The following is a 115,343-nucleotide window of genomic DNA, read 5'->3' on the forward strand; positions in this document are numbered from 1 at the left end:
GTACGCGTCTTGGCGTACGCTTCGAATTCCGGGTCGACGCCCTGTGGCTGCAGGGCCTGCACAGCCATTGTTACTTGATGTTGCCGATGATCTGGTACAGCGGCAGGAAGACTGAGATGACGATGAAGCCGACGATGAAGCCCATCACCACGATCAACATGGGCTCCAGCAGCGACGTCAGCGACGCCAACATGTACTCGACCTCGGTATCGTAGAAATCGGCGATCTTGGTCAACATGCCGTCGAGGTTACCGGTCTCCTCGCCGACCGACACCATCTGGGTGACGAGCGGCGGGAACATGCCCGACAATTGCAGCGGCACGGCGATCGATTCGCCTTCGCGCACGGACTCGCGCACTTTATTGACCGTCTCAGCCACCACTTCGTTGCCCGAAGCCTTGCCGACGATCTCGAGCGCCTGCATGATCGGCACGCCTGACTGCAGCAGCGCGCCCAACGTGCGGCAGAAGCGCGAGATCGCGACCTTGCGGATCAGTTGACCGAACACGGGCAGCTTGAGCTTGAAAGCGTCGTATTGGCGCTTGCCCTTCTGCGTGGACACGTAGCGGTTGAACACGAAGTACAAGACGATCATGATCACGATCGCCGGGATGAAGACATACGGATTGCGCGCGCCGTTGGTGAAAACGATGAGGATCTTGGTCGGCACAGGCAGCTTCATCTGCATGCCTTCGAAGAGCTGCACGAAGGTCGGCAAGATGAAGATGACGAGGAACAGCACGATGAGGCTCGCCATCACCAAGATGACGGCCGGGTAGGTCATCGCCGACTTGACCTTCTTCTTCAGGTTGAAGTCTTTTTCGAGGAAGGTGGCCAGCCGGTTGAGCACGTCGTCGAGAATACCGCCGAGTTCACCAGCTCGCACCATGTTCGTGAACAGCTGGCTGAAGACTTTCGGGAATTTCGCCAGCGCGTTCGCCAAGGTCGAGCCGCCCTCGACCTCTCGGCGCACTGAGGTGATGACCGGTTTGAGTTGACTGTCCTCGGTCTGCACGCTCAAGACGTCAAGACACCGGACCATCGCGAGGCCCGCGTTGATCATCGTCGCGAACTGACGCGCGAAGACGACCAAGGCTTGCTCGTTGACGCCGCGCAGTTTTCCGAAGATGGCACCGACGTCGCTTTGCAGGACGCCGCCGGATTTCTGCGCGATGCCGGTGACGTAATAGTTCATCTCGCGGAGCTTCGCGCGCAGCATGCGCTCGTTCTCCGCTTCGATGACCCCGTTGACCGACTTGCCGCTGGCGTCTTTGGCCTGATAGGCGAAACTTGGCATTACTTATGCTACCTCAAAGTTTTGCGTTTTGTCCAACCAAGATGATGATGAGCAGTACGAGCAGCCATGCGAGTGATTGCATTGCGTTCCGACCCCCTCTTTTCCGGGGCTAAAGCCCCGGCACTACAACTAGACGCCCTCGATGAGCTTGCGCAGCTCTTCGGGGTGCATCGACGCGGCAAAAGCTTCTTCTGCCGTGACCATGTGTTTGCGTACGAGATCGCGCAGCGACATGTCGAACGTCTGCATGTGCATGCCGCGGCTGGTGACGATCGCGTTGTTGATCTGGTGAACCTTGTTCTCGCGGATCAGGTTGCGGATGGCGGGCGTGGCCACCATCACCTCGGCCGCAGGCACGCGGCCGACGCCCGACGCATGCGGCAACAGCCGCAGGCACACGACCGCCTCGATCACCGAGGCGACTTGTACGCGGATCTGCTGCTGCTGGTGCGCCGGGAAGACGTCGATGATGCGGTCGATGGTCTGCGCCGCGTCAGATGTGTGCAAGGTGGCGAACACCAAGTGACCGGTTTCCGCGATGGTCAGCGTGGTGGAGATCGTCTCCATGTCGCGCATTTCGCCGACCAGCACGACGTCCGGGTCTTCGCGCAGCGCGGCGCGCAGCGCGGTGGGAAACGTGGCCGTGTCCTGTCCGACTTCGCGCTGGTTGACGATCGACATCTTGTGGAAGTGGAGGTACTCGATCGGGTCCTCCATCGTCATGATGTGGCGCGCCATGCTCGAGTTGATGACGTCGATCATGGAGGCGAGCGCGGTCGACTTGCCCGAGCCCGTGGGCCCGGTGACCAGTACGAGACCGTGCGGGCGGGAGACCAGGTCTGCCATCACCGCCGGCAAGTTGAGGGTGGTCAGCGCGGGCACTTGTGACGGGATCGCGCGGAACACCGCGCCGATGACGCCGCGCTGCTTGAACGTGTTGATACGGAAACGGCCAAAGCCTTTGAGGCCGTGCGAGAAGTCGAGCTCGTTGGCCTTCTCGAAGCGTTCCTTTTGCGGATCGGTCAAGATGCTGTAGACGAGCCGCTTGGTGTCGTCCGGCGTGAGTTTCGGGAATTCGGTCGGGGTCAAGCGGCCGTCAATGCGCAAGATCGGCGGTAGCCCGACGCTCATGTGAAGGTCCGATGCGCCGCGCTCGATGGTCACGCGCATCAACTCGTCCATGCGCAGTCCGAGGAGGTCGCTTACATTTGCTGCCACGCTAGATATCTCGCTCTTTCCCGCTCAACTGTCAAGGGTACGTCGCCACGGCATAAGTTGCCAAGGCAAGCCCTGCCTCTTCTTCTTCTATCGGCTATTGCGCCCGTTCTTGTAGGCCTGAGGCTTTAGCCCCGGTCCTCATCGCTATGAACACCGGGACGGCGAATATGACCCCCGTCAAAGAAACGAGCGCCCACGTCGACTGGATTGCCAGCCCCTCGAGGATGTACCGCAGCGGGATGAGCGCTGCGAACCACCAGGCATACACCGCCCAGCGACCGGTCGCCGACACTGCCGGCGCCAGCCACAACAGATACCAAGGATGGACGATCGGCGAAGCCCATATGAAGCCGGTCACAGTTCGCCATAGGTGCGCGAACGACTGATCCTTGACGAAGCGGATCGCGGACCAAGCCGCGACGCAGAGAAAGCCGAACACGAGCAGGAGCTGGATCAAGCGCGGCCACGTGAGCACGCCGACCAGCGGCAAGGCCGGCACGCCGCCGAATACCGGCAAGCCCGCGGTGCCGGCCGCGAAGAACGGCCAAGACAGCAGCCAGCTCGGCGACATCGCGAGCACGTTGATGTTGCCGGACGCGGCATGCAGCGTGCTGTCGCCCAGCCAGAACGGTCTGAAGCACAAGGACGGGATGGCGATCGCGAAGAGCCCGCACAACACACCCGCGACCGCAGACTTGCGCCAGGCGATGGCGATCAGAAACGGCAGGGCGAGAACGGAGACGTACTTGATCGCCACCGACGCGCCCAGGAGCACGCCGGCGAGCAGCGGCAGCTCGTCGACGAGCGCGAATGCCCAGGCCGCCGGCGCCAGCATGAGGATCTCGTTGTGGCCGCCGACCGCCGTTTCGTACAAGACCAGCGGATGGAACGCGAAGAGCGCAGCTCTGCGGCAGCGTTCCTGAGGCGGCTCGCGACGCAAGACGTACAGCAAGGCCGCCAACACGAGTGCAGCCGCGGCGACCGCGAGCGCCCGGTACGACCAGGCTTGCCACCACAGGCTCGCGCCTGCTTCAAGTCGTGCGATCCCGCCCGCCATCAGCGTCCACAGCGGCCCATACGGGTCACCGTACGGCGGATTTTTCGTGTAGCCCGCGATTTGCGCGATGACCTGGTCGCCGGCGGCGACCGGCGCCGCCCCAAGCGCGTACGGATTCAGTCCGTGCAGGCCATACAGCCGCCCGTACATGACGTAGTAGTAGAGATCGCCGGAATGCACCGTTGAAAAGGAAGTGAGGACCGCCGCCACCGCTATAAAGGAAGCGACCACGAGAGCCGGACGGCCTGCCACGCCGAGCGCACGCGCCAATTGCCAACCGGCAAGCGCCAGACAGGCGAGCATGCCCCAAAGCGCTGCGAGCACCGGCCAGCCGGGGTAGGCCGATTGCACGAGGTGGATCGGCAGCGTGAAGGCATACGCCACGTCGTAGCTATGCGAAGGGTCGCGGAAGAACTCACTCGCCACTGCGAGCCGCTGCTCGGCCCAGCCGCCCGCGAGCGCGATGGCGATCATCGCCGCGATCCAGATCCACAGGCGCATCAACGTTTCTCTTCCAAAGCATACACGGTGACGGAATCAGCGCTGAACATCCGCCGGAGCACACCCGCGCGTTCGTCGGCCGCCAGCACACCCCAGTCGATTCCGGTGGGCGTGCGTCGCACGTACGCCGGGTGAGCGTTGACCACCATGTACGTGAAGCCTGCGTCCATAAAGTCTTGATAGCGGCGCTTGGCGGGCGCTTGCCAATCCACGTCCCAGCGCGCTTGATAAAACGGATTCGCCCAAACAGTATTCGACCCGAAGTAGTAATCGCGCACATCGTCGAGCGCGACGATCTTCGCTCCCGGCGCCTTCGCGCCAAGCCATTCGGCCGCGCCGTACGTCTCCAAGCGTGCCCGCAGGTACTGTGCACCGGTCTCGGCGTGTGCGAGGTACGCGAACGCCGGCGCCAGGCTGTTCGAAGCCTCGTTCTCGAGCGCAGCGAACCAATTCGAGGCCACGCCGAAGACGCACAAGCCGAGCAGCACGGCGCAAGCGACGTTGCGCAGCCGGGGCGCCGCGTCCACTGCGCCGGCTGCGGCGATGATCGACATCAGGCTCAAGGCCGGAAGCAGAAAGCGCCACTGTTGCGTCGTGACGAACCACACGGCGGTCAGCGCCATGCCTACGAGCGCGAGCGAGCGCGTGCGCCGCAGCAGCGCGACCGCGGCGATCGCCAAGATGCCGCCCAGACGAAGCGCGTAGCCTGGATCGCCGCAAAACGAGCGCGGATCCGCGACAAGACGCCAGGGCAGCAGGAAGGCATCGCGCAACGACGTGCCGCCGCCGCACCAGTGACGCGTCATCTCCAGATAGCGCTGCCCGAAGGCTTGCAGCTCAGGCGAAGCGCCGAAATTGGCGACGAAGAGGGGGTACAGCGGATCTCCGGCAAGCGCCCACGTGCGCGCGTACCAGCCGGCCGCCATCAGCGCGAATCCGATCCCGAAACCGCCGAGGCGCGCGCGCCACTGCGCGGGCGCTAATGCGACGGCGAAACCCGCTGCGATCGCGCCAGCCGGCAAACCCGGATACTTCGACGCCGCCGCTGCTCCCGCGAGCGCGCCGCAAAGCACGCCGAGAGAAAATCCGGACTTCGCTCGGAACGCTACATTTCTGTCGTCGTTTTTGTCGTCGCTCTTGTCGCCGGCGAACAGCGGCACGGCCAGGGCGGCGACCAGAAACAGCGCGAACGGCACGTCGATGTAAAACGTCGGCGCAAGCCACAGCCACAGCGGACTGGCGGCGAGCAGCGCTGCGGCGATCGGGCCGGAGCCCGGCGCGAGGCGTTGCGCGATAACGCCGCACAGCATCACCAGCGTGATTCCGGCGCCCAACGTCGCGAAAGCTGCTCCGGCGCTTCCCGCGATGGCGTATGCAGGCAGCGCCGCCGCTTCCGAAAGTTGCGGGAAGGCGCTTTGCACCATCTGCTGGTCGAAGCCGAAGGTTCCCCGCTCGAGCGCGCGCGCCACCAGCGGCAAGTGATAGGCGATCGGATCCCACCACACCGCGGGCAGCGCGGCGGCGACAGCCGCAGTCGTAATGGCCGCGCCGACGATCGCGTACGCGCACTTGTCGAGCGCCGTTCCGTCGCGCCAGCTCGCGCCGAGCGCCGCGAACAGGCCGGGCGTCTGAGCCATCATCCTTATATGCGCGGGAGCGCGCGCGAGCGTGAGTATCACCAGCAGCGCGATCGCAGCCAGGCTGCTCGCGAGGTGGGCCAGTCCGAGCAACGCGACCGCCGAACCGATGAGGGCGTAACCCAAAGCCGCCCCGACGAAGCGCGCGTGGCCGCCCTCGACATCGGGAAGCAGCTTGGCGATCGTCCACGAACCAAGGTCGGCGGCGAGCGCCCACAACCACGCTGCGGCGACGACGCCGCACGCGAACCTGATCCCAAAATCTCCCGCGTCCAGCCAATGCATCTAGGCGGGCTCCGAGGCAGCCCGGCGCAGCCGCGCGATCAGCACCGGCCCGAGCAAGAACGCGCAGGTGAACGCCACCTGCAGGGGCAGCGGGAAACGGTTCTGTGCCACCGTCTCGAGCGGGTAGCGCAAGAATACAAGCGCGGCGAACCACCAGGCGTAAGTCGCCCACGCGCCGCCGCCTGCCATCGCCGGTGAAAGCCACAGCACGTACCACGGGTGGATCGCGGGCTGCGTCCAGATGAGCGCCGCGATCGTGCGCCACAGAGCGCCGGCGCGGCCGCGTTGCACATACTCCCAGATCGAGACCAGCGCGATGATCGCGAACACGATCAAGAAACCGTTGCGGATCGGGTTGACGAACTCGACCAGGCCCGCCGCGTAGTAGCGATATTCGACCGTCCACATGGGCGACATCGCAAGCGCAGGCGGACCACCACCCGGCGCCGCGCTCTGCACATGAGCGGCGCTCCAAAACGGCACGAAGCATACGAGGGGCACGGCGAGCGCGAGCAGCGACGCGAGACCTGCGCGCAGCCAACCCGAATGGCGCGCCTTGAGGAAGAAAAACGGCAGCGCCACCAGGGAGGCATACTTTATGGAAATCGATGCACCGAGCAGCAGCCCGGCGTACAGCGGCATCTCCTCGACCAGCGCAAACGCCCAGATGCCGAGGGCGACCATGATGACGTCGTTATGCGCGCCGACTGCCGCTTCATAAACCACGAGTGGATTGAACGCGAACGCGCCGACGCGCGAACACCGTTCGCGCCAGCTCAGACGCCGCAGGATATGCCACAGGCCGCCGGTAGCGGCCAATGCGGCGCCCACGGCGAGGATGCGCTGCGTCCACAACTGCAACCACAGCGTCGCTCCCGATTCGAGCCGTCCGATCAGACCTGCGAGCAGCGTCCAAAGCGGGCCGTATGGATCCGCATACGGCGGGTTGCTGAGCGCGGCGAGGGAAAGCTTGAGCGCGGGGTCCGACGCCAACGACAGCGGCGTGCTCAAGACGTACGGGTTGATGCCATGCACGCCGAAGATGCGCGCGTATGCCGCGTAATAGTATATGTCGGCCGATAGCGTGAGCGGAAGGAACGTCAAAGCCACGAGCAGCGCTGTTTGGATCCCGAAGAACCTGCGCCGCGACTCAGGCGAATCGGCGAGAGCGCGCGTCAGGCGCCAGCCACACAAGCCGAGCAGCAGCGCCATCGTCCACAGCGCGGCGACCATCCACCAACCCTGCGCGGCACAGTTGATCACGGGGATCGGCAGCGCGAGACCCGCCGTGCAATCCTGCGCGCCGCTATAGCCGCGGACGACGGCTTCGGCGGACAGCATCGCTGCAGCGCCCGCTGCGGCCGCGGCAAAGATCGCGACGGTCCACAACGTGGGCACAGGCTTGGCGGCGCGTGTCGGCGCGGTCGTCAATTCGCCGGCGTCTCGAGATAGCGGGAGTAAGCTTCGAGATCCGCGGCGCCATTGCGCTGCTGCGCCTGCAGCCGCTCGCGCGAGGCGCGCGCGCGCCTGCGCAGGCGCACTCCCTCCGCCCATATGAGCGCTCGATGCAACGGCGGCAGAGCGACGCACGCGGCGCGCAGCGCGAGCAATGCGCTTCCCGACACCCGCGCGTGGTAGCGGTCGCGCAGCATGAGAGCCGCGGCGCGAGAGCCTTCAGCGTCGCCGCGCACCAGCGACTTGACGCTGATCTCCAAGAGCTTGCCGCGCACCTGCGCCAAAAGGCGCCGGCGCAGTTCGGCGCGCGCGGCCGCATCGATCCGCTCGTCGCCGGCCAGAGTCCGGATCATCTTCTCATAGCCGGGCACGACCGCGACCGTTTCGTTGACGGAGTTCGAACCGGGATGACTGACGTAGGCGGCGCACGGAGCGAATGAGACCAGCATGGGGAAGCGCGCCGCGACGCGCATAGCGTAGTCGAGGTCCGAAGCCGGACCCACTTCCCGATCCAGCACCCCGACCCGATCGATGGCCTCGCGCCGGAATACGATACCGGTCCACGTCGGGTGGCGGTTGCCGAGCATGCGCAGCGCGCCTTCGGGAGGTTCAAAGGTGCCCTCCCGAGGCCAGTATGCCAACGGCACGTACAGCAGCGCGCCGTCTTCGGCGAACTCGAGCGTAGAGCCCGCGAAGAGCAGCGCGTCGGGTTGCGACTCCAGCGCGGCGACCGCGGTCTCATAGAAGTTCGGGAAGAGCACGTCGTCGTCCGACAAGAACGAGAACAGCGGCGTGTCGACGGCCCGCATGCCGAAAAGGAAATTCTCGAACGCGCCGATATTCGCCGGATGGCGATGGTAGATCACCCGCGGGTCGGCGGCGGCGATGCGCGCGACGACCGCCTCGGTTTCGTCGCCCGACGCGTTATCGAAGACGCGGACGATGATGTGACGGTAGGTCTGCTCCAAAACGCTGCATATCGCGCGACGCAGCAGCGCCGGCCGGCGATACGTCGGGATGACGGTGGTGATGGTCGCCATCATGCGAAGAAGCTGACGACGCCGTCGATGACCCGGTCCGCGAACTCCGGCTTCATGTTCGAATGCAGCGGAAGCGTGAGGACCTCCGTCACGACCTTTTCGGTCACGGGGAGCTCAGCGCGCTTGGCGTCCGCGAAATACGCGTGCCGGTGCACGGGCACGAAGTGGATGCCCACGTCGATGGCGCGCTCCCTCAGATGGGCGATCAGCGCCTCGCGCTTGCCGCCGAGCACGCGCAGGCTATAAATGAAGGGCGAGACGTCGGTGAAATCGCTTGGCGGCACCCGCACGCCCGCGAGGGCTCCAAAGGCCTGGTTGTAAGCACGGCAAACGGCTTGCCGGCTATGGATGAATTCATCGACGCGCTTGATCTGCGAGACGCCGACGCTCGCCATGATGTTGGTGAGGTGATAGCGGTACCCGTCGCTGACTACGTCGTAATCCCAGGCCCGGCGATTCTTGTAACGTTCGGTCGTGTCGCGGTCCACGCCCAGCAGGCGGCGCCGCTGCAGACGGTCCCGTTCGTCCTCATCCCCCAGCACGACGCAGCCGCCGTCGATGGACGTGATGACCTTGACCGGATCGAAACTGAACGCGGCCAGGTCCCCGTAGCTGCCGATCTTCTTGCCTTCGATCGCCGTGCCGAAGGCGTGGCATGCATCTTCGATGACGCGCAGACCATGCTGCTCGGCCAGCCGGAACACTCCGGTCTGGTCGCACGGGATCCCCGCGAAATGCAAAGGTATGATGGCTTTCGTGCGCTTGCCGACGAGTTCGCCCGCAGATTCGCAGTCGATCCCCAGATCGTCGTCCCGAATGTCGCACATGACCACGTCGGCGCCCGTCAAGCGCACCGCTTGATGATCTGAGACGTAGTTGAACGACGGCGTTATGACTTCGTCCCCGGGGCCCACCCCGGCTGCGAGCAGCGCCAAGTGCAGCGCAGACGTGCCGGTGTTGGTGACCACGGCGTAACGTCCGTTCAGGCCCAGATACGCGGCGATCCGGTCCTCGAACTCCTTGGTCGTCGCCCCCATGCCGAGCCAACCGACATCGAGCGCGGCGTTGATGTGCTCTTTGGTGTCGGCTCCGATGTGCGGCGCGAAGACGGGAATCGTTTCGATGGCGCTTTAGTCCTTCACTCGACGCAAGTAGCCGCCGGGAGCGACCGTGATCAGCAGTCTCTCATCTATTCGAGCATCGGCTTCGAAGCGGTCGTCGGCCGCGAGAAACGCCTGCGTGGCCGTCATCGGGCTGTTCCCCCGGCCCCACGGCCGGTCGCCAAGCGCGCTCTCATCCATCCATTCCACCACGGTGTCCATCACGACGAGGTAGCTGCCTTTGGTGACGAGCGGAGCGTAGAGCCGCAGCTCCTCGGACACGTGAGCATGCGTGTGGTTCGAATCCAGCACGACCATCACCGGCGCTTTGCCCCGGGCGCGCTCTGCGACCTGCGCCGCGACGGCGGGATCGGTGGACGATCCTTCGATGAGCGCGATGCGTTTGGCAAGCGGATGCGCTTCGATAGCGGCCCGATTATGAGGCCGGATCTCGATGTCGACGCCGGCGACCATGCCGTCGCCGCCCAGCAGTTCGAGCATAGAGGCGAAGAACACCGTCAGCCCGCCGTGCGCGACGCCCGTCTCGACGATCAAGCGCGGCTTCACCTGCCAGACGATCTCCTGCAACGCGACGATGTCCTGCGGATACTGGATGACCGGCCGGCCCAACCAGGAGAAGTTATACGAGTAGCGATGCGCATTGAGCAGATCGAAGAAGCGTCGCGTCAAGCGCCGCAGCTCTTCATCCGAGGCCATGCGCGCGATGACCTCTGGATCGCGCGGCTCAGCGCTGCTCACGAGGCCGCTCCTTGATCTCGACTCGGATTTCGAATTCCCGGCCGCCGTCCTCAAAACGCACGGCCGGGTACGGTGGAAACGTCCGCGCGCGCATCAGGTTCAGCAAGTCGCGCGCATGGTACGATCGCCCCAGCTCGATGCGCGAGATCGCGTCCATCTCAGACGCGCGATGCGCGGTCGCGCGGTCGTCGTCTTGAGCGGCTCGCGGCACCGTGCCGGCGCGGATCTGCGGCCAGTGCTTGACGAAGAGGTCGACGATCGCTTTTTGCGCTTTGTCGTAAAGGCTGCGGCCGGTGTCTTCCCACGTGGTTTCGAGTCCGGACTGGAACGCGATCGCGCCTGAATCCACTCCGTCATCGAGCCAATGGATGGTCACGCCCGCCGGCGTCTCCTCGACGATGGACCAGAAATTCGGATTCTTCCCGCGATTGTACGGCAGCAGGCTCGGGTGGAGATTCAAGAATCCCAGGCGCGCGGCTGCGATCGTTTTCTTGGACAGCAGATGGGGCCACCACGCGCATATCCCGAGCTCGAGCTGGTAGCCCGAAAGTATCGCAGCCAAGCGATCGTTGTCGCCTTTGCCGATGACATGCGTGTCCTTCGCAGGCATTCCCAGCGCCTCGCTGATCTTGCCGTTCAAGCCATCCTCATCGGCGGCGTCCAGGAGCAGGCATGCCGGCCGTTCGCCGGATCGCCCAAGAAACGCCGCGACCTCGAGGCCGACCTTTCTAGCCGCCAGCAAAGCGAAGTTCACGTCAGCGCGCTTTCTGCGAGAAGCTGCGGTTCCGGGATGAGCGTGGCAAAGCGCCCGTTCCATCTCGCTATGCCGCGCATTTGCGCGGTGATCTCCGCGAGGATGTTCCACGGAAACACGACCACGACGTCGGGCTTTCGTTCAAAGATCTCTTCCGGGGCGAACACGGGCACGCGCACGCCTGGGATGAAGCGCCCCTGTTTATGGGGACTTCGATCGACGGTGTATTCGATGATATCCGTGCCGATTCCGCAATAGTTGAGGATCGTCGTCGCTTTCGCCGGCGCTCCGTAGCCTGCGAGCCGCATGCCCGTTCCCACGAGTCCTTCGACGAACGCTAGAATCCTGCCGCGCACGTCTCTCGTCCGCGCGCCAAACGCTTTGTAGACCGCTAGGGATCCCAAGCCTGCTGCGCGCTCGTGCGCCAGCAGTGACGCGACGCGCGCGGACGGCTTCGCGGCCGCGGCATGCTGCACGTGCACGCGCAGCGATCCGCCGTGCGTCGGCAATTCGTCGACGTCGCTCACCGTCAATCCGTGAGCGGCGAAGATGCGCGACGCGGTCATGAGCGAGAAATAGGAATAGTGCTCGTGGTAGATGGTGTCGAATTCCCCGCCTTCCAGCATGCGCAGCAGGTGCGGGAATTCGAGCGTGATCGTGCCGGCGGGCTTGAGGAGCGTGGCGAGTCCGGCGACGAAGTCGTTGACGTCGGGGACGTGAGCCAAGACGTTGTTGCAGACGATCAGGTCGGCGTTCGTGCCGGCCGTTCTCATCGCACCCGCTAGCGCAGTGCCGAAGAATTCCGGAAGCGTCGGGATGCCGCTCGCTACCGCTTCTGCCGCGACGTTCTTCGCCGGCTCGACGCCGAGCACGCGCACGCCGCGCTTTTGGAAACAGCGCAGCAAGTGCCCGTCGTTGCTGGCCACCTCCACCACCAGATCTGCAGGCCCGAGAGCCAGCTGCGCGGTCATCTGATCCGCATAGCGCCGCACATGCTCGAGCCAGCTGGTCGAATACGACGAGAAGTACGCATACTCGGAGAATATCTGCTCGCGGCTCACCACCTCCGGCACTTGCATGAGCCAGCACTTCGAGCAGACGTAGGCGCGCAAGGGGTAAAGCTCGTCGGCACGGTCGAGCCGGCTCCCGTCCACGAGCGCATTGGAAAGCGGCGACAGTCCGAGATCGAGCACGGCTTCGTCAAGCGCCGCGCCGCAAAACCTGCACCGGAGAGCCGTCGCGGACGCCTCCGGCCCCGTCATGGCACCGCGGCGACGCGCAGTCGCTCGATGTCGGCTTCGACCAGATCCCGCGGGTTCGCGCCGGCGCGTTGAGATTTGTGCCACTCGACGACCGAGCCCAACGCCGGCTCCAAAGGGATGTGCGCGCGCCAACCCAGCCGCTGCGCCGCCTTTGAAGAGTCCAGGCGCAACTCCGGCTCTTCCCGCAGGCCCGTTCCGCCATCATCGCTATGCTGCCAACTCGCGCCGTCACCCCAACGTTCGGCCAGAAAGTCGGCGAGCGCGCCCACCGGCCGTTCGTGATCTTCTGCCGGACCGAAGTTCCACGCCTCGGCGAATGGCGCTCCCTCTTCGCACAAGCGCTCGGCGAGCGTCAAGTAGCCCTCCAGCGGGTCGAGGACGTGCTGCCACGGGCGCACGGCTTTCGGATTTCGCACGCGCGCGGGCTTGCGGGCGATGAATGCGCTGATGACATCCGGCACCAAGCGATCGCGCGCCCAGTCGCCCCCGCCGATGACGTTGCCGGCGCGCGCCGTGGCCACCACCGCAACGGATGCGGCGGCTGCCAGCACACCGCGATATCCCGACGTCACGAGTTCCGCTGCCGCCTTGCTCGCCGCGTATGGGCTGTTGCCTCCCAACGCATCGTCTTCACGATGCCGTCGAGCATCGGGCGCAGGCGCGTAACACTTGTCGCTCGTCACCATGACAGCCGCGCGCACGCCGGCATCGCCCGCAATGGCCTGCAGCACATTGCCCGTGCCGATCACGTTCGTCTCGTACGTCGCGAGCGGCTCGAGGTAAGAGGTCCTCACGAGCGACTGCGCCGCCAGATGAAAGACCACGCTCGAGCGGGCATCGCTCAGCGCCGCGGCGACTCGGCTCGCGTCGCGGACATCGCCGCTGATCGAGCGCATGCCCCGCGCTACGTCTGCAGTCTCGAACAGGTTAGGCTGCGATGGAGGCGCGAGCGAATAGCCGGTGACGTCTGCGCCGAGGCGCTGCAGCCACAGCGACAACCACGCTCCTTTGAAACCAGTGTGGCCGGTGACGAATACCCGCCGTCCGCGCCACCAACCAGGATTCACTTCCAGACCTTCCACGGCGCCGCCCCGCGCGCCCACAAATCGTTGAGCAAGTTCTTGTCGCGCAGCGTGTCCAAAGGCTGCCAGAAGCCTCGGTGCACGAACGCGGAGAGCTGACCTTCGCGTGCCAGCCGCTCGAGCGGTTCGCGCTCCCAAACCGTGTCATCGCCTTGGATGTAGTCCATGACGCCGGGTTTGAGCACGAAGTAGCCGCCGTTGATCCAGCCGCCGTCACCCTGCGGCTTTTCATCAAAAGCTGTGATCTTGTTGCCGCTCACCGCGAGCACGCCGAATCGTCCGGGGGGCTGCGCCGCCGTCACCGTCGCCAGCGTCTTCTGTGCGCGATGAAACGCGATGAGCGCGCCGATGTCGACGTCGCTGACCCCGTCGCCGTAGGTCAAACAGAAATCTTCGTCTCCCAAGTAGCGCCGCACGCGTTTAAGGCGGCCGCCCGTTCCGGTCTGCTCGCCGGTGTCCACCACCGTCACCGACCACGGCTCCGCGGAGCTTGCGTGGACCGCGACGGAGCTTGCACGCATGTCGAACGTGACGTCCGACATGTGCAGGCCATAGTTGGCGAAATATTCCTTGATGACGTAGCCCTTGTAGCCGCAGCAGATCACGAAATCGTTGATGCCGTGGGCGGAATAGGTCTTCATGACGTGCCATAACACCGGCATGCCGCCGATCTCCACCATGGGCTTGGGACGCAGGTGCGTCTCCTCGCTGATACGGGTCCCTAAACCACCCGCCAGGATGACCGCTTTCATTCTCCTTCATGTATCGGCCAAAAGGGCGCTTTCCTCCCTGACCCGGTCGCTTGCGGCGCTGTTCCAAATGCCGATGCTTAAGATAGAATGATGGAACGCGGCGCGTTGCCCTCCCCATTGGATGCCGGCTCCGTCGCCATTGGGGTCATGGCATACAACGAGGAGGCCAACATCGGTCACCTCCTCGACAGTCTGCTGCGCCAAACCGCGGACGAGCGCATTTCCCGCATCGTCGTGGTGGCGAGCGGCTGCACTGACCGGACGTGCGAGATCGTGCGCGCGTATGCCGCGCGCGATTCCCGCGTGGAGCTCGCCGCCGAGGCCGAGCGCGGCGGCAAAGTGCTGGCGGTCAACGAGTTCTTCCGCCACGCAAGCGAACCGATTCTGCTGATCTCCGCAGCCGATCTCGTGTACTCCCCCCAGGCGGTCCAGAAGATCACCGACCCCTTGGTCGACGAGCGCGTCGGCATCGTGGGCTCGCACCCCGTTCCGCTCAATCGCGCCGATCACTTCATCGGCTTCGTGGTCAATCTGATGTGGAAGCTGCACCATCAAGTGTCGTTGGCGAGTCCCAAAATGGGCGAGGTGATCGCGTTTCGCAACGTCTTCCGCGGGCTCGATCCCAACCGTCTGGCGGACGAGGTGCAGATCGAGTACGGCATCCGCGCGATCGGCTATGAAGCGGCCTATGCGCCCGAGGCGATCGTGTACAATCGCGGCCCGGGCACGGTGCGCGAGTTCGTCGCGCAACGGACCCGCTGGTATGCGTACAACTTGCAGATGCAGCGCGATTGCCGCTTCCCGGTTTCCACCAACACGATCTCCAACGTCGCGCGAGCGGCGTGGCGCGTGCTGCGCGACGACCACCCGCGGCTCGATTGGTTCGTCGGCGCCGCGCTGCTGGAAGCGTACTGTCGCGTGGCTGGTGCGTTCGCGTCTCGCGGCTTGAATAGACCGGAGCGCCGTCTATGGACGCCGCATGCCTCGACCAAAGTCCTCGTCGAAGAACCGTCTTCCACCGAACGCAGCGTTCCAAGCCAAGTTCGCATGTAGTGCCGGGGCTTTAGCCCCGGTCGCAGCCGAGCGCTGCGCGCATCGCCTCGAGCGGCGCGGGCCTGCCCGTCCAGCATTCGAACGACAACACGCCTTGATGCAGCAGCAGCGGTAGACCGTCGCTGCGCTCGCCGCCCAAGTTCGGCGCTATCGAGGAATACGGCGTGCCGTAGTTGAGGTCAAAGATCTTGGTCTTGGGTCCCACAAGCGCGAGGATGGCGGGGGGGATGAAGGCGAGCGGCGGCGTGGCCTGCACCATCAGATCCATCGCTCCCTCACGCCGCGAACCCACGAGCAGACCCGAGTGACGCGACCAGGACCAGACGCCCGTTGCGCCTGCTTTATTGAGTGCCTGCGAGATGGCTCGCGCCGCGGGCCCAACCCCCAAGATCAATATCGCCGCATCGCGCGGTTCGAACGACCACAACTCCCGCAGCGCGCGCACGAAGCCGGCTCCGTCAGTGTTGTGCCCGATGAGGCGGCTGGATTCGACTTTGACGGTGTTGACCGCGCGCGCCTCGCGCACGCTGTCGTCAGATTCGTCGAGATGCTCGAGCATCGCTTCTTTGAGCGGCGTCGTGACGTTGAAGCCGGCGAACTCGCCGGCGCGCGCGCGGGAGACAAATGCGGCCACGTCCTCGCGGGTCACGCGCACCGCTTCGTAGGTGGCGCTGATGCCCGCGGCGGCGAAGGCCGCGGATTGCATGGCGGGCGAAAGCGAATGCGAGACGGGGTCGCCGATGACCGCGTAGCACGCGCCGCCGGCGCTCAATGCGAAGCTGCGCCCGCCTTGCGCAGACGCGAGATGAGCGGCCGCTCGAGCCAGCGCAAGATCTTGGTGGTCGGGAACTCGCGCGCTCCGATCGGCTGCACCAGCACCGCTCGCATCCCGACGAGCTTGCCGCCGAGCACGTCAGTGAAGAGCTGATCGCCGACGACGACGCTCCTAGCCGCCTCGGTGCCCATTGCCTCGAGCGCTCTGCGAAAGGCGAAGGGTGCGGGCTTCAGCGCGCCTGCCACGATGGGCACGTTGAGCGCTGCGGCCACGTCGCGCGCGTGCTGAGCGTAGTTGTTGGTGAGCAGGCAGACGCGCAGCCCGCTTCGCACCAGCGTCGCGACCCACGCCGCGATCGCGGGCCGCACATCAGCCGTGTGCCAGGGCACGATCGTGTTGTCGAGGTCGAGCGCGATGCCGCGCGCGCCCCAGCCGGTGAGCAGGTCGCGGGAGATATCCTCCACGCGTTCCACCATCGCATCCGGCGTGAGAAGTTTGATCACGGCGTCATTAGCGGGCGCGCATCCGGAACGGCTCCGCGCGCAGACGATGCACCGTTTCGATGAAACGAACCGTCCGCGCCTCGCCGTTCATGACGATCGAATGCGTGCGCGCGCCGTTGCCGAAAAAGCGCACGCCCTTGACCAAGTCGCCGTCGGTGATACCGCTCGCCACGAACGTCACATCGTCCGTCTTCACGAGATCGTCCATGTTGAGCACTTTGTCGACGTTGTCGAAGCCCATCGCCTTGGCTCGTTTGACCTCGTCCTCGTTGCGCGGCTTTAAACGGCCCATGAATCCGCCGCCGAGGCAGCGCAACGCCGCAGCCGCGAGGACGCCTTCCGGCGCGCCCCCGGTGCCGAGCGCCACGTGGATGCCGGTTCCATCGATCGCGGTGGCGATGGCCGCGTCAACGTCCCCGTCGGAGATCAACTTGATCTTCGCGCCGGCCCGGCGTACTTCTTCGATCAGCTCTTTATGGCGCGGACGGTCGAGGATGACGACTGTGACGTCGTCGATCGGACGCTCAAGCGCATGAGCGACGACCTGCAAGTTCTCGGTGACACTCGCATCGATGTGCACGTACGGCGCAGCTTTGGGTCCGACCGCAAGTTTCGCCATGTAGGTGTCGGGGGCGTTGAGCAGGCCGCCCTTGGCCGTCACCGCCAGCACGGCGATCGAATTCGGCAGGCCGTTCGCGACGAGATTCGTGCCCTCGACGGGATCCACCGCGATGTCCACCTCGACGCCGCCGCGGCCGACCATCTCACCGATGAAGAGCATGGGAGCTTCATCGCGCTCACCTTCGCCGATGACGATCGTGCCTTTGATGTCCATCTCGTTGAGGACCTCGCGCATCTTCTCGACCGCCGCCTCATCGGCGGCGTCGCGCTCGCCGCGCCCCATCCAGCGCGACGCTGCCAACGCAGCGGCTTCCGTCACCTTGACGAAATCAAGCGTATCCATCAGCATTTCCCCCGTGTCAACTTGGCAGATCGGCCCAGCGCACGATGCTATCGTCGATCGTCTGCACATCCTGGTCGTTGCCCACCACGAGCGTGCGATTCGTGATCTCTGAACCGGCGGCGTCACGCTCGTCGCTCGGCCACGAGCCGCGCGTGTACTTGTACTCGAGTTGCGTGCCTCCGAGCAACGTCATGGTCAAGGTCCACTTGTTCCCGGGGAGCGGCGACATGCGCAGCGCGTTCGGAGTCCAGCTCTGCGCGTTGGTCGCGATGTACACGATGTCGTTCGGCGGCGTGTTGACCGGCACGCGCGCGACGAGCGTGACGGCGACGCTGCGCGCGCGCTCGCCCGTTTCCGTGAGCGGCACGCTGGACGCGACCAGATCAAATGCCGCCTTGGTCTGCGGGTCGGTTCTCAAATAGACGTATGTCCCGCTTGTGAGTTTGGCGCCGGCGCGGGCTGCTGCTCCGATAAGTTTGTACACCGAGCCGTTCGTGCCGACGCCGTAGTCGTTCTTGACCAGGACGAAGCGTGTTGCCACCGGCGTAAACTCCGCATCGATCGCGTTCACCGCGCCGCCGGGCCCGACGGTCGCCGCGATCGGTTCGCCTTCCTTGAGATCCAATAAGCCGATCGCGCGCCACTGACCGCCGATCGCGCGCTCGCGCACGCTGACGTCGGCTGCCACGCGCAAGGATCGAGACGATCCGTCGGACTGCAGCAGCGACACGCTCGCGCCCGCGACGTCGGTTTCGATGCCTGCGAATGCCCCAAGCAGCACAGTCGGCGCGGCGCTCGCCCCGAGCAGACTGATGGTGGTGAGGACCAAAACGACGAACCGCAGCATGTCCCGCCAAATTTGGCATGTCGTCGCGAATCCCTGGGATGGCATGGCGCGCCGCTCGTGACGGCGAATTTGACGCACCTCGTGGATTACGCCGCCGCAGAAAAAGTTTTCGACGCCCCGGCCGTCACGACGACGGGTCCCATGCCGCTGCCCGCAGGCGCGCGCTTCGGCGCGGCTCTCGCCGCTGTAGGCGGTGCGATCACCGGGCTCTTCGTATGGTACGTGCTCGCGACGCACGGCGCGCACAGCCTGCTCATCTCCAATGCGCTGCTGCTCGTGTTGCTGGTCGCCGGAGTGGCCGGCGCGCTGGGCTTATGGATCGCGTATTCGTATTACGTCTCGCGCTGGGCGGGGATCCCGTACGAGTCGCTGCTGCGCGCCGACGCGTACGCCTACGTGCCGGTGCTGGCGCTGTTGCTCTACGTCATCCAATTGCCGATGTCGGTTGGCTCAGCGTCGCTGCTCCTCACGCTCGTGGCGCTGGCCTGGGCAGCGGTGAAAGTCGGCGTGCTGGCGTACTTCGTGCGCTCCGTGCGCATGGTGGTCGGTGTTTTCCTGGCCACGCGCATACCGCTGATCTTGATCTCGTCGCTTGCCGCGATCGTCATCGGTCAGCGCGCGGGCCAGCACTGGACGCCCGGCCGCGGCTTGCTGTTGGACGTTTGGGGCCGATGGGACGCGCAACACTACCTCGCGATCGCGACGCAAGGCTATCACGGCAGCGACTTCGCCTTCTTCCCGCTCTACCCGCTGCTGATCCATGGGCTAGGCGCTCTCATCGGCGATCACCTCATCGCCGCGCTCATCATCTCCAACTTGGCTTTTTTGGTCGCGCTCGCGTATCTGTACGCGCTGATGAAGCTCGAGTTCGGGGAAGAGTCGACCGCATTCCATGCCGTCTTCTACATCGCGGTCTTTCCGACGGCGATCTTTTTCTCAGCCGCGTACACCGAGTCGCTCTTCCTCGCGCTGACCGTCGCGAGCGTCTACTACGCCCGGCACGGGAACTTCATCACCGCGGGGGTGTGCGGCGCGCTTGCTTCGATGACGCGCCCGTACGGCGTGCTGCTCTTGCTGCCGCTGGCCTACGAGATCTGGCGCGCATTCCGCGAACGCCGCGGCACGGTGCTGGCGCGCGGCGTCATCGGCCTCGCGCTCGTGCCTTCGGGATTGCTCGCGTACATGCTGTATCTCTACGCCCTGGTCGGCGACCCGCTTTACTTCCTCAAGGTGCAGGCGAATTGGAACCGGCACCTCGCCGCGCCATGGGTGAGCATCGGCAACACGTTCAAGGAGATCGCCCACTCGCTCTCGTCTGCGGCGATCGCCAACCACGTGATTGAGCTTAGTTTCACCGTCGCCTTCTTAGCGCTGCTCGTCGTCGCGATCAGGATCTTGCGGCCATCCTACTGGCTGTACTTCGCAGCGGCGATGCTTATCCCGATGTCGACCGCCAGCCTGATGAGCTTCCCCCGCTTCGACCTGGTCGTGTTTCCCGCGTTCATGGTCCTCGCGTTGTGGGGCCGGCGGCCGCTCGTCAACTCGGCCATCCTCGCCCTGTTCTTGCCGCTGCTCGGACTGTTCACGGTCTTCTTCGCCGATTGGTACTGGCTCGCGTGAGCGTCGCGCAGCGCCTCGTAGCCCGGCGCGGTGTCAGGCAGTTCGTGAAGTTCGGCATCGTCGGGCTCTCCGGAACGCTGGTCAACTTCGTCACCTACCACGCCTTGCTGCATTTCGCGTTTGACACGCGCATCGCGTACGCGGTCGGTTTCATCCTTGGCGGCGTGAACAACTATTGGTGGAACCGCAACTGGACGTTCCGTTCCAAGGGGCATGCGGGCCGGGAATTGGCCCAGTTCATCACCGTGTCGGCGGTGGCGCTGGTCATCTCGGAAGTGGTGCTGTGGCTCGCGCTCGGGCGGCTGCCTCAGGCCACCCCGTTCCGGAACTCGGTGGCGTGGCTGTTCGCGACGATCGTCGGCATGGGCTGGAATTTCTTCATCAACAAGTATTGGACGTTTCGGCACACGCACGAGCCGCCGGCGCCCGAAGAACCGTGAGCGAGGCAGCACCCGCGAGCGCCGGGAACCGCGTTTGGCTCTTTGGGCTCCTTGCGATCGTGCTGCTGGGCCTTTGCCTGCGTCTGTATAGCATCCACGCTCCGATCCTGGACCATCCCGGATGGCGCCAGGGCGACGGAGCGGCGATCGCTCGGAACTTCGCGCTGCTCCAAAACAACATCTTCTACCCGCAGACCGACTACAACGGCCCGCCGCCCCATTACGTCGAGCTCGAGCTGCAGCTGGCGCCGTTCGCAGCGGCCCAATTGTATCGGGTGTTCGGCATCCACGAGACCTTCATCCGCCTCATCGTGGTCGCGTTCAGCGTCGCGACCATTGTGCTGCTCTTCTTCTTCGCGGGCGAACTGCGCTCGCCGCGGGCCGGTCTGATCGCCGCGCTGCTCTACGCGATCGCTCCAGGAGCCGTCTATTACGGACGCACGCTGACGCCGGACAGCCTCATGATCTTCTTCTCGACCGGCACGCTGTTCTTTTGGTGGCGCTGGTGCAAAACGCGCCGCCTGCCCGACTTCTTCTGGGCCACGGGTTTCGGCGCGCTCGCATGGCTGGCCAAGCCGCCGGCGCTGCTGGTCCTCGTACCGCTGTTGGCGATGTCGCTGGCGCGCTTGCGGTGGCGGGCGTTTGCCGACTGGTCGCTGTACGCGTTCGCGGCCCTGACGCTGACGCCGTTCTTCCTTTACTTCGCGCACGTGCACGCCATCGCGGAATGGCACTGGTTCACGGGCATCACACAAAAGCATGTCTTACCGACGTTGTGGGCCGAGTTGTCTTCGCTCGGCGCCTTCATCTCGGGTCTGCAAGGTACGTTCGCGCTCTTGCGCATGCTCGCGGAGACGGTGCTCGGCCCGCTGCTTTTGACGTTGGCCCTCATCGGCGCGCTGCTGCAGCCGCGCGATGACGGTGCGCGAGCGCGCGCATGGCTCTTCGGGTCGTGGGGCGCGGTGCTGTGCTTGTATGCGTTCGTGGTCGTCAACGTCGAGCGGGTGGACTACTACCTGCTGCCGTGGCTGCCGCTGGCGGCGCTGGTCGCGGCGCTGGGCGTCGACGCGGTGTGGGAGCGCTTAGAGCCGCAACGCTTGCGGGCCGTCGCGTGCGCTGCTTTGGCGGTCGCGACGTTTGTGGCCGTCTACGTGAACATGCTGGAGATCCATCCTTATTATACGTGGAGCCGGCCGGTCTATCGCGCGGCCGCGGAACTCAAGGCGACGCTTCTTCCTGACACGCTGATCGTCATGGGTCACAAGGACCCTTCGGTGCTGTATCTCATCGGGCGCAAGGGCTGGGAGGAGGACCCGCTCGACTGGACGGTCTTCGACATGCAGAGCGCGATCGCCAAAGGCGCGCGCTACTTTGTGGCCATTGAGGTCAACCGCTTTCACGCGAACAAGCAGCTTTATCGCTACATGCAGCGCTTCGCGCGCGTACGCGTGCAGTCGAACTGGGAGGTCTTCGACCTCGCAACCGCCAGCCCGCTCTGACGCGCCACTATGCAGCGTTCCGAGCGCTAGCTCGGAAGAGCGGACCTCGGGTCTGTGGCGTCGGTGAAAAAGCGGTAGGCGCCCCGGCCAGCCGCCTTCGCTCGATACAGCGCCTCATCCGCATGCGCCAGCAGCGTCTCGGCGTCGGGTGATTCCGGCCCATAGATATCGATGCCGATGCTCGCGCCCGAATGGACGGCATGGCCGTTGATGTCGAATGGTTCGCCGATGACCTTTAGAAGCTTGGCCGCGAGAACGGCGGCGTCCGCCGGCCCTCGAATGTCGGTTGCGATGACGGCGAACTCATCGCCGCCGAACCGTGCGGCCGTGTCGACCTCGCGAATGTTGCGCCGGACCCGCTCGGCCAACCCCTGAAGCAGCAAGTCGCCGGCGGGATGGCCGAGCGTGTCGTTCACGTCCTTGAATCGATCGAGATCGAAATACAGGATCGCAAAGCCCTTGGCGCCCCGGCGCACCCGAGCTATCGCATTCCGCACTTCCTTCAGGAACGACGTCCGGTTCGGCAGGTCGGTGAGTTCGTCGTAAGCCGCCATGTGTTCGACCTGCTGCTGCGCGCGCTTCCGCAGCGAGATGTCGCGGACCGCCGCCAGCACGACGTCCCCGGTCCCGAACGCGACGATGCTAAGGGATATCTCCGTCCAGAACAGACGGTTTCCGCTGGCTCTTGAGTACCACTCGAATGTCTGCGGTCCGCTCGTCATCACCTTCTTCAGCATTTCAAAGACTTCCGTCATCGTATAGGGCGGCACGCCGGCTGATACGAACTCGATATCGCGGCCGATGATCTCGTCGCGCGAATAACCGTACATTTCGCAGCCGCTCCGATTGACGTCGATGAATTTCCCCGTTGCCTGGTCGCTCACGAAGATCCCGTCGTTGACGGAACTGAAGATGGTCTGGAATCGCTCCTCGCTTGCTCGAAGCCGCTTCTCGGCCTCTTGGGCCTCGACCATGTCGCGCTGCAAGCGTTCTTGCAGGGACTTCAATTCGGAGATATCCGACTGCGAGCCGACCATCCGGATCGCTCTTCCTGACTCGTCGCGCACAGCTTGCCCGCGGCTCAGCATCCATCGGTAGGCGCCGTCGCGGTGCTTCATCCGCACTTCTGTCGAAAAGCTGGGAATCGCGCCTTTGTAGTGACCCATCAGCAATGCCATCGCGCCTTCCCGGTCGTCGGGATGCACCAGCTCTGCGAATGCGCGCGGCGAATCAATCGTTTCGCTCTCAGGCAGTCCAAGCATCGCCTTCCAGCGGGGTGAGCAATACATTTTTCCGCTCGCCAGATCGAGGTCGAGGATGCCGCTTTCCGACCCTTCTGCGGCGAGGGCAAAGCGCTGCTCGCTGTCCGCCAAACGTTCTGTCGCCTCGTGGAGGTCCGAAGTACGTTCGGCGACTTGGCGTTCGACGTCCGCCAAGTGCGAGCGAAGCTGTTCCTGCAACCGATCGCGTGTCGCCTCGGTGCGGAACAGAAAGCGCGAGTTGATGACGATCAGCAGCGCAAGTGCGACGACATTTGATGTGGCAAGAAGGCCCACTCCCATCGTCGCGTCAAAGAGGCCGCGCGATTGTCCGAGCAAGCAGAGCCATCCAAGAACGACCGGCAAGACGACGACCCATGGCAGCAGCCGTCGGATCAGGAAGCCGGCTGCGTTGCGCCCCATGACGATGCGCATGAATCCAAGCCCACGCGAAACACCGAACACGGCTGCCGCGAGCGCGAAGACGACGATCGCCGTCTCCGTCGCCATTTCCTCGGACTGCATCTCGTAGAAGCCGGAAATGCCGTAGACATAACCTATGATGCCTAAGAGCGCGATGATCGCTGACGCCACGGCAAGAAGCTGCGCGATGACGGCCTTGGTATCGCTACGGCGCGCTACCAGAGCGATTGCCAGCCCAAGCATGATAAGTGCGGCGGCCGAATTGGGAGCCATTCTGCCAGGATGTGTCTCACCGCTCGCATCGGGCAAGAGCGCTTGATCGATGCCGAAATTTATTCCAAAGATATATTCCGCCAGGGTGGCAGCGCTGATCAACACTGCCAGAATGACGAGAGCGTCGATGACCCAACGGGTCGCCGGCGTCCGTCGTTCGTAGGAAAGCATGAAGACCGCCGCGCTGAGAAGGGCAAGACAAACAGAAGCGTTCGCCTTCGTCGCTTCATATCCGGGGAACGGACCGGTTACCCAGCCTACATGCCAGGCCCACCCGCCGAACGAGATGATAGCCGCGACGCCTGTAAGGGCCGCGATGAATCGCGAGTATCGTGCCCATGCGTCCGCATGCGAGACGATAGGGGTGTCCATATTCAGTGGCAGCGGGCGGTGTCGTGCGGCTCGCCGGAACGGTCGTTGAACTGTTTGATCCAGCAGCGTCCGAGCAGCGAGCAGTAGCACACCGAAAGATTGACGTGCGGTGCTTCCTCGAGCAGGGCTTGCGTCGCTTGCGCTCCCTGTATCCGAACGAGCGTCACGCGTTCGTGCGCTGCCAGAACCGATCCGGCGTCGATAGAGGCGATCGTAGAACGGGTAGCGCCCTTGTGCGCCTGCGTCGCCTTCGCGACGATAGGATCGATCACCGCATCCAGCGATTGGGCCCGCTTGCCCTCATACGTGACGTCGACCGTGCGGATCAACGCCGGCCCGATTCCGTCGTTTCGCAGGACGACTGTGAGGTGCGACGGATCCCGAGTCACCTCAAACGATAGATACGGCCAGACGGTGGCGGAGAATTGCTCGGAGATGACGTGCGTCTGATACACGACTGCAACCGAAGCGATCGCGCTGATGAGCAGCGCGCTGACCGCGATGATGATGTCGTAGCGGATGGCCTTTTCGTTCATGGCTACGGTATCGGGAGCAGGCTCGGCGTTTCGCTCTGCGCGGGCGGCGCCTTGGGGCCCGGAGCGCCTGACTCGACAAGGCCGCGATACGCGATCAAGCGCTGCGTGATGCGATGCGTTTGCGCCTCCAAATCGTAGCTGAGCTCGATCGCCTTGCGCAGGTGCGCGATGTCGAAGTCGTAGCGAAATGCCTTGAGCTGCTTTTGGACGTCTTTGTTCGCCAGATCGGCCGCCTTGAGCGCGTCCACAAGACTCGCGGCCATGGCTTGGTAGGACGGGTAGTTGGCGATGACGATGTCGCGGCGTATCTTCGCCTGTTCGATCTCCCCCGCGAGGTCGAGCGTTGCCGAGTCCTTCGGTGCATAGGTGAGCGCCTTTTGCACCTCGGCGCCGGCCGCATCGAGTTTGCTGGCGAGAAAGTTCGCCTGAGCATGCAGGTAGAGCACGTGCGCAAGGCCGTCGCGCGCGTGCGTGTCGTTGGGCGCCATCGCGAGCGCCAATGCATACTCTTTTTCCGCCTCGAGGACGTTGCCGTTTTCGAGCGCTGCGTCGCCCTGAGCGTTGCGCAGATTCACGATCGACTGCGACAGCTGGCCGGCGCACGCCGTGCCCGCGAGGGCGGCGACGACGGCGCACAGCGCGAGCGCTTGCCTCAACCTAGTGCAACTGCAGATGAACATTGTGGATCACCCCCGCGGCGTAGGAGATCAGATGCGCGGCCGGATCGAGCAGCGCTTGCGCAAGGAGCGTGCCGACGGCCGTCGTCACGACCATGTAGAGGATCGCGGCTTTCAGGTCGGATTCCGGGCGCGCCCCGGTAGCCACCTGGTCCGTGATGAGCGCGGCTGTCGGGTCGACGATGTAGGTCAGCGTGAGCGTGGAAACGCCCGTGATCAGGCCGGACAGCGACACGGCGGTGAGCTGCAAGCTCGGCGTCAGCACACCCGCATAGTATGACGAGAGCGGTCCCGCGACCCAAAAGGCCATCACCACGATGTTCCACCAGAGAAACGCTTTCGGCAACCGGGCTGGGCTATAGCGCAGCATCGCCGGTCTCGGCGCCCGGAAATCGCGGAACAGCGAGACGAAGGTGCGCGGCTTGAACACCTGCAGCACTGCCGCAAGCAGCGAACCGCGCCGTTCGAACGATACGATACCGCGCTCGAGGAGCCGCGTCGCCCATGGTATGGCCAGCCCGCCGAGCAAAGTGCCGGCGGTGGCCGCCAGCATGGTCGCGCGCAGGTCCCCGGCGAACCGGCTGAGATCCGAAGCGTTGCGCGCCTGGTCTGCCAGCGCGCCGATCAGCGGCATATAGATGAAGGCGAGAAAGCGGCCTGTCGTCCCGAACAAGTTGAAAAGCGTCAGGCCGGTGGCCACGCGCTTGGTGCGGACGCCGGCGAGTCGAGCCGCGTGCGTTCCCATCTGGAGCGCCGTGGCGAACGCGTACGCCACGACGATGACGGCGAGCAGCACCCTCCTAGGAATCAGTCATGCGGATTGCGCCAACGCGTGGTTCGCCGCGAAATCCTCACTGACCGGACCCACGACCGTCAGCGCGGTGCGGCCGGGAGCGAAAAGCATTCGCGCGAGGTTGTTGACGTCGTCGAGCGTCACCGCGTCGACGCGCTCGATCACTTCCGAGATGGCCAAATAGCGGCCCAGACTCAACTCGCTGCGCCCAAGGCGCAGCATGCGCGTGCTCGTGCTTTCCAGCGACAGCAGCAAGCCGCCCTTGAGGTGTTCCTTCGCGCGCGCGACTTCGGCTTCGAGGGCGCCGTCTTGCACGATGCGCGCGAGCTCGTTCCGCACGAGCGTCACCACCTCGGCGGCGTTATCCGGACCCGTCGTGGCTGAAATCGTGAACAAGCCCGCCGTGCGATACGGCGTGTGGGACGAATACACGCTGTAGGCGAGGCCGCGCTTCTCGCGGATCTCGTGGAAGAGCCGCGATGCCATGCCGCTTCCAAGAATCGTGTCGAGCACCGACACCGCATAACGCCGGTCATCGCGCGCGCTGAACCCCTCCGCGCCGAACAACAGATACACTTGCTCGCAGTCTTTGGGCTGAACGACCGTGACCGCTTGGAACTCCGGCTTGGCTGGATCCTCCGGCGGACCGCCGCCGCGCATGCCGCCGAAGAGCGTTTCGATCTGCTTCGCGAACGCGGTATGGTCGACGTTGCCCGCGGCGCAGATCACGACCGCATTGGGCGAGTAGCGCGATGCCTTATAGCGCACGATGGACTCTTTGGTGATCGCCCTGACCGTCTGCTCGTATCCGATGGTCGGTTCACCCAGCGGGCTGCCCGCCCACACCGAACGGATGAACAGATCGTGGCTCACCTCGTCCGGCGAATCGTCGTACATCCGTATCTCTTCGAGAATGACCTGCTGCTCTTTGCGCAGCTCGGCGGGGTCGAAATTGCTGTGGAGGAACATGTCCGCGAGCACGTCCATCGTCAGGGGCGCGTGCACGTCCACGACCCGCGCGTGATAGCAGGTCGATTCCTTGTCGGTGAACGCGTTGAGATGGCCGCCGACCGAGTCCATCAATTCGGCGATCTGCTGCGCGTCGCGCGTCGGCGTTCCTTTGAAGAGCATGTGCTCGATGCAGTGGCTGATGCCGCGCGCCGCCGGCTCCTCGTGCGCCGAACCTACCCCGACCCATAGCCCGACGCTCGCGCTGCGCACGTGGGGGATGCGCTCGCTGAGCACGCGGATGCCATTCGGGAGGACCGTCTTGGCGTGGTCGAAGTCGTCGCCCATCTACCTTATGCTTCTCTCAACCAACTCGGGTCGAAGTAGGTCGCTTGCAGCATGGCTGCCCGCGATGCGGCGGTTTCGCGCTGCCCTCGCGTGACTGCCGCTGAGAACACCGTGCGCACGCTCGGCTCGGCGAGATCGCCGCTCGCCATCTTCTGCTGCACCGGGAGCGGCTTGCTGGCCCACACATCGACCTCGGCGATAGCGGGGCTCGCCGCAAAGGCCCGGTCGATCATGCCGGCGACGTCGGAAAGCACCGAAGCCCGGGTCAGCGCGCCGTGCGGTTTTTCGGCGGAGAGCACGATGCCCACGACGATTGCGCTCGAAGTGCGCAGCACCCGGACCTTGAGCAATTGCTCAGGATAGGATGCATCCAGCAGCGCGGCGCCGATGCGTTCGGCGAGCGGCGCATCATTCCCCTCGACGCGCTTGCGCGCGATGCTTCGCGACTCTGCCGCGCCCCGCAGAGGCTTGTATTTCGCACCTCCCACGATTCGCTGCAGAACGCTCATGCCCGTATCGCGTTCGATGCGATAGCGCGGCAGCGCGTAGAGATCCTGAAGCGCTCCCGGCGCGGTCAGCGTTCCCGGCTGGGTCGACGTCGCGTTGCGCAAGCCGGCAGCCTTCACGAGGCGCTCGACTCGGGCGTCGAGCTGCCCGGATGGGTAGGCGAAGGTCGACACGCTTGCGCCGGTCAGCTCTTTCAGGACCTGGCCGGAGGCGCCGATCTGATGCGCGGCCTCGGCATCGCCGAGCGCCGTGAGATCGAGGTGATCGATCGTGTGCGCGCCGATCTCCATGCCTGCATCCGCCAAGCGTTTCACCTGCGAGCCGCTGAGGTGTCCGGGGTCGTTCAAAAACCCGCTCGTCACGTAGAACGTCGCGACGGCGCCGAATTGCCTCAGCAGCGGGAGCGCGTGCGCAGCGGCGTCATCGTACCCGTCATCAATCGTGATGGCCACCTCGCAGCCGCGCACGCTGTGCGAAACCGCGTCGTTCACGATCGTGTTCACGGTGACGGCCTCGCAGCCGTGCGCGCGCAGCCATGCCAGGTGTCGAGCGAATTCTTGCGGCGTGACGGTCAAGGCGCGCGCGTACGGACCTGGCTGGACCGTGTCGGCGACGTGGTGATACATCAAGATGAAGGCCAGCGGCTGCGCCTCCGGCTGCGCAAGCGCTGGTTGTGGTATGCCGGACTTCAGTCCGGCGATGAGAAGCCAGACTAAAGTCTGGCATACCACATTTCTAATACGATCTGGCAAAATACGCCTTGACGCGCGCCGGCTGCCCGCAATACACGCAGGTGGTTCCCTCCGGCGCGGGTCCTTGCATGACGCGGGTGACCGCGCCTGATTCGGCCTTGATGTCGAGTTCGCACTCGGCGCGCCCGCACCAAAGCGCCAGCGCGAATCCTTCCTGCCGCTTCAATGCCTCGATGAACGCCGCGCGCTCGGTCTGCTCGGCGGTGTGCTCCTGCAAGTATGCTTGGGCGCGCGCGTAGAGCGCGTTTTGGACCTCCGCGAGCATGCCCGCGATGCGCGCAGCGGCCTCGCCCATCGGGACCGCTGATTTCTCGAACGTGTCGCGCCGCGCAATCATCACCTTGCCTTCGGCGACGTCGCGCGGCCCGATCTCCACCCGCAGCGGCACGCCGCGCATCTCCCATTCGTTGAACTTCCAGGGCGCCGTCTGCTCGGCGCGATCGTCGAGTTTCACGCGCACGCCGGTGCGCAGCTCGTCCAAGAGGCGTTGCGCTGCCGGCAGCACGCTCTCGTCGCCCTTCTTGATGATGGGCACGATGACGACTTGGATCGGCGCGATCGCAGGCGGCAGCACCAAACCGCGGTCGTCGCCGTGCGCCATGATCAAGCCGCCCAGAATCCGCCACGACACGCCCCACGACGTGGTCCAGGCGTGCTTCACCTTTTCGTCGACGTCGGTGAACTTGATGTCGTACGCTTTGGCGAAATGCTGGCCCAATTCGTGCGACGTGCCCGCCTGCAGCGCTTTGCCATCCGGCATCAGGGCTTCGATCGCGTACGTCGCGACCGCGCCCGCAAATTTTTCGTTGTCGCTCTTGCGGCCCTTGATGACGGGCAGCGCCAACACGTCCTCGGCGACCTCGCGATAGACCTCGAGCATGCGTTGCACTTCTTGCGCCGCCTCAGCCTCGGTCGCGTGCGCGGTGTGGCCCTCCTGCCATAGGAATTCGAGCGTACGCAAGAACGGCCGCGTGGCTTTCTCCCAGCGCACGACGTTGCACCACTGGTTGATGAGCACCGGCAGGTCGCGATGCGACTGCACCCATTTCGCATACATGGTGCCGATGATGACTTCGGAAGTGGGGCGGATCGCAAGGCGCTCCGTCAGCTTTTCCCCGCCGCCTTCGGTGACCCAGGCGACTTCGGGCGCGAAGCCTTCGACATGATCCGCTTCTCTCATCAGCAGACTCTCGGGGATGAAGAGCGGGAAGTAGGCGTTCTGATGACCCGTGGCCTTGAAGCGCTTGTCGAACTCGGACTGGATCATCTCCCAGATCGCCATGCCGTAGGGGCGAAGCGCGATGCACCCGCGCACGGGCGTGTAGTCCACGAGCTGTGCGCGCAGGCAGACTTGCGTGTACCATTCGGAAAGATCCGCGCCCTTGGGCGGGATCGTCTTGACCTCTTTTTTCGGCTCGACTTTTTGCATGACTAAGCTGGTTTTCCGCGCGCCTGCTGTGAGTTCATTTCTCGAACAATGTGATGTCGACGTTTTCCGCGGGCAGCTCGCGGCGCAATGCCCATACGCCTGCCACATGGCGGCCTGCCGCGAGGCTTGTGTAGACGGCGTTCGTGGGGTCGACCGGATCGGATTGGTAGCTCACGTAGAGGACGCGTCGATGCTTGGGGATTTCTCGCAGCGCGATCGGGATGTCGCGCGCCGCGAAAACCGTGAGCGCGGAGCGGTTCGCAAATGCGCCCATCCTTTGCAGCGGATGGATCGAGCTGCCTTGCTCGAGCACGACCAGATCCTGCGGCTGCGTCGCCGTCGCGATGATCCGGGCGACGCTGGGCCACGAAGCCGTGTAAAACGCCGGTACGAGCGCAAATGCTGCGGAGAACGAGACGAGCACGATCAGCGCCGCTGCGGCGCAAGCCATCGCCCATTCCCGCTTGGCATTCCACAGCGCCGCAACGCCGACCCCGGTGAGCGCGGCGAGCCCGTCGGCGGCGAGCAGGTGGTAGCGCTCGAAATAGAGCGCTTTGTGGAAGGCGAGACTATAGACGACGAGCAGGATGGACGGCGCGAGCAGCCATGGTAAGAGCGTGGATCGGCTCGATCGCCATGCCACGAACGCGGCGAGCGCGAGCCAGCTCCAGGCCACGACCGCGGCGTACACCCGCAGCCGCTCGCCGGCATACTGCGGATCCAGCGTCGCCCCACCCGGTATTTCCAGCAGCGCCGTCAGCGGGTGAGCCAGCCCCCATGGCCAGGCGACGCCGCCGTTGGGCAGTTGCGTCACGAAGGTTGCGAGCTGGGGCAGCCAGAGCAGCGCGGCGATCCCGGCAGCGCCTATCGCGTAGACGAGCGAACTGCGCCGCAACGCGATGACGAACAGCAACTGGCCCGCCGTGACCACCAATCCGAGGTACAGCGTGTACCACATGAGCGCGGTGCAAATGGCCCATGCGAACCACAGCGCAAACCGCCCGCCTGGATTTTTTACCGCAAGCGACAACAGAACGAAGCTGCCGAGCGCCAAAAACTCAAAGGGCGCGTACATCCGGATCCAGCTGTCGTAGAACAGCAGGCTGGGCATGAACGCCGCGCAGACGGCCGCAATCGATGCGGCTGTCACGTCCGCCCACAAGCGCACGAGGTAATACAACAGCGCGACGGAAGCGAGGCCGATGAGAGCCATCGCCATGCGCACCGCGATATCCGGCACATGCCAGGCCTCAACCATATGCAGCGCATAGGTGAGCAGCGGCGGGTGCACGTCCTCGGTGCGCAGATAGACCAGCGCATCGCGCAAAGGGGCGTCGGCGAGATTCAGCGTCAACGCTTCGTCGACTTGCAGCGGCCGCCGATACGCTTCGACCAGGCGCAGCACGGCGCCGAGGCCGAGCAGGGCGATGAGAACGAAACGGGATCTAAAGGTAGTCAACTGGGTCTAGAAGATCCAGTTCCACTACCGATACTCAGGGTAGCGCTCCGCGATGACCTTTTCGATCTCTTCGCGCAGACCGGCCAGCAATTGCGCCTCCGGAAGCGAGCGCACTTTCACGCCGTCGCGATAGATGAGCCCCATGCCCTTGCCCCCGGCGATGCCGACGTCGGCCATCGATGCCTCGCCCGGTCCGTTCACGGCACAGCCCATCACGGCGACCTTCACCGGCGCGCGATACTCAGCCGTGATCTTCTCCACCGCTTCAGCCAGATTCAAGATGTCGACCTGCACGCGCCCGCACGACGGGCAGGCGGTGATCTCCACGCCGCGCTCCCGTATGCCGAGCGACTTGAGGATCTCCCAGCACACCGGCACTTCTTCTACCGGATCGGCGGCGAGCGAGACGCGGATCGTGTCGCCCAAGCCTTCGGCCAGCAGCATGCCGAGGCCGACGCTGCTCTTCACCGTGCCGGTGCGCAGCGTGCCCGCCTCAGTGATGCCGAGGTGGAACGGATAGTCGACTGCGGTCGCCATGAGGCGGTATGCCGCCACCGTGGTGCGCACGTCGTGCGCTTTGAGCGACACGACGATGTCGCGGAAATCGAGTTCCTCGAGAATGCGGATGTGACGCATGCCTGACTCCACCATGCCCGCAGGCGTGCGTCCGTATTTTTCGACGATGTCGGGAGCCAATGATCCGAGGTTGACGCCGATGCGGATCGGCATGCTGCGCTCCTGCGCGGCGCGCACGACCTCGCGCACCTTTTGCGGATCGCGGATGTTGCCCGGATTGAGGCGCAGCTTGTCCCAGCCTGCCTCGATGGCCGCCAGCGCGTAGCGATGATCGAAATGGATGTCCGCCACCAGCGGCACGCGCGCGCCTTCCTTTATCTTCTTGCACGCGGCGGCGGCTTTCGCATCGGGCACCGAGATGCGCACGATCTCACAGCCCGCTTCCGCGAGCTGGTGGACCTGATCGAGCGTCGCCGCCCAGTCGTCGGTCTTCGTCGTGGTCATCGACTGCACCGACACGGGCGCGCCGCCGCCGATGACGATGGCGCCGACCTTCACCGGCCGGGTCTTGCGGCGCGGCGGCAGCGGCGGGGGCGCGGGGCTCCGCCCCTGGACGCCTGACCATTCGGGAACCGGCGGCAGTCCGGGCTGCGCGGTGCTCATGGATCTACAGACCCCGCCCGCTGACCCACTGCGCGATGTCGTGATAGGTGATGAAGATGAACAACACCATGAGCAGCGCAAAGCCGGTGAGGTGCACGAGCCCTTCTTTTTCTGGGTCGACCGGCCGTCCGCGGATGCCTTCGACGACCAGGAAAGCCAAGCGCCCGCCATCCAGCGCCGGGATCGGCAGCAGATTGAACAACCCGAGCACGACCGAAAGCAGCCCGGCGAGTTCGAGCACCGATTCGGCGCCGCGTTGTTCGGCTGCGATCACGTTGCGCGCGATGCCCACGGGTCCTGACACCGCCGACGCATCGCGTTGCCACAGCGCTTGGGTGAGGCCGGCGAACTGCGTGTAGATCGTCAGACCGACGGTTTGAAAACCCCACGTCACGCCGCGCAATATCCCGACGCGCTCGAAGCGCTGCCGTGGGATGAAGCCGATGGCGCCGAACGTCCTGCCGAACAAAGTTTGCGACACGGTCTTGATATTGAGGTGGCGGATGGTGCCGTCGTGCTGGACGTCGACCGCGATCGTCTGATCGGCGTGGCCGTGGATGTACGTCACCATCTCCTCGGCGCTGCGAAAGGCTTGGCCGTCGATCGCGAGGATCTGGTCACCCGGCACGATCCCGGCGCGATCGGCCGGCTTGCCGGGCTGCACGATGTCGACCACATTGGTGGCGGCGATCGGGATGCCGTACGACGTCGCGATCGTCGCGAAGATGATGGCGCCGAGCAAGAAGTTGAACACGGGGCCGGCGGCGATGATCAGGAAGCGCGACCACAGCGGTTTATGCTGGAAGTTTCCGGGATCGGCGCTGCCGTCGTCTTTCTCGTCCTCGCCGACCATCTTGCAGTAGCCGCCGAGCGGCAGCAGATTGAGGCGGTACGTCGTGTCGCCGCGCTTGAACGCGACGATGGACGGCCCGAAGCCGATCGCGAAGTCGGTCACCCTCACGCCGGCCCGTTTGGCGAGCACGAAGTGGCCGAACTCGTGGAAGATGATCAGCGCGCCCAAGATGAGCAAGAAGATCGCTAGCTGACCGATCGTCAGGAGGTTGGGCAGCCCGATGAGGAGGAGCGTCGGCATTCGTATCCTAGGCGATTGCGGCGATGAGGTCGTTCGTCGCGGCGCGCGACCAACGGTCGGCTTCTTCTACTGCCTCAAGCGTCATGTTCGAGGCCTGGTGCCGTTCGAGCGCGCGCTCGACCAGCGCGCATATGTCCGTGAATTTGACTTTCCCTTGCAGAAAGGCGCGTCCTGCCTCTTCGTTGGCTGCGGACAGCACGGCGGGATACGTCTGCCCTCGCTCGAGTGTCCGATAGCACAGTTTGAGCGAAGGAAAGCGACTTTCGTCGACCGGTTCGAACGAGAGCGTCGCCTTTTTGCCGTCCAAGCCGAGACTGCGGCGCGTCTCTTCCTGCCCCCGGCCCGAAGCGGGCAATCGCTCCGGATAGGAGAGCGCGTACCCGATCGGCACGCGCATGTCGGGCCACGCGAGCTGCGCCTTGACGCTGCCGTCGCCGAAGAACACGAATGCGTGCGCGATGCTTTGGCGATGGACGACCACCTCGATCTTCGCTCCGGGCAATCCGAAGAAATGGCTCGCCTCGATGACCTCCAGGCCCTTGTTCATGAGCGTCGCCGAATCGATCGTGTTTTTCGGCCCCATGCGCCACGTCGGGTGGCGCAGCGCCTGCTCGGGCGTCACGCGCTCCAGTTCCTCAAGCGACAGGTCCCAAAACGGCCCGCCGCTCGCGGTCAGGACGATCGACGTGACGTCGGCGAGCCGTTCACCCGCCAGACATTGGAAAACCGCGCTGTGCTCGGAGTCCACCGGCACGAGGCGCGCGCCGCTGCGCTGCGCGGCGGCGAAGAGCAGCTCGCCCGCCGCGACCGCGAGCTCTTTGTTGGACAAGGCGACATCGATGCCGCGCTCCAGCGCGCCGAGCACCGGGCCGAGCCCGGCCATGCCGTCGGTCGACGCGAGCACTTGCTGCGCGCCGGAATCCAGCGCCGCGGCGCGCAAGCCATCGGCGCCGTACGCCACGCGCTCGGGCTTGTAGTCCAGACGCGCGCGCAGCGATTCCGCCAATTCCTTCGAACCGGCCGACACAACCCGCGGTCGGAAGATATTCGCCTGCTTCGCAAGCAAGACGATCGATGTGCTCGCCGCAAGCGCGGTCACAGAGAAGCGCTCGGGATGCGCGGCGATCACCTCAAGCGCCTGAGAGCCGATCGAACCGGTCGATCCTAAAATGGCGACGCGCCGCATGCCGATTCGGGCGCTTACGCGCGCCCGGCGAAGAAGAGCACGGCGTAGGCGACGACGCCGGCCACGAAATACGAGTCGAAGCGATCGAGCACGCCGCCGTGACCGGCGATCAATTGGCCTGAGTCCTTCACTTGGGCGTTGCGTTTGAGAGCGGATTCCGCGAGGTCGCCCATTTGCGCGGCTATCGAAACGCTGGCGGAGAATATCAGGCCGAGCCACCACGGCACCCCGAGGCGCGGCACGAACCCAAGCGCCGTGCCGGCGATGGTCGCCACGATGAACGCCCCGACGGCGCCCTCCCACGTCTTGCCGGGAGAGAACTTGGGCGCAAGCGGCGTGCGCCCGAAGCGCAAGCCGACGAGCATCCCGACCACGTCGGTCAACGCGACGATGATGATGAACCACAGCGTGAACGCGCCGCCGTTGTGCGCCTGGCGCAGCGCCACCAGATACGCCGGCAGCTTGCCCAAGTACAGCGCGGCCATCATCGTCATGCCCCAGCGCACGGTGAAGCGGTCCACGCCCGCCGCGAACGCCGCCATCATGGCGCCCAGCACGATGATGGCGATCAGACCCGATTCGAAGCGATCGATGAGATGGAAGTACGAAAGCACGATGTAGAGGAAGATCGCGGGAATGACCACCGACAGCGATGCCGCCGCGCCCGCGCGCTGCGTGAGGCGCGCGAATTCGAACGCGCTCAGGAGCGCGATTGACAAGACCAGCAGTCCGTAGAGCGGCGCCGCGAAGACCGTGCCGATGGAGAAGGCCGCCAGCAGCAGGCCTATGACGATGCGTTTGATGGATAGCTCCTGGCGCACGCGCTGTTCGACCCCGGCTTGCATGGCCTGCGTCGCGCTCATCGTCCCTTCGATCCTGTCCGGCGCAGCTGGAAGCGTTCGTAGGTCACCTCAAGCGCTATCGCGTCGGCCTGCTCCGCTACGCGCACCACGCGCAGTGCACCGGCGCCCGCGGATGCGTACGGCGGCGTGAGCACCCGCACGCGCACGGTGCGCTCGCGGAGGCGCGGCAGCGCGTCCGTCATGGGGACGAGGAGCAGATCGACATGAGGCGGTGCTGCGAGCGTGGCGCTCACACTTCCATGATCTCTTTTTCTTTATTGCCGACGAGGTTGTCGATGTCGGCGACGAACTTGTCGGTGAGTTTTTGGATCTGATCGTTGCCGCGCCGCGCCTCGTCTTCGGTGGTCTTGCCTCCGCGCTGCGCGTGTTGCACTTGGTTGTGGCCGTCCTTGCGGATGTTGCGCACCGCGATGCGGCCGTCCTCAGCGCGCTTGTGCACGAGTTTGACCAGTTCTTTGCGGCGCTCTTCGTTCAGCGGCGGCAGGCTCAGACGGATGACGTTGCCGTCGACCTGCGGCGTCACGCCGAGATCCGACTTCTCTATGGCCTTGCGCACGTCGCCGATGATCGACTTGTCGTGCGGGGTCACGACGATGCTGCGGGCATCGGGCACCGAGATGTTCGCGACGCCCTTGAGCGGCATCTCCGTGCTGTACGCCTCGACGACCACGTGATCGAGCAAGGCGGTGTTCGCGCGGCCGGTGCGGATGGCTGCGAACTCCGCGCGCGTCGCTTCGACGGCCTTCTTCATCCGCTCTTCGAGGTCTTTAAACAACTGGGGCAACATGCCGCTGGCTCCTCCCCACGAACGTGCCGATCTGCTCGCCCCAGATCACGCGTTTGATGTTGCCCTCGCGCATGAGCTCGAACACGACGATCGGCAAACCGTTGTCCATGCACAACGTGAGCGCGGTGTTGTCGAGCACTTCCAGACCGAGCTTGAGCACCTCGAGGTAGTCGAGGGTTTCGAAACGCACCGCAGTCGGCTGTTTCTTCGGATCCGCGCTATACACGCCGTCGACCTGGGTCGCCTTGAGGATCATCTCTGCGCCGACCTCGATCGCGCGCAGCGCCGCGGTGGTATCGGTGGTGAAATACGGATTGCCGGTGCCGGCCGCGAAGATGACGACGCGCCCCTTCTCCAGATGGCGGATCGCGCGGCGGCGGATGTACGGCTCGGCGACTTGATGCATCGAGATGGCTGTTTGGACCCGCGTCGGCACGCCGATTTTCTCCAGCGCGTCTTGCAGCGCCAGCGCGTTGATCACGGTCGCGAGCATGCCCATGTAGTCGGCGATCGCGCGATCCATGTCTTTGTGCGCCGCCGTTTTGCCGCGCCAGATATTGCCGCCCCCGACCACGCAAGCGACTTGTACGCCCGCCTGCGCGACCTCTTTGATCTGATTAGCGATGGAGTAGACGGTGCCGGTATCGATGGATTCGCGCGGGCCGGCAAACGCTTCGCCGCTGAGTTTCAGCAGGACGCGTTTGTAGACCGGCTGCGCGCCGGCCCCGTCGGTCGTCATCTACGACTCGCCGATATCGAAACGCGCGAAGCGCCGCACTTTGATGTTCTCGCCCACGACGCCGATGACCGAGTTGACGAGCTCGGCGATCGTCTTGCTCTCATCGCGCACGTAGGCTTGGTCGAGCAGCACGGATTCCTCATAGAATTTTTCCAGTTTGCCGTTCAATTCCGACGCTTTGCTGACGCGCACGGCCTCCGGAACTTCTTCGCGGCTGACGTAGGCCGGCCGAGACGCGCAGATATGCAACGCTAGATCGTGCGCGAGTTTTTGGAACTGCTCGTTCTTCGCGACGAAATCCGTCTCGCACGCCAGCTCGACGAGGACCCCCATCTTGCCGCCCTGGTGGATGTAGTGGCCGATGTAGCCTTCTCGAACTTCCCGGTCGCCCTTTTTCGCAGCGATCTGTTGGCCGCGCTCGGCGACGAGCTGTCTCGCCCGCTCGAGGTCACCGTTGCTCTCGGCAAGCGCCCGCCGGCAGTCCATGACCGGCGCGTTCGTCGCTTCGCGCAAAGCCTTCACTTCGGCCGCGCTCGGGTGGTAAGAAGTATTCGCCATGTTCGCTTGTCCCGTTTTCCTCATATGTAGCCACGGACCCTGTGGAACAGGACCCTTTAGTGTAGCCACGGACTTTTAAGTCCGTGTGTTAAGTCGCGCTCGCCGGCGCTTCAGGTGCGGCCGCCGTCGCCGCTTCCGCCACCACGGGCTCGCTCGCTTCGGGCGCGGGCGACGCCGCCGCCGCCGGCGGTGCGCTGCCTTCCATATACTGTGCGGACTCCGCCTCGGTCTTGCCCTCGACGATCGCGTCCGCGATCTTGCCCGTCATCAGTTTGACCGCGCGGATCGCGTCGTCGTTGCCCGGTATGGCGTAGTCGATCTCATCCGGATCGCAGTTGGTGTCGATCACGGCGATGATCGGGATCTTCAGCTTGCGCGCTTCCAAGACCGCGATGCGTTCCTTGCGCGGATCCACGATGAAGAGCGCGTCAGGAAGTTTGGGCATGTCCTTGATGCCCGCCAAAAAGCGGTCGAGTTTGCGCAGCTCGTCTTCGAGCCGGCCGACTTCTTTTTTGGTCAGCACTTCGAAGACGCCGGAGTCGCGCTGCCGCTCGAGTTCGCGCAGGCGCGCGACGCGCTTTTGGATCGTTTGGAAATTCGTGAGCGTGCCGCCGAGCCAGCGCTGGTTCACGTAGAACATGCCGCAGCGGTCGGCCTCTTCTTTCACCGCCTCTTGGGCCTGCTTTTTCGTGCCGACGAACAAGAACGTCTTGCCCTGACGCGCCATCTCTTTGACGGCGCCGTACACTTCGCGCAGCTTGAGAACGGTCTTTTGAAGATCGATGATATAGATGCCGTTGCGCTCCTGGAAGATGAACCTCGCCATCTTCGGGTTCCAACGGCGCGTCTGATGCCCGAAGTGGACGCCCGCTTCGAGCAGTTGCTTCATGGAGATGATGGAAGACACGGTGAAGAAGCCTCTTTCTAGACGGTGACCGCGGGTCATCCGTCACAACAGCCGCATGGGAGCGGCCGTTCACTAGGGCCAAGCTAATGTAGCGTTCCGAGCGAAGCTCGGAGGGTGCTTTTAGGCCCTAAATTTGCACCGCGTAAGTATACCACACGCCCGCGCGCTGCCGCAACCCTCGTTCCCTAAGGGCTTGCGAAGTACTGGACCTCCAACTTGAAGTCGGAGAGGTAGGAACGGCAGCTACCGTTGTGGTTCTTGGGACTTTCGTCCTCGCTGCGTATCACGAAGCCGAAGTTGTTGCCGTACGACTGCCAGTCTCTGAGCGCCTTCGTGACGTCGACGGCGAAGTGGTCGCCGGTCATCGTCATGGGCAAATACTCGAATAGGTCGCCCGGCGGTGTGTACGAATTGTGATCCTTGCCCGTCCAGTCCTCACTGGCGGTGAGAAGCTGCGACGCGCACGTTGGCGGATCGCCGGCGGCGCTGTACGTCAAGGTAGCTTTGTCCACATACTTTCCTTTGAAGGCATCGAGATTGAACAGCAGCGCCGCGCGCGACACACCGAAGCTATACTCCCAACATGGAAATGGTTCGGTGCCCGCATCCCAGCGGTGCGAGTTGCCGACCTGTACCGGCAAATCCACCGCGGGTGGTACCACAGCGACCCCACTGCCGCTGCCCGATTTGTCCAGCGTGGCAAACGGGGCACCGGTGCAATACCAGTCGTTTGCTTCGTGGTAGATGCTGCGCGAATAGCTCTGCGCTCGCACGAGCGGTGACGTCGTCGTGACCACGGCTGGGCCGCCGGCGGGAGGCAGGCAGAACTCGTTGCTGTTGGCGGATTCTAGCGAGCGGTAGTATGCCCGCACGACATAGCAGTCCCCGGCTGCGAACGTAAACGCGCGCGCTTTTTGATCTTGGTCGTCAATCGTCGCCACTTTGACCAAACCTGATGAACCGCTTGACTTGAACGCGTGATAACCGTCAATGCGCTTGTAACAGCTCTTGCCCTCGGGGCAGAATATCTCCGCCGGCCATTCCCACACCAGCACGACTTTGCTAGGATCCTTGATCGCTCCGGGGCAGAACAGACTGCCGAACACCGAGGAGTGTTTGCCGCATTCGGTCGGATCAACCGTTTTGCGCAGACTGCCCGGCGTGCCGATGTAATCGACCAAGCCTGATGGTCCGGGGGTCGCGGTCGGTGGCGCCCCGCCACAGCTGACGGTGAAGTCGACCTTGTTGCCGTAGACGTCGGGCTGGGTGGGCGTGATATTGTGCACCCAGATCTGATCGAAGGTCAACACGCTCGCCGACGCGCCCACGGAGATGCTGTCGCTCACCGCGAGACTGCCGGTTGCGGGCATCGTGAACGAACCTTTGTCCACGATCGTTTGCACGCCGTTGACAAAGCGATTGAAACTCAGCGTGAATTTCGTACCGGCTGTGCCCAACACCGTGCCATTGAACGACATGGTCGCCGGACACGGCCCGGCATACGAGGTGGACGAGCTGGAAAGCGTCGCGCCAAGAATGCCCGTGCCGGGACCCATCACGTGCAGGACCGGCGGCGGCGTCGAGAGCACGTGTGCGCGCGCGTACTTCTTGATGTCTCGGATGGTCGGATAGAGCATGGCGTTGCTGCGCACGATCACGCGCTTGGGATGACAGAAGTCCGCCGGAATGGTGAGGCTTGCCGGCTCAAAAGCGTTGTTGGCGAAATTCGATTCATCGACCGTGCGGTTCTTGTTCACGACGATCCGGAACTGGCGCGTGCCCGCGACGGCATCCAAGTTCTTGCCGGTGTAGAAAATCGGAAAACTCACTGGGACGGAGCGTCCGCCGTCCAGCGACGGCAAGCCCATGGATCCGATGTAGTTGGCGTCAACCGAGTCCCGCGCGATGATGAAGTCGTTGCGGCGATCGGTGGCGCGATAGGACCCGCCGCCGTTCGCGATGATCGCATACGCCCTCGCGATGGGCAGACCGCGGCGACAATACGGCTCGAGACGCACGCCGGCTCGGAGGATGGAAAAGTCCGGCTTGGTCGTCGTGACGGGGCGCACGGTGGCAGGCGGCGGTGTGTTCACCGGCTGGCTGCCGCGGCACAGATTGGCGGGGATCAAAACGCTGATCGGCCCGAAACCGTTGTTGGCATAGTCCGATTCGGCGATCGCATGTTGTTCGTTCACGGCCACGAAGAGTTGACGACCGCCCGCGAATTGGCTCGGATTCCCCTGAGCATAAATCGCAACCGTGACGTTCGCAGAACCCCCTGGGCCGATTTGAGGCAGCGTGGCGCTGCCGGAGAGGGGCCCGTTGGGCTCGCGGACGATCACGCCGCCGTCGAGCACGTTGCTGCCGGCCGAACCCGCGTTGCCGATCGTCACGCTCACGACGATCAACGCTCCGCCCTGTTGGCACGGTTGGCCGACCTGAGCATGCGCTTCTCGCACCATGAGGTCAGGCAGGTTCTGCCCTTGCTGCAAGTTGTCTTGAGGGTTGGCCGAGGCCGGGCCGTTCACACCCGACGAAAGCATGGCACAAATGCAGAAGGCGACGGCGCTGCCCAGCGCAAAGCGAAAAGCGGCCACACGCATAATGTTGCTCCTCAAGCACGGTCCCTACCGTGCTGATGCTCTAACGCAACGAGGTTCTGTTTTGTTGCCGGGTACGCACCTGATAACGGGAATTCACGCTCTGCTCTATACGAAAGATGCGAAGCGCGTCCGCACATTCTTTCGCGACGTGCTCGGATTCCCCCATGTCGACGCCGGGCGTGGATACCCTACCTCCGGAAAGGGCGGCCCGCTCACCTCGATCCGCTTGCCTGGCGGCGGCACTCTCGCCAGGGTCCATCGGAAACGCAATTGAACACCCGATGATGCTGCGCGAGGCCTTCGGGCTGCGACGCGATCCCTTCATGGACACGGCCGATCCGGCGTTCTACTTCGAGACGATGGCGACGGCGAACGGCCGGCGCCGCCTTTATGAGTGCCTTGCCGGCGGCCGCGGTCTTGCGGCAGTGGTGGGACCGGTCGGCGCCGGCAAGACGTCGTTGTGCAACGCCGTCACCGCGCAACTGCTGGCTGATCCGGGCTTCCTCGTCGCGCTGATACTCGATCCGACGTTTGCCGACGAATCAGAGCTGCTGCAAGCGATCGCCTCGAGCTTCGGCTTCGACGCGCACGCCGGCGCTTCGCCGCGCCTTGCGCGCGAGCATCTGAAGCGCGATCTTTTCGAGGCGACCACCAGCATGCGCACGCGTCAGGGCGTCCTCATCATCGACGAGGCGCAATTGCTGCCCGAGCATCTGCTCGAAACGCTGCGCGCGCTGCTCAATTTCCAACTCGACGAGCGTAAGCTGCTCTCGATCGGACTCTCCGGACAGATGGAGCTTGCGGGCGCGATCGCCCGGCGACCGAATTTGAGCGATCGGGTCGCGCTGTGGCTCGAGTTGCGTCCGCTCAGCGAGGCTGAAGCCGCGGGTCTCATCGATCATCGCTTGCGCTGCGCGGGTTACTCCGCGCCGCAATCGCCATTTGAATCAGCCGCCATCCATGCGGTGTGGCGAGCTTCGGGTGGACTGCCCCGACGGATCGGGTCGCGCGCGCGCGCCGCGATGGAAGTGGCGGCGGAGCGAGGCAGCCGTACGGTGACCGCGCGCGACGTCGAAGATGCCGAGCCGCGCATCGCGCCCGATCGCGCGCTTGACCCGAGTCCGGATACGCCGGCGATCGCGGCGCAGCAGGCGGGAGCCAAAGCCAAGAATTGGTGGACGTGGTGGCGCCGAGCATCGTAGATGGCTGACGAATCCAAGAGCCTGCCTGCGGACATGCTGCTGCTGCAGGAACGGCGCCGCCGCCAAGCCGGTCAGGCGCAGGCTGTGCCGACCGTGCCAACCGTGCCGGCCGCCCCTGCCGCGCCGTCGCCACAACCGCCGCAGCACGAAGCGCCGCAGCACGAAGCGCCGCCGCGCGAAACATTCGAAGACAACGAAGAGGACCAACTGCTCGACGTCTCCGACGTGGCGGACGAAGATTCCGTCGCGGAGTCAGAGACCGCTACGCCCGGCGCCGCGGCCGTCGCGCTGTTCCGTCCGCTCGATCAGGTCAGCGTGGCCTCTTTGCCGTGGGCCGGCGCCGTCGACCACGATTCGTTGCAGGCCGCGATCGTGTGCTGCCCCATCGGCCCGGTTCGGCGGGGAGCAGGCTTCTTTGAACGAACGTTGCCGGCGGTGGTGCCCCTCACGCTGGACGGCGTGCCGCACGGTGAGCCCGCCTTGTCGGTGAGCGTCGGGGCGGACGAAATCGCGGCGCTCGAGCTTGCTTCACGCCGCGCCTCGCGCCAAGCCGGCTTGCGCTTGGTGCGCGCTGCGGCGCTGCCGAACTCGATCGTGGGAGCGGAACGAGCCGCCGCGGGCGCGGCAGCACCTGCGCTTGCCGCCTATCGAGCCGCCGCGCTCGTGCAGGCGTGGCACGCGGCGTTGAGCGCATCGCCGTCCCCGGAACTCGATCGCGAACGCGATGCTGCCGCGGTTCGCTTGCTTTCGACCCTGCGAGCCCTGCTGGGCGAAGCGTAGCTGCTAGGAGTCAAGCATGAAGACGCCGATGGTCGTCGCCGATTTTCTCAACCGGGCGCGCCTGCTGTACGGAGATTCCGTCGGCGCGGTGTGCGGGGGGCAGCGCTACACGTACGGCCAGATCGGCGAGCGTGTGGACCGTTTTTCGGCGGCGCTGGCGGCCGGCGGGGTCCGCAAGGGAGACGTCGTCGCGTACGTCTCCTTCAACTGCCACCGCCTGCTCGAGGGCTATTACGCGGTGCCGCAAATCGGCGGGATCCTGCTGCCGATCAATATCCGGCTGACGCCGGCCGACATCGCGTACATCCTCAATGATTCGGGAGCCAGCACGGTGGTCGTCGATCGCGCGCTCGCAGGCTTGATCGCACCGATCGCTTCGCAACTGCCGAACGTGAAGCGCTGCGTGCTGATGGGCGGCGATCCGAAAGCCGAAGCGCCGCTGCCGGGCGACGACTACGAGGGGCTGATCGGGTCCGCCAAAGAGGCGCCGACGCCGGTCGACATCGATGAGGACGACGTCGCCGAGCTCTTCTACACGAGCGGCACGACCGCCCGGCCGAAAGGCGTCATGCTGACGCACCGCAACCTCTATCTCCACAGCTTGGTGACGGCGCTGATCAACCAGTCAAACGACGCAGACGTGGTATTGCACTCGATTCCCCTTTTCCACGTCAACGGCTGGGGCACACCGCATTCCCTGACGATGCTCGGCGGGCGCCACGTCATGGTGCCGCGATTTGATCCGGAACTCGTGCTCGAGACGATCGAGCGCGAACGCTGCACGGCGGCGTTCTTCGTGCCGACGATGGCCATAGGGCTCATGGCCGCTCCTTCATGGCCCACTCGCGACTTGACCTCATTGCGCGTCTTGATGCTCGGCGGCGCTGCGACGCCTCCGAGCCTTATGCGCGCGCTCGACCAGCGTCTGCCCGGCTGCACGCTCCGTTGCGGCTACGGTCTTTCGGAGACCACGCCCGTCATGTCGATCGCGTGCCTCAAATCAGGGCGGCAGCTCGACGTCGAGCAGTCGCTCGCGGTGCGTACCACCGCCGGCATGCCGCTCCCCAGCGTAGAGGTGGCGATCCTCGACGACGAAGGCAAGCCGCTACCGCACGACGGCACGTCGGTCGGCGAGATCTGCACGCGCGGCAACACCGTATTCAAAGGATACTGGAGGCAGCCCGAAGAGACCGCCAAGTTCATCGTGGACGGCTGGTTCCACACCGGCGACATGGGATACATGGACTCTGAGGGGTATATCTCCATCGTCGACCGCAAGAAAGACATCATCATCACCGGCGGCGAGAACGTCGCGTCGATCGAGATCGAAAAGGCGATCTACGAGCACCCGGCCGTGCTCGAGTGCGCGGTGATCGGCGTGCCCGACGAACGTTGGGGCGAAATACCGGCCGCGATCATCGTGCTCAAACCCGGCCAAGCGCTCGACGAGGCGGGCGTCATCGAACATTGCCGGACGCGCCTTGCGGGATTCAAGATGCCCAAGGCCGTGCGTTTCGTCGACGCGCTGCCGAAGGGCGGTACGGGCAAGATCCTCAAGCGCGAGTTGCGGGCCGGGTTCGTGAAAGAACCTTCCGCCGCTCCGGCCAGCTGACGAAGCCGTTGGAAATCCTCAGCGCCGTCGCATCGGTCGGCACGTTTGTGGTCATCCTCGTCACGGCGTTCGCCGCATTGATCCAATTGCGGCACATGCGGAGCGGCAACCAGATCGCGGCATTGACCGAATGCCGCGAGATCATCGAATCCCGGGACTTCTTCGCGGCGCGCCGTTTCGTGCAAGACGACCTGCCTCTTCTCTTGCAAGATCCGGCCGTCGTGGCGCGGTTGGAACGCAGGGTGCTCGATGATCAACTGCAGCCGATCAACTACATCGGAAATTTCTTTGAGAACTTGGGCGCCTTCGTCAAATACGGCATCATCGATCGAGGGATCGCGCTCGACCTCTGGAGCGGCGTCGTCTTGACCGCGTGGACGGCGCTGCTCCCGGTCACGCGCATCAGGCGCAAGGTCATGAAGACGCAAGCCCTGCTCGAGAATTTCGAATACCTGGCAGTGTTATGCGATGATTACATCGCGCGCCACCCGGATGGCACCTACCCGAGCGGCATGCGACGGATGCCCGACAGCTAGTCCTTTAGCGCGCGAGTTTGTTCTGCAAAAACCGGACCGGCAGGTACGAGAACAGACCGATCGCGACCAGCAGCCAAGCGAGATCGCCGGCCAGGTTCCACGAGAATTGCCCCAGCACCAATCCGCGGAAGATGTTCACCGAATGATAGAGCGGCGTGCACCACGCCACCGCCTTCAGCCAGTACGGCACCTTGTCGAGCGGGAAGAACACGCCGCTGATCATGACCATCGGCGTGGCCACGAGCGAGAAATAATAGAACAGGTGCTCCTGGAACTTCACGGCCATCGCCACCGCGAAGCCCGGCATCGCGAAGACGATGCCGGTCAGACCGAGCAGCGGCAAGCTCAACAGCGACCACCACGAGTGCACGAGTCCAAAACTCGCGATGACCACGAGAAAGATCCCGCCGTACAGCATCGCGCGAAACGCCTGCCATAAGTATTCGCCCGCCGCGATCTCCAGCGGGTCGACGGGCGCGGTGACCATGGACTCGTACACGCCGCTGAAGTTGAGCCGCTCGAAGGCGCCCCAGCAGGCGTCGAAGGTCGCGGCGTTCATCGCCGCCAGACCCAGCATGCCGGGCGCGATGAACTGGACGAGCGAACTCGATCCCAGCGTCAGGTATGCCCCGAGGCCGAACCCGATGGCGAGAAAATATGCCAACGGTTCGAAGATGTTGATGGCGACGCTCGAGAACGCGTATTTGCGCCAGGCGTCGAAGTTGCGGCGGAACACGTTCCACGCATTGCGGTGGAAGAGCGCTGCGAGCGGCTTCATTCCGCCAGCTCCCGCCCGGTGAGGTTCAAGAAGACGTCTTCGAGCGTCGCGGCGCGCGCGACATGGCGCGGCGTTTCGACGCCGCTTTCGGCCAGCCGGCGCAGCAAGACGCGGTTGTCGTCGTTGTAGAGATACGTCGTTTCGCCATGCTGCTCGCGCCGGCGCACGATGCCATCCAGCGGCACGCGGATGCGCTCGAAATCGACGCCGATCAACTCGAGCACGTCGGCCGCGGCGAAGCGCTCGACCAATGCGCGCGGCGAACCCTCCGCGAGGATCCGGCCCTCGTCCATGATGACCAGCCGGTCGCACAAGCGCGCCGCTTCTTCCATATAGTGCGTGGTCAGGACGAGCGTGATGCCGCGCGCGCGCAGATCCAGCAGCAGCTGCCACACCAGCAGGCGCGCTTGCGGGTCGAGCCCGGTGGTGGGCTCGTCGAGGATGAGCATTTCCGGATCGTTGACGAGCGCACGCGCGATCGAAAGGCGCCGCTTCATGCCGCCCGAGAGTTCGGGCACGCGCGAATGCGCTTTGGCGTCGAGGCTCATCAGGCGCAGCAGCGTGTCGCATTTCGCCTGCGCTCGCGTGCCGCCGATCCCGAAGAACGATGCATAGCGAAGGACGTTCTCGGTGACCGTGAGTTCCGGATCGAGCGCGCTCTCCTGCGCGGCGACTCCGATGCGCTGCTTGATCTGCAGCGGGGCGCGTTCGGCGTCGAGGCCGAGCACGCGCAGCTCGCCCGCGCTCCTGGCGATGCGGCAGTAGATCATCTTCATGGTCGTCGTCTTCCCGGCGCCGTTGACGCCGAGAAAACCGAAGCACTCCTGCGGCGCGATCGCGAAGTCGATCGCGCGCACGGCTTCGAGCGCACCGTAGCGCTTCGACAAACCCGAAGCGAAGACAGCGGGGTCGGGCATAGCCCGAGCCATTGGAACCTTTGCAGCAACGGACCTTGTGGAGCGGGACCTTTCAGGTCCCGCTGACTCCACTCCGTTCCTCGCAGCCACGAAGGTCCGTCGCTGTACGAAAGATAAACTTCTCGGACTTTGATCAGCCATTGTCGGTGCTGTAGCGAGCTACAGCCACGAGGCCGCACGGCTCGTGCCCTGTAGCGCAAGAGTGCTCGAATCTCGCACGCCGGTGCAGCGAGCGCATTACATCGCAGACCACCTCACACCGCACTTGTTTCGCGGTGTCGCAGGCCAGCCCGCCGCCGAAGCGCCGCAAGTCGCGTGGCGCGTCACCCCAGAACCGTTCCCGCTCTCCCCATCGACGGTCGCGTCGCTGCAGTCCCTTGGCGCCGACCTGTTCAAATTTTACCGCGGGCTCAACAAACTGTATTTCCAAAGCGTGCGCGGCACCGCCCCGGACTTCGTCCGCGAATATCTCGAACTGGGCAAACCCGAGCAGATCGTGCGCTTGCAGCGCCAGAACCGCTTCAACCGCGACGTAGCGGCCGTCATCCGTCCGGACATCATCCTGACCGACGCCGGCATGATCATCTCTGAACTCGACTCGGTCCCGGGCGGCATGGGTCTGGTCGGAGCGATGGGCGAGACGTATTGCGAGTTGGGATACGACCAGGTCGGCGAGTTCGATGGCATGATCCGCGGCTTCGCGCGCATGGCCCAAGCGCGCACGGGCAAACAGCATCCGGTCGTCGCGGTCGTCGTCTCCAAGGAATCTGAAGACTACCGCGGCGAGATGACATGGCTCAGCGAGGCGCTTTCGCGCTCCGGCCTCGTCGAAGCGGTCACCATCAAGCCAGAAGAGATCGGTTTCACCGAGGAAGCGCTGGTCGTGGACACGCCGGAGGGGCGGCGCACCGTCGACCTGCTCTACCGCTTTTTCGAACTCTTCGACATGCTCAACATCCCCAAACACGAATTGATGATGTACTCGGCGCGGCACAAGCGCGTGGCCGTGCTGCCGGCGCCGAAATCGTTCCTCGAAGAGAAACTCACCTTCGCGCTCTTGCAGCATCCATCGCTTGAAGAGCGATGGCGCCGTGAGCTCGGCGATGAGACCTTCGCCCGCCTTTTCCGGCTCTTCCCGCAGACGTGGATCCTCGATCCTCGGCCGCTGCCGCCGCAAGCAGTGATCCAGGGCTTGGTCGTGGACGGGCGGCCGCTGCACGCATGGAGCCAACTGTACGGTTTGTCCAAATCCGAGCGCCAGTTCGTGGTGAAGCCGTCCGGTTTTTCGGAGCTTGCGTGGGGCAGTCGAGGCGTGTACGTCGCCGATGATCTGTCGCGCAACGAGTGGATGGCCGTGCTCGACGGCGGTCTTGCGGTGTTCGACCGCACCCCGCACATCCTGCAGCGCTTCCACAAAGGCCGGCACGTGCGAGCCGATTACCTCGATCGTGAAAGCGATGCGATCGCGAACATGGACGGCCGCATCCGGCTCTGTCCGTACTACTTCGTCGCCGGCGACGATGCGCTGCTCTCCGGCGTGCTCGCCACCATCGTGCCGGCGGATAAGCGCATCATCCACGGCATGTCCACCGCGATCATGGCGCCGTGCATGGTTTCGGAGAGCGGCTACTGACGAAGCCCAACGAGCGCGACGAGACAATCGGCCGGCAAACGGAATCGCGCTTACCGCCGGCTGCCGCGGTGATAGCGGCGCTCGCGCTGTACGTCTTGTTGCCGCCGCATCTGACGCTAGGACCGCCGTGGCTCATGCCGGTGCTCGTCTTGGCTTTGCTCGTACCCCTCGTGGTGGTTGGACCCATGCGACTCGGCCAGCCGCCGCGGGTATGGCGTACCGTTGGGATAATGGTGATCGCGCTCGTCAACGCGGCCAACGTCGCATCGCTCGCGCTGCTCGTCCGTACGCTCTTGGCTCCGGGCAACAAGGAGACCGGCTGGGGCCTGCTCGTGTCGGCCACCGCCATTTGGTTGACCAATATGCTCGTGTTCGGGCTGTGGTTCTGGGAGCTGGATGGCGGTGGTCCGTACTCCCGTTTAAGCGCGTCGCGACGCCATGCCGATTTCCAGTTCCCGCAGATGGTCACGCCGAGCTGCGCCCCGGTCGGTTGGAGGCCGTCATTCATCGACTACCTGTATCTGGCGTTCACCAATTCGACGGCGTTCAGCCCGGCCGATACGATGCCGCTCACCGGTTGGGCGAAGGCCTTGATGGCAGTCGAGGCCTTGATCTCGCTCCTCACCGTGCTCTTGGTCGCCGCGCGAGCCGTGGGCATCCTCACGTAAGCACGGCCATCACTCTCGCGATATCCGATTCATCGTTGTAGCCGTGCGGCGAAATGCGGACGCCGACAGGACGCGCGGTCAATCCGACCTTGGCCAGTTGCGCCGCGTTGTTGAGCTTATCGGGATCGCGCCCGCCGAGCCCGAACAGCACAATGCCCGAGCGCGTGCCCGGCGCGCGCGAACTTTTCACGTCGATGCCGCGGGCTTGGGCCTGCTCGATCAGCGAGTCGATGAGCGCCAACACGTGCCGCTCGATGTTCTCGAGCCCCGTCGCGGTGAGCAATCCGAGACTGACGCTGAAGCCCAACATCCCCGGATAGTTGAGCGTGCCGCCGTCAAAGCGCTCGGCGGAATCTTTGAGCGGCTGATCGTAGTCGAGGAAGTTCATCGGATCCCGCACCGAGCGCCATGACGCCAGCGCAGGGCGCAATTTCTCGATAAGGGAGCGGCGCACGAACACGACACTGAAGCCTTGCGGCGAAAGCAGCCACTTGCCGGCCGCGAAGTACGCGAAGTCGGCGCCGCAAGCGCGCACGTCCAGCGGCAGGTGCCCAAAGCCCTGCATCGCGTCGAGCGCGAAGTACACGCCGCGCTCGTTGCACCATCGGCCGATCGCCGCGATGTCGTTGCGATAGCCGTCGCTGAAGCCGACTTGTGACACGGCCACAAGCCGCGTGCGCGAGGACGCCAAGCGCTCGAGCGTTTCAACGGTCAGGCGTTCGCGAGGCGAGCGAGCCAGGCGGATCGACACGCCGCGCTCCCGCAGGTTGAGCCACGGATACGCGTTGGCGCCGAATTCATCGTCCGGCATGATGATCTCATCACCCGGACGCCAGTCGATGCCGTTGGCCGCGACGAGCGCGCCGTCCGACGTGTTGCGCATGAACGCGATCTCGGAGGGGTCCGCGTTGATCGCCTTAGCGACTTGGCGGCGCACCTCGTCGCGCCTTTGCTCTATTTTCTGCACGCCGGTCTTGCCTTGGCGCATCTGCGCATCGAGCATCGCGGCGACCGCCTCAAAGGTCGGCCGCGGCAGCGGGCCCACCGATGCATGATCGCAATACGCCCACTGCTCCGCGATCGGAAAGAGCGAACGGTCAAGCGGGGGCGCAAGCGCCGGCGGGCGGTCGACCTTCAATGACTCCTCCATGTGCGCACCGAACTTCCTCTCGAGGTCTTCCACTCCATGCTGCTTAGCGCGCTCGCGCTCGCCCTCGCCCTGAACCTCGGACCCGCCCTTCCTGCTGAAGGCGCGCCGCCGCCCACCACGCTTGCGCTCATGCGGCAGAAATTGCTCGACGAACTCAACCGCCATCGCGCTGGCCTTTCGGTGTCGCCGTTGCACGTGGACGCGCTCGCCCAGCAGGCCGCGCAGATGCACTCCGTCGAGATGGAGCGCGCGGCGAAGCTGCGGCATGAAGACTCCTCCGGCCATTCGCCCTTGTGGCGCTACACGTCGTTGGGCGGCTCCGCGCAGGCGTACGGCGAGAACGTCGGCTACTTCAGTCGCGGCGTGGTGAATCCCGATCTGCTGTGGTCCTCGATCGCGGAACTGGACCGCCGAATGATGGCCGAGCAACCGCCCAATGACGGCCACCGCAAGAACATCTTGTCAGTGCGCTATTCAGCGGTCGGCATCGGCGTCGCCGTGGGCCCCAACGGCGTGTACATCACGGAAGATTTCGTCGGCTACCCGCGCGCGCGGCTCTACGGCACGGACCACTCCGTCATATTCCAGTTGGCCATGATGGAGCGCGACGGCTTGTAGCCGTGCACGTCGACGCTCAACACGCCCACGCGGTCGCGGAACCACATCGGAATCACTGCGATATCCTCCATGCGCCGGCGCTCGATGTCGGCGTATATCGTCTTGCGCTCGGCGCGAGCGCTGATGATCAGCGCGCGCCGCTCCTGCCGGTCCACCTCCGGATCGCATAGGCGCGAATCGTTGGAGCCCGCCGGCGAGAACTGATCGCAGCCGTCGTCTTTGAGCGCGGCCGGGTCGTAGTTGACGCTATAGCTGTAGCTCACCAGATTGAATTTCCCCTGACGGATCGGGCCGCTGACGTCGAAGATCAGGCCGTACGGGTAGTTCTTGATCGTGATGTCGATGCCGGCCGCCCGCAGATATTGCTGGGTGAGCTCCGCGAAGTGCTTGCTGGAATCGCTTCCGGCGATGGAAAGGAACAACAGCGACAGCCGCTGCCCGTCTTTATAACGATAGCCGTCCTGCCCCGTCTTCCAACCCGCTTCGTCGAGCAACGCTTTTGCTCGGGTGAGATCGTGATCGTAGCGGGGCACGTCATTGGTGAACGCCCACGACCAGTTGGGGAGAAACTCTGCGGCCAGGTAGCCGGCGCCGTGGGAGATGCGCTGCAGCAGCTCGGCGCGATCCAAAGAATAGGCGATGGCCCGGCGCAGGCGCACGTCGTGCAGCGGCCCGCTCTGCGTGAACATCGAGAGCACGCTCAAGCGCAGGCTCGGCGTGACGACCACGTTCATGTCTTTGAGCTGGCGAAACGACGGAAGATCGTTGGTGGTCGCGTCGATGTCGGCGTCGAGTTCGTGGGTCTGAAAGTTCACGATCTCGGTGTTGTCGGTGCGCGCTTGGAAAATGATCTTCTTGATCTTCGGCGCGCCGCCCCAATAGTGCATGTTGGCGACGAAGACCATCTGGCCGTTCTTCTCCCAAGACTGGAGCATGAAAGGCCCGGTCCCCACCGGCTTGTTGTTGAGCGGCGAACGCACGAGATCTTTGGCCCCTGCGATGATGTGCGCGGGCAGAGGCGCGACCGGTCCCTCCTGGATGCCGGCAAAAAAGCGCGTGGGGAAGGGCGCGTACGGACGCTTGAGATGCACGACCACGGTGTAGCGATCGGGTGCGTCGATGCTGCCGACGACGTCGTAGCCTTCGCGGATCTCCACCGGGTTGTCCGGATTCATCACCTGTTTCCAAGTCTCGATGACGTCCTGCGCGCCGAACGGCTGCCCGTCGGACCACGTCACCCCGTGCCGCAAGTGGTAGGTCACGGTGAGGCCGTCTTTGCTGATGCCGCCGTTCTCGAGCGTCGGGACCTGCGTGATCAACACCGGCACGAGCTCGCCCTTGTCATCCAGGCGCACGAAGTACTCCAACACGTACCCCGAGAGTTGATACGCGATGTCGGCGCCCGTGAGCATCGGGTTGAGGGTCGACGGATCCGAGATGTCCGAGATGCGCAGCACGCCGGGTTGCGTCCAGGAATGCGCGCCGCTCGGGCCGAGTCCGGTCGACGTCGAGACCTTCGTGCACCCGGCAAGCCCGGCGAGCGCGATCGCCAAGAACACGCATGCGTGCATTTTCATGGGGTCGGGCCGTTCTGCGAAGCCGCGGAGGGCGCCTGTCGGCGGTGACGGAAACGGCATGCATGATCGACTTCGAACTGACGGCGGAGCAGTTGATGCTCGCGCATACGGTCCGCGCGTTTTTGGCCGACCAGATCTCGCCAGACGTGCAGGCTTGTGATAGCGCCGGGACGCCGCTGCCCGGCGCGTTCGCGAAGCTCGCTAAACTTGGTATCGTAGGCTTGCCTTTCCCCGAAACCTACGGCGGCGGCGGGATGGACTACGTGACCCTCGGCCTCGTGTGCGAAGAGCTCGAATACTGCGACACTTCGTTGCGCACCATGATGTCGGTGCACATCGGTCTCGCCGGCTGCGGCATCTATCAGTGGGGCACGGAGGAGCAAAAGCAGCGGCTGCTGCGACCGCTTGCCATGGGCACGAAGCTGGGGGCCTTCGCTCTCACCGAACCCGACGCGGGCTCGGACGTCGCGGCGCTGAAATCCAGCGCGCGCCGTGAAGGTGACGGCTACGTCTTGAACGGCAGCAAGATCTGGATCTCGTGCGCGACCCAAGCCGACATCTTTCTCGTCTTTGCGAAGACCGATCCGGCCAAAGGTGCGCACGGCATCAGCGCGTTTGTCGTCGAGCGCGAGTCGGCCGGCGCGGCGCTGCACACGTTTTCGCTGCACGACAAATACGGCGTGCGCGCGGGCGACACCGGTGGCTTGTCGTTCCACGACCTTCGCGTTCCGGTGGCCAATCGGCTCGGCGAGGAAGGCGAAGGCTTTTATGTCGCGATGACGTGTCTTGAGACCGGGCGCTTCACGGTAGCCGCCGGAGCGAGCGGGCTCATCCGCGCCTGCCTCGATGCATCCGTCAAGTACGCGCACGAACGGCACGCCTTCGGCGTCGAGATCGGGCGCCACCAACTGGTCCAGGAGATGATCGCGCAAATGGCGCTTGGCTATGACGCTGCGCGCCTCTTGTATCTGCGCGCCGGCTGGATGAAGAACAAAGGCATGCGCAACACGCGCGAGACGGCGTTGGCGAAATGGTACGCCACCGACGCGGCCAACCGCGCGGCGGACGACACCATGCAGATCCACGGCGCGTACGGGTTTTCAGACGAATATCCGGCGGCGCGCTTTCTGCGCAACTCGCGCGGCAGCATCATCTATGAAGGCACGCGCGAAATCCAAAAGGTGATGCAGGGGGAGTACGCCCTGGGGTATCGCAAAGACAAGCCGCCGCGGTGCGAACTCCCGCCCTACAAGATGTAGCGTTCCGAGCGAAGCTCGGATGTAGTGCCGGGGCTTTAGCCCCGGAAGAAAGGCTTTCATAGATGCCAGAAATCAAACGCGTCGGTGTCTGCGGCTCCGGGCTCATGGGGTCGGGCATCGCCCAAGTGGCGGCGGCGGCAGGCTACGACGTCGTCGTGCTCGAGGCCGTGCAGGCGGCGCTCGAAAAAGGCCTGGCCGGCATCAAGAAATCGCTGGAGAGGTTCGTCGAAAAGGGAACGCTCAAAGCCGACGATCGCGACGCGACGCTAGGCCGCATCAAGACCACGATCCGCGTCGAGGACCTCAAGGACTGCGACCTCGTCATCGAAGCGATCATCGAGAACATGCCTGCCAAACGCGAGCTGTTCGCAAAACTCGACGCGCTGCTCGCGCCGCATGCCATCATCTGCTCCAACACGTCGAGCTTGTGCGTGGTCGAGATGGCCGTCGCGACCAAGCGGCCCAAACAAGTCGCCGGCCTGCACTTCTTCAATCCCGTTCCGCTGATGAAACTGGTCGAAGTGGTCAAGACGATCCTCACGAGCAAGGAGACGATCGACACGCTGTATGCCTTTGCGAAGAAGCTCGCCAAGACGCCGATCCTCGCGCAAGACACGCCGGGCTTCATCGTCAATCGCCTGCTCGTGCCCTACCTTCTGTATGCGATTCGCGTCTACGAGCAAGGCTTGGCTTCGCGCGAAGATATCGACGAGGGCATGCGCCTCGGTTGCGGCCATCCGATGGGACCGCTCACGCTGCTGGATTTCGTCGGTTTGGACACCACGTATTATATCGCCGAGATCATGTTCGACGAATTCAAGGACCCGATGTTCGCGCCGCCGCCGCTACTGAAGCGCATGGTGCTCGCCGGAATGCACGGTAAGAAGTCCGGCAAAGGCTTCTACGACTATAAAGGAACGCCATGACCTACGAAACGCTTCTCATCGATCGCGACGGACCGGTCGCCATCATCACCATCAACCGCCCGAAGGTGCTCAATGCGCTCAACGAGACCGTGCTCTCGGAATTGAGCAAGGCCTTCGACGAACTCGAGGCCGACACGAGCGTGCGCGCCGTCATCATCACGGGCGCCGGCGATCGCGCGTTCGTGGCAGGCGCCGACATCGGCGAATTGGCGGCGCTGCCCGACGAAAAGGCCGGGGCCGCGAAGGCGCGTCAAGGCCACGCGGTCACGCACAAGATGGAACATTCGCGATTGCCGGTCATCATGGCGATCAACGGCTTCGCGCTGGGCGGCGGCCTCGAACTGGCGATGGCCGGCGACATGCGCATCGCTTCGTCAAACGCCAAACTCGGTCAGCCCGAAGTCAATCTCGGAATCATCGCGGGCTTCGGCGGCTCGCAGCGCTTGCCGCGGCTTGTTGGCCCAGGCATGGCTTCCTATCTGCTTCTCACCGGCGAGATGATCGGCGCCGAGGAAGCCAAGCACGCCAATCTTGTCGAGAAGGTCGTGCCGCCGGAAGAATTGCTCAACGAGGCCAAGCGCATCGCCCACGTCATCGCCTCGAAAGGGCCGCTCGCGATCGCCGCGACGAAAAAGGTCATCCACAAAGGCCTGCAGACCGATCTCCACGCGGGTTTGGAGCTCGAAGCGGAGCACTTCGGCAAAGTCGTGGCCACCGCCGACGCTAAAGAAGGCACGAAGGCGTTCCTTGAAAAGCGCCCCGCCAAGTTCCAGGGCAAATAGCCACCGTTTCCACGCGCGGGACGCAAAGGACACGGTTCGGACGCCTTGCTGGTATCCTGACGATGGGTGCGTGAGAGAACAAACTTAAAAGGGAGGCACCTTATGTATCGCAAGGTCTCATCTGCCGCAGGGCTCCTCGCCGCGGCGCTTTTGATCATCGTAGCGCGGCCCGCTGCGGCTAGCGTGACCACCGCGACGCTGACCGCAACCACGCCTTCCTATAGCGGCAAGTGCCCTGTAACCGAAGCATTCACAGGCGCGATCTCGGGCACGCCCGGCACGACGTTCCAGTACAGTTTCAACCGGTACATCAACGGTGTGCAACAAGTTCAAAACGTGGGAGCGGGGACGATACCGTCGAACGGCACCTTCTCCCCGGTCAACGACTCGTTTAGCATAGCGTCGAGCAGCACGGGCACGAACTTCGATCAGATCTGGGTTCACAATATTGCCGGTGGTCAGGCCGACGTGTATTCGAACAAGGCCTCATTCACCGCCACGTGCGTCCTCATCCTCTTGTCCACCATGCCGCCCATTCCGGTGGCGTCGCCGCCCTTCTCATCGAAGAATCAAGTTACTCAACCGCTTTCCTCGAATGCAACGCTAGTGCTGCACCCTGGCGCCTCGGCGATCCGAAGCAAAGTTCTCCTCAACCAAGGCCAGGCCGATTTCTTTTTCGGCCCATACTGCACGCATTCTGGAGCTCAACTTTGTGTCGGCTACGATCACGTCCTAGACACTGGCGTCTTCGGCGAAAAGAAAATCGGAATAATCCGAAGCTATTTCATGTTTGCTATCCCGCACGGCCTCAATGTCGTCAAGGCCCTGCTCGGGTTCCATCAGATCTTCGACGGCACCGATCAGACTTCGTTTCAATGCTTCGGCGGCATCGCGCCGGCGGTTTCCCCCTGGACGACGAACAACGATTTCGTCGACGGAGATTTTGGGTTTCCCGCACCCGCGCATTATATTGGGCCGGATGGGACGATTGATGTCACTTCCATCGTTAAAGCATGGACCGGGAAGATGGCCAACAATGGATTCGTGATGCGGGGGAGCGACGAACAGACGTTTATAGGAAAAAACGAAACCTGTCACTTCATATTCAGCCCGATTGAGCTCAAAATTACGGTGTCTTCCCCGATTCTAAAGGTGCCGTGAACCCACTCCAAGACACCGGAACGCGCTGGCTACTAACGAGCCTCTAGTATCGTGAACGGCGAGTGCGTGCGGCGCACGCGCGCGAGCCGGAGCCCGGCGCTTTCCAAGAGCGCGCGGTATTGATCGATCGTGCGCTCGCGGCCGCCGGTGAGCGCAAGCATCTCGAGATCGCTCAGCGCCGCCATCGCGCCCGCCGCGCTCTCGTCGATGACGAGCTCGATGATGAGCAGCCGCGCGCCCGGCCCCATCGCGGCCCGGCAGTTGCGCAGGATCTGGGTCGCGCGCTCGTCATCCCAATCGTGCAGAACCTGCTTTAGCAGATACACATCCGCGCCGGAAGGCACGCGCTCGAAAAAACTCCCGGCGGTGAACGCATATCGTTCGGTCGCCCCCTCGCCGCTTGCCGCGGCACGCGCCCGCTCCACCACCGGCGGCAGATCGTACACGGTACCCCGAAGGTGCGGATACGCCTCGACGATCGCGCGGATCAAGCGCCCATCGCCGCCTCCGATGTCGACGACCGAGCTCGCATCGTGCAACGCGAGCGACGAGATCAGCGCGCGGCTGCGCACGTTCGAAAGCGAAGCCATCGCCGCATCGAAGGCTGCGGCCGCGTCTGCGTGCGAGGCAAGGTAGTCGAACAGGCCTGCACCGGGCGCGCGCGCTATGCCTGGCTCGCCCGTGCGCACGCTCTGAGCAAGCTCGCCCCAAGCCCGCCAGTGCCAGCCTTCGCCGTTGTACGCCGCCCACGCGCGCAGCGAGTCGGGATGATCGCTTTGCAACAGTCTGCCGAGTGGCGTTATGCTGAACTGGCGCGGGCGGCGCTCATTGAAGAAACCTTGTCCGGCAAGCGCGCGCAACAACCGGTAGATGCCGTCCTCGGTCGCGCCGACCGCGCGCGCGATGTCGGCCGCGGACCGGGATGAGTCACCGATCGCATCGGCCAGGCCCAAAATCGCCGCGGTCGACACGGCTTGGCCGACCCACGAACCCGTGATCAGCCGATGGAGATGCACTTGACGCCGCAGACCCGCAGGCATGAGCCGCTCGAGCAGTCTCGCCCAGAGGCTTGCGAAGGACAAAAGACTTACGTCGGTGTCGCGATCGGTCCGGGAGTCGGCGTAGTTCCGGCAGCCGGCGTCGCCGTAGGAGACGCGCCCGGGCCCACCGTCGGTGTCGCGGCCCCGCCCGTCGCGGCTTCGGTCGGCGTGGCAACCGGCGTAGGCGCGATCGTCGGGACCGTTATCGGCTGTTCGGTCGGCACCGCGGTGCGCTCCGGGATGGGCGGCACCGGCGACGGCGTCGCTTGACCGAGGAACAGCGACGGACCGTACAACTGCGCGTTATCTGAAACATTTTGCGCGGACTTCCAGCCGTCTGCATAGGCATAGTCAAGGAAGCCCAGCCCGCCCAAGACGACGATCGCGATGATCGGGGAGAGCGCGCCGAGCCGCGAGTTGATCACAGCGGTGCCGGCGATGAGATCGCCCAGGCGCCGCCGGCGGTGCGTGACGACGGCGAGCACGAAGCCGACGATCAGCAGATCGAACGGGAGGAAGAGATTTCGCAGCAGCGAGGCGACCACGCCGACGCGGCCGCCGTGCATGTTGAGCACGGCTAGGCCGAAGAGCGCTTTGCCCAGCGTCGAGCTGAACCACCATTCGGAAAGCCACAGGTACACGAACAGGCCGATTCCGGTGAACAGCATGGTCCGGAAGAACGTGACCCACGCGTGCGCGTCGAGATGCCCGAAGTGTATCAAAGCGAATTGGATAGACGTCGCGAGCAGCGCGGTGACGCCGACGAGATCGACGATCAACGCGAGTAGCCGACGCGCGATGTACAGACCCACGTCGCCGATCTCTTCGTGCTCGGGCAATTCCGGCGGAGGCACCGGGCGCGGTTTCGGTTTCGGCGGGGGCGGCGGCGGAGGCTTCGGCGGCGGAGCTTGGACTGATGACGTCACCGGCTGCGGCTGCAAAATCTCCGGTTGCGGGGTGGGCGGTGGCGGAGGCGGCGGAGGTGGCGGCGGAGGCTTCGGTGGCGGCGTCGCGGCTGCGGCGCCGGGCGGCTGCGCTTGAATCGTGAATTGGATCGGCTCGGGCGGTGTAGCCGGTTTCGCCGCGTCAGTGCTATTCGGCCGATCGAGCACCGCTCCGCAGTTAGGGCAAAACGCAGATGAGCCGGTGAGTTCGGCGTGACACGAAGGACAAGTCGGCACTAAGGCATCCCCCATGGACAAGCCGGACTAAAGTCCGGCATACCACATTCCGGGGCTAAAGCCCCGGCACTACATTGCTACATTAAATTACAAAGCTTCGACGATACTTGCTATGCCTTGGCCTCCGCCGATGCAAGCGCTCGCCGCGCCGTACTTCTTATGTTTTCGGCGCAATTCGTGTAGGAGCGTATACGCCAGGCGCGCCCCGCTGGCCCCCAGCGGATGGCCCAGCGAAATGGCCCCGCCGTTGGGGTTGAGCTTGTACTCGTCCAGATGCAGGGCATGCACGCATGCCAGCACCTGCGGAGCGAATGCTTCGTTGATCTCGACCACGTCGAGTTGATCGATCGACATCCCCGCGCGCTCCGCCGCCTGCGGTATCGCGAAGGCAGGCCCAATGCCCATGATGTCGGGATCGACCCCGACCACGCCCCACGACACCAGCCGGCCCAGCGGAGACAACCCATCCTTTTCCGCTTGCCGCGCGGTAGTGAGCACGACCGCGGCCGCGCCGTCCGTGATGCCGCTGGCGCTGCCCGGCGTCACGATGCCGTCCTTCTTGAAGCGCGCCGGCAGCTTCGCAAGCTGCTCTAGCGTCACGTCCGGGCGCGGGCCTTCATCTTTGTCCACCACGACCGGGCCTTTGCGCCCCGGAGCTTCCACCGGCACGATCTCTTCCTTGAAGAACCCCTCTCCCGTCGCTTTGGCAGCGCGTTGCTGCGAACGCAGGCTGAACTCATCGGATTCCTTGCGCGTGATCTCGTAGCGCTCCGCGAGATTCTCCGCGGTGATCGCCATCGGCATGTTGTTGTAGCTGTCCGTCAAGCCTTCCCACAGCGAATCTTCCAGCTTCCCTTGACCGAGCGCAAGTCCCCAGCGCGCGCCGCGGATGAGGTGGGGCGCTTGGCTCATATTCTCCATGCCGCCCGCGAGCACGTACGTCGCCTCGCCGAGCAGCAGCTGCTGCGCACCGCTGATGATGGCTTGCAAGCCCGAGCCGCACAGCCGATTCACGGTCAGCGCCGGCACGTCCACGCGGCAGCCCGATTTCAACCCGACATGGCGCGCGCCGTAGATCCCATCGGCGCTGGTCTGCATGACGTTGCCGAAGATGACTTGATCGATCTTCTCGGGCGCGACGCCGCTGCGTTCCATCGCAGCCTTGGAGGCGACGACCGCCAGATCGATGGCGCTGACGTCGCGCAGCGCACCGCCGAAGTTGCCGAACGGCGTTCGCGCGCCGTTGACGATCACGATTTCCGCTTTTCCGTTTTTCATTGGTTCTCCAGGACTACCGGGGCTAAAGCCCCGGCACTACACTTTTGTCGGTTGTTTAACTCGTGCGGGCTGCGCCAGCGCGGCGCATACCATGTCGCCGATCTGCGACGTCGAAAGCCCGCTGCTCGCGTCGAGCGAGGCGATGCGCTTGCTGGCCAGCAACTCGCCGATGGTCGCATCGATGGCGTTGGCCGCCGCCGTCTCGCCTAAGTAGTCCAGCATCATGCCGACCGCGCCGATCGCCGCGATGGGACTCACCACGTTCTTTCCTTTATACTTAGGCGCGGAACCGTGGATAGGTTCGAACAGCGAGACCTTACCCGGGTGGATGTTGCCCGACGCGGCCACACCCATGCCACCCTGCACCATGGCGCCGAGATCGGTGATGATGTCGCCGAATAGATTCGGCGTCACCATGACGTCGAACGACTCCGGGTTCTTGATCATCCACATGCACGCGGCGTCGATGTAGGCGAACTCGTACTCGATGCCCGGATAATCGGGCGAGACCTCCTCGACGGTGCGGCGCCAGATCTGCTGCACTTCGATGGCGTTGGCCTTGTCGACGAGCGTCAGCTTCTTCTTCTTAGCGCGCTTGACGGCGAGATCGAACGCGTAGCGCACCGCGCGCTCGCAACCCTTGCGGGTGAAGATCTGATTGGCGATGACCACCTCGTCAGGCGTGCCCTTCTTGAAATGTCCACCCATGCCGGTGTACAGATCCTCGGTGTTCTCGCGCACCACGACCATGTCGACGTCGGCCGGCGTCTTGCCTTTGATGGGGCACAGGTGCTCGGCATACAGCTTGATCGGGCGAAGATTGATGTACAGGTCCAACCCGAAGCGCGTGGCGGCGATGACGCCGCGCTCCACCAGACCCGGCGGCAGGCGCGGATCGCCGATCGCGCCGAGCAGGATCGCGTCCATTTTTCGGAACTCGTCGAGCTGACCGGGCGGCATGAACTCGTTAGTCGCCAGATAGTGATCGGCGCCGAACGGGTATGTCTTGGTCTGATACGCGAAGTCGTATAACTTGGAGGCGCGCTCCAGGACCTTGAGCCCTTCAGCCGTGACTTCGGGCCCGACGCCGTCACCAGGGATGACGGCGATCGTGTAGCGTTTGGGCATCAGGCCTTGGCCTTGGCCGCGCGCTTTTCTGCAAGGCGTTGCTCCGCGTAGCGCAAGAGCCCGCCTTTGGCGATGAGATCCTGCATGAACTGCGGGAACTGGGTGGCCTTGAACTGCTTGCCGGTGGTCTCATTGGAGATGACGCCGTTGCCCGCGTCGACCGAAATCGCGTCGCCGTCGCTGATGCCGTCGACGCCGGCCGGGCACTCGAAGATCGGCAATCCGGTGTTGATGCAATTGCGGTAAAAAATGCGCGCGAATGATTTGGCGACCACGCCGGAGACTCCCGCTCCTTTGAGCGCCACCGCCGCCACTTCGCGCGAGGATCCGCACCCGAAATTCGTATCCGCCACGATGAGGTCGCCGAGCTTCACCTTCTTGACGAAGTTCGCATCGAGATCTTCCAAGGCGTGTTTGCCCAGTTCCACCGGGTCGATCAGGTTGCAATAGCGGCCGGGAATGATGACGTCGGTGTCGACGTTCTTGCCGTATTTGTGCGCGGTGCCCTTGAGTATCATTGCGGTGACTTATCCTCCGGCCCTTAGGCTTCTCCAGCCTCGCGAGGCTCGCCTTGAGTAGCCCGCGAACGTCGCGGACGTGAACGAGGTCGAACAGCCGGTCCGCCCGGAGCCGGAACGGCGAATCCGCCACCCGCTCCACCGCTGTCTTTTGGCGGAGTGCACTGGCACCTTCGTGCTGACCACCGTCGCCGCGGGCGGCGACGTCATTGACGTCGTCAGCGGTGGGCAAATCGGACACGTCGGAAAATATCTCGCGTCCGGACTCATCCTCACCGGGCTCATCTATTCGCTCAGCGGGATGTCGGGCGCTCATTTCAATCCGGCGGTAACGCTGGCGTTTGCGCTGCGTGGCTCATTCCCGTGGGGAAGGGCGGCTGCGTACTGGCTGAGTCAACTCGTCGGCGCGATTCTTGCGGGCGGCCTATTAGCAGCTTTTTTCTCCGTCGCAAATCTTGCGAAAGGCGCGAGCGCGCCCACGCTGCTGTCGCCGCTCGGGATGACGCTGTGGGAGGCGGTGCTCGCGTTCATCTTGGTGTCCGTGATCTTGGCCACGACCGATGAGCGGGCAGTGGTGGGGAAAAACGCCGCCATCGCGATCGGATTCACGATCGCCGTGCTCGGACTGTTCTCAAGTCCGGTGAGCGGAGCGTCCATGAACCCGGCCCGCTCCTTAGGCCCGATGATCGTCGCCTTTTCTTTCGACCGCTGGTGGTGTTACGTGTTGGGTCCGCTGCTCGGCGCGATTGTAGCGGCCGGTGTAGTGCGACTGATCCATGGCCAGTCGGCGGAAAACGCAGCATTGCCCGGAGAGTGAAGCCAGGCCAAACCGTCGTTACCGTTTCGGTCGAAAAAGCGAATCGACGGGAAGGCGGAAGCCGGGCAGGGCAGGATGCTCGAACCACTCACCCGCGTGCCATGTCTTTTCGCCGTGCACATCATGCGCTCTGACGAATCGACGCCGCAGATCGACCTCGACGACGACCTCGCAGCCCGCCGCCAGGTACACGCCGATCTTGTGCTCGACATCCGCACGCAAATCGCCCGGCGATAGAATTTCAACCGCCGCGTTCGGAGCGCAGCGCGGAAAATCGGTGCGGTCCTGTTCTTCTTGCGACAGTCGCGCGAATGCGAGAAAAGCGACGTCCGGTACCAAGGGCCGCGCGGCCTCGCCAGGCGGGGCGATTCGAAAATCCCACTCGCTGCCGACATAGCCGAGACCGCTACGCTCAGCCCAAGCGTCCAACGCGACGACGAACTTCGTCTGCGCGTATGCATGCGCCGTTCGCGGGCTCATCTTTTGGAGCGCGCGGCCACGCACCCATTCGGTGGCGGGCTTGGTTTCGGGAACGGTGATGTCGAGAACTTTAGACATGCGCGTCTAGCGTTTAGGCGGGGATCGCCTCGCTGACCTGCTCGGGGCCGCAGATGTAGCCCATGATCGCTGACGATGCCGCGACGTACGGACCGGTGAGATACACTTCGCTCTTCACGTGGCCCATGCGGCCGCGGAAATTTCTGTTCGTCGTCGAGATGCAGCGCTCGCCGTCGCTGAGCACGCCCATGTGTCCGCCGACGCACGGACCGCAGGTGGGCGTCGAGACCACGCAGCCGGCATCGATGAAGATCTCCGCCAATCCCTCGATGATGCACTGCTTGTAGACTTTCTGACTGCCGGGGATGACGATGCAGCGCACGTCCGGATGCACCTTGCGCCCCTTGAGCACCTCAGCGGCCTGGCGCATGTCCTCGATGCGCCCGTTGGTGCACGTCCCGATCACCGCCTGATGAATCTTGATGTCGTTGAGCTCCGAAGCGTTCCTGGTGTTCTCCGGCAGCCACGGCAGCGCGACTTGCGGCTCGATCTTGCTGACGTCGATCATCACCGTCCGCTCGTACTCGGCGTTTTTGTCGGCGTGATAGACCGTGTAGTCTTTCTTGCCGACCGCCGCGCAATAGGCCTCGGCGACCGCGTCAACAGGGAAGATGCCGTTCTTCGCGCCCGCTTCGATCGACATGTTGGCCATGGTGAAGCGGCTGCTGATGGGCAGCTCCTTGATGGTCGGTCCCGTGAACTCCAACGCACCGTAGATGGCGCCGTCCACGCCCAGCTGGCCGACGGTCTGCAAGATGAGATCTTTGCCCTGCACGTACTTGCGCAGGCCGCCTTCGAAAATCAATTTGATGGTCTGCGGCACGCGCACCCACATCTCGCCGGTGGCGAAGGCCGCAGCGATGTCCGTGCTGCCGACGCCCGTTGCGAACGCGCCCAGGCCGCCGTAGGTCGTGGTATGGCTGTCGCCGCCGATGATCGTCATGCCCGGACCGACGAAGCCGTTCTCGGGCAACACCACATGCTCGATGCCGCCGCGCCCGACTTCGAAGTAGTGCTGGATGCCCTGCTCCTTGGCGAAATCGCGCATCATGGTGGAGAGGGTGGCGGTGGCGATGTCTTTGTTCGGCGTGAAGTGACTGGGCACGAGCGCGATCTTGTCGGCGTCCCAGACCTTGTCCGCGCCCTTGATCTTGCGGAATTCGGTGATCGCGACCGCAGCCGACAACTCGTTGGCCATGACGAGGTCGAGGTCGATCGAGATGATGTCGCCGGGCGCGACATCCGCCTTGCCCGCGTGAGCGGCGAGGATCTTCTCGGTGAGAGTCATCGGGCGTGCCATGGGAGTGCCTCCGGGTCGGAAAAATCAGCCTAGATAGGTTCTGTACGTGCTCGTTTAGTCCCGCTAGAATTTCCCGAAGAAGGACGTGATGTCGAAGAGCAGGGAGCGCTTGCTCTTGTCGAGAGCGCACGTCATGTCAAGACGGTCGTATTGTTTGCCGCCGCTCGAGAACAGCGCTTGGTCTCCGATGTTCCAATCTCCGGCGCATGGCGGGATAGTGTTGGCATAGTAGCGTTCGAAATGGACGCCCTCGTCTTCGCTGCGCGCGTTGATGATGTAGGCTTTCTGGATGTTCGAGCCGTCGTGCGGGTCATCTTTGCCCGTGGCCGGGCCCGCCGGCGGCGGCTTGTTGTCGAGCAGGCGGATATAGACGATGACGCCTTTTGAGAATTCATAGATCCAGGTGCCGCGCGCGCCTTTATAGATGTACTCCGCCGAGCCACCGGCCGCCGCGGGCACCGAAGGCTCCCCGCGTTTGGCCTTGAGCTGGCCCACCGTATTTCCGATGGAGACCCCGGACGGATCCGTCAGGCCTGCTCGTGAACCGCCGGCGCGATTGGCGACGGCGCTGATATCCTGAACGATGCCCGAGCGCGTGCTGATGATCATGTACGCGTCGCGGTTCGGAGCGCGGTTCCACGTCAGCACCGAGCCGTCGGGCAGTTGGCGCGTCAGCAGCGGCTGACCGCTCGCGGCGACCACGTCCGAAAATGCTTCTTCCGGCCAGACGCCTTGCCACGAATCCGTGTTCGGCGGCGGCGTCGCCGCAATCAAGAACGCCAGCGTAAGCGACTCGATCATCTCAAACCCCTCTGTTCAAACCCTTTGTAGTGCCGGGGCTTTAGCCCCGGGTCTTTTTCCCACCAGCGCCGCGATGATGATCCCCACCACGACGCAGATCAGCGCGATGACTTGATCCACGAACGACTGGCTGCGGAAATTCACCACGAGCAGGGCCGTCACCGCCAGCGTGCCGAGCGCCGGCAGGACGATACGCGTCGCGTCGGTGAGCGGCACGCGGCGCTTGGCGAAATACCAGACGCACGCCGCGCCGGTGAAGATGTAGGTTAAGCCGAGCAAGATCGATGACGCGTTCACGACTTCGGACAGCGCCGCCTTGACACTCGGAACGATCGCGATGAGCAGCGTGAGCGCAAGCGCGCCGGCGCTCACCACGACGATACTCCACACCGGCGTGCCGAATTTCGGATGGACCGTCGCCAGCGAGGCGGGCAGCGTGCCGTTGCGCGCCGCCGAGAACAACAGACGCGAAAGCCCGAGCTGCGTCGTCCATAAGGCCGCGCCGGAGGAGGCCAGCACAGTCAGGACCATGAGCCAGCTGCGCCAGCCGCCGCCGAGCTGTAGCGCGACGTAGGCGAGCGTGTCGGTGGCGTGGTCTGCGATGCCTTGCACCGGCGCGACGCGCATGAATGCGATCGAGCAGAGCACCATCATGCCGACCGTCACCGTCAAGGCGATCAATCCGCCAAGGCCCGGATTGCGATCCGACCCCGTGTGCTCTTCCGATGTGTAGGTCGAAACCTCCCAGCCGTCGGTGACCCAAATAGCGAGGACCATCGCGGACAGGAACCCCGCAAAGCCGCCTGACCCGAGGCCCAAGAGTTGCTTCGGGCTTTGCAGCGACTGCGCAGCCGCCGGATGCGTGAACGCCAGGATCGCGAAGAACAGCAAGGCGGCGAATTCGAGCGACAGGAACAGCGCGGTCGTGTTGGCGGTCGGGCGCATGCCGGTCATCAGCAGCACGCCCGCTCCGATGACCCACACGCCGCCGACCAGCGCGACCGCGTGCGTATCGGCAGCCGCTCCAGGCCAGAGCAGGCTCAAGCTGTAGATGCCGGCTGGCACGACCGACGCAACGCTTGCCACGAAGTACGACAGCACGACGATCCAGCCGGCGAAAAGAGCGAAGCGCGCGCCGAAAGCGATGCGCGTCCAGGCGTAGGTCGAGCCGGCCTCGGGTTGCTCTTCGCACAGGCGATGGAAGGCGATCGCGATGAAGGCAGCGGGGATGGCGAGCACGACCAGCGCGAGCGGGGCCCCGAAACCGGACGCGGCGACCATCAGACCGAAGGTCGCCGCTATCGAGTAGGCGGGCGCCATGCTGGCGGACGACAGGACCGAGAGGTCGCCCAGCCCCAAGACCCGCGCGAGCGCTACGCGCTGCAACGTTGCCGGCTAGAAGGCGCCTGAGCCGCTGGGCGACCCGTTGCCGGTCGGGCCGTCATAGCCGGCGACCGCGTTGCACAGGTACGTGCCGCAACTGCCGTTGCTGCCGCCGACGACGTCGAACAGCGAGCTTGTATGGCTGTACGAGAACGAACCGTAGGTCACCGATGACGCGTTGCCGGCAAGGCCGTAGACCGACGCGATGATCGGCGACGACACGCTGGTGCTGCCGAACACGAGCCAGCCGCAGCCGCGACGGCAGAAGCTGTCGTACACGGCCACGCCGGTGCTCGGATCGGCGACCGCGGACACATCCGCGATGGTGCGATTGGCGCAGCCCGGGTCGGTCTGCCAGCTCGGCTTGGGCTCGAACGCGCTGCAGCCGCTGCCGGCGCCGCTCCATGCCGTTTCGGACCAGCCGCGCGAGGTGCCGGCGCTGACCAGACTCGTGCCGCCGACGGCCGTCACGAATTGCGACGCTGCCGGATACTGCGCGCCGAAGCCGCTATCGCCGGAGCTTGCCGTGATGGCGACGCCGGGATGGTTGTAGTGCGTATCCGACGACAGCTCACCCGAAGACTCGCCGCCGCCGTAGCTGTTGCTGACCGCGTTGGCTCCCAAGTTTGCCGCCGTATCCACCGAAGCGGCGAGGTCCGCCAGCGAATTTGAATTCGCTTCGACCAGCAGGATGTGGCAATTGGGGCACGTCGCGGAGACCATGTCGACATCGAGCGAGATCTCTTGGGCCCACGAAGCGTTCGAACTTGGATAACTGCCCTGCGTGCCGCTTTGGTTGACTTTGCGGAAACAGCCGTTCGCGGTCGTGCACGGCGCGATGCCGAACTGCGCGCGATACACGCCGAGGTCGGCCTCGGCATTGGGGTCGTCAAAGGCGTCGACGATCGCGACCGTTTGGCCGCTGCCGGCGCTGGACGGCAGCTTGTACGCCGACTGCAGCGTGCAGGGCGTGTAGCCCGGCGGCGGGTTGGTGCAATTGAAGCCGGTCGGCGGAGGCGTCGGGGTCGGACCTCCCGTCGGCGTCGGCGTCGGTGTTGGGCCGGGCGTCGGGGTCGCGGTTGGGCCCGGGGTCGGCGTGTGATGCTTGAGCGGTTGGATGCCCTGCGTCGGGATGTCGATGCGCATGAGCGCGTAGCAGCGGGCGTATCCCGACCCGACGTTAGCGCACGCGTGCGCGGCATTGCCGCGCACCCCGTTCGCTATATTGGAAGCCAGAATATCGACGTCGGAACTCGCCGCCACGTTAGCGGCCGGCGGAGCGCTCGTCGCCGTGGAGAGGTTCGAACACGCGGCTGCGCTCGCAGCTAACGCGAACAAGGTGATGAATCGGAAAAGTTTAGACATCATGCATGCTCCCTGCAAATGCAACGACACCCGGATACAAGCGATCCCGCCCCGCGTTTCGGCGCAGGGACGGCAGCGACCTTGCCTCGACGCGACGCGCTTCGCTTACGTATGGTTGAGGGTCGCGAGCGCGTCGATGCGTCCCTGGCCTTGATGCGCGTCGCCGATGTTGTGAGCCCAGGTCCTTATGGTGATGCGTGCGGTGTTCGGCGAAATCCCCGGCGTCTTCGAGGCCATGAGCGCGGCGAGACCCGCGACGTGCGGCGTCGCTTGCGACGTGCCGGCGAAAAACGCGCTGTGGAAGCCGGTGCCGCTGAACGCCGTGGTCGAGTAGTTGTTGATGACCCACTGGAGATAGTCGCATGCCGGCGAAACTCCGCAGCTCTGCTGGGCAAGTGTCGGATCGCCGCCGGGCGCGACCACGTCAAGCCGCGAACCGAAGTTCGAATACGACGCTACGTATTCTGTGGGCGAGGACGGAGTCGTGGTGTCGTCAATGGCGCTCGCACCGACCGCGATCACGCCGGTATACGCTGCGGGGAAGTCGACGATGTTCGCCGAGCCGTTGCCTGAAGCGCCCACCAAGATGACGCCCGCGGTGATCGCCGCGGCCGCAGCCGCCGATTCAGTCGGATCGGAGCTGGCCGAGCCGTAGCTCATGCTGATGACTTTCGCGCCGTGCGCGACCGCGTAGTTGATCGCCGCGGCCGAGTCCGCCGACGACGCGGTTGGGTTCGGGGTTCCGCTCGTCGGGTGCGGGAAGATGCGGATCTCCATGAGGCTGACGTTCCAGCCCACGCCGGCCCAGCGCAGCGCGTTGTTGGTCGATCCGGCCGCGATGCTGCTGACGTTGGTGCCGTGGCCGTCGTTGTCTTGCGCGGTGGCGAGCAGGTCTTGGACGCCGGTTCCGAGATCGAACACCGCGCTGTTCACGACCTTGGCGCACAAGTCCGCGTTGTTGGCGTCATAGCCCGTGTCGATCATGGCGATGATCACGGACGACGAGCCTGTCGTGATATCCCAAGCGGCGGGCATGTTGGTGATCCACATGTCCTGCTGCACGTGCGTCGTCTGCGGACCCGTGAGCATCTGACTTGCTGTGCCGAAGCCCGGATCGTTGGGGATCGTCGTCTGGAGATAGCGCGGCACGACCGGCGCCGCGTCGACGATGCCCGGAGTTCCGCGCAGAGCGGCGGCCGCCGAAGCGGCGTCGCGGCCCTGCGGCAGATCGATGACGGCCCAGCCTTGCGGATTGACCGGCGCGGACTGCTTGCCGCCGATGCGACCAAGCGCAGCGGTCACAGCGGGTTCTTGGCCCGTTCCCGAATATTTGACTGACACGCGCGCGAGCGGCATGCTCGGTTGCTGCTGGCCGCGGTTCACCGGGCGCACGAACGGCGTGTCGGGCACGCCCGCGGTGATGCTCGATGCCCCGCTATTGCATCCGGCGATACCCGCTGGTGTCGGCGTCGGGGTGGGGCCCCCGCCGCCGCCGGTGCCGCCGCCGCCGCCGCTGCACGCGGCGAGCGCCAAAGCGGCGATGATCGAAAGCGCCTTGAGGCGCGGAGCAAGATTGCGAAGCTTCATTAAGGCAAGGCCTCCAAATTGGGTTAGGTGAGCGCCCCAGGCTCAAACGGAGGGTTCCGTTTGCGGCGGCCGGCGTCCCGCCGCGTTCCCGAATCATTCATCTATATATAACGACATAATGGCGCACAAAGTGCAGTGCCCGCCGGAGGTCCCGCTCGTCACGGACATAATTGACCGCGCATGGCGGTATCCCGGCGCACCGACGACCTGAGCATCCTTAATGCCATCGCGGAGGAGCTCAATCGCACGGTGGATGTCGACGAAGCGCTCGATCGCACGCTCGCCCTCGTCACCAAACTGCTGCGCCTTTCGACCGGCTGGATCTGGCTCCTCGACCCGGAGACCGCGCATTTCTACAAAGCGGCGGCGCACAATCTGCCGCCGTACTTGCAAGATCCGGTGCGCATGGCGGGCAGCTGGTGCACCTGCACCGAGGAGTTCGGTGAAGGCCATCTCGCCGCGAAGAACATCGACGTGATCGAGTGCAGCCGTCTCAAGCCCGCGGTGGAGAAAAATCTGACGGACCTGACGCAGGGCTTGCGCTTTCATGCGAGCATCCCGTTGTATTTCCAAGACAAGCCGCTGGGCATCATGAACCTCACCGGTCCGAAGTGGCGGCGCCTCACCAAAGACGAACTGCGCCTGCTGTCGATGATCGGCTATCAGATCGGCATCACGGTCGAACGCGCGCGGTTGGCGGAAGAAAGCGCGCGCCTGGCGCGGGCCGAGGAGCGCACGCGCATCGCGCGCGAGATCCACGACACCCTCGCGCAGGGTCTGACGGCGATCGCGCTGCAGATCGAGGCGGCGCTGCAGCGGATCGATGGCTCGGCGGTCGAGGCGCGAGCGCGTTTGGAGCGCGCGCTCGACGTCGCACGCGAAAATCTCGAAGACGCGCGCCGCTCGGTGCTGGCGTTGCGCTCGTCGCCGCCGCGCGGCCCGCTCGGCGAGGCGCTGACGGCATTGGCGCGGGGCTTCACGTCCGAAACGGGCGTGCGCGTGCGCGTGCGCCGGAGCGCCGGCGATCTCGCGCTGCCGCCGTCGTTCGAAGATGAATTGTTCCGCATCGCTCAGGAGTCGCTGGCCAACGTCCGCAAACACGCCGGCGCCACCGAGGTCGTGATGACCCTGCACGCGCGCGCGCGCGCGGTCCGCCTCACGGTCGCCGATAACGGCCGCGGTTTTCGGATGTCCAAGACGAGCGGCGCCGGCGAAAGCGGGCAAGGCATCCTCGGCATGCGCGAGCGCGCGCGCTTGCTCGGGGGCGATCTTCGCATCAGCAGCATACCCGGGCGCGGCACCACGGTGACGGCGAGCGCCAAAGTGCCCGCGGTTGGTGCGCGCTCGTGATCACGATCGTGTTGGTGGACGACCATCCGGTGGTGCGTGAAGGCCTGAGCGCAGTGTTGGAGCAGGAGGCGGATTTTCGCGTGGTGGGCGCTGTGTCGAGCGGCGAGGAACTGCTCCGCGTTTTGGAACGCCAGCAGCCGGATGTGATCTTGCTCGATCTCGAATTGCCCGGCATGAGCGGAGTGGAAGCCCTTGGGCGTCTGGGCCGCTCATCCGCGGCGCGCGTCATCGTCTTCACCGCGTATGGAACCGACGACAAGATCATCCCCGCGATCCGCGCCGGCGCCAAAGGCTATCTGCTCAAGGGCGCTCCGGCGCAAGAGATCGTGAAGGCCGTGCGCGCCGTGCACGAGGGCGGCACGCATCTCGCGCCGCACGTCGCAGCCAGACTGATGGCCGAGATCACGCAGCCCAAGAGCGCCGGCGCGTTGAGTCCTCGAGAAGTCGAAGTGATCCGCCTCGTGAGCGATGGGCGCAGCAACAAGCAGATCGCGAGCGAGTTGGGCATCACGGAACGCACGGTCAAGTACCACGTGAGTTCGGTGATGAGCAAACTGGGCGCGGACAATCGCGCTCAGGCGGTGGCGCTGGCCTCGCAGCGCGGCCTGTTGTAAATTCTCCGAGCTCGCTGCGCTCGCTCGGAACACTACATTCACGTTCGTCCCCCATATCCACGTTCGTCCCCGTCCCTTCGGACAGGTGAGGCCCGACCGCAAGCACGGTGTGCCTGTCCCCCGGCGCGCCGCATACTGTAGGCATGGACATTCGAAATAGGGTCGTCCTGGTCACCGGCGCTTCCCGGGGCCTGGGCTTCGAGACGGCGCGTCTGCTCGCCCGGCGCGGCGCGCCCCTTGCCATCGTCGCGCGCGACCCGGTTCAGTTGGAAGTGGCTGCGAACCAGCTTCGCACGTCAACGGAGGTTCTCGCGATCGCGGCCGACGTCTCCGAAAGGGCCGAAGACATCGTCGAGCAGACGTTGCGCCGCTTTGGCCGCTTGGACATCGTGATCAACAACGCGTCCGAGTTGGGCCCCAGCCCGATGCCCAAACTCGAAGATCTGGATTGGGCCGACTTCGCGCGCATCATGCGCGTCAACGTCATCGCCCCGCTGCACCTCATCCAGCTCGCGTTGCCTGCGCTGCGCGCGGCGGGGACCGGCGTCATCGTGAACATCACGTCGGATGCCGGCGTGAACGCCTATCCCGGTTGGGGCGGCTACGGTTCCAGTAAGGCGGCGCTCGAGCACGTCTCGCGCGTTTTGGCCGCGGAGATCGAAGGCAGCGGGATTCGCGTGTACGTCGTGGATCCGGGCGACATGAATACCAAGATGCATGAGGACGCCGAACCCGGCGTCGACTTGAGCCATTTGCCGAACCCAAGCTTGGTGGCTCCGGCGCTCCTTGAGATCATCGAGCGGGAGACCGCACCATTCGGCAGGTTCGAAGCGCAGAAACTCGTCGTGGCGCCGTGATAGACGTTAACAACGGTCTTGCGTTTGAATTCACGCTGCCGCCGGAGTTGGAGGCGAGCGAGCCGCCGGAAGCGCGCGGCATCGCGCGCGATCAGGTCCGCATGCTCGTGAGCCGGCTCGACCGCGGCGAGATCGTGCACGGACGCTTCCCGCAACTGCCGCTCTTCTTGCGCGCGGGCGACCTGCTTGTCGTCAACGAATCGGCGACGATCCCCGCGGCCTTGAGCGCGCGGTCTTCGGACGGCGCAACATTTGCGTTGCACGTCTCCACAAAGCTGCCCGGTGGGTTGTGGGTTGTCGAGCCGCGCGAGACGAGCGTGCAGCCTGGCGAAGCGTTCGCGTTGTTGGGCGGGGGACTCGCGCAGCTGCTCGCGCCGCACCAGGATTCCCGGCGCTTATGGATCGCGCGATTGGAGTTTCCCGGGGCCAAAGCCCCGGCACTACATGATCCTTACGAGTACTTCGCGCAATGGGGCAAGCCGATCAAATACAAATACGTTCGCGGCGAATGGCCCATCGACGCGTATCAGACGATGTTCGCGGCGACCCCCGGATCGGCGGAGATGCCTTCCGCAGCCCGGCCGTTCACGCCCGAGATCGTGCGCGCGGTGCGCGAGCGCGGCGTGGAGATCGCGCCGATCCTTCTGCACACCGGCGTCGCCAGCCCCGAGCGCGATGAAGTTCCCGGCGAAGAATATTTCAGCGTCTCCGCGGAGACGGCGCAAGCGGTGCGCCGCGCGAAAGCGGACGGCGGCCGCGTAGTCGCGGTGGGCACGACCGTGGTGCGAGCGCTCGAGAGCGCGCTCGACGGCTCCGGCCGGAGCATCGCCGCGCAAGGCTGGACCGACCTGGTCATCACGGCGCAACGCGGCCTTCGCGTGGTCGACGGTCTACTGACCGGCTTCCACGAGCCGCGCTCCACGCACTTAGCGATGCTCGAAGCGGTCGCCGGCGCGGACACCATCGCTCGCGCCTATCGAGCGGCGCTCGAGGCCCGCTACTTGTGGCACGAGTTCGGGGACGTCCACCTGCTCATTTGAGGCTCTAGCGCCCCGAGAGAATGTAGCTCACTATCGCGGCGGACTGCTTCTTGACGGGCTCCCAGTCTCCGGCGTTAAGACCCGCTAGGTGCTGGCGCATTGCCGCCATCTTCGGCATGGTCGCATCGAGCGCCGAGTCCTGTGCGATCGTCCCCCGGAAAAAAGAATCAACCCTGGTGTCTTTGGTGAGAGCGGCGTTATAGCCGGCTTCCTCCGCGTACAGGCCGATGAGGAAAGCGCCTGTTTGGCTTGCAGAAAGCTGATTCGCCACGCTCTGCATCGCTTGAACGAACGCCTGACTGCTCCGTTGCCGGTCGAATGAAGCATCGACGACGAGCAGGCTTCGCTGCTGTTTGAGGAAGGTTCGCGCGTTCTCGGTCGGGAGCATTTCCTCGAAATGCGAAAACCAGTCGTCGATGAAATGCTGCGCATCGGGTTCGGCGAGTGCACGCTGGTCGTCCAGGAACTCGGTCATGCGGCCGGCTCCGATTCCCGCCTGCGCGAACCCGACGAGGTCGCTTGAGTATTTGATGGGCTTTGTCAGCACGCTCCCGGTGAGCCCGACGACGCCTTCGGGACGCATACTTGTGGCGTATGCTGACCGGTCCTGAGCCAGCAAAGCGACAAGTGCGTGCCGGTTCTTGTATGGGTCCGAGACGCCAGGTGCTTGCAGCAGATCTCGGTGAGTCGCGTCGGCGAACATGGACTTCCATCTCGGACCGGCGAGCCCACCGTCCATCGCGACCATGAGCATGGCGGACAATATCTGCGTTGCGATTGAAGGATCGACGGCGGCGAGATTATCGAGCGCGCGTCGATAGCGTTCGTTCAGCCATACGTTGTAGACTGATTCACCGTTCGGCATCTTCTTGAGTCCAACGTAGTGCGCGATGGGATCCCACGCGGGCATCTCTCCGGCCGGCGTCAACTCCGTGTACATCGTGAAGTTGTGATCGGTGGCTATCCGCTGATAGCTTCTGATAGCCTCACGCGCTTCCGCCGGCGTATAATGGTAACCGTTCGAGGTCTCGATGACGGACGGAGATGCGTCGACGACTGCGATGCCGGAGGAGAGCAGGACTAGCGCGACAACAAGCGCTCCCATATCCGGTCTTTTCCCTGCGCCCGGGAATGGGGCCTGTTCAAGAGGCGCGAGAACGGTTTAGCCTGTTGCAACGGCGAATCTCGCGGCATGATCTTAGAGACCAAGCGACTTTTGCTGCGCCCTTTTACGGCCGATGACTTCGAAGCGTACTACGAGCAGATCTACGGCGATGCCGAAGTCAATCGTTTCTTGCCGACGGGCACGGCCGTGCCGCGCGACCAAGCGCACGAGCGATTTTTCACCCGCTTTCTCGGTCCGATCCCGGAGCCCGAGGGTTTGTGGGCGGTGATCGACCGCGACGCTCAGCGGCTCATCGGACACGCCGGCATCAAGGCCCTACCGGAATCGGAGTTCATCGAAGTATTCTATGCGCTCGGCAAGGCTTGGTGGGGAAAAGGCCTGGCGACGGAAGCGGCGCGCGCCTGCCTCGGCTATGGCTTCAACGAGAAGGAGCTTGGCATGATCGTCGGCATCGCGCTGCCGGCCAATATAGGCTCGCGCCGCGTGCTCGAGAAAAGCGGCATGACCTATCACGGTATCAGGAAGTATTACAATTTCGACGTCGCGTTCTACGATCTCAAACGCGAAGAGTTTAAATGAACTACCTTGCCGCTTTCCAGAGCAGCGTGAGTGCCGCGAGGGCGGCGCGGCGCTGAATGAATTCGCGGTCGCCCGGCAGCATCAAGCGCCGGACGTCGACCGCGGCCTCCGGCCCCGCTAACGCGACGTACACCAGGCCTATCGGTTTCTCTTCGCTGCCGCCGCTGGGTCCGGCGACGCCGGTGATGCCGAGGGCGAGCGTCGAGCGGAATGCGGCTTGCGCTCCCACAGCCATCGCGCTCGCGACCTCTTCGCTCACCGCCCCATGAGCTTCGAGCAGATCGGGCGCGACGTCGAGCATCGCGATCTTCGAATCCTCGTCGTAGGCCACGACGCAGCCGCGAAAATAATCGGAAGCGCCGGCGACCGACGTCAACATCGCCGCGACCAACCCGCCGGTGCACGACTCCGCCGTTGCGACGGACCAGTTCCGGCGGCGCAGACACTCGCCCGCAACCTCCTCGATCGAGCCGCGGTCGACTGCGAAGATGCAGTCACCGAGCCGCTGGCGCAACTGCGGCTCGAGCGCATCGAGCATCGCGATCGCCGCCTCGCGCGTCCGCGCCTTAGCTGTGACTTTGACGTCTACCGCGCCGGCGTGGGCGAGCACCGCGATGCTTGGGTTGACGCCGGCCCGGAACAGGTCGGCGATGCGCTGGTCGAGGTCGGATTCGCCGACGCCGATGGTCTTGAGGACGCGCGTCACGATGGTGGCCTGGGGCTGGAAACGCGCGACCAGCCACGGAATGAGCCGCTCTTTCAACATCAGATGCAGCTCGCGCGGCACGCCCGGCATCGCGGCGACGACCTTACCCTCGCGCTCGACGATGAACCCCGGAGCGGTGCCGAGGGGATTGTCCATGACGCTCGCGCCGCGAGGCATCATCGCTTGCCGGACGTTGCTGTCGGCCATGCGCCGGCCCAGCCGATCGAACATCGCGCGGATCGCCTGCAAGCTCGGCTCGTGCAATTCGAGCGGGCGATCGAGCGCGTCGGAGATGCCGTCGCGCGTCATGTCGTCGACCGTCGGACCCAGGCCGCCGGCGCAGATCGCGCAGTCCGCTCGCGCCAGCGCGGCGCGCACCGCTTCGGCGATCCGCTCGCGGTTGTCGCCGACCGAGGTCTCGAAGTGCACGTCGATCCCCGCGTCGGCCAGCGCTGAAGCGATCACCGCTGTGTTCGAATCCACCAGTTGCCCGAGCAAGAGCTCGGTGCCCACCGTGACGATCTCCGCCGTCGGCACGCGTTACTTGATGGAACCGGACTTTGGTTCGAGCAGCTCCACGACCACGCCGTTGGGATCTTCGACCATGGCGAGCGAGCGCGTGCCGCCGGGCGACTTCTTCGGCTCCTTGACGATCTTCACGCCGCCGGCGCGCAGGCGTTCGACGAGCGCCGGCAGATCGCCGTCGACTTCGACCGCGAGATGTTCGTAGCGGTTGCCGACCTCGTACGGCGGATGGGCCTCGAGATCGAAGACCAATTCGATGTACGCGTTCCAGTCGCGCCCGACGAATGCCATGTCGGCGTTGCCCGGGTAGTGCGCCTTGTCGAGCAGTTTCAGGCCGAGCTTCTCGGTGTAAAAGGCGATCGTCTCGTCCATGTCGTTGACGAAGATCGAGGTGTGCAGATATCTGGAAATGTTCGTTCCTCCTACCAAACGCAATGTAGTGCCGGGGCTTTAGCCCCGGATGCGGGCTGGTCCCGCCTGAAAAAGCCCTGAAAAGCGCTGCGGGCGGCCGGCGTATCGGACGCGAAACTTTTTCACGGCGTCAGCAGTAGTCAGCGTTCAAAGGCAGCCGGTGCACGGTCCGCGCTGTTGGGGGTGTCATGCGGGCAGCGAAAGCGTGGACCGGTGCGTTTCTTTCCATTGTGCTCTTCGGCGTTGTGCCGCAAGCGGTTTACGCCGCGGCCGCGCAGCCGTTCTCTCTTGACGCCGTGCGGGTGGACACGCCGCCGAAGATCGACGGCACGCTTGACGACCCGCTGTGGCAGAAAGCCGCGCACGCGCAGCTCGAGTGGGATTATTCGTTCCAGCGCCCGGCATCGGAGCAAACCGACGCCTACGTGTTGATGGACGCGCAACATGTCTACGTCGCGTTCGTCGCCAAGCAGGCCGAGCCCATCACCGCAACGCTGCGCACGAACAACGTCACGCTTGCGGCAGACGACGTCGTGCGGATCTACCTATGGCCGGGCGGCGATCACGGTTTCGAGTATGTCTTCGCCGCGACGCCGATCGGCACGCGCAATCAGATCTCGACGGAGAACTCGGCCTTCACGCCCACCTGGACCGCCGTGGCCAAGACGACGCCGTCGGGCTACATCGTGACGATGCAGATCCCCCTCAAAGTGATGCGCAGCGACGGCCGCAAGTCGTGGCGCCTACAGTTCGATCGGGGCGTACATGCCACGAAGCAGACGTTCGAGTGGAGCCACTCGGGGTCACAGCAGTCGACCGACGACAGCACCGCGATCGGATTTTTCGAGGGCGTCACGGCGTCTGCGGGAAGCACGCGCACCAAGCCGAGAATCGGCGTGTACGCGCTCGGCCAGGCAGCCTCGCAGCGGGCGGGCGGCTCGACTTCGCGCATGGGGGCCGATTTCGCATTCCCGATCACGCCGACCGCGTCGTTCATCGGCACCATTCACCCCGATTACTCAAACGTCGAACTGGACCAACAGACGATCTCGCCCACCGCGTTCCCGCGGCAGTTCACGGAGATACGTCCTTTCTTCACGCAGGGCTCGAACTTCTATAACAATTTCAACTGCAACGACTGCCCGGTCTTCCCGCTTTTGTACACGCCGAGCATTCCGACGCCGCGCACCGGATTCGCCGTCGAGGGCGTGCAAGGGCTCCTGAACTTCGCCGGCTTCGCCGCGATCGGCAACCAGCGGACCGATGCCGCGCAGGCGATGCGATGGACCAGCGCGGATCACCGCTACAGCCTTATCGCACAGCACCAGACGGTCACCACGCTCGGTCTGATCGACAACACCATGACCTATCAGGCCAGGGTCGGTAACGCCCACAATTTCAGCGTCTACGAGACGTATTCGCAGGATCGCGGCACGGGCGTCACCGATCCGTCGCTCGGCAACATGAACGAGTTCGGCTTGAATCTCTACACGCCGAAATCAGGCTTCTTCCCCGCTTGGCACAACGTGGGCGCAATGTATGCGCCGGCGGATGCTTTCGTTTCGCTCGCCGACGTCAGGGGGCCGTCGCTGTACACCTTCCGGGAGTTCGACTTCGCGCCGCAGCGCTTTATCCAAAGCGTCACCGTGTCTGAAGATCTCCAGCGCTACCGTAACCAAGCCGGGCTGCTTGGCTATGCCAACAGCGGATCCGGTCTCACCATCCTGACGCGCAATCAGCTATCGCTTTCGGCGTCAAGCGGAACGCAATATCTTGTGCTCTTTAACGGCACCGCCGCGACGATCAACCAGAACGGCGCAACCCTCGGGTACGGCACCTCCGGCTCCCTGCCGAGCACGATCTCGTACAACGTGGGCCGCTTCGGCAACGGCTACCTCCATACGACCACACGCACCTCGAGCATCAAGGCCGGACAGCGCGGCACCCTCTCGTTCGAGGCGGACGACACCGACTTCTTGCCGGATTCAGGCGTCAGGGAAGTCCAGTGGCTTGAGCGCGCCAGCTATGCGTTTCACTTCTCAGCGGAATCATCGCTGGCGATCGGCTTGCGCCGCATCATCGGTACGGCGCCGCCGTTGACGCCTGCACCGCGCGTCGTCAACGCCGGGAACGTCACGATGGCGTATTACCGCAAGAGCGGCCAAAACGAGCTGTACCTGGCTTATGGAAGTCCGAATACGCTCGCCACGAAGCCCGCGCTCATCCTCAAGCTGATCCGCTACTTCGGCGCGGAAAAAGGCTCGTAGTCTAGTAATCCACCGGGCGCAGGTAGAATTCGTTGATCGCCGTGCCTGACACCAGCGCAGTGGTGGCGAGATGCCGCTTCCAGTGCGTCGAGTCCACGCGCCGCTTCACCAGCTCAACGTCGGCTCGTGCAAAGCCTCGGCTCACGATGTCGTCGACCTGGTAGCCCGTGAGCAGCCGGTGCAGGATGCGGTCGGCTCGCTCGTAGGTGATGCCGAGATCTTCTTCATCCGTTTGACCGCGGATGAGATCCGCGGTGGCCGGCTTGTCGATGATCTCGTTCGGCACGCCGAGGTGCCGCGCAAGCGCCCACACTTGGGTTTTGAAAAGATCGCCGATCGGGTTGATGGGGGGCGAGTCGTCGCCGTGCCACGTGAAGTAGCCGAGCATGCGCTCCGATTTGTTGCCCGTGCCGATCGGCAGGCCGCCGCTCTTCGCGGACTGATCGAACAAGACGATCATGCGCATGCGCGCCATCACGTTGCCGCGGCGTTGACCCGAGGCGGCGGGTTCTTCTTTGAGATAGCCGTCCACGGCTTTGCTGATGTCGACGACCCGCTCGCGGATGCCCGTCTGCGCTATGACCAGCCCGCCGTGCGCTGAACTCTCGGGGCTGGACGTCTTGTATGGCATGCGCACGCCGAGCACGTGACCCGGACCGAGCGCGCGCGCGCATAGGTACGCCACTACGGCCGAATCGACGCCGCCGGACACCCCGACGACAGCTTCGGTGATGCCGCGTCTGCGCACAAGTTCGTCGTGCAAGAACCCGACGAGCCAGCGCTCGACCAGAACAGGATCGATGGCGAGTTCGTCTGCCGCTCGCTCCTGTTCGCGGACGATGGGAAACACCGGTGAACGCGGATTCATCGCTTGGCCCGCGCTGTGGCCTTGCGCGCGCCGTTTCGGCTCGCTCTTCCATCCAGCGACGCCAAGAGTTCGGGAAGATTGCTTTCGAGATCACCGAGCGCCGGCAGCGCGGCGCGCGCAACGGCGACGTCATGGAGATTGATGCGCGCGCGCAGGATGGCGGCGCCGTCGAAGGGCGCCTCTACGCGCAGGTCGCCAAACGGTCCGACCACGCGCGACGAACCGGTGAAGCCCTTGCCGCCTTCGAATCCGACGAGGCCGGCATACGCGATGAAGACGCCGTGTTCCGACGCTGCGACTCGGATGATGTCGCGCCACATGCGGACGTTGGACGGTTCGAAAGATTCAAGACCTCGGCCCGGCGATGCGCTAGGGATGTAGATGATCTGCGCGCCGCGCAGCGCGGCGATGGTGGTCGACAGCGAGTGCACGGCGTCCTCGCAGATCAGGATCGCGGCTCTGCCGTGCGGTGTGTCGAAGGCGCGAACGCCGCGGCCACGCGAAACGAAACGCTCTTCGTCGAAAACACCGTAGGTCGGCAGGAATATCTTGCGATGGACGTGGCGCAAACGCGGGCTAGGGCCCAATGTCGCGTAGAGCGCGCTGTTGTAGAGCACGCCGCCATCGTCTTCATAGAAGCCGAGCACGACGTCGAAGTTCTTCAGCTTCTTCCCGACGCCGCGGCGCGCCGCGGCCTGCAGCCGCGCGAGCACTTTTTTGGCCGGCAGCGCGACGTCGCGCACGCCGCCTTCGACGAAGTAGCCGGAGAGCGATGTTTCGGGAAAAACGACGACGTCGGGAAACGCCTCGACGTCGCCGGCAAGGCGTTTAAACGCCTTTTCGACGCTTGCAAGATTGTCGTCGACGTCGCCCTTCTTCGGAGCGAATTGCACGAGTGCGAGCGCGACTTCTTTTGCGGTTTTCGGCACGTTTGATTACTTCGCCACACGGCCGGCGCGCACCCCGCCGGAGGGAACTAAGGGCACGCCGCGCTACGTTATAGGGCTGGCAAGGCACGCTTGTGCCAAGTAGCTTTTAGTAAGTATTTGTATTCCGGGCGTTGCCGGATGATTGGGGCAAAACGGATGAGGAACTGGATGCGCTGGCCGATCGTGCTGACGGCTTTGCTGCTGTGCGCGCCGCTCGTGGCGGCTCGAGCAGCCGCTGACGTCACAGCGACGTTCGCGCCGGTGACGCCGTCCTATACCGGCTCTTGCCCGGCGACCATGAAGTTCAGCGGTTCGATCGTGAATGGCACGGCAGCGGGCGCTTCCGGAACGTACACGTTTACCCATAGCGACGGATCGCCGTCAGGTCTTTTTCCATTCCATCTGGCAGCGGGCGCGAAGTTGCCCATCACGGATTCGTATGCAGTGGCGGCTTCCGGCACGGGTACGCTCGCCGTGACGTATTCGGCTTCGTCGCTCTCCGCCACGATCACGGCTGCGGCGCCCTTCACCGTCACCTGCGCGACTCCGACGCCGACACCGAGCGCAACCCCGACGCACTCTCCGACGCCGACGCCGACCCCCACGCCCGTTTCGACGCCGACACCGAGCCCCACGCCTACACCTACGCCATCGCCGTCGCCCTCGCCGACGCCGGTTTCGGGCGGACTCAGGGCGCTGGCAACCGTGATGCCGAGCCCGACACCCACGCCGACGCTCGCCCCCGGATCGTCGCGGCTCATTTTCAAACCGGCGAACTACACGACGCGCGTTGCGATATTTTCGAGTCACGCCGAGGTGCAAGGTTGCGACCAGACCGCTCTTCCCGGCTTGCTCGGCTCGACCATGGTCGATGAAGTCCTCGTAGGCTACGACCTTGAGTATCAGGCGTCCGGCAAGTGCTGGCAGCGCACCGGTCGTTCGGATCGCGGCGCGGTGTGGTTCGGCGATTTCATCAAGGGCAAGAAAGTGCTCGCAGCGACCCTGTCCTTCCACGTGACGCGCAGCTCTTCGACATCGCAAGGCCATCCCTTGAGCGGCAACGTCTCATGCGCCGGCCAACTGATGACGGCGCAAACCCCATGGATGAACGAAAGCGGCTCGCCTTCGACATTCGCGGCGACCCCGTTCTTGACGCTGCCGGCCGATCGGCCCGGCGATTCCGAGAGCTTCGGCGGTTTCAGCATCCTCAACGGCTTGCTCGTCTCGATCGACGTGACGAGGGCGGTGAGCGATTGGTCCCAAGGCGGGCGGCCCAACTACGGTTTTGTGTTGACCCCGCCCGTGATGGAGAGCAGCGCTCAGGATCGCCGCTGTGCTTCGTACTACGCAGGCTTCACGCTGACGGTAGACGTCGCCAACGCGACCCCAAAGCCCGGCTACTAAACTTCTCCACACGCGGGACGAGCTGGGGATGGTTTCTGCGGAAAACCCCTAGATTGCCCATGCCGTAAGGCTTCGCCGTTGCACGAACGGCCGTTCGAATTTCTCTTGAAAACGGCCCTTTTTCGCTATATAATGGGGTCCATCAGCCGTTCTGCCACTATAGGTGGTGGGGGCCAAACGTTCGTCGAACAGTAGTACGTTATTGCGGCGGTCGTAGCCGCGGCCCTTAAGGGCCGCGGGTCGCCGGGTCCGCTTTTGAGAGAGAGGCTTCACCCATGAAGATCGAGCGGCGCTTCACCCAGCCAGGCATCGACCCGTTGGATGCCGTCGAGTGGGATCGTCGGGAGTCCGTGATTCGCGAACCCGACGGCACAGTCGTGTTCGAGATGCGCGACCTCGAGGTCCCCAAGAGCTGGTCGCAAGTCGCCACCGATATTCTGGCCCAGAAATACTTCCGCAAAGCCGGCGTGCCGCAGCCGGATGGCTCGCTGGGAAAAGAGACGTCAGCGCGCCAGGTGATGCGCCGTTTGGCCGGCTGCTGGACCGACTGGGGACGTCGCTACGGTTATTTCGATACCGATGACGACGCCGCCGCGTTCGACGCAGAGTTGACCCACATGCTCATCAACCAGATGGCGGCGCCGAATTCACCGCAGTGGTTCAATACCGGCCTCGCGTATGCGTACGGGATCAAGGGCACGCCACAAGGACATTATTATGTAGACCCAGCGACGAATGAAGTCCGAGAATCGGAAGATTCCTACTCCCGAATTCAGGGCCATGCTTGCTTTATCCAATCGGTTGACGATGATCTCGTAAATGCAAACGGCATCATGGACTTATGGGTTCGTGAAGCGCGCATATTTAAAATGGGCTCAGGTTCAGGAAGTAACTACTCGAATTTGCGCGCTGAGGGCGAAACGCTCGCTGGCGGTGGCACATCGAGTGGGCTAATGTCATTTCTTCGGGTCGGAGATCGCGCAGCAGGTGCCATCAAGAGCGGCGGCACAACTCGCCGCGCCGCGAAGATGGTCGTGCTCGATATGGATCACCCGGATATCGACAAGTTCATCAATTGGAAGGTGGACGAGGAGAAAAAGGCGGCAGCTTTGATTGCTGCGGGCTTCGATGGTTCGTACGAGGGCGAGGCTTATCAAACGGTTTCGGGCCAAAACTCCAACAACTCCGTGCGCGTTCCTGACCGATTCGTTGACGCAGTGCTCAACGACGGAACGTGGGACCTTACTTGGCGGACGAATGGGCAGGTGGCCCGCACGGTCCGCGCGCGAGATCTCTGGAATCAGATTGCAAGCGCAGCGTGGTCGTGCGCAGATCCTGGAGTCCAATACGATGACATCATTAATTCGTGGCACACATGCCCAGCTGGTGGACGTATTCGCGCAAGTAATCCCTGCAGCGAGTACCTCCATCTAGATGATACAGGATGCAATCTTGCTAGCCTGAACCTCATGAAATTTTACGATACCGAACGCAACATATTCGACACTGATGTTTTCAAGCATGCCGTTCGCCTCTGGACAATCGTTCTTGAAATAACAGTAGTCATGGCGCACTTCCCCAGCGCGAAGATCGCTCGGAATTCGTACGATTATCGTGAACTCGGCCTCGGCTATGCCAATCTCGGTACGCTGCTTATGGTGTCTGGTATCCCATATGATTCACCGCGAGCTCTCGCCATTTGCGGCGCAATCACTGCAATGCTGACAGGCGAGTCTTATGCAACATCGGCGGAGATGGCAGCGCAGCTTGGGCCATTCCCACGATACTCCGAAAACGCTGATGCGATGCTCCGGGTGATCCGCAATCACCGGCGTGTGACTTACAACGCCCCAGCACAGGAATACGAAGGCCTGCGTATCCTGCCAATGGGGATCGACCAAACGCTTTGCCCGCCATATCTCCTCGCCGCCGCGCGCGATTGTTGGGATCGTGCGCTGGCTGTTGGCGAGCAACATGGATACCGAAACTCGCAAGCCTCGGTACTGGCGCCGACTGGAACTATCGGTCTCCTTATGAGCTGCGATACGACCGGTGTTGAGCCCGACTTCGCGATCGTGAAATTCAAGAAGTTGTCGGGCGGCGGATATTTCAAGATCGTAAACGAGTCGCTTGTGCTCGCTCTGCGCAACCTACGCTACAAGCAATCGCAGATTGATGACATTATTCGATATGTGAATGGAACCGGCACCCTCAATGGAGCGCCTTACATCAATACTGAAACCCTTCGAGCGAGGCGCTTCACTGACGAGGACCTGGCGAAAATCGAGAAGGCGCTCCCGAGCGCGTTTGAGATAAGCTTCGCTTTCACATCGTGGGCATTGGGCGAAGAGGCGATGAACCGCCTTGGATTCACAACGGAGCAGTACTCAGTACCTGGTTTTGATCTGCTTCGCGAGCTTGGCTATAGCCGAGAAGAAATAGATGCGGCGAACAATGCAATCTGCGGCGCCATGACCGTCGAGGGTGCCCCGCACTTGAAGGAGGAGCACTACGCGATCTTCGATTGCGCGAATAAATGCGGCAAGATCGGCAAACGCTTCATTCACCACATGGGTCACGTTCGAATGATGGCCGCTGCCCAACCGTTGATCTCAGGCGGGATTTCCAAGACGATCAATATGCCGAACGAAGTCTCCGTAGCGGATGTTCAAGAAGTGTACATGCGCTCTTGGGAGCTTGGAGTGAAATGCATCGCCCTTTATCGAGACGGTTCTAAGCTCTCGCAACCGCTCTCGAACAAAGGCTCTGATAAGACAACCCGGGGCGAAGACGACCGTCAGCTGGCGCTTTCTGAAGACTTTGAACGCCGCATCGAGGAGGCGCGCCATCAACGCGCTGAGGAGTTGCGACCTGATGAGATCCTTGCCGCAGCGCAACGCATTCTCGCCAACACGACCAACACCGAGTTTCGCCGGAATATTGCCAAAGTCGTCGAGCGCAACCGCCTGCCGGCCAAGCGCCGCGGCTGGACCCAAAAGGCTAAAATCGCTGGTCATACGGTATTCTTGCGTACCGGCGAGTACGGCGACGGAACGCTCGGTGAGATATTCATCGATCTCCACAAGGAAGGTGCGTCCTTCCGAAGCCTGACAAACTGTTTTGCGATCGCCATTTCGATCGGCTTGCAATATGGCGTGCCACTGGAAGAGTTCGTCGACAAATTTGTCTTCACGCGCTTTGAGCCGAACGGTTTCGTCGATCATCCGAACATCAAACATTGTACGAGCGTAGTTGACTACATCTTCCGCGTGCTCGGCATGGAATATCTAGGACGCACCGATTTCGTCCAGGTCAAACCGGAAGACCGCGATGTCGACTCGACCAACCACGAAGAGCTAGCAGAGGCAGAATTCGAAGCCCGCGTGGCCGCGCAGCAGGTGGCTGAAGAATCGTCTGCCGGGCGCTTGGCGGATGCCCGATCCCCCCAAGCAAGAGCGCAGAACGGCAATTCCAACCGCAGGAAAGACTCCAGCCGTGCTAACGTCGGTCAGGGGACGGTCGATCCCGTACTTGCTGATGTCATGGCGGCGATGCGTTCGCGCGAAGCGCAAATGGCCTCGATGATGGGCGACGCCCCGCTGTGCGACGTCTGCGGCTCGATCACGCGGCGCAACGGCGCATGCTACGTCTGCGACTCGTGTGGTCGGAGCATGGGCTGCTCCTAATCGAGCAACTCAAGAAAAGTGCAAAATGTCTACGATACTCTCTCCAAAAATTGGCCACGCTGACATTGTCGCGTTCGCGGAAGAGCGTGTAAACCTAAAACGCGACGACGTCAAGGAGGAACGCGCACAGGTACAGCGCTTGCGCGACCGACTCGCTGATCATATCGCGGCAAATCCTGAGTTTGATCTTGTCAAGATGATCGGGTCGGGCAGCCTTGCTAAAGGTACGTCGCTGAAAACGATCAACGACATCGACGTTGCAGTGTATGTTAAACAAGGCGAGGCGCCTACAGACGAGTCGGCCCTTCTCGAATGGATAGCCGAACGGTTGCGCGATGCCTACGGTAAGCTCGTGCGCCCGGATCAGATTCAGCCCGGTGTCCACGCCGTTACGATTTCGTTCTACGGCACTGGTCTCGACGTCGATGTTGTGCCTATTCTCTACGAAGGTGACGAAGAGCTGTACGGATACCTCATAACGGATACGGGCGATCGCGTACTGACGTGCATTCCTCGACATCTTGAGTTTATCCGGACGCGCAAGAAGTCATGGCCAAAGCACTTCAGACAACTGATTCGCCTCACCAAGTGGTGGGCGAAAACGCAAGGGGAAGCAAACCGGGCTTTTCGATGCAAGAGCTTCATGCTCGAGTTAATCGTCGCAAAAAGTTTCGACGACGGCCTGGACGGGTCAGACTATCCACGTGCGCTGGAACAAATCTTCTCCTGTATCGTCAAGGGCGGGCTCAAAGAGAAAATCGTCTTCGGCGACTACTACTCTCCGGCAGACGTGAAGACCGACGGCAGACCCATCCAAATTTACGACCCGGTTAACCCCGTGAACAACGTCGCTGCTCGGTATTCCGACGGGGAGCGCAGCGCAATCGTGGCGGCGGCCACGGCTGCCCTTGAAGCCATCACATATGCGAGCTACGCTACGACGAAGGCTATTGCGCTCGGACAGTGGCGGAAAGTTTTCGGACCGGAGTTCTCAGCATGAGTTTCACCCAAACAACAACTGCGTCTTTCACGCGCGTCCACGCCCTTTATTTAACTTCGAAGCTGAAGACCGATCTAAAACTCCTGCAAGACTTCTATGGTTCCCCTTCGGACAAAGCCATCGAGGACTATGGCGAGGAGATCGCCCTGTACGTCAACGCCATGTACCTGGACCGAGTGTGCTTCGGGTTCAAGCGGAATGGGCGTTGGATAGCGCCCACAATCGAATATACAGCCGCACAACTCAGCGGAGTTGACCACGATCCCGGACGAATTCGACCGGGGCTCGACATCCAAGGGGCGTCCTTCTCAAGCTATCTCTGGCATAGCAGCTACTTTGACAGACTGTCGCAGGCCGAACGCGAGGTCTTCAAGGCTTCGCTGCCAGTGCGGCGGACGCCGGCCGAAGAGGCCCCCGTGTCCGGCATCTGGACGTCCGACAACACATACTGCGCCGCCGGCCGGGCTCTGCGTCGGAGAACCCTTTCATGAACGGAGAAGTTGCGGTCGAAACGCTAGACGTTTCTTCCTTCCCTGAGATGGATGCGAAACGACGATATGAATCCCTTGTAGGGCTCGAAGATCACAAATCTCGTCTGGCCAAGCAAATCGCCGTCGTGTTCACGCCGACCTACTTACATTCATGGGTCAAACGGTTCGGAAACGAGAAACTAGCTCAGATCGTCAGGAACCGTCCACCCCTCTTCATCTTCGCCGGTGATGTTGGTTGCGGAAAAACGGAACTTGCGGAAACGCTTGGAGACGCCGTAGCGCGCAACCTGGATATTGGCGTCAAGCTCTACCGACTGGCCCTTACGACTAGAGGTAGCGGTTTGGTCGGAGAAATGACCAAGCTGATTTCAACCGCTTTCGCCCGGGTGCGCACTGACGCGCAATCGTGGCGGGCCGCCAACGGAGATGCACGCGTCGGAGCGATCCTCTTTATTGATGAGGCCGATTCGCTCGGTGAGAGCCGCGAGACTGCGGAAATGCACCATGAAGATCGGGTCGGCGTGAACGCGTTGATACGAGGGATTAATGATCTCGCACGTGCCGATCCACCTGTTGTTGTTGTCATGGCAACAAACCGCCCCGACTCCCTTGACATGGGGATTGTTCGACGTGCTGCTGACATCTTGATCTTCGATCGGCCTGGTGACGCTCATCGCCGACTAGTGCTGAACAATGCGCTCTGTCCTCCGCTTGACGTGCCGGACATTGATACGCTCGTGCGCGAGACTGGCGTTGTTGGGAATCGACCTTTCGGATACACATATTCCGATCTGACCCAGCGCTTAATCCCAAACATCGTTATCGCCGCATTGCCAAATAGTCGAATCGACATGCCGCTCGTGCAGCGTATTCTAGAACAAACACCGCCGACAAAGCCATTTCGGAGTGAAGCGCAACCTGCACGATGACGGATCCTCGAGGCCGGTGGTTCGTTAGCTACAAGCGCGAGAATAGTGATAGAGTCGGCACGCTAGCGTCAGCGCTTCATGAACATGGTATCCCTACTTGGCTTGACACCGAGAACCTCAAATCCGAACCAACTGATGATGCGACTAGGGCGGCAATCCGCCACGCCGAGACTGCCGGCGCAATATTATTCGCGACTGGACTTGTCGCAAGCTCAGACGCCATTCGACTCGTTGAAGCGCCGGAGATACTCGGGCGGTGGCGACGGGATCCAAGCTTCGGAGTGGTGCCGGTTATTTCAGGTGGCCTGAACTACGAGGATGCTGGTCAAGTATATGGGGACTCAATAGCCGATCATGACCTGTCCCTCTGGAACATCTACAAAGCACGTGATGTGAAGTTCTCCGACCTTGACGCTCGGGCTGTTAGTCAACGAATCTTAGAAGCGCGCCTCTCCGCTCTGCACGGCTATCTTCCTCCCAACGAGCCAATATCGATTGCGCTGTACACACGTGAGCGACCTCATGCTACTCTTGGGCGTTCGCTAAGCATAGACTGGTCCCACTGCTTCGACCCGCGTCACTGTTCAGCGCTTGATTGGAGTGATCGGTTGCTGCCAACGCTAGATAATGTGGCTAAGGCTGTGCGAAGGCAGGCGTCCGGACGCACGGTCATTGCCGAAGGGCTTCTAGGAATACCGGCAGCCTTTGCTCTTGGTGCTTGCTTCTCCACGACGCGCGGTGTTCGGATTTATTGGCGACAGGGAGCCTCGGATACCGCCGACCAATTGTGGGGCCTCGATGCCCCTGCCGTTGCTGCAACCATCCAGGTGAAATCGGAATCTCGTACTCTCGGTGCGAAGGACCTAGCCGTTCTGGTTTCAGTAACGGGAGATGTTCGAGAAGATTTTGCTCGCACGGTAAAGGCGGTGCCGCCACTGCGATGCATCGTGGATGTGCTCCTCAGTCCGCCGTCGCGCCGCATAACCGGAGCCGAGGCGGCGATGATCGCACGTGCGACATCTGACGCCGTGCGCGACGCACGAACTACGTATGGCGCAACCGGCAAGGTCCACCTCTTTTTTTCTGGTCCCGTCGGACTGGCGATGATGCTGGGCCAATTGTTCAACACATTTCCTCAAATCGCAACCTATGAATATGGTTCGGACCAAGACCCACCTTATAGGCCAGCCGCTATAATAATCAATCCGTGAAGTTCGAGGCTGTAGCGCGATCAGCATCGAAGTCGGCTCGCTTGGTCGCCCTTTTTCTCAGGCTATTCAAAACCGGCGCAAGCCATAATTGCCGTGGCATCTTCTTAATTCTTGCCTAATCCCCCAACATAACTCAAGGAGCTCAAAACCGTGACCCACCCAGTTCGGAACACGGCCCTCGCGGCCGGCATGTTCCTATCATGCCTTATCGCCGTCGCAGCCCAATCAATGGCGGCGGTGCCCTCTGCGCTGCTCCCGCCCGTGGGAGCATCACAGACGTTCACAGCCTCGATCCACTTCGATCGCCCGAGCGGCGCCGCGTTCAGCCCCAAGCCCGAACCCCAGGAAAGCGGCGGCAACTCGACCGACAAGAAAGAGACCAACGAGCGCGGCGGTGCCGAGCGCGGCTTCCGTCACGACCAATCCGGCACGCTGACCATCAAGCGTTCCTCGCAGGACGCGATTCAAGTGAGCAGCGGCGGCGCTCTCGATTCCTTCAACGCCTCGTATCCCGTCAATCCGACTTCAGCGGCCCCGGGCTCAAAGCCGAACCCGTTTGTCCAGGCCGTCTACAATGCGCTCGCGCTCGCGCCGAACAGCCCGAACCAGCTGCGCGCCGGCGATGAGTGGAACGCATCCATTCCGATCCATGCGGGTCGAAATTCGCACGGCGCTCTGCCGATCAAAGTCAAGGTCATCTCGGTGAACGGCAACAGCGCCAAGCTCGAAGGCACTGGCAGCCAAACCCTGACCTTCACCTCGCCGCGCGGCCAACGACAAGCAGACGTCAGCGCCACGATCGCCATGACCCTCGTCGGCGGCCGTCTCAACGCCTACACCGAAAAGGTCTCGCGAACGATGCACGGGCAAGCCGGATCGTTCACGACCAGCAACACGACGATGCTGACCTCGCCCTAAGCAGGCGGCTCAAGCTCCAATAAAAGAGCGGCAGCGTCCATCGCGACGTTGCCGCTCTTTTCTGCGCCCGGGGCAAAGGGCGCTGGTTTTTCAGAGCGAACGAGCGCCTGCATGTGGATCGTGTTCGCCCACGTCGCGATCGTATTCGTGGGTTTTGCCCTGACGGTCGGCACCGGAATTTTTCTCACGCAGATCATCCAAGGCGGCGACGTCCGTTCCATTCGAACCGCAGTGAATGCCGCGATTCCGGCCCAGACGACGGGTGGCGTTCTGGTGCTGATCTCCGCTATCATCGGCTTTTTCGCGGCGATCAACCTCGGATTCGATCTGCACGCCCGATGGCTTTCGATCTCGATGGTTCTCGTCGTTATCCTTCTTCTGGAGGGCTTTGGGCGGCGTTATCCCCGCCTCTTACGGCTCGCAAAAGCCGCGAAGGACAGCCCGGAGGACCAGCCGTCGCCGGAGCTGCGCGCCTTGCTGGTCGACCGCTTCGAGGGACTTGGCAACGCGGTAAGCGGCATTATTTGGCTCAGCCTCCTCGTGATGATGATCGTCAAGCCATAGGCCCCTTCTGGATTCGGTAGACCAAGTGCTCGATGCCGCGACGCATGACGATTTTCCAAACAACCATGCCCACCCGTTGCGCCACGGCGCGTGACGCTTCGTTCGCCGGACGGATGAGCGAGATGAGCTGCGAACGGCCAAGTTCATTGAACCCGTAGTCGCGGCACGCGATCGCGGCCTCGGTCGCGTAACCCTTGTGCCAGTAGGCGCTCTTCAACAAGTAGCCGATTTCCGTCTCACCTACGCCGTCGACGGTCTGTGCGAGCAAACCAACCTGACCTACGAACTCCTGGGAAGAACGCAGCTCCACTGCCCACAAACCGTGGCCGTGCCGCGCGTAGCTCTCGCGCTGCCAGGCCAACCACTCCGCAGTCTCGCTGCGGTCCTTCAATCCCGGATAGTAGCGCATGACCAGCGGGTCGTTGAACATCGCGTACAACTCGTCGAAGTCGCCGTCCGTGAGTCGGCGAAGCGCAAGCCTTTGCGTTTCCAGAATCAATGCGCGAGTTTTTGGGGCTCGTCGATGTAGCCCTCGTACACCAAGCCGACGGCGATCTCCAACGACAACCCCAGCATGTGCTTCTGCAGCGTATAATCCTCGCACGTGCCGCCCGACGCCTGAACGTCTCGGAGCACCGCGTCAACGGGCGCCTTCGTCTCAAACGAGATCCACGACGCGCACGCGATATCGCCCGGCAGCGCGCCCGACTTGATCGCAGCGGGATAATCCGGAACGACGATGCCGTTGAAGCGATACGCCAGCGCCTTCGCATACGCTGCATAGCGCTCCGGCGCCGAATACAGGTCCAGCAGCGAGATCTCCGCCGAAAGATTGCGCGTCTGCGACACGTACATGAGCCCGTCGGACGCCTGTGCGTTGGCCGCGAGGTCATCCCACGTCGAGACCGCGTGATCCACGATGCTCTTCACCGTCGCCATCTTCTGATCCGGGATGTCGCCGGTCTGCGGATCGACCAGGTGCGTCAGCCCCATCACCGCGCTCACGGAGTTGGCTTCGGTATCGCCCCGCGCGACCGACGCGCGCGCGGCGTCCATAGCCGAGAGCAGCCCCTTGTCCGAGGTCGACAGATTCGCGATCAAAGATGGATAGTACGTCAGCAGCGTCTGCGTCTTGGGCGTCAGCCGCGGGTCCGCCATGAGATCATCCATCTCGCGCAGCGTCGCGCGGTTCTCCGCGATGAGGCCGGCAGCCGAGGAAAAGACGTCGCCGTCGAACTCCAGCGTCGCTGTCATGTCGCGCGCGATGCGCTCGAGCGCCCCCGTGATCGAGTGCAGGTTCGGCTGTTTGCCCTTGCCCGGCCCCGGACCGCTTCCCCCGCTGTCGGTCCCTTCGCTCGTGATGCGCTGCAGGCGCCCAGCGAGGGCATCGACGTTGCCGAGCCCGTCCCTCGCCTGCTTTTTCGCGGCGGTGAGCGCTGCATCGGTTTCGCCGATGACGGCGCGCAATTTGTTCATCGCATCGGCGCGAGCCGAATCACCCGGCAGCGTCAGACTTGCGACGCGCGTATCCGCAGCCGCCCGCGGACCAGATTCACGCAGCGCGATGTCGAGCTGCGAGAGATGGCTCTGTGCCAGCGGATCACCCGCTGACGCTGCGCCCACCTCATTGAGCCGGGCGCGCGCGTACTGATAGCGGCCTTCTTCCTGATCGTGGATCGCCTGCGTCACCTGCGCGCCGGTAGAAGGGCGGTCAAGCTCCTGATATCCGAGCAGGTGCGAAACGCGATCGCGGGGATTCGGGTGATCCCGGAACGCTTTATCCGCGCGGCTGTCCGGGCCGGGGTCCATCTTGCCAAGCTTCGTCATCATGTCGACGGTCGCGCGTGGATCGTAGCCCGCGGCCGTCATCATGGTGAGCCCGTAGTGATCGGCCTGCAACTCATCGGCGCGCGAGTAGCGGTCCATCGCGAGTTCGCCGCCCAAACCGCCGAGCAGCCCGACCACCGGCGACACGATCGAGAGGATGCCGAGCAAAATGCTCATGATCGTGGATTGATTGGCCTGTTTGGTCACGTGGTGCATCTCGACGTGACCCATCTCGTGACCGAGAATTCCAGCGAGCTCATCGTCTGCCGAGACGAAATTCAAGAGTCCGGTATTGACATGCACGAAGCCGCCCGGCAGCGCGAACGCGTTGATCTGGGGCGTGTCGATGATGATGAACTTGTATTGGATGTCGGCGCGCTTGCGATGCTCGGAAAGCCTTTGGCCGATGCGCCCGACCCAGTCCGTCAGGAAAGGATCATTGACCAGCACGCTTTGCCGGTCGACTTGATCGCTCTCGTCGCGGCCCCTTGCGACCTCTTGCGACGTGCTCATCGCAACGGCCGGACTCACGTTGGACCATAGGAGCAGGGAGAGGCAGGCGGCGCTTGCCGCTCGCAGGGCCTTTTTGGTCATGGAATTCCTTTTGACGAAATAGCGCTGTGACTCAGAATACGACCTTTCGCTGGGACAATCCTTAGATTAGATGACAGCCCGCAGTTTTGCGGGAAATCTGCTCGGCAGAACGGAGGACTTCCATGCGACCCCTGTGCGCCGCGCTTCTCCTCGTCGCCTCGCTCTTCGGCGCGTTCGCCCACCAGAGTCCGGCGGCAAGCGCTGCCGATGCCGGCACGCCCGTCGAATCAGCGCGCGGGCTCTTCGCCAAGGGCGATTACTACGGCGCCATCTCGATCCTCGATAAGGCGCTCGCGCTCAATCCGAAAAACGCCGAGGCGCTCGTCCTGCGCGGCGATTGCAAAGACAACGTCGGCGACATCAAGGGGGCGATCGCCGACTATACCAAAGCCATCGCCATCCAGCCGGGCTATGCCTACGCGTACGCGACCCGCTGTGATTCGAAGCGCGAACTCGGCGACTACCAAAGCGCGGTCGCCGATTGCAACAAAGCCATCGCGCTCGATCCCAAGGACGGCTATGCCTTCGACCGCCGGGGCAAACTGCGCGACGATCTCAACGACTATCGCGAGGCGATCGCCGACTATGACAAGGCCGTCACCTTGGATCCCACGGACAAGCGCTTTCGCCTTGATCGGGCCAGTTCCAAGCTCAACATCGCCGATGCGGACGGCGCGGTCTCCGACACCAGCATCGTCCTCACCGCGGACCCCGCGTCCGCGCGCGCCCATGCGTTGCGCGGTCGGGCGGAATATCTCAAGAAAGACAGCGCCTCCGCGCTTGAGGATTTGAACCAAGCCATCGCCCTTGACGACCAGTACGCCTACGCATACGTGTCTCGCTGCATCATCCAGCGCTCGTTGCAGCACTATGATGAAGCGTTGGCCGACTGCGCCAAGGCGCTCTCGGTCGACCCCAAGTACGACGACGCGTTGTACAATCGTGGTCTGGTCTACCGCAAGATGAAGCGCTACGACGACGCCATCGCCGACCTCACCGGTTACCTCAAACTGCATCCGAAGGATCCCGACACGCTCTTCTATCGCGGCCTCTCCTATGCGGACGGCGGCGATTACAACGCCGCCTTGACCGATCTCAACGCGTACGTGCGCCTAGCGCCCAACGATCCCGACGGCTACTACAATCGCGGACGTTTTCGCGCGAAGCTCGGCGACTCGAAGGGCGCGATCGCCGACCTGCAGCTGGCCGCGAAGCTTTATCGCGCCAACAACGACGCCACCAGCGCCAACGACGCGGACGATCTCATCCGCACGCTGCAAAGCGGCGGTCAGATCCTCTCCCGCGCGTGAAATATTTCGTCACGGGCGCCACCGGCTTCATCGGAGGCCAGGTGGCGCGGCAACTGGTGGCCGCGGGCCACTCGGTCGTGGCTTTGGCTCGCGATCCGCAAAAGGCGAGCGATCTCCAAACCCTCGGCGTGACCGTCGCACCCGGCGACGTCACGGACAAGCCGACACTGCGCGAGCCGATGCGCGGCGTGGACGGCGTCTTCCACCTGGCGGGCTGGTATAAAGTAGGGCGCAAGGACAAACGCCCCGGCGCCGCGATCAACATCGAGGGGACGCGCAACGTGCTTGAGACGATGCGCGATCTCGGCATCCGCAAAGGCGTCTACACGAGCACGCTGGCGGTCAACTCGGACACTCGCGGCAAGCTAGTCGATGAATCGTATCGCTACGACGGCCCTCATCTCTCCGAATACGATCGCACGAAATGGGTCGCGCACTACGAGATCGCCGAGCCCATGATCGCCGCAGGCCTTCCGCTCGTGATCGTGCAGCCGGGAGTCGTCTACGGTCCGGACGACACCAGCTCGATGGGCGACGCACTCATGCGCTATCTCAAGCGGACGTTGCCGCTCACGCCGCGCTACACCGCGTTTAGTTGGGGGCACGTGGACGACATCGCGCACGCGCATCTGCTCGCGATGGAGCGCGGCAAGACGGGAGAGACCTACATCATCGCAGGCCCAACGCACACCTTCATCGAGGCGCTGGAGATCGCCGAACGCATCACCGGCATCCGCGCGCCACGCTGGCACCCGGGGCCCGCGATGACCCGTTTCCTCGCCTTCCAGGCCGATATCGTCGGCGCGGTCTTCCCGCTGCCGGAGGCCTTCGCCGGAGAGAGCATACGCGTCACCGCGGGCACGACGTACATCGGGAACAACGCCAAAGCCAGGCGCGAGCTCGGCTATGCGCCCCGCGCGCTCGAGCTCGGGCTCAAGGAAACGTTGGAATACGATTTGGAGCTGCTCCAGCGCAAGGCGTGAGGATGCGCTCATTGGTCGAGATCCGCCGGCGCGAGACCCGCTGCACGCGCTGCCCTGAGCTGCGCCGTTACTGCGCGGACATCGCGCGCACGCGTAAGCGCGAGTTCGCCTCCGAGCGCTACTGGGGTCGCCCGGTGCCGAGTTCCGGCAGCGCGGACGCGCGCGTGCTTCTCGTCGGCCTTGCACCCGCGGCGCACGGCGGCAACCGGACCGGCCGCATGTTCACGGGGGACGGCTCCGCGACGTGGCTTGCCCGAGCGCTGCACAAGGCCGGCTTTGCGACGCAGTCGACGTCGGAGCGGCGCGACGACGGCTTCGAACTTCTCGACGTGTTCATGACGGCCGCGCTGCGCTGTGCTCCGCCCAAGAACAAACCGACGCCCCGCCAAATCGCCAACTGCGCCGGACACATGCGCGCCGAACTTGCGCTCCTGCGCCGACTGCGCGTGGTGGTGGGTCTGGGGAAGATCGGATTTGACGTCGCGCTGGCGCGCTTGAAGGAGCGCGGCTTTGCTATTCCGTCCCCAAAACCGCGCTTCGGTCACGGCGCGGAATACGAGTTGGCGTCCTCTGACGAGACGATCACCCTCGTCGGCTGCTTCCATCCCAGCCGCCAGAACACCAACACGGGAAAACTGACGGCCGCGATGCTCGACGCCGTGTTCCTGCGCGTCAGGCAGATCGCGCGCGCGCGAAATCCGCGATGACACCGGCGATCTGCTCCAGTTTGCGATCGCGCGCTGGCCGCGTCCAGCCGCTGCAGTGCGGCGTCATGATCACGTTGTCGAGTTCCCAAAAGGGCAGGTTCGCCGGCAGCACACGGTCGCCCGGGTTCTCCGGGTAGCGGTACCATACGTCGAGCGCCGCGCCTGCGATGCGCCGCTCGCGCAGCGCCTCGTAGAGGTCGCGCTCCACCGCGATAGGGCCCCGCGCCACGTTCACCAGGACCGCGTCGCGCTTCATCAGCCCCAGGCGCCGCGCGTCGAGCATGCCGCGCGTGAGCGGCGACAGTTCGCAGCACACGACGACCGCGTCCGACTCGCGCACGAGCGCATCGACCGCGCTCGAATCCGCTAGCGCTGCGACGGAGGCCGGCGCCTCCGGCATCCGCGGCGCGCGTTCCGGATGCAAAGTCACGGCCCGGCACTGCATGCCGAACGCAGCCGCGCGCTTGACGATCTCCTTGCCGATGCGGCCAAATCCGATGAGGCCCAGCATAGAGCCATACAGCTCTTCGATGTACGAGCGCGGCTGGTGAAAACCGTACGCCCATACGCCTTGCCGCAGGGCGCGGTCCGCCTCCAAGAGATGGTGGCGCAGCGCGATCAGACCGCCTAGCGCGTGCTCCGCGATGGGGATCTCCTGTCCGGCGCCGCTGACGAAAATGGTGTCGGCCGGGAAGGCTGAACGGTCGATCTCCTCCGTTCCCGCAGCGGGGCACACGATGAGCCCCAGCCTCGGGCATTTCGCCGCGAGCGCCGCATCGAAGCTCACGCTGATGAGGACATCGGCGCGAGCGAGCGCGGCATCCCGCTCCTGCGCCGGCAGCGCATCCGCCATGATAAGCTCCACGCCCGGCGGCAAGCGGCGTTGCAAATCCTCGCGCCACAAGGGCAGCAACGACACCGCGACCACCGCGCCTAATGCCTCCGCAGGACGACGACCATCTGCCATGCTTCGTCGCTCATATTCAAAGGTACGGCGGGGTTGATGTCGCCGTGCCAGCCGACCGCCTCGAAACAGCCTGAGGCGCGCGCCACGTGTCTGATCCCGCTGGGCAGCCACATGCGATAGAACAATTGATCCACGATCTTTTTCGGCGGCCGGCCATCGCGATAGCGCGCGTCGATCGTCAGGCTGGGCACGTGCGTCTCCGAGATCGGATCCGAGCGCGTGTGCGCGAGATGCGTCGTGACGACGACATCCTCGTACGTTTGGGTCCAGCGCGACACCGCCCGCTTCGGCTCCTTACCGAAGAAGTCGGCTGGGTGCGTCAACTCGAGGATCAGCAACCCGCCCGATCTGATCGCCGCGCCCGCGGCGCGCAGCGTCGCGATCGCATCCTCGTCGCTCGCGCAGTGGCAGAACGAGTCGAAGAGGCACATGCCGAAGTCGACCCGCTTGGGCAAGCGAAACGTCCGGATGTCGGCGCGGACGAAATGGAGCGCGACGCCGTCGCGCTTCGCCAAAGCGGCGGCGTAGGCGAGCATCTCCCGATTGTTGTCGACGCCGTAGGCGCGAAGTCCGCGCCGCGCCAACTCGCGCAAGTGATTGGCGGGCCCGCAGGCCAGCTCCACGACGCTTGTGGGCGATTCGACGCCATAGCGCCGAGCAAGTGCAAGGATGCCATCGCACTGCGCCTTGACGTTGCGGAATCCGAAAGCCAAATCGTACAAGCGAGGGTGTTCGAAGATCTGCTCGCCTGGCGCGCGCCGCTTACGGCCTGACGAGGACGTGCGTTTCACGTTCGAGCCGTTCGTTGAGCTCTTCCGCAGGGTACGTGATGATCTCCGCCAGCGTCGGATGCAAGTGCGGCATTTCGAGGACGTCGCGCACGTTGGCTTTGAAGTACAGCAGGGCGATCGCTTCGTGGATCATGTCCGATGCTTCGGCGCCTACTATGGCAACGCCTAAAATGCGGCCATCGCGCGCAGCCAGCATCTTAACGAACCCCTCGGTGAGATTCGTGGCGATGCCTTTGCCCAGATCGCTGAAAGGATAGACCGCCTTGGAGTAGGCTATGCCGAGATTCCGGCATTCGCGCTCCGTGCACCCGGCGATCGCGACCTGCGGGTCGGTGAACACCGCGCGCGCGTACTGCAAATCGTACTCCGCCGCGCGCGCCGTCTCCCCGAACGCGTTGCGCGCCGCGAGCTGGCCTTCGTACACCGCCACGTGCACCAGTTGGTTCAGACCGTTGCAGTCGCCGGCCGCATAGACGTCAGGATTGGAAGTGCGCAAATAGCCATCGACCTTGATCCCGTCGCGGTCGTACACCACGCCGGCGGCTTCGAAATCAAAGCCCTCGACCTTCGCCCGGCGCCCGAGCGCGAGGAGGATCTCATCCGCGCTTCGCTCCTCCAGGTGGCCGGCGCCCTCGAAGACGACTCGCTTCTTCCCGTCCTTGCGATCCACCGAAGCCAGCTTGGTGCCGGTCACGACCGCAATGCCCTCCTTCTCGAGCGCCGTTTCCAGCGCTTCGCCCACATCTTCATCCTCGTCCGAGAGCAAGGTCACGCTGCGCTGCACCATCGTGACGTCGGATCCGCAGCGAGCCAAGTATTGCGCCAACTCGCACGCGACCGGCCCGCCGCCGAGCACGATGATGCTTTTGGGCAAGCGCTCCAGCTCCAAAACGTCGTCGCTCGTGAGAAAGCCCGTCTCTTTGAGCCCCGCAATGTCAGGCACGTCGACGATCGAGCCCGTCGCGATCAGGAATTTTTGGGCTCGCAGCACATCCTCGCCGACCTTGAGTTCGCGCGCGCCGGTGAATCGGGGCGCGCCGCGAAAGAGGGGGAACTTCTCAATGCCCTCGACCCGGTACTCGGCGAAACCCTGGATGATCCGCCGCTTGCGTTCGATGATCGCCGTCATGTCGGGGCGGACGTCGCGGACGATCACGCCCACCTCCGCCGCCTTGGCGGCAAGATGCGCCACCTCGGCCGAGCGCAACAGGGTTTTCGAGGGCATGCACCCGCGCAGGATGCACAAGCCCGCGAGCGGTCCCGTGCCGTCCGCCAACGCCACGCTTTTCCCCAGATCTCGCGCGATGACCGCGGCCGCGTAGCCGGCGCTACCCGCCCCCAAGACGCAGAAATCGAATTCGTGAGTCTTACCCATGGCGCCGTACTTACGCGCGTCCGCGAAGCGCGCCTCTACAGGTCGCACGCATCATCATCGATAAGCGAAAGCGAATGAAGCATGTCCGTTTCAAGACGGCCGACGGTCGCATCGCGCAGGGCACGCTCGAGGGAGATGACGTCGTCGCCGACGGCGCGCGCCATCCGGCGGCTTCCGTTCAACTGCTTGCGCCGTGCGCGCCGACGAAGATCATCGGCGTCGGCCGCAACTACGCCGATCACGCCGCTGAGATGGGCAACGCGCCGCCGAAAGAGCCGCTGTTGTTCTTCAAGCCGCCGTCCTCGCTCAATCATACCGGCGGCGATATCGCGTATCCGGCGCAGAGCAGCCGCGTGGACTATGAGGGCGAACTGGCCGTCGTCATCGGCAAGCGGTGCCGCAATGCCCCGCGGACGAAGGCGCTCGATTTCGTCCTTGGCTACACGATCTGCAACGACGTCACCGCGCGCGACCTGCAGGAATCGGACGGCCAGTGGGCTCGCGCGAAGGGCTTTGACACGTTCGCTCCGCTCGGGCCTTGCATCGTCACCGATCTCGACCCCTCGGCGCTGCGCGTGCAGACGCGCCTCAACGGAGCGCTCGTCCAAGATTGCGCGACGAGCTTGCTCATCTTCGACGTCCCCGCGCTCGTCGAATACATCTCTGCAGCCTTCACCCTGGAGCCGGGCGACGTGATATCAACCGGCACGCCAAGCGGCGTCGGCCCGATGAAGCCGGGTGATGTCGTGACCGTTCGGATCGAGGGTATCGGAGAGCTGACGAACCGGGTCGTTAAGGCGCCGCGCTAGGCGCGACTCTTGGCCCCGTGTTCGTGGTCGTCGCCGTCGTCGTCGCGGTCGTGGTCGCCGTCGTCGCGGTCGCGCCTGCCGTCATGAACGCATCCTGCCTCACGGCGATGTGGAACGGCGAATGCGCGGCGAGCGTGACGTCCGAGCCCTTGCGCAGGAAATCGAGGATGAAGAGCCCCGGTATCGTCATATCGGCGATCTGCATGATGTCGCCGGCCATGCCGTTCTTCTCGTTCGCGTCCGCGTACACGCTCGCAGCGGTTATGCCGACGTCGATCTCGGTGCCGTCGTTCAGCACGATCGGATCGAATTCGAGTTTGAGCCGGCCATCGACGCGTCCGCCGTGCGCCGGGCTGATCGAGACGACCTTGCCCGTGCCTTTGGCGCCCGCGGGAACCGCCACGCGCGATCCAGCCATCACGTTGTCGGCGATCTCGTAGTCGAATTTGTCGCCCTTGTGATTGCGTGCCGACGTGACCGTCTGCAGCAAGCGGATGCGGATGAGCGTGCCCGAGCCGATCAGATTGTCCTTGGTCTCGGCGGTGATCGGGGTTGTGGCGTGGGGAATTGCGAGCACTGCCGCTGGGCTGCAGAGCAGGACGGCGGCGAGGAAGGGAGCGACACGAATGATCATTTGGGACACATCCCTAAGAAAAGTGGGCACCCTGATGCGTGATACGACGCGCGCCGCGCCCCTGCCTTCGGCGGTTTAAGGCGCGGCCGTAGGGGGTAGAAGCGCACTAAGCGAGCGCCTGCACGCGTGAGCCCGGTCACCCTCGCCGTCCCACCTGAACGCCCACTGAAAGTTTCTGCTGCCAGGTGAGGCTCATCATGGAAAAACTCAGCTTGACTGACGATAATGGGACTAGAGCGCGCCGCGGCGGCGTGCCCAGGCCAGATAGATTGTGAGTGATCACATGCGCACCGCGAATTACATGCAAAGCCAAGTACAACCGCATTCAGAGGATCACGGCGCTGCAGCCCTCTTCTATATCCTCTCCGGAGGGTTCGTCTCGCTGTTCGCCTTCATTCTGTGGTTCTTCCCCCGCCACTTTTAACGGTTCGCCGTCTAGGATCGCTCCAGCCCACCCGAACGCCTCATCTGCTGCCGGCCCGCGAGCCGGCAGATCCACATAACAAAGCCCGCCCTTTCGCTCGCGATACCACGAGGCCAGTATGAACAACTGGTCGATTTCTTCTTGGCGCGCGAACGAACGGGACTGCTCTTCAGGCTTGTAGTGCTGCGCCAGCATGTGCTCGAGCAAGCGACGAGCTTCGCCGCGCAGCGGAAGGCGCCGCGGAAGCAGGGCCTGCGCCGCGAGCCGGCCGCCGCAGAACAGAAAACTTTGCTCCATGGAAGGGTCGTCGGACGGAGCGAGGACCAGCACGTTGAGGCACGTCGCGCTCTGCAGGTTCGCGTGGCGCGCGCGCAGCCGCCGGAGCCGCTCCAGGCGCTGCTCTTCGCGCCCGGCGACGTCGAGCCGCAAACGCGCCGCAGCTTCGTCCCTGCGTCGCGCGATTGAAAGAAGCACGTCATCCGCATCGCCTTCGAGAAAGGCGACGGCTTCGTCGATGTCCGCTTGGCGGCGACCGGGAGGCAGCGCCGTCGCGGAGCCGTCCGGTGCGTCGATGCCTCGTAACCCAAGCGCATCTTGCAGGGAAGACACCGCGGCGCGGGCGCCTTCCATGCTGCCGTAAGGGCCGTAGTAGCGCGCGCCGTCGGCGGCGAGCCGCGTGGTGGCAAGCACCCGCCCCTGCGGCCCCGCCTCGAGTTTGATGAATGCGAATTCTTTGAAATTGCGCAGCCGCTCGTTGAACGGCGGGTTGTGGGAGCGCACGAGCGCCGCCTCCAGCAGCAGCGCTTCGAACTCCGAGCCGGCGACCCGGACATCAAAGGAAGCCACCACTCCGCGAAGCGAGCGGATCTTGGCTCCGGCCGGTTTGCCGCCCGACGCATAGGCGCGCAGGCGCTGGCGCAGATTGCCTGATTTCCCGACGTAGACGACGTTGTCGCCCGCATCCTTGAGCAGGTACACGCCCGGCTTTGACGGCACGGCGGACAGCTCGTCCATGAGGATCGCCGTCCACACCGGCATCTGAAGCGGCTGGTTTCCGGCGGCGCTTGAGTCCCGGCACGGCCGGCGCCGTCTCGGCAGCGCGCGCACGCGCATGTATTCGCGCAATGCGCCGTAGGTGAAAACGCCGCAATCCTCCAGCCTCTTGATGCAATGCACGAGCAGTTCGGCCGTGGCCGTCGCGTCGGCGAGCGCGCGATGGTGCCGCTCGACGTCGATGCCGAGTTCGCGCGTGAGCGTGCCCAGTTTGTAGTTCGTGACTTCCGCGATGGTGCGCCGCGCAAGCGTCAGCGTGTCGACGGTGGGGTTGAGGAGATCGGGGTATCCGTGAGCGCGCAACTCGTGGGCCAGAAACGCGGCATCGAAACGGACGTTGTGACCGACGAGGATGCCGTCCCCGATCAACTCGACGACGCTCGGCAGCAAGCGCGCGATCTGCGGCGCGCCGGCGACCATGCTGTCGGTGATGCCGGTAAGACGTGTGATGAACGGCGGGATCGGCTGGCGCGGGTTCACGAACGAGCGCCAGCGGCGCGCGATCTGACCCTCGACGACCTGGACCAAAGCGATTTCCGTCAGCGCATCTTTGCCCGCGACGCCGCCCGTGGTCTCGATGTCCACCACGGTGAAAGGGCACGACCACAAGTCGACCTTGTCGAGATCCGCCCGTGGGGCGGCCTCGAGGTCGTAGCGTGCGAGCATCGCACGCGCGTTCGGTATCGAACACCCGTTCGCCTGCCCCCGCGTTAGTTCGACGTAGCAACAGGTCCGTGGCTACGGCTGGAGGTATGCGCGGCTGCATGGAGCGCTTGTTGTACGTCCATGGATCCGGAGCGACCCAGGACAGTTTCCAAGCCCAAGTCGACGCCTTTCCCGGATCCGATGCGCTTTCGTTGCCCGGGCACCCGAAGGGCGAAGCGCTGACTTCGGTCGGCGAACTCGCAGACTGGCTTGAGAAATACATCCGCTGGACCGGCCTTCGCCGCGCGGTGGTCGCCGGGAATTCCTTGGGCGGCGCGATCGCGCTGGAGTGGGCGTTGCGCTATCCCGCCGATGTCGGAGGCTTGATCCTCATCGGAACGGGCGCACGCTTGCGGGTATCCCCCGAGATATTCGACATGCTGGACAACCAATGGCCGCAGTGCATCGATAAGTTCGCGGATTGGGAGCTCACAAAGACGGCGCCGGCCGATCTGCGCGCTCGCTTCAAGCAATGGCATTCGCTCGTGGGGCAAAAAAATACGCGGCTGGACTTCGCGACGTGCAGCAGTTTCGACGTCATGGATCGACTCGCCGAAATCGAAGCGCCCACGCTCATCATCGTGGGGACGCAAGACGAGATGACGCCGGTCAAGTATTCACGCTATCTCCACGACCACATCAAAGGCAGCGTCCTGCTCGAAGTCGATGGCGCAGGCCATCTCGTCATGGCGGAACGCCCCGAACCGGTCAACGCGGCGATCAAGAATTTCCTAGCGCGTCTTGCCTGATCCGCTCGCCGCCGGCGAGGGCGATGGAAGCACCAATTTCGTGTTCTGGAGCTGGATCAGCGTAATCCCGCGAATCGCAGTGAGCGTGACCTGCCGCTGACCGTCTTTCGCCCAGAATTCAAACGCCGCCGAGCCGCCGCCGCCCATGTGGAACAAGAACTTCCTGCTCGTGGCCGGCAGCTGCCCCGCATAGAAGGCGACGACTTTGTCGAAATCATCGGTGGTTTCCATGAAGACGAGAAGCACTTCGCTGCCGCCATAGGGAGTCTGCAAGAGCTGGCGCAGCGCGGGCGCATTGCTCGCCTGTTTCGCCGCCGGGTAGATCGGCAAGCCGATTTCGCGCAGCAGCTCAGGCGTGACTTGCACTTGCTGCTGCGAGATGACGGGCGCGTTCCGGCCGCAAGCGGTGAGCGCCAACAGCATGACCGCGATGGCGCGCGCCGCGGCGCGAAGCGTCGTCTTACGCAAGATCTTCGTACCCCGGCGGGAGGGCCGTCGCAATCGTCCGGGCGCTGCGGTCGATGCGCACCCCGTACGCGGTCAAGAGCGGGACCATCAACCGGCGCTGGCCGACCAGCAGCATATCACATGCCGGATACTTCGCGATCTCGACGACCTCTCCCAAATCTCCCATGCTCTCGTCAACTACGGTCATGCCTACCAATTCGTCGACACGATATTCCAACGGCGCAAGCGCCGGCAGGTCTTCCGGCGCAGCGTACAGCGCGGCGCCGCGGAAGTCTGCTGCGGTGTCCGCGTCGGCGAGGCCGGCGATCCGCACCAACAGCTGCCGGGCACCCGCGCGCACGGTCTCGACGCGCAGCGCGACGTCGGCCTGTCCTGCGCGCCGCGCGGTGACGCTCAGGCCGGAACGAAGCTCGTCGGCGCTCGCCGCCACTTTCAGCTCGCCCCGCACGCCGTGGACGCCGATGACGTGCCCGATCAGCACGTCAGGCTCCGCATGCCGCGATTCCGTCAATCGATGATCTCGACGCTGACTTTCTCGCCGGTGCCTACCGTGGCTGCTTTGACGACGGTGCGGATCGCTTGCACGATGCGTCCCTGCCTGCCGATGACCTTGCCTCGATCGTCTGCGGCGACGCGCAACAGCAGCACGGGACCACGATCGTCGGTCGTGGCGCCGATCGAGATCGCCTCGGGCTCATCGACGATGTTCTCGACGATGTATTTCAGCACCGCAGCGGCGCGGCTGACGCCGTCCCCCGGACGCTCAGGCGTTTCATCGTCCTCGTATGGCGCAGCGGGCGCGGCTATTTGAGGGCCTGCCCCCTGCTCGAGCTCCTCGTCGCCCTCGTCCTCCTCCCCTTCGACGTCGAGCTCTTCTTCGTCGTCTTCTTCTTCGAACTCGATCGGGCCGACGTCACCCTCCGGCTGGTCGGCCGGCTGCGCGCTGCGCTCTCGCTCGCTGTCGTCCTCTTCGTCCAGATCCACGTCGGTGAATTCCGGTGGTCGCTCGGTCATGTCCGAACTCCTTCTGCGGCGCCTTTGCCCTTGCGCGGTTTGCGCGGTTTGCGAATCGGCACTCTCGCCTTGTCGTAGAGTCCTCTGCTGGCGAGCAGGCGCGCTACGGTGTCAGAGGGTTGGGCGCCGTTACCGAGCCACTTCATGATTTTGTCTTCTTGAAGCACGAGTTCCGCCGGCTCCCGACGCGGATTGTAATGCCCGACGATCTCAAAGAAGCGGCCGTCGCGCGGCGAGCGCGCCTCGGTCACCACCAAGCGGTACGAGGGCTGTTTTTTCGCGCCGGTGCGGCGCAAACGGATCTTGACTGCCATTGGGTCTCCTTTTCCGGGGCTAAAGCCCCGGCACTACATTATTAGTTGTTATTTCACGAAACGGCTGAAGGTCTTCATCATTTTTTGCGACGATTCGAAATCACGGATGAGTCTGTTGACGTCTTGTACTTGCGTGCCGCTGCCCGCGGCGATGCGCCTGCGGCGGCTAGCGTTGAGGATCCGCGGGTCGGCCCGCTCGGCCGGCGTCATCGAGCAGATCACCGCCTCGATGAGCGAGAGCCGGCCTTCATCGATCGTCTGGCCGGCCACGAGTTTGCCGACGCCCGGGATCATCTTCATCAGATCTGCGATCGATCCCATGCGGCGGATCTGGCGCATCTGCTCGAGGAAGTCTTGCAGCGTGAACGCGTTGCGGCGGATTTTGGTCGCTAGTTCTTTGGCCTTGTTCTCGTCGTAGACTTTCTGCGTCTTCTCGATGAGGGTGAGCACGTCGCCCATGCCGAGGATGCGCGACACCAAGCGGTCGGGATAGAACGGCTCCAGCGCTGACACTTTCTCGCCCGTGCCGATGAACTTCACGGGCACACCGGTGACCGCGCGGATCGAGAGCGCGGCGCCGCCGCGGCTATCGCCGTCCATCTTGGTCAGGATCGAGCCGGTCAGTCCCAGCCGCTCGTGAAACGCGCTTGCCACTTTGACCGCTTCTTGTCCGGTCATGGCGTCGACGACGATCAACGTCTCCAGCGGATCGAGCGTCTTTTTCAGGCGCTCGAGTTCGAGCATCATCGGTTCATCGATCTGCAGCCGCCCGGCGGTGTCGAAGATCGCCACGCCGTTGCCGACCTGGCGCGCATGCGCGAGCGCTTGCGTCGCGATGCTGCCCGGATTGAGCGAACCTTCCACGCTGAACACCGGCACGCCGATGTCCTTGCCCAGCACCTGCAGCTGCTCGACGGCCGCCGGGCGATACACGTCGCAGGCGACCAGCAACGGCCGCCGGCCCTGCTCGCGGAATTGCAAGGCCAGCTTCGCGGCTTGCGTCGTCTTGCCGCTGCCCTGCAGACCCACGAGCATGAGCGGCGTGGTGCCCGTCGGCGCGAACCTGACCGGTGCCGCCTCCGACCCGAGCAGCGCGATCAACCCGTCGCGCACGATCGCGAGCACCGATTGGGCGGGCGTCAGCGACTCCGTGACTTCGACGCCCACCGCGCGCTCGCGGATGGACGCGATGAAGTCCTTGACGACCTTCAGGTTCACGTCCGCTTCGAGCAGCGCGATGCGGACCTCCCGGAGCACCTCCGAGACGTCGTTTTCGCTCAACTTTCCGCGAGAGCGTAACTGCCGAAAGATCGCCGCAAGGCGATCCGAGAGGGTGGTGAACATTGCAGTTACTTCAGCGCGGGTGCGGAGCTTTGGCGGAGCCGCGCGCGATGATCACGTCGTCTTTTCAGAAACCTCTTCGATATAGCGGACCGCGTCGCCCACGGTCTTGATCTTCTCGGCTTCTTCGTCAGGGATATCGAGGTTGAATTCCGTCTCCAAGGCCATGACTAGCTCTACCTGATCGAGGGAGTCCGCGCCGAGATCGTCGGTGATCGACGCATCGACGGTGACCTCGTCCTCGTCTACGCCGAGCTGCTCAACGATAGTCTTCTTTACCTTCTCGAACACTGACATCTGTATTGTACAAACCTCCTACATATGCAGCCCGCCGTCCACGGCGAGCGTTTGACCCGAGATGTACGCCGACGCGTCGCCGGCTAAGAAAAGCGCTACGCTTGCAACCTCATCGGCGGTCCCGAACCGGCGGAGCGGCACCCGCCCGAGGTACGTCGCCTTGACGGCGTCGGGCAGTTGCGCCGTCATATCCGTCTCGATGAAGCCGGGCGCGATCGCGTTGACGCGGACGTTGCGCGACCCGAATTCTTGGGCCAGCGATTTCGTCAGCCCGATTACCCCGGCCTTCGCCGCTACGTACGCGCTTTGTCCGGCGTTTCCCGTCAGCGCAACGACCGAGGAGACGTTGATGATGGAGCCGCCTTTCTGCCCTATCATGATCTTTCCCGCCGCGCCGCAGGTGTAGAACATGCTTTTCAGATTAACGGCGAGGGCTTCATCGAGCGCATCCCATTTCATGCGCAGGATCAGCGTGTCATACGGGCGCCCGGCGTTGTTGACCAGGACGTCCAGCCGGCCGAACTGCGCGACCGCGGCCTCGATAAGGCCCTTCGCCTCAGGCTGGACCGAAACGTCCGCCGGATGCACGACCGCGCTTCCGCCGAGCCCACGGACCTCCTGCATGACCGCCTCGAGGGGCTCGCGCCGGCGCCCGGAAAGCATCACTTTCGCGCCTGCCCGGGCGAACGCGTGCGCGATGGCCCGTCCGATGCCCGTGCCCGCGCCGGTGACCACGGCCGACTTGCCTTCTAAGAGCTTCATTGTGGTATGCCGGACTTTAGTCCGGCTATCGTGCCGACGAGGCGCGCCAGCCGCTCCACGCCTTCGGAGTCCGCCACGTGCAGGCAGCGCTCCGCGTTCACATTCGGCAAGCGCCTCATCATGGGGGCAAGCACGCTGCTCGCGCCGCACTCGACGATGAAATCAGGCTGTTCGGCTGCCAACGCGACCGACGTCTCGTGCCAGCGAACGCGCGCGCACAGACTCGCGGTCAGACAGCGCCGGATCTGCTCGACGCTCTCGTAGGGCTTGACTTCGACATTGCTGATGACCTCGAACGCCGGCTTTTGGATCGCGGCCGAAGCGACGAGCGCCGCGAACGCTCGCTCGGCCGGCTTCATCAGCTCGCTATGCCAGGCGCCCGAAACGTTGAGCATGACCACGCGCTTTGCGCCCGCCGCCTTCGCCACCTCGCACAGCGCGCTCACGCCGGCGAGGTCACCGGAGACCACGATTTGCACCGGCGCGTTCAAGTTGGCGATGTCCACGCGAGCGCCGCTTTGCTCACGCGCTTGCGCGCACAGCGCTTCCACTTTCGCTTGGTCGAACCCGATGATGGCCGCCATGCTGCCCGGCGCCGCATCTGCCGCCGCGCCCATGGCTTTGCCTCGCTCGTTGACAAGCCGCACGGCTTCCTCGAACGCGAGCGCGCCGGCGATGCTGAGCGAGCAGTATTCGGCGAAGGAGTGGCCGGCCGACACGATCGGCTTGAGCCCCACCGATTCAACCGCGCGATAAATCGCGACGTTGGTGGTGAAGATGGCCGGCTGGCTGACCCGCGTCTCGCGCAGAGCATCTTCGGAGCCGGAGCGGCACAGCGACAGCATGTCGTAGCCTAACACCGCGGCGGCGCGATCGAAGCACTCGCGCGCTGCGGGAAACTTCTCTGAGACGTCGACACCCATGCCGACTGTCTGCGATGCTTGCCCCGGAAAAATGACGCCGAGAGTTGCGGGCATCCGTCCTACGCTGTGCCCGCAGCCGAGGTCTGTAGTGCCGGGGCTTGTAGTGCCGGGGCTTTAGCCCCGGAATCCGGAACCTTCCCGACTCGTGCTCCCTGCCAACGCCACACCACCGCTCCCCACGACAAGCCCGCGCCGAACGCGACGAAGACGATGATGTTGCCCTTCTTGACGAGGCCTTCTTGGATCGCGTCGGCCAGCGCGAGCGGGATCGAAGCGGACGACGTGTTGCCGTACTCGGCGATGTTGCAGATGCATTTCTCGGGTGGGAGCTTCAACATCTTGATGGTGGCATCCACGATGCGCTGGTTGGCCTGATGCGGCACGACGAAGTCGACGTCGGCGGGCGAGAGGCCCGCTTGCTTGAGCGCCGCCAGGGTGGACGCCGCCATCTGCTGCACCGCGAATTTGAAAACGCTCTGGCCCTGCATGTGGATGAAGCCCAGCGGTCTTAAGTCCACGGAGCCGTTACGGTTCATGGGATTGCGACTGCCGCCGCCCGGCTGATACAAGACCGTCGGATCGGTGCCGTCGGAGCCGAGGTTGCTGCCCAAAAAGCAATCTTCGTCAGAGCGCTCCAGCACCACGGCGCCCGCGCCGTCGCCGAACAGCACGCAGGTCGCGCGATCGGTGTAGTCGACGATCTTCGAGAGCGTCTCCGCTCCGATGAGCAGCACGCTCTTATAGATGCCGGCGCGGATGAGCGCGGCGCCGGTCGCCAGTGAGTAAGTGAAACCCGAGCAGCCTATCATCAAGTCGAAACTCGGTTTGCCCGCGACGCCGAGGCGGGCGGCCACGATGCACGCGGTGGCCGGGAACAAGTAGTCGGGCGTGGCGGTGGCGACGATGATGCAATCGATTTCGGCCGGCGTTTTGCCGGCGGCGTCGAGCGCGCCCAATGCCGCGGGTACTGCGAGATCAGAGGTCGCCTCGTTGGGAGCCGCGATGTGCCGGCGCTTCATGCCGGTGCGCTGCACGATCCACTCGTCGGTCGTATCGACGAGCTTCTCAAGATCTTCGTTCGTGAGCACGCCGGAGGGCGCATACGCGCCGACGCCGGTGATCGTCACCCCGTACTGCTGCATCAGCCCTGCTTCGCGGTCGCCGTTTCGTCTTTTTGCGCGATCGCGGTGCGGCCGTTGTAGTTGCCGCAATTCGAGCACGCGAAGTGCGGCCTGCGGGGCTGATGGCACTGCGGACACGTGGTCAGAGCGACCGGGTGTGCTTTCCACGTGGCGCGGCGAATACGCGTATTCGACTTGCTGCGTCTTTGTTTCGGATTTGCCATTAGTTCACTCCGGGTTCTTCCATAAATTTGGCCAAGCCTGCCAGGCGTTCGTCGATGACGTGCTCGCTGCACGCGCACTGATCGCGATTGCGGTTGATGCCGCATGTCGGACAGATGCCCCGGCAACTTTCACTGCAGATCGCCGCCAACGGCTCGTCCACTTCCAACAATTGCGTCACGAGTTCGCCGACGTCGATCGCGCGTTCCACGAGCGGCGAGACCTCCGAGAACTGCGCCTCTGCCGGCGCGATCTCTTCGCTATATGCTTCCTCGATCGTCACGCGCGTGTGGCGTTCGAACGGCTCGAGGCAGCGCACGCAGGTCTCCTCCTCGCGGCCCTCGATGCGACCCTCCACATACGCGCCGCGCGTGATATGGCTGATGTTGGCCACGATGTGCACCCCCCTGGGGTAGCGCGTCGCGAGATCGCCCTGCAAACGCAAGGCCTGGTCGACCTCGATGGTGTCAGGGTGCGGGCCGAAGAGACGTTCAACGGAGATCTTCAATGAGGTTCACGCACACACGAGAAAACGGACCTGAAGGTCCGTTGCTACAGTTCCTTATTATAGAAAAGCCGACCTGGGCTGTCAAACGGCTCCTCTTTTGCGGGACAAGCTATGTAAGCGCGCGCAACTTGTTGAGAGCGTCCTGGAAGCTCTTGACCGGGATGATGCGGATGCCCGTGACATCCTTGATGTCTTTGTAATCGTGCTCGGGCACCAAGAAAACGGAGGCGCCCTGGTGGCGCGCGGCTTCCACCTTTTCTTTCACGCCGCCCACCGGCGTGACTCTGCCGTTGGCCTGCAAGACCCCGGTGCCGGCGATTTTTGCTCCGTTCGCAAGCACCGTGCCGGTCAGCGAGCGGTAGATCTGGAGCGCGAACATCAGGCCCGCGGACGAGCCGTTGATGTCGCGCACGTGGAACTCCACGTGCACCGGCAAACTGTACGCGCGCGTGATCGGTATGACGGTCATCCCGAAGCGCGGCTTTCCTTTATACATGACGGTCTTGCACGCGACCGGCACGACCGTGCCCTTACGCAGGATCGAGAGGTGGAAGGTCGAGCCGACCGGCCGCTTCGACGTGGTCTGGCTGACGAAATCAGAGTCCGACGGCTCCTTGCCTTCCATCTTCAAGATGCGATCGCCGGGGCGAAAACAGCCAGCCGCCGGCAGCCCCTTCACCGTCGACACGATCGTGATGTCTTCGTGCGCTCCCACTTTATAACCGGCCGCCCGTTCGGCGACCACTTGCGCGACGGTCTGGCTCTCCTTCATCGCGTCGATCCACTCTTGATTGATCGCTCTCTCGCTCTTGTCCGGCGGCGCGACGTAACTGCGGGGAACGATCTCAAAACCGGGCAACGTTTTGGCGGCGGCATAAAAGGCCGGGCGGCCGGGCATGACGGTGACGTCGGTGAGATACAGGTTGCCTGGCGGTGGGGAGTGTTCCGGCACGCTCATCAGTCCGTTGAGGTCTACCGCCGCACCGGGCCCGAAGATATAAAACGGCAAGGGGATGAAGAACAGCGCGGCGATCACGACGAGCACGATCGCGCCGCCGAAGATCAGCGCCCTAAGACGGCGCCGCCACCAGGACACTCTTACCTACTTCCGCTCGCGCGCTCTCGTGCTGCTCCCGTTGTGAGACAGGCTGTCGGCTAGTTGTTCGCGCCCTTTGTGCACTGCTGCTAGCGCGGAGGCGAGGCTGGTATCCAGCGAGGAGAGCACCTGCTCCGCGTATTCGTCGGCGCCGCGCCGGACCTCGCGCGCCCGGCTCTCGGCGTCGCTCATGAGTTCGTCGGCCCTTGTCTGGGCGAGCCGCACGATCTCGGCGTCGGACAACAACTGCGTCTTCGTGGTTGACGCTTCTTCGACGATGGCGGCGGCTTTGTAGCGCGCGTCTTCGAGCAGCCGATCCTTTTCTTTGGTGACGGCCTTTGCCCGGTTGACCTCGTCGGGCAGACTGGCGCGCAGTTTCTCGACGAGATCGAGCAACCGATCCATGCTCACGATGCGAGCGCCGAAGGGCAGCCACACGCCCTCCCTGACCGTCGCTTCCAGTTTGTCGATCACTCTATAGACGCTCATATTTTTTTGTCCGTCTTTCTTTCATCTTCCGCAGTACGGCTGCCGGCACGAAGTCCGAGATATCGCCGCCCAGCGAGAACACTTCCTTCACCGATGACGACGAGACGTACGCATATTCGAGGCTTGCGGGCATGAAAATGGTGTCAACGCCGCTCTCCAGTTTGCGGTTCAACAACGCCATCGAGAACTCGTGCTCGAAATCGGACACGATGCGCAGCCCTTTGACGATGAGGGCGTTGCCTCGGCCGCGGATGTAATCGACGAGCAGCCCCTCGAACGAATCGATTTCGACGTTGCGTAATCCGCGGCAAGCTTCGCGCAGCAGCGCGACCCGTTCCTCGAGCGTGAACATCGGCGACTTGCCGGGATTGGCCACGACGGCGACGCTGAGCCGTGGAAACTGCGCGGCTGCGCGACGGATGATGTCCAGATGGCCGTTCGTCACGGGATCGAAGCTGCCCGGATAGACCACGAGCATGCCGCCGCGCCGCGCGCCGTTGTCCCTTCTCATCGCTCGTCGCGCCCCCGCGCGTTCTGAGGCCGCATGCGAGCGGCGCGCGCCGAGCCGTGCGCCTCCGCCGCGTCGTCTCCGTCTTCGCGTACCGCCTCGCCGGCGCCGCGCACCACTGCGAACGTCAATGCGGTATCTCCGTACTTGGCCTTCTTCCAGACGCGCATGGACTCGGGGAGCGCCGCCTTCTCTCCGCTTGGGTGCTCGACGACCGCGATGCCATCCGGCGCGAGCAGCGCCTTTTGCATGAGCAGTCGCAGTTCATCGGCGGCGCCACGATCGTACGGCGGGTCGATCAGCACGACGTCGAACGTGCCGCGCAACGTGCGCAGCGCGCGCATGGCCGGCATCGGCATGATGCGCCAGTTGTCGCCGTCTTGCAGCAGCCGCACCGCGTTGCGGCGGATCGTCATGACGGCGGAGGCATCGTTGTCGACGAAAACGACCGAGGCTGCGCCGCGCGACATCGCCTCCAGACCCAACGCGCCCGAGCCGGCGAAGAGATCCAGCACGCGCGCCCCTTGGACCCGCTTGCTCAGAATCGCGAACAGCGCTTCGCGCACCTTGGCGGAGGTGGGCCGAGTTCGGTTGCCCTTCGGCGCGATGATCGTCTGGCGCGCGCGCGAGCCTCCAGCTAACCGCATGGGCTGATAATTGGACCCTTTGCGGGACAAATCCCCGCGGCTACGACGTGATGAGGAGCGCGGCTTCGCGATCGCGCGCCGCCAAGAAGTTCGCCAAACCAGCGTGCTCGGGCAAGGCGAGCGTCGGATCGCGTCCGACGACCGCCTCGGCCTCTTTTTTGGCCTCCACGAACACCGCGTAATCTCGGATGAGGTGGGCCAGGCTGAGGTCCGCGGTGCCGTGCTGCCGGGTTCCCGCGATGTCGCCCGAGCCGCGCAGCTTGTAGTCTTCTTCCGCGATCACAAAACCATCGTTGGTGCTCGCGAGGACCTCTAGCCGCGAGGCGCCTTCCGCGTCGGGCGAAGCCACCAGGATGCAATACGATGCCGCCGAGCCGCGGCCCACGCGGCCTCGAAGCTGGTGCAGCTGCGCGAGCCCGAAGGCTTGGGCGTCCAGCACGAGCATGACGCTCGCGTTCGCGACGTCCACGCCGACCTCGACCACGCTGGTGGTGATGAGGATCTGGATGAAACCGTCTGCGAACATGCGCATGGTCTTCTCTTTGTCCTGGCCGCTCATGCGCCCGTGCAGCAACCCGACGCGGAAGCCTTTGAAGGCCGTGGTGCGCAGCTCGTTCGCTTGCTCGACGGCGTTGTGCATAGCGCGCTCGGATTCGTCGACGGCTGGACATACGATGTATGCCTGCCTGCCCTTGCCGACCTCGTCGCGGATGAACGCGAAGATTTTGTCCTTGCCGTCGCCGGAACGGACGTAGGTCTTCACCGGTCTGCGCCCGGGCGGCAGTTCGTCGAGGATCGAGACGTCGAGATCCGCGTACACCGTCTGAGCGAGCGTGCGCGGGATCGGCGTCGCCGTCATAACGAGCGTGTGCGGCGTGTGGCCTTTGGCCTTTGCGCGCAGCGCCGCTCGCTGCAGCACGCCGAAGCGGTGCTGCTCGTCGATGATCACCAAACCCAGTTTCGCAAACGCGACGTCCTCGACGATCAAAGCGTGCGTTCCGACGACGACGTCGAGCTCGCCGTTTTGCAGCTGCTCGATGATGTCGTCACGCGTCTGGCGGCGCAAAGCCCCGACGAGCATCGC

Annotated in this window: 113 protein-coding genes and 1 pseudogene (1 of these 114 running past the window's edge); 37 read left to right on the forward strand and 77 right to left on the reverse strand. The window is 64.0% G+C overall.

The genetic code is table 11. The annotated features are described in order from the left end of the window. Positions 1-70: 70 nt before the first annotated feature. The 12 genes from VN934_11525 to rfbF form a co-directional block, all read right to left on the reverse strand. Entirely contained in the window at positions 71-1,297 is a 1,227-nt protein-coding gene (locus VN934_11525; GenBank protein HXM19421.1) for a type II secretion system F family protein, read from the reverse strand. Positions 1,298-1,426: 129 nt separating this feature from the next. Continuing rightward, positions 1,427-2,515, reverse strand: a complete 1,089-nt coding sequence (locus VN934_11530; protein ID HXM19422.1) for a type IV pilus twitching motility protein PilT — start codon at positions 2,513-2,515, stop codon at positions 1,427-1,429. Positions 2,516-2,609: 94 nt separating this feature from the next. Further along, positions 2,610-4,073 (reverse strand): glycosyltransferase 87 family protein, encoded by a 1,464-nt coding sequence (locus tag VN934_11535; protein ID HXM19423.1) that lies wholly within the window; start codon positions 4,071-4,073, stop codon positions 2,610-2,612. Next, positions 4,073-5,995 (reverse strand): hypothetical protein, encoded by a 1,923-nt coding sequence (locus tag VN934_11540; protein ID HXM19424.1) that lies wholly within the window; start codon positions 5,993-5,995, stop codon positions 4,073-4,075. Before VN934_11540 ends, VN934_11535 begins: the two co-directional genes overlap by 1 nt. Beyond that, positions 5,996-7,426 (reverse strand): hypothetical protein, encoded by a 1,431-nt coding sequence (locus VN934_11545; GenBank protein HXM19425.1) that lies wholly within the window; start codon positions 7,424-7,426, stop codon positions 5,996-5,998. It lies immediately after the preceding gene. Beyond that, on the reverse strand, positions 7,423-8,493 hold the full coding sequence (locus VN934_11550; protein ID HXM19426.1) for a glycosyltransferase family 2 protein: 1,071 nt from the start codon (positions 8,491-8,493) through the stop codon (positions 7,423-7,425). The genes VN934_11545 and VN934_11550 overlap by 4 nt, the downstream gene beginning before the upstream one ends. Further along, positions 8,490-9,614, reverse strand: coding sequence for a DegT/DnrJ/EryC1/StrS aminotransferase family protein (locus VN934_11555; GenBank protein HXM19427.1), 1,125 nt, complete (start codon positions 9,612-9,614; stop codon positions 8,490-8,492). Before VN934_11555 ends, VN934_11550 begins: the two co-directional genes overlap by 4 nt. Positions 9,615-9,620: 6 nt before the next feature. Beyond that, on the reverse strand, positions 9,621-10,349 hold the full coding sequence (locus VN934_11560; GenBank protein ID HXM19428.1) for a cephalosporin hydroxylase family protein: 729 nt from the start codon (positions 10,347-10,349) through the stop codon (positions 9,621-9,623). Then, complete coding sequence (locus tag VN934_11565) at positions 10,336-11,103, reverse strand: formyltransferase family protein (protein HXM19429.1); 768 nt, start codon at positions 11,101-11,103, stop codon at positions 10,336-10,338. The genes VN934_11560 and VN934_11565 overlap by 14 nt, the downstream gene beginning before the upstream one ends. Further along, positions 11,100-12,365 (reverse strand): class I SAM-dependent methyltransferase, encoded by a 1,266-nt coding sequence (locus VN934_11570; GenBank protein ID HXM19430.1) that lies wholly within the window; start codon positions 12,363-12,365, stop codon positions 11,100-11,102. Before VN934_11570 ends, VN934_11565 begins: the two co-directional genes overlap by 4 nt. After that, positions 12,362-13,447 carry a CDP-glucose 4,6-dehydratase gene (gene rfbG, locus VN934_11575; protein ID HXM19431.1) on the reverse strand — a complete coding sequence of 362 codons (1,086 nt, stop codon included), beginning with the start codon at positions 13,445-13,447 and terminating at the stop codon, positions 12,362-12,364. Before rfbG ends, VN934_11570 begins: the two co-directional genes overlap by 4 nt. After that, a complete protein-coding gene (rfbF, locus tag VN934_11580; protein ID HXM19432.1) occupies positions 13,429-14,199 on the reverse strand; it encodes a glucose-1-phosphate cytidylyltransferase in 771 nt (256 codons plus the stop codon). Before rfbF ends, rfbG begins: the two co-directional genes overlap by 19 nt. 105 nt (positions 14,200-14,304) lie before the next feature. Here rfbF and VN934_11585 point away from each other — a divergent pair, with 105 nt between their 5' ends. Further along, positions 14,305-15,252 carry a glycosyltransferase gene (locus tag VN934_11585; GenBank protein ID HXM19433.1) on the forward strand — a complete coding sequence of 316 codons (948 nt, stop codon included), beginning with the start codon at positions 14,305-14,307 and terminating at the stop codon, positions 15,250-15,252. Between the two features lie 10 nt (positions 15,253-15,262). Here VN934_11585 and VN934_11590 read toward each other — a convergent pair whose 3' ends face one another. The 4 genes from VN934_11590 to VN934_11605 are packed head-to-tail and all read right to left on the reverse strand — an operon-like array spanning position 15,263 to position 18,341. Continuing rightward, positions 15,263-16,024 carry a shikimate dehydrogenase gene (locus VN934_11590; protein HXM19434.1) on the reverse strand — a complete coding sequence of 254 codons (762 nt, stop codon included), beginning with the start codon at positions 16,022-16,024 and terminating at the stop codon, positions 15,263-15,265. Beyond that, entirely contained in the window at positions 16,021-16,530 is a 510-nt protein-coding gene (locus VN934_11595; GenBank protein ID HXM19435.1) for a YqeG family HAD IIIA-type phosphatase, read from the reverse strand. Before VN934_11595 ends, VN934_11590 begins: the two co-directional genes overlap by 4 nt. A 7-nt stretch (positions 16,531-16,537) precedes the next feature. Next, a complete protein-coding gene (gene glpX, locus VN934_11600; GenBank protein HXM19436.1) occupies positions 16,538-17,494 on the reverse strand; it encodes a class II fructose-bisphosphatase in 957 nt (318 codons plus the stop codon). Between the two features lie 16 nt (positions 17,495-17,510). Then, positions 17,511-18,341, reverse strand: coding sequence for a CBM20 domain-containing protein (locus tag VN934_11605; GenBank protein HXM19437.1), 831 nt, complete (start codon positions 18,339-18,341; stop codon positions 17,511-17,513). Positions 18,342-18,353: 12 nt separating this feature from the next. On the opposite strand from VN934_11605, the gene VN934_11610 reads away from it, so the two are divergent. From VN934_11610 to VN934_11620, 3 genes are read left to right on the forward strand one after another with little or no spacing between them, the layout of a single operon-like run. Next, positions 18,354-19,961: a mannosyltransferase family protein gene (locus VN934_11610; protein ID HXM19438.1), complete on the forward strand. Its 1,608-nt coding sequence runs from the start codon at positions 18,354-18,356 to the stop codon at positions 19,959-19,961. Next, the gene (locus VN934_11615) at positions 19,958-20,401 is read left to right on the forward strand and encodes a GtrA family protein (protein ID HXM19439.1); all 444 of its coding nucleotides are present in this window, start codon (positions 19,958-19,960) and stop codon (positions 20,399-20,401) included. Before VN934_11610 ends, VN934_11615 begins: the two co-directional genes overlap by 4 nt. Then, complete coding sequence (locus tag VN934_11620; protein HXM19440.1) at positions 20,398-21,900, forward strand: glycosyltransferase family 39 protein; 1,503 nt, start codon at positions 20,398-20,400, stop codon at positions 21,898-21,900. The genes VN934_11615 and VN934_11620 overlap by 4 nt, the downstream gene beginning before the upstream one ends. A gap of 26 nt (positions 21,901-21,926) precedes the next feature. Here the strand turns inward: VN934_11620 and VN934_11625 are convergent, their stop codons facing one another. The 18 genes from VN934_11625 to VN934_11710 form a co-directional block, all read right to left on the reverse strand. Further along, positions 21,927-24,227: a diguanylate cyclase gene (locus VN934_11625; GenBank protein ID HXM19441.1), complete on the reverse strand. Its 2,301-nt coding sequence runs from the start codon at positions 24,225-24,227 to the stop codon at positions 21,927-21,929. A 2-nt stretch (positions 24,228-24,229) separates the two neighbouring features. Further along, positions 24,230-24,763, reverse strand: coding sequence for a hypothetical protein (locus VN934_11630; GenBank protein HXM19442.1), 534 nt, complete (start codon positions 24,761-24,763; stop codon positions 24,230-24,232). A 2-nt stretch (positions 24,764-24,765) separates the two neighbouring features. Next, entirely contained in the window at positions 24,766-25,419 is a 654-nt protein-coding gene (locus VN934_11635; protein ID HXM19443.1) for a hypothetical protein, read from the reverse strand. Position 25,420: 1 nt separating this feature from the next. Next, positions 25,421-26,236, reverse strand: coding sequence for a DUF2837 family protein (locus tag VN934_11640; GenBank protein HXM19444.1), 816 nt, complete (start codon positions 26,234-26,236; stop codon positions 25,421-25,423). Positions 26,237-26,251: 15 nt separating this feature from the next. Continuing rightward, positions 26,252-27,529: a pitrilysin family protein gene (locus VN934_11645; GenBank protein ID HXM19445.1), complete on the reverse strand. Its 1,278-nt coding sequence runs from the start codon at positions 27,527-27,529 to the stop codon at positions 26,252-26,254. Positions 27,530-27,534: 5 nt separating this feature from the next. Further along, positions 27,535-28,788 (reverse strand): polysaccharide deacetylase family protein, encoded by a 1,254-nt coding sequence (locus VN934_11650; GenBank protein HXM19446.1) that lies wholly within the window; start codon positions 28,786-28,788, stop codon positions 27,535-27,537. After that, positions 28,772-30,217: a proline--tRNA ligase gene (gene proS / locus VN934_11655; protein HXM19447.1), complete on the reverse strand. Its 1,446-nt coding sequence runs from the start codon at positions 30,215-30,217 to the stop codon at positions 28,772-28,774. Before proS ends, VN934_11650 begins: the two co-directional genes overlap by 17 nt. A gap of 34 nt (positions 30,218-30,251) precedes the next feature. Then, positions 30,252-31,676 carry a hypothetical protein gene (locus VN934_11660; protein ID HXM19448.1) on the reverse strand — a complete coding sequence of 475 codons (1,425 nt, stop codon included), beginning with the start codon at positions 31,674-31,676 and terminating at the stop codon, positions 30,252-30,254. Positions 31,677-31,700: 24 nt separating this feature from the next. After that, positions 31,701-32,855: a flavodoxin-dependent (E)-4-hydroxy-3-methylbut-2-enyl-diphosphate synthase gene (gene ispG / locus VN934_11665; protein HXM19449.1), complete on the reverse strand. Its 1,155-nt coding sequence runs from the start codon at positions 32,853-32,855 to the stop codon at positions 31,701-31,703. Positions 32,856-32,859: 4 nt separating this feature from the next. Continuing rightward, positions 32,860-33,948 (reverse strand): M50 family metallopeptidase, encoded by a 1,089-nt coding sequence (locus VN934_11670; GenBank protein ID HXM19450.1) that lies wholly within the window; start codon positions 33,946-33,948, stop codon positions 32,860-32,862. A gap of 7 nt (positions 33,949-33,955) precedes the next feature. Next, positions 33,956-35,134 carry a 1-deoxy-D-xylulose-5-phosphate reductoisomerase gene (dxr, locus tag VN934_11675; protein ID HXM19451.1) on the reverse strand — a complete coding sequence of 393 codons (1,179 nt, stop codon included), beginning with the start codon at positions 35,132-35,134 and terminating at the stop codon, positions 33,956-33,958. A 14-nt stretch (positions 35,135-35,148) separates the two neighbouring features. After that, a complete protein-coding gene (locus tag VN934_11680; GenBank protein ID HXM19452.1) occupies positions 35,149-35,997 on the reverse strand; it encodes a phosphatidate cytidylyltransferase in 849 nt (282 codons plus the stop codon). After that, positions 35,994-36,230 (reverse strand): hypothetical protein, encoded by a 237-nt coding sequence (locus tag VN934_11685; GenBank protein ID HXM19453.1) that lies wholly within the window; start codon positions 36,228-36,230, stop codon positions 35,994-35,996. The genes VN934_11680 and VN934_11685 overlap by 4 nt, the downstream gene beginning before the upstream one ends. After that, positions 36,227-36,784 (reverse strand): ribosome recycling factor, encoded by a 558-nt coding sequence (gene frr / locus VN934_11690; GenBank protein HXM19454.1) that lies wholly within the window; start codon positions 36,782-36,784, stop codon positions 36,227-36,229. Before frr ends, VN934_11685 begins: the two co-directional genes overlap by 4 nt. Next, positions 36,765-37,523 (reverse strand): UMP kinase, encoded by a 759-nt coding sequence (gene pyrH / locus VN934_11695; protein ID HXM19455.1) that lies wholly within the window; start codon positions 37,521-37,523, stop codon positions 36,765-36,767. The genes frr and pyrH overlap by 20 nt, the downstream gene beginning before the upstream one ends. After that, positions 37,524-38,081 carry an elongation factor Ts gene (locus VN934_11700; GenBank protein ID HXM19456.1) on the reverse strand — a complete coding sequence of 186 codons (558 nt, stop codon included), beginning with the start codon at positions 38,079-38,081 and terminating at the stop codon, positions 37,524-37,526. It abuts the gene before it with no gap. 88 nt (positions 38,082-38,169) lie between these two features. After that, a complete protein-coding gene (gene rpsB, locus VN934_11705; GenBank protein HXM19457.1) occupies positions 38,170-38,988 on the reverse strand; it encodes a 30S ribosomal protein S2 in 819 nt (272 codons plus the stop codon). A 185-nt stretch (positions 38,989-39,173) separates the two neighbouring features. After that, the gene (locus tag VN934_11710; GenBank protein HXM19458.1) at positions 39,174-41,591 is read right to left on the reverse strand and encodes a hypothetical protein; all 2,418 of its coding nucleotides are present in this window, start codon (positions 41,589-41,591) and stop codon (positions 39,174-39,176) included. 281 nt (positions 41,592-41,872) lie between these two features. On the opposite strand from VN934_11710, the gene VN934_11715 reads away from it, so the two are divergent. Genes VN934_11715 through VN934_11730 form a run of 4 tightly spaced genes read left to right on the forward strand, consistent with a single transcriptional unit; the run spans position 41,873 to position 45,721 of the window. Then, on the forward strand, positions 41,873-42,793 hold the full coding sequence (locus VN934_11715; GenBank protein HXM19459.1) for an AAA family ATPase: 921 nt from the start codon (positions 41,873-41,875) through the stop codon (positions 42,791-42,793). Then, positions 42,794-43,573 carry a hypothetical protein gene (locus VN934_11720; protein ID HXM19460.1) on the forward strand — a complete coding sequence of 260 codons (780 nt, stop codon included), beginning with the start codon at positions 42,794-42,796 and terminating at the stop codon, positions 43,571-43,573. Between the two features lie 16 nt (positions 43,574-43,589). Next, the gene (locus VN934_11725; GenBank protein ID HXM19461.1) at positions 43,590-45,185 is read left to right on the forward strand and encodes a fatty acid--CoA ligase; all 1,596 of its coding nucleotides are present in this window, start codon (positions 43,590-43,592) and stop codon (positions 45,183-45,185) included. Between the two features lie 8 nt (positions 45,186-45,193). Next, positions 45,194-45,721 carry a hypothetical protein gene (locus VN934_11730; GenBank protein ID HXM19462.1) on the forward strand — a complete coding sequence of 176 codons (528 nt, stop codon included), beginning with the start codon at positions 45,194-45,196 and terminating at the stop codon, positions 45,719-45,721. A gap of 4 nt (positions 45,722-45,725) precedes the next feature. Here VN934_11730 and VN934_11735 read toward each other — a convergent pair whose 3' ends face one another. Continuing rightward, entirely contained in the window at positions 45,726-46,499 is a 774-nt protein-coding gene (locus VN934_11735; GenBank protein ID HXM19463.1) for an ABC transporter permease, read from the reverse strand. Continuing rightward, on the reverse strand, positions 46,496-47,416 hold the full coding sequence (locus VN934_11740) for an ATP-binding cassette domain-containing protein (GenBank protein HXM19464.1): 921 nt from the start codon (positions 47,414-47,416) through the stop codon (positions 46,496-46,498). The genes VN934_11735 and VN934_11740 overlap by 4 nt, the downstream gene beginning before the upstream one ends. Before the next feature lie 223 nt (positions 47,417-47,639). Here VN934_11740 and VN934_11745 point away from each other — a divergent pair, with 223 nt between their 5' ends. After that, the gene (locus tag VN934_11745) at positions 47,640-49,049 is read left to right on the forward strand and encodes a hypothetical protein (GenBank protein HXM19465.1); all 1,410 of its coding nucleotides are present in this window, start codon (positions 47,640-47,642) and stop codon (positions 49,047-49,049) included. Next, the gene (locus VN934_11750; GenBank protein ID HXM19466.1) at positions 49,022-49,717 is read left to right on the forward strand and encodes a hypothetical protein; all 696 of its coding nucleotides are present in this window, start codon (positions 49,022-49,024) and stop codon (positions 49,715-49,717) included. The genes VN934_11745 and VN934_11750 overlap by 28 nt, the downstream gene beginning before the upstream one ends. Here VN934_11750 and VN934_11755 read toward each other — a convergent pair. Next, positions 49,710-50,867: an aminotransferase class V-fold PLP-dependent enzyme gene (locus tag VN934_11755; protein ID HXM19467.1), complete on the reverse strand. Its 1,158-nt coding sequence runs from the start codon at positions 50,865-50,867 to the stop codon at positions 49,710-49,712. The two genes, VN934_11750 and VN934_11755, sit on opposite strands and share 8 nt — an antisense overlap. Positions 50,868-50,903: 36 nt before the next feature. Between VN934_11755 and VN934_11760 the strand changes: the two genes are divergently transcribed. Next, positions 50,904-51,485 carry a CAP domain-containing protein gene (locus VN934_11760; GenBank protein ID HXM19468.1) on the forward strand — a complete coding sequence of 194 codons (582 nt, stop codon included), beginning with the start codon at positions 50,904-50,906 and terminating at the stop codon, positions 51,483-51,485. Here VN934_11760 and VN934_11765 read toward each other — a convergent pair. Next, complete coding sequence (locus VN934_11765; GenBank protein HXM19469.1) at positions 51,425-53,062, reverse strand: peptide ABC transporter substrate-binding protein; 1,638 nt, start codon at positions 53,060-53,062, stop codon at positions 51,425-51,427. The two genes, VN934_11760 and VN934_11765, sit on opposite strands and share 61 nt — an antisense overlap. 62 nt (positions 53,063-53,124) lie before the next feature. Here VN934_11765 and VN934_11770 point away from each other — a divergent pair, with 62 nt between their 5' ends. From VN934_11770 to VN934_11785, 4 genes are all read left to right on the forward strand, one after another. After that, the gene (locus VN934_11770) at positions 53,125-54,321 is read left to right on the forward strand and encodes an acyl-CoA dehydrogenase family protein (protein HXM19470.1); all 1,197 of its coding nucleotides are present in this window, start codon (positions 53,125-53,127) and stop codon (positions 54,319-54,321) included. Positions 54,322-54,383: 62 nt separating this feature from the next. Continuing rightward, positions 54,384-55,247, forward strand: coding sequence for a 3-hydroxybutyryl-CoA dehydrogenase (locus VN934_11775; GenBank protein ID HXM19471.1), 864 nt, complete (start codon positions 54,384-54,386; stop codon positions 55,245-55,247). Continuing rightward, on the forward strand, positions 55,244-56,029 hold the full coding sequence (locus tag VN934_11780; GenBank protein ID HXM19472.1) for an enoyl-CoA hydratase-related protein: 786 nt from the start codon (positions 55,244-55,246) through the stop codon (positions 56,027-56,029). Before VN934_11775 ends, VN934_11780 begins: the two co-directional genes overlap by 4 nt. Positions 56,030-56,131: 102 nt before the next feature. Beyond that, positions 56,132-57,190, forward strand: coding sequence for a hypothetical protein (locus VN934_11785; GenBank protein ID HXM19473.1), 1,059 nt, complete (start codon positions 56,132-56,134; stop codon positions 57,188-57,190). 32 nt (positions 57,191-57,222) lie between these two features. On the opposite strand, the gene VN934_11790 is transcribed toward VN934_11785, so the two are convergent. Both VN934_11790 and VN934_11795 read right to left on the reverse strand, forming a co-directional pair. Continuing rightward, entirely contained in the window at positions 57,223-58,272 is a 1,050-nt protein-coding gene (locus VN934_11790; protein ID HXM19474.1) for a methyltransferase, read from the reverse strand. Between the two features lie 5 nt (positions 58,273-58,277). Beyond that, positions 58,278-59,042, reverse strand: a complete 765-nt coding sequence (locus VN934_11795; protein HXM19475.1) for an RDD family protein — start codon at positions 59,040-59,042, stop codon at positions 58,278-58,280. Between VN934_11795 and VN934_11800 the strand changes: the two genes are divergently transcribed. Further along, the gene (locus VN934_11800) at positions 59,029-59,271 is read left to right on the forward strand and encodes a hypothetical protein (GenBank protein HXM19476.1); all 243 of its coding nucleotides are present in this window, start codon (positions 59,029-59,031) and stop codon (positions 59,269-59,271) included. The two genes, VN934_11795 and VN934_11800, sit on opposite strands and share 14 nt — an antisense overlap. A gap of 227 nt (positions 59,272-59,498) precedes the next feature. On the opposite strand, the gene VN934_11805 is transcribed toward VN934_11800, so the two are convergent. Genes VN934_11805 through VN934_11815 form a run of 3 tightly spaced genes read right to left on the reverse strand, consistent with a single transcriptional unit; the run spans position 59,499 to position 62,335 of the window. Continuing rightward, the gene (locus VN934_11805; GenBank protein ID HXM19477.1) at positions 59,499-60,689 is read right to left on the reverse strand and encodes an acetyl-CoA C-acetyltransferase; all 1,191 of its coding nucleotides are present in this window, start codon (positions 60,687-60,689) and stop codon (positions 59,499-59,501) included. A 36-nt stretch (positions 60,690-60,725) separates the two neighbouring features. Beyond that, a complete protein-coding gene (locus VN934_11810; GenBank protein ID HXM19478.1) occupies positions 60,726-61,817 on the reverse strand; it encodes a 3-isopropylmalate dehydrogenase in 1,092 nt (363 codons plus the stop codon). Beyond that, positions 61,817-62,335, reverse strand: a complete 519-nt coding sequence (locus VN934_11815; GenBank protein ID HXM19479.1) for a 3-isopropylmalate dehydratase small subunit — start codon at positions 62,333-62,335, stop codon at positions 61,817-61,819. The genes VN934_11810 and VN934_11815 overlap by 1 nt, the downstream gene beginning before the upstream one ends. A gap of 79 nt (positions 62,336-62,414) precedes the next feature. On the opposite strand from VN934_11815, the gene VN934_11820 reads away from it, so the two are divergent. Next, complete coding sequence (locus VN934_11820; protein ID HXM19480.1) at positions 62,415-63,152, forward strand: aquaporin; 738 nt, start codon at positions 62,415-62,417, stop codon at positions 63,150-63,152. Positions 63,153-63,170: 18 nt separating this feature from the next. Here VN934_11820 and VN934_11825 read toward each other — a convergent pair whose 3' ends face one another. The 6 genes from VN934_11825 to VN934_11850 all read right to left on the reverse strand — a co-directional run bounded on the left by VN934_11825 (position 63,171) and on the right by VN934_11850 (position 70,146). After that, positions 63,171-63,710, reverse strand: coding sequence for a Uma2 family endonuclease (locus tag VN934_11825; protein HXM19481.1), 540 nt, complete (start codon positions 63,708-63,710; stop codon positions 63,171-63,173). 13 nt (positions 63,711-63,723) lie between these two features. Continuing rightward, on the reverse strand, positions 63,724-65,010 hold the full coding sequence (gene leuC / locus VN934_11830) for a 3-isopropylmalate dehydratase large subunit (GenBank protein ID HXM19482.1): 1,287 nt from the start codon (positions 65,008-65,010) through the stop codon (positions 63,724-63,726). Positions 65,011-65,073: 63 nt separating this feature from the next. After that, positions 65,074-65,811: a hypothetical protein gene (locus tag VN934_11835; GenBank protein HXM19483.1), complete on the reverse strand. Its 738-nt coding sequence runs from the start codon at positions 65,809-65,811 to the stop codon at positions 65,074-65,076. 15 nt (positions 65,812-65,826) lie between these two features. After that, positions 65,827-67,197 carry an APC family permease gene (locus VN934_11840; protein HXM19484.1) on the reverse strand — a complete coding sequence of 457 codons (1,371 nt, stop codon included), beginning with the start codon at positions 67,195-67,197 and terminating at the stop codon, positions 65,827-65,829. Positions 67,198-67,206: 9 nt separating this feature from the next. Next, positions 67,207-68,559 (reverse strand): S53 family peptidase, encoded by a 1,353-nt coding sequence (locus tag VN934_11845; protein HXM19485.1) that lies wholly within the window; start codon positions 68,557-68,559, stop codon positions 67,207-67,209. A 105-nt stretch (positions 68,560-68,664) separates the two neighbouring features. Then, positions 68,665-70,146, reverse strand: coding sequence for a S8 family serine peptidase (locus VN934_11850; GenBank protein HXM19486.1), 1,482 nt, complete (start codon positions 70,144-70,146; stop codon positions 68,665-68,667). 180 nt (positions 70,147-70,326) lie between these two features. Between VN934_11850 and VN934_11855 the strand changes: the two genes are divergently transcribed. The 4 genes from VN934_11855 to VN934_11870 all read left to right on the forward strand — a co-directional run bounded on the left by VN934_11855 (position 70,327) and on the right by VN934_11870 (position 74,007). Next, a complete protein-coding gene (locus tag VN934_11855; GenBank protein HXM19487.1) occupies positions 70,327-71,496 on the forward strand; it encodes a GAF domain-containing sensor histidine kinase in 1,170 nt (389 codons plus the stop codon). Next, complete coding sequence (locus tag VN934_11860; protein ID HXM19488.1) at positions 71,493-72,110, forward strand: response regulator transcription factor; 618 nt, start codon at positions 71,493-71,495, stop codon at positions 72,108-72,110. The genes VN934_11855 and VN934_11860 overlap by 4 nt, the downstream gene beginning before the upstream one ends. Before the next feature lie 143 nt (positions 72,111-72,253). After that, positions 72,254-72,967 carry an SDR family oxidoreductase gene (locus tag VN934_11865; GenBank protein ID HXM19489.1) on the forward strand — a complete coding sequence of 238 codons (714 nt, stop codon included), beginning with the start codon at positions 72,254-72,256 and terminating at the stop codon, positions 72,965-72,967. Further along, positions 72,964-74,007, forward strand: a complete 1,044-nt coding sequence (locus VN934_11870) for an S-adenosylmethionine:tRNA ribosyltransferase-isomerase (protein HXM19490.1) — start codon at positions 72,964-72,966, stop codon at positions 74,005-74,007. Before VN934_11865 ends, VN934_11870 begins: the two co-directional genes overlap by 4 nt. Positions 74,008-74,011: 4 nt before the next feature. Here the strand turns inward: VN934_11870 and VN934_11875 are convergent, their stop codons facing one another. Beyond that, positions 74,012-75,112: a hypothetical protein gene (locus VN934_11875; GenBank protein ID HXM19491.1), complete on the reverse strand. Its 1,101-nt coding sequence runs from the start codon at positions 75,110-75,112 to the stop codon at positions 74,012-74,014. An 87-nt stretch (positions 75,113-75,199) separates the two neighbouring features. On the opposite strand from VN934_11875, the gene VN934_11880 reads away from it, so the two are divergent. Beyond that, positions 75,200-75,712 carry a GNAT family N-acetyltransferase gene (locus VN934_11880; GenBank protein ID HXM19492.1) on the forward strand — a complete coding sequence of 171 codons (513 nt, stop codon included), beginning with the start codon at positions 75,200-75,202 and terminating at the stop codon, positions 75,710-75,712. A 1-nt stretch (position 75,713) separates the two neighbouring features. Here VN934_11880 and VN934_11885 read toward each other — a convergent pair whose 3' ends face one another. After that, the gene (locus tag VN934_11885) at positions 75,714-76,955 is read right to left on the reverse strand and encodes a competence/damage-inducible protein A (GenBank protein ID HXM19493.1); all 1,242 of its coding nucleotides are present in this window, start codon (positions 76,953-76,955) and stop codon (positions 75,714-75,716) included. Between the two features lie 3 nt (positions 76,956-76,958). Further along, entirely contained in the window at positions 76,959-77,372 is a 414-nt protein-coding gene (locus VN934_11890) for a VOC family protein (protein HXM19494.1), read from the reverse strand. A 170-nt stretch (positions 77,373-77,542) separates the two neighbouring features. Between VN934_11890 and VN934_11895 the strand changes: the two genes are divergently transcribed. Further along, positions 77,543-79,621: a sugar-binding protein gene (locus VN934_11895; protein ID HXM19495.1), complete on the forward strand. Its 2,079-nt coding sequence runs from the start codon at positions 77,543-77,545 to the stop codon at positions 79,619-79,621. A gap of 1 nt (position 79,622) precedes the next feature. Here the strand turns inward: VN934_11895 and VN934_11900 are convergent, their stop codons facing one another. Then, entirely contained in the window at positions 79,623-80,489 is an 867-nt protein-coding gene (locus VN934_11900; protein ID HXM19496.1) for an NAD+ synthase, read from the reverse strand. Then, positions 80,486-81,418 (reverse strand): nitrilase-related carbon-nitrogen hydrolase, encoded by a 933-nt coding sequence (locus VN934_11905; protein HXM19497.1) that lies wholly within the window; start codon positions 81,416-81,418, stop codon positions 80,486-80,488. Before VN934_11905 ends, VN934_11900 begins: the two co-directional genes overlap by 4 nt. Positions 81,419-81,586: 168 nt before the next feature. Here VN934_11905 and VN934_11910 point away from each other — a divergent pair, with 168 nt between their 5' ends. The 9 genes and pseudogenes from VN934_11910 to VN934_11950 all read left to right on the forward strand — a co-directional run bounded on the left by VN934_11910 (position 81,587) and on the right by VN934_11950 (position 91,621). After that, the gene (locus VN934_11910; protein HXM19498.1) at positions 81,587-82,822 is read left to right on the forward strand and encodes a hypothetical protein; all 1,236 of its coding nucleotides are present in this window, start codon (positions 81,587-81,589) and stop codon (positions 82,820-82,822) included. Between the two features lie 269 nt (positions 82,823-83,091). Next, positions 83,092-85,059: pseudogene (locus VN934_11915) on the forward strand (vitamin B12-dependent ribonucleotide reductase). Between the two features lie 117 nt (positions 85,060-85,176). Next, entirely contained in the window at positions 85,177-86,508 is a 1,332-nt protein-coding gene (locus VN934_11920; GenBank protein ID HXM19499.1) for a hypothetical protein, read from the forward strand. 25 nt (positions 86,509-86,533) lie between these two features. Beyond that, the gene (locus tag VN934_11925; protein HXM19500.1) at positions 86,534-87,508 is read left to right on the forward strand and encodes a CBASS oligonucleotide cyclase; all 975 of its coding nucleotides are present in this window, start codon (positions 86,534-86,536) and stop codon (positions 87,506-87,508) included. Continuing rightward, positions 87,505-87,999, forward strand: coding sequence for a hypothetical protein (locus tag VN934_11930; GenBank protein ID HXM19501.1), 495 nt, complete (start codon positions 87,505-87,507; stop codon positions 87,997-87,999). The genes VN934_11925 and VN934_11930 overlap by 4 nt, the downstream gene beginning before the upstream one ends. Continuing rightward, positions 87,996-88,928, forward strand: a complete 933-nt coding sequence (locus VN934_11935) for an ATP-binding protein (GenBank protein ID HXM19502.1) — start codon at positions 87,996-87,998, stop codon at positions 88,926-88,928. Before VN934_11930 ends, VN934_11935 begins: the two co-directional genes overlap by 4 nt. After that, positions 88,925-90,139, forward strand: a complete 1,215-nt coding sequence (locus VN934_11940; GenBank protein ID HXM19503.1) for an SAVED domain-containing protein — start codon at positions 88,925-88,927, stop codon at positions 90,137-90,139. The genes VN934_11935 and VN934_11940 overlap by 4 nt, the downstream gene beginning before the upstream one ends. A gap of 150 nt (positions 90,140-90,289) precedes the next feature. Further along, positions 90,290-91,057: a hypothetical protein gene (locus tag VN934_11945; GenBank protein ID HXM19504.1), complete on the forward strand. Its 768-nt coding sequence runs from the start codon at positions 90,290-90,292 to the stop codon at positions 91,055-91,057. Between the two features lie 111 nt (positions 91,058-91,168). After that, a complete protein-coding gene (locus VN934_11950) occupies positions 91,169-91,621 on the forward strand; it encodes a hypothetical protein (protein HXM19505.1) in 453 nt (150 codons plus the stop codon). Here VN934_11950 and VN934_11955 read toward each other — a convergent pair. Further along, positions 91,611-92,120, reverse strand: a complete 510-nt coding sequence (locus VN934_11955) for a GNAT family N-acetyltransferase (protein ID HXM19506.1) — start codon at positions 92,118-92,120, stop codon at positions 91,611-91,613. The genes VN934_11950 and VN934_11955 overlap by 11 nt on opposite strands. Continuing rightward, positions 92,117-94,042, reverse strand: coding sequence for a M48 family metallopeptidase (locus tag VN934_11960; GenBank protein HXM19507.1), 1,926 nt, complete (start codon positions 94,040-94,042; stop codon positions 92,117-92,119). Before VN934_11960 ends, VN934_11955 begins: the two co-directional genes overlap by 4 nt. Before the next feature lie 122 nt (positions 94,043-94,164). Here VN934_11960 and VN934_11965 point away from each other — a divergent pair, with 122 nt between their 5' ends. The 3 genes from VN934_11965 to VN934_11975 are packed head-to-tail and all read left to right on the forward strand — an operon-like array spanning position 94,165 to position 97,042. Then, positions 94,165-95,352, forward strand: a complete 1,188-nt coding sequence (locus tag VN934_11965; protein ID HXM19508.1) for a tetratricopeptide repeat protein — start codon at positions 94,165-94,167, stop codon at positions 95,350-95,352. Continuing rightward, entirely contained in the window at positions 95,349-96,335 is a 987-nt protein-coding gene (locus VN934_11970; protein ID HXM19509.1) for an NAD-dependent epimerase/dehydratase family protein, read from the forward strand. The genes VN934_11965 and VN934_11970 overlap by 4 nt, the downstream gene beginning before the upstream one ends. Before the next feature lie 2 nt (positions 96,336-96,337). Further along, positions 96,338-97,042 (forward strand): uracil-DNA glycosylase, encoded by a 705-nt coding sequence (locus tag VN934_11975; GenBank protein HXM19510.1) that lies wholly within the window; start codon positions 96,338-96,340, stop codon positions 97,040-97,042. On the opposite strand, the gene VN934_11980 is transcribed toward VN934_11975, so the two are convergent. Genes VN934_11980 through VN934_11990 form a run of 3 tightly spaced genes read right to left on the reverse strand, consistent with a single transcriptional unit; the run spans position 97,008 to position 100,175 of the window. Then, positions 97,008-98,009: a 2-hydroxyacid dehydrogenase gene (locus tag VN934_11980; protein ID HXM19511.1), complete on the reverse strand. Its 1,002-nt coding sequence runs from the start codon at positions 98,007-98,009 to the stop codon at positions 97,008-97,010. The two genes, VN934_11975 and VN934_11980, sit on opposite strands and share 35 nt — an antisense overlap. Further along, positions 97,976-98,800, reverse strand: coding sequence for a class I SAM-dependent methyltransferase (locus VN934_11985; GenBank protein ID HXM19512.1), 825 nt, complete (start codon positions 98,798-98,800; stop codon positions 97,976-97,978). Before VN934_11985 ends, VN934_11980 begins: the two co-directional genes overlap by 34 nt. Continuing rightward, positions 98,772-100,175 carry an FAD-dependent oxidoreductase gene (locus VN934_11990; GenBank protein HXM19513.1) on the reverse strand — a complete coding sequence of 468 codons (1,404 nt, stop codon included), beginning with the start codon at positions 100,173-100,175 and terminating at the stop codon, positions 98,772-98,774. The genes VN934_11985 and VN934_11990 overlap by 29 nt, the downstream gene beginning before the upstream one ends. 74 nt (positions 100,176-100,249) lie before the next feature. On the opposite strand from VN934_11990, the gene VN934_11995 reads away from it, so the two are divergent. After that, positions 100,250-100,984 (forward strand): fumarylacetoacetate hydrolase family protein, encoded by a 735-nt coding sequence (locus VN934_11995; protein HXM19514.1) that lies wholly within the window; start codon positions 100,250-100,252, stop codon positions 100,982-100,984. Here VN934_11995 and VN934_12000 read toward each other — a convergent pair. Together VN934_12000 and VN934_12005 are read right to left on the reverse strand one after the other, a co-directional pair. Then, positions 100,968-101,618 (reverse strand): hypothetical protein, encoded by a 651-nt coding sequence (locus VN934_12000; GenBank protein ID HXM19515.1) that lies wholly within the window; start codon positions 101,616-101,618, stop codon positions 100,968-100,970. The genes VN934_11995 and VN934_12000 overlap by 17 nt on opposite strands. Positions 101,619-101,943: 325 nt before the next feature. Then, a complete protein-coding gene (locus VN934_12005) occupies positions 101,944-103,761 on the reverse strand; it encodes an exonuclease domain-containing protein (GenBank protein ID HXM19516.1) in 1,818 nt (605 codons plus the stop codon). 98 nt (positions 103,762-103,859) lie between these two features. Between VN934_12005 and VN934_12010 the strand changes: the two genes are divergently transcribed. Beyond that, a complete protein-coding gene (locus tag VN934_12010) occupies positions 103,860-104,549 on the forward strand; it encodes an alpha/beta hydrolase (GenBank protein ID HXM19517.1) in 690 nt (229 codons plus the stop codon). Here the strand turns inward: VN934_12010 and VN934_12015 are convergent. From VN934_12015 to recG, 16 genes are all read right to left on the reverse strand, one after another. Next, on the reverse strand, positions 104,532-105,017 hold the full coding sequence (locus VN934_12015; GenBank protein HXM19518.1) for a hypothetical protein: 486 nt from the start codon (positions 105,015-105,017) through the stop codon (positions 104,532-104,534). The two genes, VN934_12010 and VN934_12015, sit on opposite strands and share 18 nt — an antisense overlap. Continuing rightward, entirely contained in the window at positions 105,010-105,528 is a 519-nt protein-coding gene (rimM, locus tag VN934_12020) for a ribosome maturation factor RimM (GenBank protein HXM19519.1), read from the reverse strand. Before rimM ends, VN934_12015 begins: the two co-directional genes overlap by 8 nt. After that, entirely contained in the window at positions 105,525-106,031 is a 507-nt protein-coding gene (locus tag VN934_12025; protein HXM19520.1) for a KH domain-containing protein, read from the reverse strand. Before VN934_12025 ends, rimM begins: the two co-directional genes overlap by 4 nt. Beyond that, positions 106,028-106,345 carry a 30S ribosomal protein S16 gene (rpsP, locus tag VN934_12030; protein ID HXM19521.1) on the reverse strand — a complete coding sequence of 106 codons (318 nt, stop codon included), beginning with the start codon at positions 106,343-106,345 and terminating at the stop codon, positions 106,028-106,030. Before rpsP ends, VN934_12025 begins: the two co-directional genes overlap by 4 nt. A 48-nt stretch (positions 106,346-106,393) precedes the next feature. Next, complete coding sequence (gene ffh, locus VN934_12035) at positions 106,394-107,689, reverse strand: signal recognition particle protein (protein ID HXM19522.1); 1,296 nt, start codon at positions 107,687-107,689, stop codon at positions 106,394-106,396. A 51-nt stretch (positions 107,690-107,740) separates the two neighbouring features. After that, positions 107,741-107,983 (reverse strand): acyl carrier protein, encoded by a 243-nt coding sequence (locus tag VN934_12040; GenBank protein HXM19523.1) that lies wholly within the window; start codon positions 107,981-107,983, stop codon positions 107,741-107,743. An 18-nt stretch (positions 107,984-108,001) separates the two neighbouring features. Then, on the reverse strand, positions 108,002-108,745 hold the full coding sequence (locus VN934_12045; GenBank protein ID HXM19524.1) for a glucose 1-dehydrogenase: 744 nt from the start codon (positions 108,743-108,745) through the stop codon (positions 108,002-108,004). Continuing rightward, the gene (fabD, locus tag VN934_12050) at positions 108,742-109,722 is read right to left on the reverse strand and encodes an ACP S-malonyltransferase (GenBank protein ID HXM19525.1); all 981 of its coding nucleotides are present in this window, start codon (positions 109,720-109,722) and stop codon (positions 108,742-108,744) included. The genes VN934_12045 and fabD overlap by 4 nt, the downstream gene beginning before the upstream one ends. 5 nt (positions 109,723-109,727) lie before the next feature. Then, the gene (locus tag VN934_12055; protein HXM19526.1) at positions 109,728-110,810 is read right to left on the reverse strand and encodes a beta-ketoacyl-ACP synthase III; all 1,083 of its coding nucleotides are present in this window, start codon (positions 110,808-110,810) and stop codon (positions 109,728-109,730) included. Beyond that, positions 110,810-111,013, reverse strand: coding sequence for a 50S ribosomal protein L32 (gene rpmF, locus VN934_12060; GenBank protein HXM19527.1), 204 nt, complete (start codon positions 111,011-111,013; stop codon positions 110,810-110,812). The genes VN934_12055 and rpmF overlap by 1 nt, the downstream gene beginning before the upstream one ends. Further along, positions 111,013-111,519, reverse strand: coding sequence for a DUF177 domain-containing protein (locus VN934_12065; protein HXM19528.1), 507 nt, complete (start codon positions 111,517-111,519; stop codon positions 111,013-111,015). The genes rpmF and VN934_12065 overlap by 1 nt, the downstream gene beginning before the upstream one ends. 109 nt (positions 111,520-111,628) lie before the next feature. Next, the gene (locus VN934_12070) at positions 111,629-112,615 is read right to left on the reverse strand and encodes a S16 family serine protease (protein ID HXM19529.1); all 987 of its coding nucleotides are present in this window, start codon (positions 112,613-112,615) and stop codon (positions 111,629-111,631) included. A 6-nt stretch (positions 112,616-112,621) separates the two neighbouring features. Then, positions 112,622-113,104 carry a hypothetical protein gene (locus VN934_12075; protein HXM19530.1) on the reverse strand — a complete coding sequence of 161 codons (483 nt, stop codon included), beginning with the start codon at positions 113,102-113,104 and terminating at the stop codon, positions 112,622-112,624. Beyond that, entirely contained in the window at positions 113,091-113,615 is a 525-nt protein-coding gene (gene coaD / locus VN934_12080) for a pantetheine-phosphate adenylyltransferase (GenBank protein ID HXM19531.1), read from the reverse strand. The genes VN934_12075 and coaD overlap by 14 nt, the downstream gene beginning before the upstream one ends. Further along, positions 113,612-114,259 carry a 16S rRNA (guanine(966)-N(2))-methyltransferase RsmD gene (rsmD, locus tag VN934_12085; protein HXM19532.1) on the reverse strand — a complete coding sequence of 216 codons (648 nt, stop codon included), beginning with the start codon at positions 114,257-114,259 and terminating at the stop codon, positions 113,612-113,614. Before rsmD ends, coaD begins: the two co-directional genes overlap by 4 nt. Positions 114,260-114,299: 40 nt before the next feature. Beyond that, a protein-coding gene (gene recG, locus VN934_12090; GenBank protein HXM19533.1) for an ATP-dependent DNA helicase RecG crosses the window boundary here: on the reverse strand, positions 114,300-115,343 show its 3' portion. It continues 1,086 nt past the right edge of the window; the window shows 1,044 of its 2,130 coding nt (coding positions 1,087-2,130); the start codon falls outside the window, past its right edge; it ends in the stop codon at positions 114,300-114,302.

It is taken from the genome of Candidatus Tumulicola sp. (assembly GCA_035601835.1).
Lineage (GTDB): Bacteria > Vulcanimicrobiota > Vulcanimicrobiia > Eremiobacterales > Eremiobacteraceae > DATNNM01.

Excerpts from the sequence above, each read along its gene's own strand:
- VN934_12000 (HXM19515.1), bottom strand. The coding sequence starts at position 101,618 with ATGATCATTCGTGTCGCTCCCTTCCTCGCCGCCGTCCTGCTCTGCAGC.
- coaD (HXM19531.1), bottom strand. The coding sequence starts at position 113,615 with ATGAGAAGGGACAACGGCGCGCGGCGCGGCGGCATGCTCGTGGTCTAT.
- VN934_11990 (HXM19513.1), bottom strand. The coding sequence starts at position 100,175 with ATGGGTAAGACTCACGAATTCGATTTCTGCGTCTTGGGGGCGGGTAGC.
- VN934_11760 (HXM19468.1), top strand. The coding sequence starts at position 50,904 with ATGCTGCTTAGCGCGCTCGCGCTCGCCCTCGCCCTGAACCTCGGACCC.
- VN934_11810 (HXM19478.1), bottom strand. The coding sequence starts at position 61,817 with ATGCCCAAACGCTACACGATCGCCGTCATCCCTGGTGACGGCGTCGGG.
- ispG (HXM19449.1), bottom strand. The coding sequence starts at position 32,855 with ATGAGCACCGCGCAGCCCGGACTGCCGCCGGTTCCCGAATGGTCAGGC.
- rpsP (HXM19521.1), bottom strand. The coding sequence starts at position 106,345 with ATGGCAGTCAAGATCCGTTTGCGCCGCACCGGCGCGAAAAAACAGCCC.
- VN934_11525 (HXM19421.1), bottom strand. The coding sequence starts at position 1,297 with ATGCCAAGTTTCGCCTATCAGGCCAAAGACGCCAGCGGCAAGTCGGTC.
- VN934_11780 (HXM19472.1), top strand. The coding sequence starts at position 55,244 with ATGACCTACGAAACGCTTCTCATCGATCGCGACGGACCGGTCGCCATC.
- VN934_11825 (HXM19481.1), bottom strand. The coding sequence starts at position 63,710 with ATGTCTAAAGTTCTCGACATCACCGTTCCCGAAACCAAGCCCGCCACC.
- VN934_11950 (HXM19505.1), top strand. The coding sequence starts at position 91,169 with ATGTGGATCGTGTTCGCCCACGTCGCGATCGTATTCGTGGGTTTTGCC.
- VN934_11700 (HXM19456.1), bottom strand. The coding sequence starts at position 38,081 with ATGGCGAATACTTCTTACCACCCGAGCGCGGCCGAAGTGAAGGCTTTG.
- frr (HXM19454.1), bottom strand. The coding sequence starts at position 36,784 with ATGTTGCCCCAGTTGTTTAAAGACCTCGAAGAGCGGATGAAGAAGGCC.
- VN934_11550 (HXM19426.1), bottom strand. The coding sequence starts at position 8,493 with ATGATGGCGACCATCACCACCGTCATCCCGACGTATCGCCGGCCGGCG.
- VN934_11835 (HXM19483.1), bottom strand. The coding sequence starts at position 65,811 with ATGATCGAGTCGCTTACGCTGGCGTTCTTGATTGCGGCGACGCCGCCG.
- VN934_11855 (HXM19487.1), top strand. The coding sequence starts at position 70,327 with ATGGCGGTATCCCGGCGCACCGACGACCTGAGCATCCTTAATGCCATC.
- VN934_11605 (HXM19437.1), bottom strand. The coding sequence starts at position 18,341 with ATGCTGCGGTTCGTCGTTTTGGTCCTCACCACCATCAGTCTGCTCGGG.
- VN934_11980 (HXM19511.1), bottom strand. The coding sequence starts at position 98,009 with ATGGCAGATGGTCGTCGTCCTGCGGAGGCATTAGGCGCGGTGGTCGCG.
- dxr (HXM19451.1), bottom strand. The coding sequence starts at position 35,134 with ATGCGGCGCGTCGCCATTTTAGGATCGACCGGTTCGATCGGCTCTCAG.
- VN934_11540 (HXM19424.1), bottom strand. The coding sequence starts at position 5,995 with ATGCATTGGCTGGACGCGGGAGATTTTGGGATCAGGTTCGCGTGCGGC.
- VN934_12010 (HXM19517.1), top strand. The coding sequence starts at position 103,860 with ATGGAGCGCTTGTTGTACGTCCATGGATCCGGAGCGACCCAGGACAGT.
- proS (HXM19447.1), bottom strand. The coding sequence starts at position 30,217 with ATGCAAAAAGTCGAGCCGAAAAAAGAGGTCAAGACGATCCCGCCCAAG.
- VN934_11895 (HXM19495.1), top strand. The coding sequence starts at position 77,543 with ATGCGGGCAGCGAAAGCGTGGACCGGTGCGTTTCTTTCCATTGTGCTC.
- VN934_11880 (HXM19492.1), top strand. The coding sequence starts at position 75,200 with ATGATCTTAGAGACCAAGCGACTTTTGCTGCGCCCTTTTACGGCCGAT.
- VN934_11630 (HXM19442.1), bottom strand. The coding sequence starts at position 24,763 with ATGAACGAAAAGGCCATCCGCTACGACATCATCATCGCGGTCAGCGCG.
- VN934_12040 (HXM19523.1), bottom strand. The coding sequence starts at position 107,983 with ATGTCAGTGTTCGAGAAGGTAAAGAAGACTATCGTTGAGCAGCTCGGC.
- VN934_12075 (HXM19530.1), bottom strand. The coding sequence starts at position 113,104 with ATGAGCGTCTATAGAGTGATCGACAAACTGGAAGCGACGGTCAGGGAG.
- VN934_11805 (HXM19477.1), bottom strand. The coding sequence starts at position 60,689 with ATGAAAAACGGAAAAGCGGAAATCGTGATCGTCAACGGCGCGCGAACG.
- VN934_11850 (HXM19486.1), bottom strand. The coding sequence starts at position 70,146 with ATGAAGCTTCGCAATCTTGCTCCGCGCCTCAAGGCGCTTTCGATCATC.
- VN934_11710 (HXM19458.1), bottom strand. The coding sequence starts at position 41,591 with ATGCGTGTGGCCGCTTTTCGCTTTGCGCTGGGCAGCGCCGTCGCCTTC.
- VN934_11815 (HXM19479.1), bottom strand. The coding sequence starts at position 62,335 with ATGATACTCAAGGGCACCGCGCACAAATACGGCAAGAACGTCGACACC.
- VN934_12005 (HXM19516.1), bottom strand. The coding sequence starts at position 103,761 with ATGCTCGCACGCTACGACCTCGAGGCCGCCCCACGGGCGGATCTCGAC.
- VN934_11900 (HXM19496.1), bottom strand. The coding sequence starts at position 80,489 with ATGAATCCGCGTTCACCGGTGTTTCCCATCGTCCGCGAACAGGAGCGA.
- VN934_11935 (HXM19502.1), top strand. The coding sequence starts at position 87,996 with ATGAACGGAGAAGTTGCGGTCGAAACGCTAGACGTTTCTTCCTTCCCT.
- VN934_11995 (HXM19514.1), top strand. The coding sequence starts at position 100,250 with ATGAAGCATGTCCGTTTCAAGACGGCCGACGGTCGCATCGCGCAGGGC.
- VN934_11725 (HXM19461.1), top strand. The coding sequence starts at position 43,590 with ATGAAGACGCCGATGGTCGTCGCCGATTTTCTCAACCGGGCGCGCCTG.
- VN934_11940 (HXM19503.1), top strand. The coding sequence starts at position 88,925 with ATGACGGATCCTCGAGGCCGGTGGTTCGTTAGCTACAAGCGCGAGAAT.
- VN934_11920 (HXM19499.1), top strand. The coding sequence starts at position 85,177 with ATGAACCGCCTTGGATTCACAACGGAGCAGTACTCAGTACCTGGTTTT.
- VN934_11775 (HXM19471.1), top strand. The coding sequence starts at position 54,384 with ATGCCAGAAATCAAACGCGTCGGTGTCTGCGGCTCCGGGCTCATGGGG.
- VN934_11925 (HXM19500.1), top strand. The coding sequence starts at position 86,534 with ATGTCTACGATACTCTCTCCAAAAATTGGCCACGCTGACATTGTCGCG.
- rsmD (HXM19532.1), bottom strand. The coding sequence starts at position 114,259 with ATGCGGTTAGCTGGAGGCTCGCGCGCGCGCCAGACGATCATCGCGCCG.
- VN934_11845 (HXM19485.1), bottom strand. The coding sequence starts at position 68,559 with ATGTCTAAACTTTTCCGATTCATCACCTTGTTCGCGTTAGCTGCGAGC.
- VN934_11535 (HXM19423.1), bottom strand. The coding sequence starts at position 4,073 with ATGCGCCTGTGGATCTGGATCGCGGCGATGATCGCCATCGCGCTCGCG.
- fabD (HXM19525.1), bottom strand. The coding sequence starts at position 109,722 with ATGCCCGCAACTCTCGGCGTCATTTTTCCGGGGCAAGCATCGCAGACA.
- VN934_11960 (HXM19507.1), bottom strand. The coding sequence starts at position 94,042 with ATGACCAAAAAGGCCCTGCGAGCGGCAAGCGCCGCCTGCCTCTCCCTG.
- VN934_11965 (HXM19508.1), top strand. The coding sequence starts at position 94,165 with ATGCGACCCCTGTGCGCCGCGCTTCTCCTCGTCGCCTCGCTCTTCGGC.
- VN934_11865 (HXM19489.1), top strand. The coding sequence starts at position 72,254 with ATGGACATTCGAAATAGGGTCGTCCTGGTCACCGGCGCTTCCCGGGGC.
- leuC (HXM19482.1), bottom strand. The coding sequence starts at position 65,010 with ATGGCACGCCCGATGACTCTCACCGAGAAGATCCTCGCCGCTCACGCG.
- VN934_12025 (HXM19520.1), bottom strand. The coding sequence starts at position 106,031 with ATGACCGAGCGACCACCGGAATTCACCGACGTGGATCTGGACGAAGAG.
- VN934_12045 (HXM19524.1), bottom strand. The coding sequence starts at position 108,745 with ATGAAGCTCTTAGAAGGCAAGTCGGCCGTGGTCACCGGCGCGGGCACG.
- VN934_11770 (HXM19470.1), top strand. The coding sequence starts at position 53,125 with ATGATCGACTTCGAACTGACGGCGGAGCAGTTGATGCTCGCGCATACG.
- VN934_11645 (HXM19445.1), bottom strand. The coding sequence starts at position 27,529 with ATGGGCGACGACTTCGACCACGCCAAGACGGTCCTCCCGAATGGCATC.
- VN934_11975 (HXM19510.1), top strand. The coding sequence starts at position 96,338 with ATGCGCTCATTGGTCGAGATCCGCCGGCGCGAGACCCGCTGCACGCGC.
- VN934_11930 (HXM19501.1), top strand. The coding sequence starts at position 87,505 with ATGAGTTTCACCCAAACAACAACTGCGTCTTTCACGCGCGTCCACGCC.
- VN934_12055 (HXM19526.1), bottom strand. The coding sequence starts at position 110,810 with ATGCAGCAGTACGGGGTGACGATCACCGGCGTCGGCGCGTATGCGCCC.
- VN934_11875 (HXM19491.1), bottom strand. The coding sequence starts at position 75,112 with ATGGGAGCGCTTGTTGTCGCGCTAGTCCTGCTCTCCTCCGGCATCGCA.
- VN934_11735 (HXM19463.1), bottom strand. The coding sequence starts at position 46,499 with ATGAAGCCGCTCGCAGCGCTCTTCCACCGCAATGCGTGGAACGTGTTC.
- rpmF (HXM19527.1), bottom strand. The coding sequence starts at position 111,013 with ATGGCAAATCCGAAACAAAGACGCAGCAAGTCGAATACGCGTATTCGC.
- ffh (HXM19522.1), bottom strand. The coding sequence starts at position 107,689 with ATGTTCACCACCCTCTCGGATCGCCTTGCGGCGATCTTTCGGCAGTTA.
- VN934_11765 (HXM19469.1), bottom strand. The coding sequence starts at position 53,062 with ATGAAAATGCACGCATGCGTGTTCTTGGCGATCGCGCTCGCCGGGCTT.
- VN934_11570 (HXM19430.1), bottom strand. The coding sequence starts at position 12,365 with ATGACGGGGCCGGAGGCGTCCGCGACGGCTCTCCGGTGCAGGTTTTGC.
- pyrH (HXM19455.1), bottom strand. The coding sequence starts at position 37,523 with ATGACGACCGACGGGGCCGGCGCGCAGCCGGTCTACAAACGCGTCCTG.
- VN934_11910 (HXM19498.1), top strand. The coding sequence starts at position 81,587 with ATGCGCTGGCCGATCGTGCTGACGGCTTTGCTGCTGTGCGCGCCGCTC.
- VN934_11680 (HXM19452.1), bottom strand. The coding sequence starts at position 35,997 with ATGAGCGCGACGCAGGCCATGCAAGCCGGGGTCGAACAGCGCGTGCGC.
- VN934_11625 (HXM19441.1), bottom strand. The coding sequence starts at position 24,227 with ATGGACACCCCTATCGTCTCGCATGCGGACGCATGGGCACGATACTCG.
- rfbF (HXM19432.1), bottom strand. The coding sequence starts at position 14,199 with ATGAAAGCGGTCATCCTGGCGGGTGGTTTAGGGACCCGTATCAGCGAG.
- VN934_11715 (HXM19459.1), top strand. The coding sequence starts at position 41,873 with ATGATGCTGCGCGAGGCCTTCGGGCTGCGACGCGATCCCTTCATGGAC.
- VN934_11800 (HXM19476.1), top strand. The coding sequence starts at position 59,029 with ATGTACAGACCCACGTCGCCGATCTCTTCGTGCTCGGGCAATTCCGGC.
- VN934_11670 (HXM19450.1), bottom strand. The coding sequence starts at position 33,948 with ATGCCGACGCTCCTCCTCATCGGGCTGCCCAACCTCCTGACGATCGGT.
- glpX (HXM19436.1), bottom strand. The coding sequence starts at position 17,494 with ATGGATACGCTTGATTTCGTCAAGGTGACGGAAGCCGCTGCGTTGGCA.
- VN934_11740 (HXM19464.1), bottom strand. The coding sequence starts at position 47,416 with ATGCCCGACCCCGCTGTCTTCGCTTCGGGTTTGTCGAAGCGCTACGGT.
- VN934_11785 (HXM19473.1), top strand. The coding sequence starts at position 56,132 with ATGTATCGCAAGGTCTCATCTGCCGCAGGGCTCCTCGCCGCGGCGCTT.
- VN934_11720 (HXM19460.1), top strand. The coding sequence starts at position 42,794 with ATGGCTGACGAATCCAAGAGCCTGCCTGCGGACATGCTGCTGCTGCAG.
- VN934_11755 (HXM19467.1), bottom strand. The coding sequence starts at position 50,867 with ATGGAGGAGTCATTGAAGGTCGACCGCCCGCCGGCGCTTGCGCCCCCG.